General features: G+C 63.7%; 117 protein-coding genes, 2 pseudogenes and 1 riboswitch (1 of these 120 running past the window's edge). Of the genes and pseudogenes, 58 read left to right on the top strand and 61 right to left on the bottom strand.

Going from position 1 to position 110,028, the window contains the following annotated elements; translation table 11 throughout:
• Positions 1-73: 73 nt before the first annotated feature.
• Positions 74-1,003 carry a LysR family transcriptional regulator gene (locus ACYHH6_RS17965; protein WP_352587585.1) on the top strand — a complete coding sequence of 310 codons (930 nt, stop codon included), beginning with the start codon at positions 74-76 and terminating at the stop codon, positions 1,001-1,003.
• A 119-nt stretch (positions 1,004-1,122) separates the two neighbouring features.
• On the opposite strand, the gene ACYHH6_RS17960 is transcribed toward ACYHH6_RS17965, so the two are convergent.
• Complete coding sequence (locus ACYHH6_RS17960; RefSeq protein WP_192248875.1) at positions 1,123-1,881, bottom strand: slipin family protein; 759 nt, start codon at positions 1,879-1,881, stop codon at positions 1,123-1,125.
• Positions 1,878-3,251, bottom strand: a complete 1,374-nt coding sequence (locus tag ACYHH6_RS17955; RefSeq protein ID WP_352587582.1) for an NfeD family protein — start codon at positions 3,249-3,251, stop codon at positions 1,878-1,880. The genes ACYHH6_RS17960 and ACYHH6_RS17955 overlap by 4 nt, the downstream gene beginning before the upstream one ends.
• Positions 3,252-3,471: 220 nt before the next feature.
• On the opposite strand from ACYHH6_RS17955, the gene ACYHH6_RS17950 reads away from it, so the two are divergent.
• The 7 genes from ACYHH6_RS17950 to ACYHH6_RS17920 all read left to right on the top strand — a co-directional run bounded on the left by ACYHH6_RS17950 (position 3,472) and on the right by ACYHH6_RS17920 (position 9,955).
• Positions 3,472-3,954: a hypothetical protein gene (locus ACYHH6_RS17950; protein WP_352587580.1), complete on the top strand. Its 483-nt coding sequence runs from the start codon at positions 3,472-3,474 to the stop codon at positions 3,952-3,954.
• Positions 3,955-4,105: 151 nt separating this feature from the next.
• Complete coding sequence (locus ACYHH6_RS17945; protein WP_352587577.1) at positions 4,106-4,708, top strand: CDP-alcohol phosphatidyltransferase family protein; 603 nt, start codon at positions 4,106-4,108, stop codon at positions 4,706-4,708.
• A gap of 41 nt (positions 4,709-4,749) precedes the next feature.
• Positions 4,750-6,534 (top strand): bifunctional alpha/beta hydrolase/class I SAM-dependent methyltransferase, encoded by a 1,785-nt coding sequence (locus ACYHH6_RS17940; protein WP_435053373.1) that lies wholly within the window; start codon positions 4,750-4,752, stop codon positions 6,532-6,534.
• A 4-nt stretch (positions 6,535-6,538) separates the two neighbouring features.
• Positions 6,539-7,885 carry a phosphatase PAP2/dual specificity phosphatase family protein gene (locus ACYHH6_RS17935; RefSeq protein WP_352587574.1) on the top strand — a complete coding sequence of 449 codons (1,347 nt, stop codon included), beginning with the start codon at positions 6,539-6,541 and terminating at the stop codon, positions 7,883-7,885.
• Complete coding sequence (locus tag ACYHH6_RS17930) at positions 7,882-8,316, top strand: hypothetical protein (RefSeq protein WP_352587571.1); 435 nt, start codon at positions 7,882-7,884, stop codon at positions 8,314-8,316. The genes ACYHH6_RS17935 and ACYHH6_RS17930 overlap by 4 nt, the downstream gene beginning before the upstream one ends.
• A gap of 3 nt (positions 8,317-8,319) precedes the next feature.
• Positions 8,320-8,988: a lysophospholipid acyltransferase family protein gene (locus ACYHH6_RS17925; protein ID WP_352560709.1), complete on the top strand. Its 669-nt coding sequence runs from the start codon at positions 8,320-8,322 to the stop codon at positions 8,986-8,988.
• 34 nt (positions 8,989-9,022) lie between these two features.
• Positions 9,023-9,955 (top strand): phosphatidate cytidylyltransferase, encoded by a 933-nt coding sequence (locus ACYHH6_RS17920; RefSeq protein ID WP_352587861.1) that lies wholly within the window; start codon positions 9,023-9,025, stop codon positions 9,953-9,955.
• 16 nt (positions 9,956-9,971) lie between these two features.
• On the opposite strand, the gene ACYHH6_RS17915 is transcribed toward ACYHH6_RS17920, so the two are convergent.
• From ACYHH6_RS17915 to ACYHH6_RS17885, 7 genes are all read right to left on the bottom strand, one after another.
• Positions 9,972-11,579, bottom strand: coding sequence for an FGGY-family carbohydrate kinase (locus ACYHH6_RS17915; protein ID WP_352587568.1), 1,608 nt, complete (start codon positions 11,577-11,579; stop codon positions 9,972-9,974).
• Positions 11,580-11,713: 134 nt separating this feature from the next.
• Positions 11,714-12,442, bottom strand: coding sequence for an SDR family oxidoreductase (locus ACYHH6_RS17910; RefSeq protein WP_352587565.1), 729 nt, complete (start codon positions 12,440-12,442; stop codon positions 11,714-11,716).
• Between the two features lie 24 nt (positions 12,443-12,466).
• Positions 12,467-13,726, bottom strand: a complete 1,260-nt coding sequence (locus ACYHH6_RS17905) for a sugar ABC transporter permease (RefSeq protein WP_192248854.1) — start codon at positions 13,724-13,726, stop codon at positions 12,467-12,469.
• On the bottom strand, positions 13,723-14,547 hold the full coding sequence (locus ACYHH6_RS17900; protein ID WP_352560714.1) for an ATP-binding cassette domain-containing protein: 825 nt from the start codon (positions 14,545-14,547) through the stop codon (positions 13,723-13,725). The genes ACYHH6_RS17905 and ACYHH6_RS17900 overlap by 4 nt, the downstream gene beginning before the upstream one ends.
• A gap of 92 nt (positions 14,548-14,639) precedes the next feature.
• Positions 14,640-15,698, bottom strand: a complete 1,059-nt coding sequence (locus ACYHH6_RS17895; protein ID WP_352587562.1) for an ABC transporter substrate-binding protein — start codon at positions 15,696-15,698, stop codon at positions 14,640-14,642.
• Between the two features lie 230 nt (positions 15,699-15,928).
• Positions 15,929-16,813, bottom strand: a complete 885-nt coding sequence (locus ACYHH6_RS17890; RefSeq protein ID WP_352587559.1) for an AraC family transcriptional regulator — start codon at positions 16,811-16,813, stop codon at positions 15,929-15,931.
• Between the two features lie 286 nt (positions 16,814-17,099).
• The gene (locus ACYHH6_RS17885; protein WP_352587556.1) at positions 17,100-18,647 is read right to left on the bottom strand and encodes a winged helix-turn-helix domain-containing tetratricopeptide repeat protein; all 1,548 of its coding nucleotides are present in this window, start codon (positions 18,645-18,647) and stop codon (positions 17,100-17,102) included.
• 231 nt (positions 18,648-18,878) lie between these two features.
• Here ACYHH6_RS17885 and ACYHH6_RS17880 point away from each other — a divergent pair, with 231 nt between their 5' ends.
• Positions 18,879-19,172 carry a hypothetical protein gene (locus ACYHH6_RS17880; protein WP_352587553.1) on the top strand — a complete coding sequence of 98 codons (294 nt, stop codon included), beginning with the start codon at positions 18,879-18,881 and terminating at the stop codon, positions 19,170-19,172.
• A gap of 43 nt (positions 19,173-19,215) precedes the next feature.
• Here ACYHH6_RS17880 and ACYHH6_RS17875 read toward each other — a convergent pair whose 3' ends face one another.
• Both ACYHH6_RS17875 and ACYHH6_RS17870 read right to left on the bottom strand, forming a co-directional pair.
• Positions 19,216-20,754 carry a winged helix-turn-helix domain-containing tetratricopeptide repeat protein gene (locus ACYHH6_RS17875; protein ID WP_352587550.1) on the bottom strand — a complete coding sequence of 513 codons (1,539 nt, stop codon included), beginning with the start codon at positions 20,752-20,754 and terminating at the stop codon, positions 19,216-19,218.
• Positions 20,755-20,854: 100 nt separating this feature from the next.
• Positions 20,855-21,589, bottom strand: coding sequence for a class I SAM-dependent methyltransferase (locus tag ACYHH6_RS17870; RefSeq protein WP_352587547.1), 735 nt, complete (start codon positions 21,587-21,589; stop codon positions 20,855-20,857).
• Between ACYHH6_RS17870 and ACYHH6_RS17865 the strand changes: the two genes are divergently transcribed.
• The 7 genes from ACYHH6_RS17865 (at position 21,551) to ACYHH6_RS17835 (ending at position 28,038) form a co-directional block, all read left to right on the top strand.
• Positions 21,551-22,030 carry a hypothetical protein gene (locus ACYHH6_RS17865; protein WP_352587544.1) on the top strand — a complete coding sequence of 160 codons (480 nt, stop codon included), beginning with the start codon at positions 21,551-21,553 and terminating at the stop codon, positions 22,028-22,030. The two genes, ACYHH6_RS17870 and ACYHH6_RS17865, sit on opposite strands and share 39 nt — an antisense overlap.
• 56 nt (positions 22,031-22,086) lie before the next feature.
• Positions 22,087-22,350 carry a dioxygenase family protein gene (locus tag ACYHH6_RS17860; protein ID WP_352587542.1) on the top strand — a complete coding sequence of 88 codons (264 nt, stop codon included), beginning with the start codon at positions 22,087-22,089 and terminating at the stop codon, positions 22,348-22,350.
• Positions 22,347-23,408 carry a maleylacetate reductase gene (locus ACYHH6_RS17855; RefSeq protein WP_352587540.1) on the top strand — a complete coding sequence of 354 codons (1,062 nt, stop codon included), beginning with the start codon at positions 22,347-22,349 and terminating at the stop codon, positions 23,406-23,408. Before ACYHH6_RS17860 ends, ACYHH6_RS17855 begins: the two co-directional genes overlap by 4 nt.
• A gap of 286 nt (positions 23,409-23,694) precedes the next feature.
• On the top strand, positions 23,695-24,576 hold the full coding sequence (locus ACYHH6_RS17850) for a metal ABC transporter solute-binding protein, Zn/Mn family (RefSeq protein ID WP_352587537.1): 882 nt from the start codon (positions 23,695-23,697) through the stop codon (positions 24,574-24,576).
• Between the two features lie 26 nt (positions 24,577-24,602).
• Positions 24,603-25,397 (top strand): metal ABC transporter ATP-binding protein, encoded by a 795-nt coding sequence (locus tag ACYHH6_RS17845; protein ID WP_352587534.1) that lies wholly within the window; start codon positions 24,603-24,605, stop codon positions 25,395-25,397.
• Positions 25,381-26,211 (top strand): metal ABC transporter permease, encoded by an 831-nt coding sequence (locus ACYHH6_RS17840; RefSeq protein WP_352560725.1) that lies wholly within the window; start codon positions 25,381-25,383, stop codon positions 26,209-26,211. Before ACYHH6_RS17845 ends, ACYHH6_RS17840 begins: the two co-directional genes overlap by 17 nt.
• A gap of 756 nt (positions 26,212-26,967) precedes the next feature.
• A complete protein-coding gene (locus tag ACYHH6_RS17835) occupies positions 26,968-28,038 on the top strand; it encodes a sensor histidine kinase (RefSeq protein WP_352587531.1) in 1,071 nt (356 codons plus the stop codon).
• A gap of 329 nt (positions 28,039-28,367) precedes the next feature.
• Here ACYHH6_RS17835 and ACYHH6_RS17830 read toward each other — a convergent pair whose 3' ends face one another.
• Positions 28,368-28,820, bottom strand: coding sequence for a pyridoxamine 5'-phosphate oxidase family protein (locus tag ACYHH6_RS17830; protein ID WP_352587528.1), 453 nt, complete (start codon positions 28,818-28,820; stop codon positions 28,368-28,370).
• A 78-nt stretch (positions 28,821-28,898) separates the two neighbouring features.
• A complete protein-coding gene (locus ACYHH6_RS17825; protein WP_352587525.1) occupies positions 28,899-29,072 on the bottom strand; it encodes a hypothetical protein in 174 nt (57 codons plus the stop codon).
• Between the two features lie 169 nt (positions 29,073-29,241).
• Here ACYHH6_RS17825 and ACYHH6_RS17820 point away from each other — a divergent pair, with 169 nt between their 5' ends.
• The gene (locus ACYHH6_RS17820) at positions 29,242-29,481 is read left to right on the top strand and encodes a hypothetical protein (RefSeq protein WP_352587522.1); all 240 of its coding nucleotides are present in this window, start codon (positions 29,242-29,244) and stop codon (positions 29,479-29,481) included.
• Between the two features lie 102 nt (positions 29,482-29,583).
• Here the strand turns inward: ACYHH6_RS17820 and ACYHH6_RS17815 are convergent, their stop codons facing one another.
• Positions 29,584-29,937 (bottom strand): cupin domain-containing protein, encoded by a 354-nt coding sequence (locus ACYHH6_RS17815; RefSeq protein WP_112567167.1) that lies wholly within the window; start codon positions 29,935-29,937, stop codon positions 29,584-29,586.
• Between the two features lie 186 nt (positions 29,938-30,123).
• Between ACYHH6_RS17815 and ACYHH6_RS17810 the strand changes: the two genes are divergently transcribed.
• Both ACYHH6_RS17810 and ACYHH6_RS17805 read left to right on the top strand, forming a co-directional pair.
• Positions 30,124-30,345: an alkylphosphonate utilization protein gene (locus ACYHH6_RS17810; protein WP_112567164.1), complete on the top strand. Its 222-nt coding sequence runs from the start codon at positions 30,124-30,126 to the stop codon at positions 30,343-30,345.
• Between the two features lie 318 nt (positions 30,346-30,663).
• Positions 30,664-32,604 (top strand): acyltransferase family protein, encoded by a 1,941-nt coding sequence (locus tag ACYHH6_RS17805; protein ID WP_352587518.1) that lies wholly within the window; start codon positions 30,664-30,666, stop codon positions 32,602-32,604.
• A gap of 197 nt (positions 32,605-32,801) precedes the next feature.
• On the opposite strand, the gene ACYHH6_RS17800 is transcribed toward ACYHH6_RS17805, so the two are convergent.
• Both ACYHH6_RS17800 and ACYHH6_RS17795 read right to left on the bottom strand, forming a co-directional pair.
• Positions 32,802-33,683, bottom strand: coding sequence for a transglutaminase family protein (locus ACYHH6_RS17800; RefSeq protein ID WP_352587515.1), 882 nt, complete (start codon positions 33,681-33,683; stop codon positions 32,802-32,804).
• Positions 33,684-33,854: 171 nt separating this feature from the next.
• Complete coding sequence (locus tag ACYHH6_RS17795; RefSeq protein WP_352587512.1) at positions 33,855-34,499, bottom strand: peroxiredoxin-like family protein; 645 nt, start codon at positions 34,497-34,499, stop codon at positions 33,855-33,857.
• Between the two features lie 519 nt (positions 34,500-35,018).
• Here ACYHH6_RS17795 and ACYHH6_RS17790 point away from each other — a divergent pair.
• Both ACYHH6_RS17790 and ACYHH6_RS17785 read left to right on the top strand, forming a co-directional pair.
• Complete coding sequence (locus ACYHH6_RS17790) at positions 35,019-36,299, top strand: DUF763 domain-containing protein (protein ID WP_352587509.1); 1,281 nt, start codon at positions 35,019-35,021, stop codon at positions 36,297-36,299.
• Between the two features lie 519 nt (positions 36,300-36,818).
• Entirely contained in the window at positions 36,819-37,139 is a 321-nt protein-coding gene (locus ACYHH6_RS17785) for a hypothetical protein (protein WP_352587506.1), read from the top strand.
• A gap of 72 nt (positions 37,140-37,211) precedes the next feature.
• On the opposite strand, the gene ACYHH6_RS17780 is transcribed toward ACYHH6_RS17785, so the two are convergent.
• The 3 genes from ACYHH6_RS17780 to ACYHH6_RS17770 all read right to left on the bottom strand — a co-directional run bounded on the left by ACYHH6_RS17780 (position 37,212) and on the right by ACYHH6_RS17770 (position 39,074).
• Positions 37,212-37,811 (bottom strand): DUF6456 domain-containing protein, encoded by a 600-nt coding sequence (locus tag ACYHH6_RS17780; RefSeq protein ID WP_352587503.1) that lies wholly within the window; start codon positions 37,809-37,811, stop codon positions 37,212-37,214.
• 148 nt (positions 37,812-37,959) lie between these two features.
• Complete coding sequence (locus ACYHH6_RS17775) at positions 37,960-38,652, bottom strand: GcrA cell cycle regulator (RefSeq protein ID WP_352587500.1); 693 nt, start codon at positions 38,650-38,652, stop codon at positions 37,960-37,962.
• Positions 38,653-38,735: 83 nt separating this feature from the next.
• Positions 38,736-39,074: a hypothetical protein gene (locus tag ACYHH6_RS17770; protein WP_352587497.1), complete on the bottom strand. Its 339-nt coding sequence runs from the start codon at positions 39,072-39,074 to the stop codon at positions 38,736-38,738.
• Between the two features lie 80 nt (positions 39,075-39,154).
• Here ACYHH6_RS17770 and ACYHH6_RS17765 point away from each other — a divergent pair, with 80 nt between their 5' ends.
• Complete coding sequence (locus tag ACYHH6_RS17765) at positions 39,155-39,817, top strand: LexA family transcriptional regulator (RefSeq protein ID WP_352560757.1); 663 nt, start codon at positions 39,155-39,157, stop codon at positions 39,815-39,817.
• Between the two features lie 218 nt (positions 39,818-40,035).
• Here ACYHH6_RS17765 and ACYHH6_RS17760 read toward each other — a convergent pair whose 3' ends face one another.
• From ACYHH6_RS17760 to ACYHH6_RS17745, 4 genes are all read right to left on the bottom strand, one after another.
• The gene (locus ACYHH6_RS17760) at positions 40,036-41,040 is read right to left on the bottom strand and encodes an ABC transporter substrate-binding protein (protein ID WP_352587494.1); all 1,005 of its coding nucleotides are present in this window, start codon (positions 41,038-41,040) and stop codon (positions 40,036-40,038) included.
• Positions 41,037-41,825, bottom strand: coding sequence for an ABC transporter ATP-binding protein (locus tag ACYHH6_RS17755; protein WP_352587491.1), 789 nt, complete (start codon positions 41,823-41,825; stop codon positions 41,037-41,039). Before ACYHH6_RS17755 ends, ACYHH6_RS17760 begins: the two co-directional genes overlap by 4 nt.
• On the bottom strand, positions 41,822-42,658 hold the full coding sequence (locus tag ACYHH6_RS17750) for an ABC transporter permease (RefSeq protein WP_435053372.1): 837 nt from the start codon (positions 42,656-42,658) through the stop codon (positions 41,822-41,824). The genes ACYHH6_RS17755 and ACYHH6_RS17750 overlap by 4 nt, the downstream gene beginning before the upstream one ends.
• A 255-nt stretch (positions 42,659-42,913) precedes the next feature.
• The gene (locus ACYHH6_RS17745) at positions 42,914-43,522 is read right to left on the bottom strand and encodes a YkoF family thiamine/hydroxymethylpyrimidine-binding protein (protein WP_352587485.1); all 609 of its coding nucleotides are present in this window, start codon (positions 43,520-43,522) and stop codon (positions 42,914-42,916) included.
• Positions 43,513-43,625: riboswitch (TPP riboswitch) on the bottom strand. Its footprint overlaps the gene before it by 10 nt.
• Before the next feature lie 192 nt (positions 43,626-43,817).
• On the opposite strand from ACYHH6_RS17745, the gene ACYHH6_RS17740 reads away from it, so the two are divergent.
• Positions 43,818-44,183 (top strand): hypothetical protein, encoded by a 366-nt coding sequence (locus ACYHH6_RS17740; RefSeq protein WP_352587482.1) that lies wholly within the window; start codon positions 43,818-43,820, stop codon positions 44,181-44,183.
• A gap of 129 nt (positions 44,184-44,312) precedes the next feature.
• Here the strand turns inward: ACYHH6_RS17740 and ACYHH6_RS17735 are convergent, their stop codons facing one another.
• The 3 genes from ACYHH6_RS17735 to ACYHH6_RS17725 form a co-directional block, all read right to left on the bottom strand.
• Positions 44,313-44,552: a DUF2934 domain-containing protein gene (locus tag ACYHH6_RS17735; protein ID WP_352587479.1), complete on the bottom strand. Its 240-nt coding sequence runs from the start codon at positions 44,550-44,552 to the stop codon at positions 44,313-44,315.
• Between the two features lie 93 nt (positions 44,553-44,645).
• Positions 44,646-44,849, bottom strand: coding sequence for a hypothetical protein (locus tag ACYHH6_RS17730; RefSeq protein ID WP_112566786.1), 204 nt, complete (start codon positions 44,847-44,849; stop codon positions 44,646-44,648).
• 93 nt (positions 44,850-44,942) lie between these two features.
• Positions 44,943-45,272 (bottom strand): DUF1236 domain-containing protein, encoded by a 330-nt coding sequence (locus ACYHH6_RS17725; protein ID WP_352560772.1) that lies wholly within the window; start codon positions 45,270-45,272, stop codon positions 44,943-44,945.
• 213 nt (positions 45,273-45,485) lie between these two features.
• On the opposite strand from ACYHH6_RS17725, the gene ACYHH6_RS17720 reads away from it, so the two are divergent.
• The gene (locus tag ACYHH6_RS17720) at positions 45,486-45,794 is read left to right on the top strand and encodes a DUF982 domain-containing protein (protein ID WP_352587476.1); all 309 of its coding nucleotides are present in this window, start codon (positions 45,486-45,488) and stop codon (positions 45,792-45,794) included.
• A gap of 15 nt (positions 45,795-45,809) precedes the next feature.
• Here the strand turns inward: ACYHH6_RS17720 and ACYHH6_RS17715 are convergent, their stop codons facing one another.
• Positions 45,810-46,109 carry a hypothetical protein gene (locus ACYHH6_RS17715; protein ID WP_352587473.1) on the bottom strand — a complete coding sequence of 100 codons (300 nt, stop codon included), beginning with the start codon at positions 46,107-46,109 and terminating at the stop codon, positions 45,810-45,812.
• A gap of 159 nt (positions 46,110-46,268) precedes the next feature.
• Here ACYHH6_RS17715 and ACYHH6_RS17710 point away from each other — a divergent pair, with 159 nt between their 5' ends.
• From ACYHH6_RS17710 to ACYHH6_RS17700, 3 genes are all read left to right on the top strand, one after another.
• Positions 46,269-46,541 (top strand): hypothetical protein, encoded by a 273-nt coding sequence (locus ACYHH6_RS17710; protein WP_352587470.1) that lies wholly within the window; start codon positions 46,269-46,271, stop codon positions 46,539-46,541.
• 96 nt (positions 46,542-46,637) lie between these two features.
• Entirely contained in the window at positions 46,638-46,922 is a 285-nt protein-coding gene (locus ACYHH6_RS17705; protein ID WP_352587467.1) for a PRC-barrel domain containing protein, read from the top strand.
• Positions 46,923-47,024: 102 nt separating this feature from the next.
• Positions 47,025-47,174, top strand: coding sequence for a hypothetical protein (locus tag ACYHH6_RS17700; RefSeq protein WP_142870100.1), 150 nt, complete (start codon positions 47,025-47,027; stop codon positions 47,172-47,174).
• Positions 47,175-47,309: 135 nt separating this feature from the next.
• Here the strand turns inward: ACYHH6_RS17700 and ACYHH6_RS17695 are convergent, their stop codons facing one another.
• The 4 genes from ACYHH6_RS17695 to ACYHH6_RS17680 form a co-directional block, all read right to left on the bottom strand.
• Positions 47,310-47,531 (bottom strand): hypothetical protein, encoded by a 222-nt coding sequence (locus ACYHH6_RS17695; protein WP_352587464.1) that lies wholly within the window; start codon positions 47,529-47,531, stop codon positions 47,310-47,312.
• A 276-nt stretch (positions 47,532-47,807) separates the two neighbouring features.
• Positions 47,808-48,215 carry a heme-copper oxidase family protein gene (locus ACYHH6_RS17690; RefSeq protein WP_352587461.1) on the bottom strand — a complete coding sequence of 136 codons (408 nt, stop codon included), beginning with the start codon at positions 48,213-48,215 and terminating at the stop codon, positions 47,808-47,810.
• 191 nt (positions 48,216-48,406) lie between these two features.
• The gene (locus ACYHH6_RS17685; protein WP_352587458.1) at positions 48,407-49,174 is read right to left on the bottom strand and encodes a hypothetical protein; all 768 of its coding nucleotides are present in this window, start codon (positions 49,172-49,174) and stop codon (positions 48,407-48,409) included.
• A 446-nt stretch (positions 49,175-49,620) separates the two neighbouring features.
• Positions 49,621-49,857, bottom strand: a complete 237-nt coding sequence (locus ACYHH6_RS17680; protein ID WP_352587455.1) for a hypothetical protein — start codon at positions 49,855-49,857, stop codon at positions 49,621-49,623.
• Between the two features lie 229 nt (positions 49,858-50,086).
• Here ACYHH6_RS17680 and dinB point away from each other — a divergent pair, with 229 nt between their 5' ends.
• Positions 50,087-51,328, top strand: a complete 1,242-nt coding sequence (gene dinB, locus ACYHH6_RS17675) for a DNA polymerase IV (protein WP_352587452.1) — start codon at positions 50,087-50,089, stop codon at positions 51,326-51,328.
• Positions 51,329-51,331: 3 nt separating this feature from the next.
• On the opposite strand, the gene ACYHH6_RS17670 is transcribed toward dinB, so the two are convergent.
• The gene (locus ACYHH6_RS17670; protein ID WP_352587449.1) at positions 51,332-51,601 is read right to left on the bottom strand and encodes an excalibur calcium-binding domain-containing protein; all 270 of its coding nucleotides are present in this window, start codon (positions 51,599-51,601) and stop codon (positions 51,332-51,334) included.
• A 280-nt stretch (positions 51,602-51,881) separates the two neighbouring features.
• Here ACYHH6_RS17670 and ACYHH6_RS17665 point away from each other — a divergent pair, with 280 nt between their 5' ends.
• Positions 51,882-53,186 carry a sensor histidine kinase gene (locus ACYHH6_RS17665; RefSeq protein ID WP_435053371.1) on the top strand — a complete coding sequence of 435 codons (1,305 nt, stop codon included), beginning with the start codon at positions 51,882-51,884 and terminating at the stop codon, positions 53,184-53,186.
• On the top strand, positions 53,183-53,830 hold the full coding sequence (locus ACYHH6_RS17660; RefSeq protein WP_352587443.1) for a response regulator: 648 nt from the start codon (positions 53,183-53,185) through the stop codon (positions 53,828-53,830). The genes ACYHH6_RS17665 and ACYHH6_RS17660 overlap by 4 nt, the downstream gene beginning before the upstream one ends.
• 74 nt (positions 53,831-53,904) lie before the next feature.
• Here ACYHH6_RS17660 and ACYHH6_RS17655 read toward each other — a convergent pair whose 3' ends face one another.
• Positions 53,905-54,336, bottom strand: a complete 432-nt coding sequence (locus ACYHH6_RS17655; RefSeq protein WP_352587440.1) for a hypothetical protein — start codon at positions 54,334-54,336, stop codon at positions 53,905-53,907.
• A gap of 299 nt (positions 54,337-54,635) precedes the next feature.
• Between ACYHH6_RS17655 and ACYHH6_RS17650 the strand changes: the two are divergent.
• From ACYHH6_RS17650 to ACYHH6_RS17640, 3 genes and pseudogenes are all read left to right on the top strand, one after another.
• Positions 54,636-54,722: pseudogene (locus ACYHH6_RS17650) on the top strand (DUF924 family protein); the annotation flags it as partial.
• A gap of 99 nt (positions 54,723-54,821) precedes the next feature.
• Entirely contained in the window at positions 54,822-54,920 is a 99-nt protein-coding gene (locus ACYHH6_RS17645) for a putative RiPP precursor (RefSeq protein WP_352587438.1), read from the top strand.
• Between the two features lie 63 nt (positions 54,921-54,983).
• Complete coding sequence (locus tag ACYHH6_RS17640; RefSeq protein ID WP_352587435.1) at positions 54,984-55,076, top strand: putative RiPP precursor; 93 nt, start codon at positions 54,984-54,986, stop codon at positions 55,074-55,076.
• A 100-nt stretch (positions 55,077-55,176) separates the two neighbouring features.
• On the opposite strand, the gene ACYHH6_RS17635 is transcribed toward ACYHH6_RS17640, so the two are convergent.
• From ACYHH6_RS17635 to minC, 9 genes are all read right to left on the bottom strand, one after another.
• Positions 55,177-56,391, bottom strand: a complete 1,215-nt coding sequence (locus ACYHH6_RS17635) for a hypothetical protein (RefSeq protein ID WP_352587432.1) — start codon at positions 56,389-56,391, stop codon at positions 55,177-55,179.
• 82 nt (positions 56,392-56,473) lie between these two features.
• Positions 56,474-57,529, bottom strand: coding sequence for a sugar-transfer associated ATP-grasp domain-containing protein (locus tag ACYHH6_RS17630; protein ID WP_352587429.1), 1,056 nt, complete (start codon positions 57,527-57,529; stop codon positions 56,474-56,476).
• 66 nt (positions 57,530-57,595) lie between these two features.
• On the bottom strand, positions 57,596-58,477 hold the full coding sequence (locus ACYHH6_RS17625) for an EamA family transporter (protein ID WP_352587426.1): 882 nt from the start codon (positions 58,475-58,477) through the stop codon (positions 57,596-57,598).
• A gap of 151 nt (positions 58,478-58,628) precedes the next feature.
• A complete protein-coding gene (locus tag ACYHH6_RS17620; RefSeq protein WP_352587423.1) occupies positions 58,629-59,210 on the bottom strand; it encodes a dihydrofolate reductase family protein in 582 nt (193 codons plus the stop codon).
• Between the two features lie 184 nt (positions 59,211-59,394).
• Entirely contained in the window at positions 59,395-59,931 is a 537-nt protein-coding gene (locus tag ACYHH6_RS17615; RefSeq protein WP_352587420.1) for an SRPBCC family protein, read from the bottom strand.
• Complete coding sequence (locus ACYHH6_RS17610; RefSeq protein WP_352587857.1) at positions 59,928-60,368, bottom strand: ArsR/SmtB family transcription factor; 441 nt, start codon at positions 60,366-60,368, stop codon at positions 59,928-59,930. The genes ACYHH6_RS17615 and ACYHH6_RS17610 overlap by 4 nt, the downstream gene beginning before the upstream one ends.
• 477 nt (positions 60,369-60,845) lie before the next feature.
• Positions 60,846-61,118, bottom strand: coding sequence for a cell division topological specificity factor MinE (gene minE / locus ACYHH6_RS17605; protein ID WP_112560940.1), 273 nt, complete (start codon positions 61,116-61,118; stop codon positions 60,846-60,848).
• Positions 61,115-61,930 (bottom strand): septum site-determining protein MinD, encoded by an 816-nt coding sequence (gene minD / locus ACYHH6_RS17600; RefSeq protein ID WP_029869303.1) that lies wholly within the window; start codon positions 61,928-61,930, stop codon positions 61,115-61,117. Before minD ends, minE begins: the two co-directional genes overlap by 4 nt.
• 60 nt (positions 61,931-61,990) lie before the next feature.
• The gene (gene minC, locus ACYHH6_RS17595; RefSeq protein ID WP_352587417.1) at positions 61,991-62,821 is read right to left on the bottom strand and encodes a septum site-determining protein MinC; all 831 of its coding nucleotides are present in this window, start codon (positions 62,819-62,821) and stop codon (positions 61,991-61,993) included.
• A gap of 281 nt (positions 62,822-63,102) precedes the next feature.
• Here minC and ACYHH6_RS17590 point away from each other — a divergent pair, with 281 nt between their 5' ends.
• From ACYHH6_RS17590 to ACYHH6_RS17545, 10 genes and pseudogenes are all read left to right on the top strand, one after another.
• Positions 63,103-64,011 carry a tyrosine-type recombinase/integrase gene (locus ACYHH6_RS17590; protein WP_488500454.1) on the top strand — a complete coding sequence of 303 codons (909 nt, stop codon included), beginning with the start codon at positions 63,103-63,105 and terminating at the stop codon, positions 64,009-64,011.
• Between the two features lie 2 nt (positions 64,012-64,013).
• Positions 64,014-65,207, top strand: coding sequence for an IS91 family transposase (locus tag ACYHH6_RS17585; RefSeq protein WP_352593664.1), 1,194 nt, complete (start codon positions 64,014-64,016; stop codon positions 65,205-65,207).
• The gene (locus ACYHH6_RS17580; RefSeq protein ID WP_352593662.1) at positions 65,204-65,434 is read left to right on the top strand and encodes a hypothetical protein; all 231 of its coding nucleotides are present in this window, start codon (positions 65,204-65,206) and stop codon (positions 65,432-65,434) included. Before ACYHH6_RS17585 ends, ACYHH6_RS17580 begins: the two co-directional genes overlap by 4 nt.
• 432 nt (positions 65,435-65,866) lie before the next feature.
• Positions 65,867-67,072, top strand: a complete 1,206-nt coding sequence (locus tag ACYHH6_RS17575; RefSeq protein ID WP_352592090.1) for an ROK family transcriptional regulator — start codon at positions 65,867-65,869, stop codon at positions 67,070-67,072.
• Positions 67,073-67,162: 90 nt separating this feature from the next.
• The gene (locus tag ACYHH6_RS17570) at positions 67,163-68,470 is read left to right on the top strand and encodes an ABC transporter substrate-binding protein (RefSeq protein ID WP_352592092.1); all 1,308 of its coding nucleotides are present in this window, start codon (positions 67,163-67,165) and stop codon (positions 68,468-68,470) included.
• A 71-nt stretch (positions 68,471-68,541) separates the two neighbouring features.
• The gene (locus ACYHH6_RS17565; protein WP_352592096.1) at positions 68,542-69,468 is read left to right on the top strand and encodes a carbohydrate ABC transporter permease; all 927 of its coding nucleotides are present in this window, start codon (positions 68,542-68,544) and stop codon (positions 69,466-69,468) included.
• Positions 69,468-70,370 carry a carbohydrate ABC transporter permease gene (locus tag ACYHH6_RS17560; protein WP_352592099.1) on the top strand — a complete coding sequence of 301 codons (903 nt, stop codon included), beginning with the start codon at positions 69,468-69,470 and terminating at the stop codon, positions 70,368-70,370. The genes ACYHH6_RS17565 and ACYHH6_RS17560 overlap by 1 nt, the downstream gene beginning before the upstream one ends.
• 24 nt (positions 70,371-70,394) lie before the next feature.
• Complete coding sequence (locus tag ACYHH6_RS17555) at positions 70,395-72,536, top strand: beta-galactosidase (protein ID WP_352592102.1); 2,142 nt, start codon at positions 70,395-70,397, stop codon at positions 72,534-72,536.
• A 655-nt stretch (positions 72,537-73,191) separates the two neighbouring features.
• Positions 73,192-73,689: a FecR domain-containing protein gene (locus ACYHH6_RS17550; RefSeq protein ID WP_488500453.1), complete on the top strand. Its 498-nt coding sequence runs from the start codon at positions 73,192-73,194 to the stop codon at positions 73,687-73,689.
• A gap of 33 nt (positions 73,690-73,722) precedes the next feature.
• Positions 73,723-75,590, top strand: a pseudogene (locus ACYHH6_RS17545) (CHASE2 domain-containing protein).
• A 68-nt stretch (positions 75,591-75,658) separates the two neighbouring features.
• Here the strand turns inward: ACYHH6_RS17545 and ACYHH6_RS17540 are convergent.
• From ACYHH6_RS17540 to ACYHH6_RS17495, 10 genes are all read right to left on the bottom strand, one after another.
• Positions 75,659-75,982 carry a DUF2934 domain-containing protein gene (locus ACYHH6_RS17540; protein ID WP_352592107.1) on the bottom strand — a complete coding sequence of 108 codons (324 nt, stop codon included), beginning with the start codon at positions 75,980-75,982 and terminating at the stop codon, positions 75,659-75,661.
• Positions 75,983-76,089: 107 nt separating this feature from the next.
• Positions 76,090-76,698, bottom strand: coding sequence for a BA14K family protein (locus ACYHH6_RS17535; RefSeq protein ID WP_435053448.1), 609 nt, complete (start codon positions 76,696-76,698; stop codon positions 76,090-76,092).
• Between the two features lie 98 nt (positions 76,699-76,796).
• Positions 76,797-77,318, bottom strand: a complete 522-nt coding sequence (locus ACYHH6_RS17530) for a DoxX family protein (RefSeq protein WP_352592112.1) — start codon at positions 77,316-77,318, stop codon at positions 76,797-76,799.
• Between the two features lie 267 nt (positions 77,319-77,585).
• Positions 77,586-78,065, bottom strand: a complete 480-nt coding sequence (locus tag ACYHH6_RS17525) for a tetratricopeptide repeat protein (RefSeq protein ID WP_352592115.1) — start codon at positions 78,063-78,065, stop codon at positions 77,586-77,588.
• Between the two features lie 31 nt (positions 78,066-78,096).
• On the bottom strand, positions 78,097-79,068 hold the full coding sequence (locus ACYHH6_RS17520; RefSeq protein ID WP_352592118.1) for an MBL fold metallo-hydrolase: 972 nt from the start codon (positions 79,066-79,068) through the stop codon (positions 78,097-78,099).
• A gap of 111 nt (positions 79,069-79,179) precedes the next feature.
• Positions 79,180-79,419: a hypothetical protein gene (locus ACYHH6_RS17515; RefSeq protein WP_352592121.1), complete on the bottom strand. Its 240-nt coding sequence runs from the start codon at positions 79,417-79,419 to the stop codon at positions 79,180-79,182.
• A gap of 259 nt (positions 79,420-79,678) precedes the next feature.
• Entirely contained in the window at positions 79,679-80,077 is a 399-nt protein-coding gene (locus ACYHH6_RS17510) for a helix-turn-helix domain-containing protein (protein WP_352592124.1), read from the bottom strand.
• Positions 80,077-80,373, bottom strand: coding sequence for a type II toxin-antitoxin system HigB family toxin (locus tag ACYHH6_RS17505; RefSeq protein ID WP_112560925.1), 297 nt, complete (start codon positions 80,371-80,373; stop codon positions 80,077-80,079). Before ACYHH6_RS17505 ends, ACYHH6_RS17510 begins: the two co-directional genes overlap by 1 nt.
• Before the next feature lie 74 nt (positions 80,374-80,447).
• Positions 80,448-84,257: a methionine synthase gene (metH, locus tag ACYHH6_RS17500; RefSeq protein ID WP_352592128.1), complete on the bottom strand. Its 3,810-nt coding sequence runs from the start codon at positions 84,255-84,257 to the stop codon at positions 80,448-80,450.
• Between the two features lie 103 nt (positions 84,258-84,360).
• Positions 84,361-85,464, bottom strand: a complete 1,104-nt coding sequence (locus ACYHH6_RS17495; protein WP_352592131.1) for a KamA family radical SAM protein — start codon at positions 85,462-85,464, stop codon at positions 84,361-84,363.
• A 267-nt stretch (positions 85,465-85,731) separates the two neighbouring features.
• Here ACYHH6_RS17495 and ACYHH6_RS17490 point away from each other — a divergent pair, with 267 nt between their 5' ends.
• A complete protein-coding gene (locus tag ACYHH6_RS17490) occupies positions 85,732-87,381 on the top strand; it encodes an acyl-CoA synthetase (protein ID WP_435053449.1) in 1,650 nt (549 codons plus the stop codon).
• 183 nt (positions 87,382-87,564) lie between these two features.
• Here the strand turns inward: ACYHH6_RS17490 and ACYHH6_RS17485 are convergent, their stop codons facing one another.
• A complete protein-coding gene (locus ACYHH6_RS17485) occupies positions 87,565-87,693 on the bottom strand; it encodes a hypothetical protein (RefSeq protein ID WP_352592134.1) in 129 nt (42 codons plus the stop codon).
• Between the two features lie 10 nt (positions 87,694-87,703).
• Between ACYHH6_RS17485 and ACYHH6_RS17480 the strand changes: the two genes are divergently transcribed.
• Together ACYHH6_RS17480 and ACYHH6_RS17475 are read left to right on the top strand one after the other, a co-directional pair.
• Positions 87,704-88,387 (top strand): hypothetical protein, encoded by a 684-nt coding sequence (locus tag ACYHH6_RS17480; RefSeq protein ID WP_352592137.1) that lies wholly within the window; start codon positions 87,704-87,706, stop codon positions 88,385-88,387.
• Positions 88,388-88,692: 305 nt separating this feature from the next.
• A complete protein-coding gene (locus ACYHH6_RS17475) occupies positions 88,693-91,296 on the top strand; it encodes a bifunctional diguanylate cyclase/phosphodiesterase (protein ID WP_352592257.1) in 2,604 nt (867 codons plus the stop codon).
• 112 nt (positions 91,297-91,408) lie between these two features.
• On the opposite strand, the gene ACYHH6_RS17470 is transcribed toward ACYHH6_RS17475, so the two are convergent.
• Complete coding sequence (locus ACYHH6_RS17470) at positions 91,409-91,744, bottom strand: hypothetical protein (protein WP_352592140.1); 336 nt, start codon at positions 91,742-91,744, stop codon at positions 91,409-91,411.
• Between ACYHH6_RS17470 and ACYHH6_RS17465 the strand changes: the two genes are divergently transcribed.
• The gene (locus ACYHH6_RS17465; RefSeq protein WP_352592143.1) at positions 91,744-93,267 is read left to right on the top strand and encodes a winged helix-turn-helix domain-containing tetratricopeptide repeat protein; all 1,524 of its coding nucleotides are present in this window, start codon (positions 91,744-91,746) and stop codon (positions 93,265-93,267) included. The genes ACYHH6_RS17470 and ACYHH6_RS17465 overlap by 1 nt on opposite strands.
• Before the next feature lie 240 nt (positions 93,268-93,507).
• Positions 93,508-94,449 carry a hypothetical protein gene (locus ACYHH6_RS17460; protein WP_352592146.1) on the top strand — a complete coding sequence of 314 codons (942 nt, stop codon included), beginning with the start codon at positions 93,508-93,510 and terminating at the stop codon, positions 94,447-94,449.
• Here the strand turns inward: ACYHH6_RS17460 and ACYHH6_RS17455 are convergent.
• Positions 94,446-96,002 (bottom strand): serine hydrolase, encoded by a 1,557-nt coding sequence (locus ACYHH6_RS17455; RefSeq protein WP_352592149.1) that lies wholly within the window; start codon positions 96,000-96,002, stop codon positions 94,446-94,448. The genes ACYHH6_RS17460 and ACYHH6_RS17455 overlap by 4 nt on opposite strands.
• 103 nt (positions 96,003-96,105) lie before the next feature.
• A complete protein-coding gene (locus tag ACYHH6_RS17450) occupies positions 96,106-97,728 on the bottom strand; it encodes an ABC-F family ATP-binding cassette domain-containing protein (protein ID WP_352592152.1) in 1,623 nt (540 codons plus the stop codon).
• 229 nt (positions 97,729-97,957) lie between these two features.
• On the opposite strand from ACYHH6_RS17450, the gene ACYHH6_RS17445 reads away from it, so the two are divergent.
• A complete protein-coding gene (locus ACYHH6_RS17445; RefSeq protein WP_202302901.1) occupies positions 97,958-98,272 on the top strand; it encodes an EthD family reductase in 315 nt (104 codons plus the stop codon).
• A 58-nt stretch (positions 98,273-98,330) separates the two neighbouring features.
• Here the strand turns inward: ACYHH6_RS17445 and ACYHH6_RS17440 are convergent, their stop codons facing one another.
• From ACYHH6_RS17440 to ACYHH6_RS17430, 3 genes are all read right to left on the bottom strand, one after another.
• A complete protein-coding gene (locus ACYHH6_RS17440) occupies positions 98,331-99,074 on the bottom strand; it encodes a 2OG-Fe(II) oxygenase (protein WP_352592156.1) in 744 nt (247 codons plus the stop codon).
• A gap of 238 nt (positions 99,075-99,312) precedes the next feature.
• Positions 99,313-99,837 (bottom strand): carboxymuconolactone decarboxylase family protein, encoded by a 525-nt coding sequence (locus ACYHH6_RS17435; RefSeq protein WP_352592159.1) that lies wholly within the window; start codon positions 99,835-99,837, stop codon positions 99,313-99,315.
• Between the two features lie 37 nt (positions 99,838-99,874).
• Positions 99,875-100,297, bottom strand: coding sequence for an OsmC family protein (locus tag ACYHH6_RS17430; RefSeq protein WP_352592162.1), 423 nt, complete (start codon positions 100,295-100,297; stop codon positions 99,875-99,877).
• A gap of 146 nt (positions 100,298-100,443) precedes the next feature.
• On the opposite strand from ACYHH6_RS17430, the gene ACYHH6_RS17425 reads away from it, so the two are divergent.
• Complete coding sequence (locus ACYHH6_RS17425) at positions 100,444-101,106, top strand: phytochelatin synthase family protein (RefSeq protein ID WP_352592260.1); 663 nt, start codon at positions 100,444-100,446, stop codon at positions 101,104-101,106.
• A 39-nt stretch (positions 101,107-101,145) separates the two neighbouring features.
• Here the strand turns inward: ACYHH6_RS17425 and ACYHH6_RS17420 are convergent, their stop codons facing one another.
• Together ACYHH6_RS17420 and ACYHH6_RS17415 are read right to left on the bottom strand one after the other, a co-directional pair.
• Positions 101,146-102,654 carry an AMP-binding protein gene (locus ACYHH6_RS17420; protein WP_352592165.1) on the bottom strand — a complete coding sequence of 503 codons (1,509 nt, stop codon included), beginning with the start codon at positions 102,652-102,654 and terminating at the stop codon, positions 101,146-101,148.
• 33 nt (positions 102,655-102,687) lie between these two features.
• Complete coding sequence (locus ACYHH6_RS17415; protein WP_352592168.1) at positions 102,688-103,503, bottom strand: p-hydroxycinnamoyl CoA hydratase/lyase; 816 nt, start codon at positions 103,501-103,503, stop codon at positions 102,688-102,690.
• A 154-nt stretch (positions 103,504-103,657) separates the two neighbouring features.
• Between ACYHH6_RS17415 and ACYHH6_RS17410 the strand changes: the two genes are divergently transcribed.
• The 8 genes from ACYHH6_RS17410 to ACYHH6_RS17375 form a co-directional block, all read left to right on the top strand.
• Positions 103,658-104,131: a MarR family winged helix-turn-helix transcriptional regulator gene (locus tag ACYHH6_RS17410; protein ID WP_352592170.1), complete on the top strand. Its 474-nt coding sequence runs from the start codon at positions 103,658-103,660 to the stop codon at positions 104,129-104,131.
• Positions 104,132-104,339: 208 nt separating this feature from the next.
• Complete coding sequence (locus tag ACYHH6_RS17405; protein ID WP_352592173.1) at positions 104,340-105,071, top strand: 3-keto-5-aminohexanoate cleavage protein; 732 nt, start codon at positions 104,340-104,342, stop codon at positions 105,069-105,071.
• A gap of 181 nt (positions 105,072-105,252) precedes the next feature.
• On the top strand, positions 105,253-105,762 hold the full coding sequence (locus ACYHH6_RS17400; protein ID WP_112560910.1) for an Lrp/AsnC family transcriptional regulator: 510 nt from the start codon (positions 105,253-105,255) through the stop codon (positions 105,760-105,762).
• Entirely contained in the window at positions 105,759-106,922 is a 1,164-nt protein-coding gene (locus ACYHH6_RS17395; protein WP_352592176.1) for a saccharopine dehydrogenase family protein, read from the top strand. The genes ACYHH6_RS17400 and ACYHH6_RS17395 overlap by 4 nt, the downstream gene beginning before the upstream one ends.
• 104 nt (positions 106,923-107,026) lie before the next feature.
• The gene (locus tag ACYHH6_RS17390; RefSeq protein WP_352592179.1) at positions 107,027-107,815 is read left to right on the top strand and encodes an ABC transporter substrate-binding protein; all 789 of its coding nucleotides are present in this window, start codon (positions 107,027-107,029) and stop codon (positions 107,813-107,815) included.
• 101 nt (positions 107,816-107,916) lie between these two features.
• Entirely contained in the window at positions 107,917-108,594 is a 678-nt protein-coding gene (locus ACYHH6_RS17385; RefSeq protein ID WP_352592182.1) for an amino acid ABC transporter permease, read from the top strand.
• A complete protein-coding gene (locus tag ACYHH6_RS17380) occupies positions 108,591-109,265 on the top strand; it encodes an amino acid ABC transporter permease (RefSeq protein WP_352592185.1) in 675 nt (224 codons plus the stop codon). Before ACYHH6_RS17385 ends, ACYHH6_RS17380 begins: the two co-directional genes overlap by 4 nt.
• A 56-nt stretch (positions 109,266-109,321) precedes the next feature.
• On the top strand, positions 109,322-110,028 hold the 5' portion of the coding sequence (locus ACYHH6_RS17375) for an amino acid ABC transporter ATP-binding protein (RefSeq protein ID WP_352592263.1). 22 nt of this gene lie beyond the right edge of the window; 707 of the gene's 729 nt are visible here — the first part of the coding sequence; the start codon lies at positions 109,322-109,324; its stop codon lies off the right edge, out of view.

Here is a 110,028-nt window from a genome sequence, read left to right as displayed (position 1 = left end):
ATGGGTTGAGTGAAGCTAGCTGCTGCGATATGTCTGGATAATCCTTGCCTTTTACATTTCAATAATGTGACTTATGCAGCAATCTCATGAGCCGATGACCCTTGCCGAAATGGCGGCCTTCGCGGCCATCGCCGAGGCGCGGTCCTTCACCAAGGCGGCGGCGCGTGTCGGGCGCGACGCGACCATCCTGTCGCGGCGCCTGCAATCGCTGGAGGAGCGGCTGGGCGTCAGGCTGCTCCATCGCACGACGCGCAGCGTGTCGCTAACCGAAGCGGGTGCCGAATTCCTGGTGCGCGTGCGCGCTATCCTCGCCTCCGTGGACGAGGCCGAGGCGGCCGCGTCGGCGCATGCCGGTGGCGGCCCGCGCGGCCTGCTCAGGCTGGCGCTGCCCGGCACGTTCGGGCGCATGTGGATCGGCCCGCTGCTGCCGCAATTCCTTGCCGAATTTCCCGATGTCCGCATCGAGGCTGAATTCTCCAACCGTTTCGCCGATCTGGTCGCCGAGAATTTCGACGTCGCCGTGCGGCTCGGCGCACTGGAGGATTCGCGCCTGGTGGCGCGCAAGGTGGCGACGCGGCGGCGGCTGCTCTGCGCCGCCCCCTCATATCTCGCCCGAAGGGGCTGGCCGGAGACACCGCGGGCGCTGCTCGAACATTCCTGCCTGGGCTTCAGCGGTTTCCAGACCTTTCCCGCCTGGGAGATGACCGACCGGGAGGGCCGGAGCGTGCGCGTCGAAGTCTCCGGGCCGTTGGTCACCGATGATGCCGAGGTGCTGGTCGAGGCCGCCGTGCAAGGCGTCGGCCTGATGATGAGCACCGACTGGTTGGTCGGCCGCGAACTCGCCGACGGACGGCTGGTGCCAATCCTGGAAGACTGGACGCTGGCCGACGAAGGCGCGATCTATGTCGTCACGCCCTCAGCCAAGGGACAAGCCGCCAAGACGCGAGCCTTCGCCGACTGGATCGGCAAGCGCTTCGCCCCGGAGCCGCCCTGGCGGCGGTGAGGCTTGCCAGTCTCCCCTTTTGCGGAGAGATGGCCGGCAGACCATAAGGTGGGTGCGAAGGAAAGCGGCTTTCATTCCAGCTTGGTTTCCTCGCCCGTCGCGCCGACTCAGGCCTTCGCTCACTTCCCCTGCTGCTTCAGGAACTGGCTGAGCAGATCCACCGGTAGCGGGAACACCACGGTGGACGAGCGCTCGCCGGCGATGTCGTGCAAAGCCTCGAAATAGCGCAGCTGCATGGCCTGCGGCTCGGCCGCCAGCATCTTGCCGGCCTCGACGAGTTTTGCCGCCGCCTGCTGCTCGCCATCGGCATTGATCACCTTGGCGCGCCGCAGTCGCTCGGCTTCGGCCTGCTTGGCGATGGCGCGGATCATGCTTTCGTTCAAGTCGACGTGCTTGATCTCGACATTGGACACCTTGATGCCCCAGGCATCGGTGCGCTGATCGAGGATCTCCTGGATGTCGCTGTTGAGCTTGTCGCGCTCGGCCAGCATCTCGTCGAGTTCGTGCTTGCCGAGCACCGAGCGCAGCGTGGTCTGCGCCAGCTGGTTGGTGGCGGCCATGAAATCCTCGACCTGGATAATCGCCCGCTCGGCGTCGACGATGCGGAAATAGAGCACCGCGTTGACCTTTACCGAGACGTTGTCGCGCGAGATGACGTCCTGCGGCGGCACGTCTTGCACCACCACGCGCAGATCGACCCGCACCATCTGCTGGATGAAGGGCACGAGGAGGATGAGGCCGGGACCCTTGACCCCGGTGAAGCGGCCGAGCGTGAAGACCACGCCGCGCTCATATTCCCTGAGGATACGGATGGCCGCGGACAGGAACATGATCACGACCAGCGCGAGGATCAGATAGGCCACGTAACCAATCATCATTTTATCGCTCCATTCCTTGCGGCTCTGCTGCGCCGCACCGTCAGCACGAGGTCGCTGACGTCGGTCACCTCGACGCTGTCGCCGGGTGCGACGGGTTCGTCGGCTTTCGCCCGCCAGCGCTCTCCCAAAGCCAGCACATGGCCCTCGCCGCCCTGCCAGTCGAGGATCTCGGCGGGCTGGCCGCGCATGGCCTCGCCGCCGACGCGCGGCGGGTTCTTGCGCGCCGCCCAGACAAAGGTGCCGGTCAGCAGCGCCAGCCCCAGCGTCAGCGCCGCGGCGGGGCCGATGACGGCCCATGACATGGCGAAGCCCGGCCCCTGAGTCTTGAGCAGCATGGCGGCGCCGAACAGAAAGGCGGCCACGCCGCCGAGCCCGAGCACGACGGTGGGATTGAAGGCCTCGACGACGAGGAAGGCGATGCCGAGCAGCATCAGGGCAAGGCCGGTATAGTTGATCGGCAGGAGGTTGAGCGCATAGAGGCCGAGCACGAGGCAGATGGTGCCGATGACGCCGGGCGCCACCGCACCTGGGCTGGTGAACTCGAAGATGATGCCATAGACGCCGACCAGCATCAGGATGATGGCGATGTTCGGATCGGTGATGACGGAGAGCAGCCGGATGAACCAGCCGGGCTCCAGCGTTTCGACCGGCAGGCCCTTGGTCGCCAGCACCTGTTTCTTGCCGGCCACATCGACCGTGCGCCCATCGGCCAATTGCAGGAGCTCGGTGGTGTCGCGGGCCACAAAGTCGATGACATGCTCCTGCAGCGCGGCGTTGGCCGACAGGCTCGCCGCCTCGCGCACGGCCTTTTCGCCCCAGTCGCCATTGCGCCCGCGCAGTTCGGCGAGCGAGCGGATCAAGGCGACCGCATCATTGGTTACCTTGGCCATCATGGCGTCGCCCGCCGGCCGCCCGGTGGCGTCCTTCTCCTCGCCCTTGTTCTTGTCGCCGCCGGGAAGCGACGGCAGCCCGCCCATCTCGACCGGCGTCGCCGCGCCCAGATTGGTGCCGGGCGCCATCGCAGCCACATGGGTGGCATAGAGGATATAGGTGCCGGCACTCGCCGCATGGCCGCCGGCCGGCGCGACATAGCCGATGACAGGCACCGGCGAAGCCAGGATGTCGGCGATCATCTCGCGCATCGACGTGACCAGCCCGCCAGGCGTGTCGAGCTGAAGGATGAGGACTTCGGCGTCCCGCCTGGCGGCAACATCAAGCGCTTCCTTGAGTTGCCTGGTACTTGCCGGCCCGATGGCGCCGTCGATGGCGACGCTCAGCGCGACCTTCTCGCTCTCGGCTGATGAGAAGGGAGAAACGACAGCCGCGACAACGAAGGCCGCAGCAAAAAGGGCCACCCGCGCGAAGGTCACGCTCAAAGCTCCATAGATTCAATATGGGTTGTATTTTGGCGAAGTCCATGGGGAGTGGTGCCGATGATTGGCGAACGCGGCTGAGCGCGCAATCTCAGGGGGAGATTGCGCCCGCAGCCGTTTTCGCCAACTATCGGCGTAACGCCCGACTTCAGTTATTCTCTGTGGTCCGGGCCGCGGATGCCTGGGTGGCCTGGGGGAGACCATGAGAAGGGGATTGGTGAAATTCATCGTGGCCGTCGCGGCCACACTCCAGGCCGCGCAGCCGGTGTTTGCGGCACCGTGCGGCTGGACCGCGACGATGGAGGAAGACGAGGGCGGCAGCGTGCTGACGGCCTCGGTGTGCGGCGGACCGAAGGCCGATGCGCATCTGATGCTGGTCTGTTTCGACAAGCCGGTGCTGAGCTATGATCTCGGCGCCGCGGGCCAGCAGCTGGAGCCCGGCATCAGCGCTTCCTTCACCTTCAAGGGCGGTGACAAGAGCGTGACGAAGACGCTCCAGCTCGAGGCGATGTATAATTATTTCACGCTGGAATTGTCAGGCGCGACCGACCCGCTGCTCGCATTGTTGCGCGGCAAGGGTGACGTCACGGTTACGGCCGACAAATATGGCGAGAACAGCTTTCCGTTGACGGGGTCGAGCGCTGCCATCGGCAAGGTGATGGCGCAGTGCGGCAAGGGTTCAGCTGGCGACGCTGACTGAGGCCATAGCCCTGACCGAATTACTGCATGGAGATGGCGGGCTTTGAGCCCGCCATTTTGTTTGCCGGTGAAGAGGCCCACCCCTTGCGTCTCGCCCCGCGATTGACCAATCTTGTCGACACTGTCATGAGCCGCGGTCGGGGGGATCGCATATGCCAACGCTCTATGCACTGAAACCGGCCTTTCAGGCCAGGTTGCGGCCGCTGGCCGACCGGCTGGCCGGCGCCGGCGTCACCGCCAACCAGATCACGCTTCTTGCCGCCGCGCTCTCCATCGCCACCGGCTTGGTGGTTGCCATCCTTGCAGGCTATCCCTTGGTTTTCCTTTTGATGCCGGTGGTGCTGTTCGTGCGCATGGCGCTCAACGCCATTGATGGGATGCTGGCCAGGGAACACGGGCAGGCCTCGAAACTCGGCATGTATCTCAACGAACTCTGCGACGTCGTCTCCGACCTGGCGCTGATCCTGGCCTTCGCCACTTTGTTCCCGGCCTGGGGCGTCGTGGCCTTCGCCATCGCCGCCGTGCTTGTCGAGTTCGCAGGCGTGCTCGGCGTCGCTGCCGGCAGCGGGCGCAACTATGCCGGGCCGTTCGGCAAGAGCGACCGGGCGCTGGCGCTTGGCGTCATCGGCTTCCTCATCGCCTGCGGCCTGTGGGTCGAGACGATCACGCCCTTTGTGTTTCCGGTCATGGCTACACTGTCTCTCGTAACCGCCATCAACCGGATACGCAGCGGCCTTAGAGCGGGCGACGCCTGATGCCGAAGCGTCAGGGACCCGGCCGCCAGAGGGGAACCATGATCCACCAGACCATCGCCGCCGCTGCAGCACCGGCAAGCCTCGACCGCGTGGCGCAGGAGCGCACCTTCAAAAGCCATGACGGCACCGAGATTTTTTACCGCTACTGGCCGGCGGTCGGGCAGACGCCCAAAGGCGCGATCCTTTTGTTCCATCGCGGCCATGAGCATGGCGGCCGCATGGCGCATCTGGTCGACGAACTGGCCATGCCCGACCATGCCTTCTATGCCTGGGACGCGCGCGGCAATGGCCGCTCGGCCGGCGAGCGCGGCTATGCGCCGTCCTTTGCCGCGCTGGTGCGTGACATCGACTGCCTGGTGCGCGAGATCGGCCGCGATGGTTTTGGCCAGCGCGACATCGCGCTGATCGCGCAATCCTTCGGCGCCGTCCTTGCCGCCGCCTGGGTGCATGATTATGCGCCCGACATCCGTGCACTGGTGGTGGCCTCGCCGGCCTTTTCTGTAAAGCTCTACGTGCCCTTCGCCAAGGAGGGCATTGCGCTGTGGCAGAAGCTCAAGGGCCGCTTCTTTGTCAATTCCTACGTCAAGGCGAAGTTTCTGACGCATGACGCCGAGCGCATCGCCTCCTTCGATGCCGATCCGCTGATCACGCGGCCGATCGCTTCCAACATCCTGGTCGAACTCTACGACCATGCCGCCCGCATCGTCTCGGACGCCCGTGCCATCACCGTGCCGACGCAGCTGTTGATCTCGGGCAGCGACTGGGTGGTGCGGCATGCACCGCAGCACGAATTCTTCGTCAATCTCGGCAGCAGCGCCAAGGAGCGGCATGTGCTGCCCGGCTTTTTCCACGATACGCTGGGCGAACGCGACCGCAGCCAGGCGCTGGACCTTATCCGACCGTTCCTCGAAAAGCAGTTCGCCGCACCGGAAAAGACGATCGACCTGACCTCAGCCGATCGCTCCGGCTATACCCGCGACGAAGCCGACCGACTGGCCTCGCCGCTGGCGCTGATGTCGCCCAAGGGCCTCTACTGGGCGATGAGCCGGGCCTCGATCCGCATGGGCGCCTGGCTGTCGTCGGGCATGAAGACGGGCATTGCCACCGGCTTCGATTCCGGCTCGACGCTCGACTATGTCTACGAGAACGAGGCGCGTGGTACCGGCTTCATCGGCCGCATGATCGACCGCACCTTCCTCGACGCCATCGGCTGGCGCGGCATCCGCCAGCGCAAGCTGCATCTGGAAGAGCTGATCGGCAATGCCGTCGCCAGCCTGAAGGCGGCCGGCCGTCCCGTCCACATGCTCGACATCGCCGCCGGCCATGGCCGCTATGTGCTTGATGCCGTCGCCAAATGCGCCGAGCCGCCGGCCAGCGTGCGGCTGCAGGACTATTCCGGGCTCAATGTCGGGCTCGGCTCGAAGCTGATCGCCGAACGGCATCTGCCGACCAGCGTCACCTTTCATCAGGCCGACGCTTTCGATGCCGGAATTCTGGCCGGGCAAAAGCCGGCGCCGGACCTCGCCATCGTCTCCGGGCTTTACGAATTGTTCGCCGACAACCAGATGATTTCCCGTTCGCTCGGCGGGCTGGCCAGCGCCATGCAGCCCGGCAGCCTGCTCATCTACACCAACCAGCCCTGGCATCCGCAGCTGGAAATGATTGCGCGCAGCCTGACCTCGCATCGCGGTGGCCAGGCCTGGGTGATGCGGCGGCGCACGCAAGGCGAGATGGACCAGTTGGTGACGGCGGCCGGTTTCGAGAAGATCGACCAGCGCATCGACCAATGGGGCATCTTCACCGTTTCCGTCGCGCGGCGCGTCTGAGACCATGGCCGCGCCTGTGACCGACCCTGCTCCCGCCCCGGCGCGGGAACCCTATTTCGGCATCGTGCTGCGGGCCGCCCTTTGGCTGGCGCTGCTGGCGCCGTTCTTCTACTCGACCTATGGCTTCGCCAACTGGCTGGCGTCGCGGCGCGACCATGTCGGCAGCATCGTCTATGCCTGGGAACACGCCATCCCGTTCGTTGCCTGGACGATCGTGCCCTACTGGTCGATCAATCTGTTCTACGGCCTGTCGCTGCTGCTCAACACGACCAGACGCGGCGTCGACCGGCTCGCCGGCCGCTATCTGACGGCGCAGGTCGTTGCCGTCGCCTGCTTCATCCTGTTTCCGCTGACGGCGACCTTCGTGAGGCCGGCAACCAGCGGCTTGCCAGGCTTCCTGTTTGCGGTGCTTGGCGGTTTCGATAAACCGTTCAACCAGGCGCCATCCCTGCACGTCGCACTCCTGGTGATCATATGGGATCATTGGCGTCACGTTCTGGCACGTCACCGTCTCGGCACCATTCTGAGACCGGTCTGGCATGTCTGGTGCTTTCTGATCGCCGCTTCGGTGCTGACGACCTGGCAGCATCATTTCATCGACATTCCGACCGGCGCGCTGCTCGGCTTCTTTGCGCTGTGGCTGTTTCCTGCCAAAGGCGAATTGCCTTTCTGGGGCTTCCGACCGACCGACGACCCGAAGGCGCGGCGACTGGCGAGCTACTATGCGCTGGGCGCGGTCCTTGCCTTTGCCGGCGCTGCCGGGGGCGCCTTTGTCTCGGCCGTCTCGCTCATCCTGCTGTGGCCTGCACTGGCGCTGGCCATCGTCGCCTTCGGCTATGCCGGGGCCGGCGCGAAGGTGTTCCAGAAGGCGGCCGACGGCAGCGTCTCGCTGGCCAGCCGCCTCCTGCTCCTGCCCTACCGGCTTGGCGCCCGGGTTAATGTCTGGGCATGGACCCGCGAGCTGGCGCCGCAGCCCGAGATCACCGATAGCGTTTTCTTCGGCCGCTTTCCGACCGCCGACGAGGCCAATCGCTTCGGCACGGTGATCGACCTAGCCGGCGAACTGGAACGGCCGCGCGGGGTGACCTGCCGCTGGATCAGCTATGCCATGCTCGACCTCGTGGCGCCGCCGCATGACAGGCTGGAGCGGGCGGTGGCGGCGATCGAGCTGGCGCGCCGGCGTGGCACCGTGCTGGTCTGCTGCGCGCTCGGCTTCCAGCGCAGTGCGGCGATCGTCGCCGACTGGCTGGTGGTGACCGGGCGCGCGCACACAGCCGCACAGGCGCGCAAGAAACTCGCCGCATCGGGCCGGCCCGTGCATCTCCACAGCGAGGCGGGCGAAGCGGCATGAATGGCGAGAATTTTCCCGAGAAGGCCGAGGTCTTTGCCGCCCGGCTGATGGTGCAGGCCGCATGGCCGATCCTGCTGGTGGTGGCCGCCGCTATGGCAGCGCCGGTTATCGGCCTGGTGGCCGGACCGCAGACGACAGCGCTGTCTGCGGCCGCCTGGCTGGCCGCGGCGGCGAGTGCCGTGGCCACGCTGGCTCTTTCGGCCTTGCTTTTGTTCGACGCGCTGCTGTTCCGGCTGATGGCGAGCCACGCCACCGAGGCCGCCGGCGGCGCCGTGGTCGACGATGTGCTGGCGCGCATGCGCCTGAAACCCGCCGCTGCCGGCGACCGCTCGCTCGATCATCGCATGACAGGCACGCGACGCCTGCTGACAAGACAGCGCATGGCGCTCGCGGTGTTTGCGGCGGCATGCCTCGTCGCGGCGTTTGTTTGAGCCATGACCAAGCTTCACCTTCGCGCCAACACTTTCACCTTGCTGCAGACGGTGACCTCGGTCGGCCTGTCGGCGCTGGCCTGGGTGGTGACTGGCGTGCGGCCAATCTGGAACGGCAGCCAGCCGTCGGAGCGGCAGCGCATCTACTTCGCCAACCATGCCAGCCATGGCGACTTCATCCTTTTGTCGGCCTGCCTCAGCGAAAAGGTGCGCGCCCGCACGCATGCGGTGGCGGCGGCCGAATATTGGGGCAAGTCGCGGCTGCGCCGCTTCATTGCCGAGGACATGCTGTCTTCCGTGCTCATCCACCGGCACTGGACCGACGAAACGCAGCATCCGATCTCGATCATGCTGTCGGTGCTCGACCAGGGACATTCGCTGATCCTGTTTCCTGAGGGCACCCGCAACACGTCGGAAGAAGATCTGCTGCCGTTCCGCTCCGGCCTCTACAATCTGTCGATGGCGCGACCCGACGTCGAACTCATCCCGTGCTGGATCGAGAACATGTCGCGCGTGCTGCCCAAGGGCCAGTTCCTGCCGGTGCCGCTTCTGTGCCGCGTCGTCTTCGGTCCGCCGGTGGCGATCGAACCCGGCGAGGAACGCCGCGCCTTCCTCGAGCGCGCGCGCCAGACGCTGCTATCGCTCGACCCGCGCCCCGATCGGGACGACTAGCCATGATCAGAGACGTCGCATGACACTGCCGCCAATGCATGAAACCGTCATTCTGCTGGTCGGCCTGGTCTGCGTGCTGACAACAGCCAGCATCGTTGCCGGCATCCTGTCGTGGCGGGCGCCGAAGCCGCTGCCGTCGACGCTCGTCAACCTCAACCAGCGCATCAACGCCTGGTGGGTGATGGTGTTGGCGATCACCGTTGCCTTCTTCTTCGGCCGCACCGGCATGACCATCCTGTTTGCGCTGATCTCATTTGCGGCGCTGCGCGAATTCGTGACGCTGACCCACAGCCGGCGCAGCGATCACTGGGTGCTGCTCGGCATGTTCGGCATCATCATCCCCTACCAGTACTGGCTGGTGTGGACCGCCTGGTACGGGCTCTTCACCATCTTCATCCCGGTCTACTGCTTCCTCTTGATGCCGGCGATCACCGCGCTCAACGGCGACACCGAGCGCTTCCTCGAGCGCGTGTCGGCGCAACAATGGGCGGTCATGATTTCGGTCTACTGCGTCAGCCACGTGCCGGCGCTGCTGACGCTCAACGTGCCCGGCTTCGAGGGCCGCAACCTGTTGCTCATCGCCTTCCTGATCATCACCGTGCAAGGCAGCGACGTCTTCCAGTATATTTTCGGCAAGCTGTTCGGCCGGCATCTGCTGTCGCCCTCCGTCTCACCGTCAAAGACCTGGGAAGGGTTGGTCGGTGGGCTGGTGGCGTCGAGCCTGCTCGGCGCGCTGTTGTCGTTCCTCACGCCGTTCTCGCCGCTGGCAGCGGCAGGCGTCGCCTTCATCGCCTGCCTGATGGGATTTCTCGGCGGTCTGGTCGCGTCGGCCATCAAGCGCGACCAGGGCGTCAAGGACTGGGGCCACCTCATCGAAGGCCATGGCGGCATGATGGACCGTGCCGACAGCCTGGTCTTCGCCGCTCCGGTGTTCTTTCACATCGTCCGCTATTTCTGGACGGTCTGAGCGGAAGCACGCTCCTTCACTCGCGGATCGCGCGTCCCGCCTGCTGCAGCATCTCGAAAGCGGCGAAGCGCTTGTCGTGCCAGGGCACGAGATCGCCGCCGGCCGGGCGATAGATCTCGCCGATGCGCGACATGCCGGTCATCGCTGCAATCACGTCGGGATATTTTTGCGCCGCCACCGCAGCCAGTATGGCCGAGCCGAGCAGCACGGGCTCCGGCGAGGTCGATCCGGCGACGGTCAGCCCTGTTGTGTCGGCCAGCAGCTGGCGCACCAGGTCGCTTTGCGCGGCGCCGCCGCTGACGACGATGGTGTCGATGGCGATGCCCTTGTTGGCCATCGCCGCCACGATCTGGCGCACGCCATAGCCGATGCCCAGCAGGCCGGCGACATAGAGCGCGACCAGGCCGTCGAGAGACGTATCCATCCCGAGCCCGGCGATCAGCGCCTTGGATTCAGGATCGGCGAAGGGTGAGCGGTTGCCGAGGAATTCCGGCACGACATGCAGCCCTTCGGCAAGGCGCGCCACTGCGGACAGATCAGCGGACTTCGTCGTCGCCCGCCGGCCAAGCCAGGCCGTCAGGCTGAGACCTTCCGCCCTGGCTTTTGCGGATGCTTCCGCCGAGGCTGGGTGGAAAGCGACGAGATGATCGATCGCCGCACCCGCCGCCGACTGTCCGCCTTCGTTGAGCCACAGGCCCGGCACCATCGAGGAGAAATACGGCCCCCAGACGCCCGGCACGAAGGCCGGCTCGCTGGTGCTGGCCATGGTGCAGGCCGACGTGCCGAAAACATAGGCCATGCGCGACTGCAGCGTGCCGACCGAACCGGTGCCGCCAACCGTGCCGACACCGCCGGCATGCGCATCGATCAGGCCGGCTGCGACCGGCGTTCCCGGCAGCAGGCCGAGATCGACGGCCGCCGCCTCGGTGAGGCCCTGAGCCAGCGCGGTGCCGCCTTCGACCACTTCGGTGCCGATGCGCCCGAAGCCTTCGTCGGCGAGCGCACCCAGACCGATGGCACGGAAATACGCGTCGTCCCAGCGCCGCTCATGGCCGAGATAGGTCCATTTGCAGGTCAACGTGCAGATCGAGCGTTCCAGGCTGCCGGTCGAGCGCCAGGTCAGATAGTCCGTGAGGTCGAAGAAATGCTCCGCTGCATCGAAGGTGGCGGGCAGGTTCTCGCGCAGCCACAACAGCTTAGGCGTTTCCATCTCCGGCGAGATGGTACCGCCGACATAGTCGAGCACCGCATGCTTGCCGGCATTGATGCGCTGCGCCTGGTCGAGCGCGCGGTGATCCATCCAGACAATGATGTTGCGTTCGTTATCGCCGGACCGGCCGACCGGCAACGGCGCACCGCCCTTGCCGACCACAACCAGCGAGCAGGTGGCGTCGAAGCCGATGCCGGCAATGTCGCGCCCGGCGAGCCCCGACTTCGTCACCGCCTCGCGCACGCTGGCACAGACTGCGCGCCAGATGTCCTCGCTCGACTGCTCGGCGACTTCGCCGGGTTCGATGAACAGAGCAATGTCGCGCTTGGCCGAGGCGAGCATGGTGCCCTTGCTATCGAACACCCCTGCCCTGGCGCTGCCGGTGCCGACGTCGATGCCGAGGAAGTGGGACATGGGGGGACCTCGAGTGAGTAGGGCAGTAGGGCAGTAGGGCAGTAGGGCAGTAGGGAGATTGTCAGTCGTGAACGGTCGGCCGCAAGGGCAAAGGTCCCTCACCTACTGCCTTACTGCCCTACTGCCCTACTCCCTCAAAGATCATTGCTCTGCGGCAGGATCACCAGATCCCGAATGGTGACGTTCCTTGGCCGCGTCAGCATGAACATCACGGCTTCGGCGACCTCGACGGGTTGAATCAGGCCGCCCTTGGCCAGTTCATCATCAAGCTTGTCCTTCGGCCAATCGCTAATCAGCGCCGTCACCACTGGCCCCGGCTGTACCGCGCCGACGCGCAGGCCGTGCGGGGCGACCTGCCGGCGCACGGTGTGGACGAAGGCCTGCACGGCATGCTTGGAGGCGGTGTAGATCGGCTCCCAGACGACCGGCACCAGTCCGGCGATCGAAGAGGTGACGATGATGTCGCCGGTCTTGCGCTCGACCATATGTGGCAACACGGCATGGACGGAACGGAACACTGCGTTGATGTTGAGGTTCAGCACGCGGTCCCACGTATCGGGATCGCCGTCGAGCACCGGACCGCCGACATAGGCGCCGGCATTGGCGTGGAAGATGTCGAGCTGGCCGGCCTTCTCCAGGATCTGCGGCATCATCGTCGCGACGCTGGCCGGCTTCATCAGATCGATCACCAGCGGGATCGCGTTGGGGCCGAGTTCGGCGCAGACGTTCTTCAAGGCGTCCTCGGCGCGGTCGACGAGCACGACGCGCACACCGGCGGCAATCAGCGCCCTGGCGCATTCCAGCCCGATGCCCGAGGCGGCGCCGGTGATCGCCGCGACTTTTCCACTCAAATCCTGAGCCATTTTATCCTCGAGTTATGATTGCGTTCAGGCGCGGCCGTGGGAAACCCGCGAGCGGCGTGCCAGGGAGTCGACGATAACCGCGATCGCCAGAACGGCGCCGGTGATCATGTAGCGAAGCGACGACGACAGATCGAGCAAGGTCAGCCCGCTGGCGATCGACTGGATGACGATGATGCCGAGCAGCGCGGAGTAGGCACTGCCGCGGCCGCCGAACAGGCTGGTGCCGCCGATGACCGCCGCCGCGATGGCGTTGAGATTGACGTCGCCGGTGCCGGCCTGCTGGCTGGCCGAGGCCAGCCGCGCCGCCGACAGCACCCCGCCAAGGGCGGCAAACATCGAGCACATGACGAAGGCGCTAAGATATATGGAGCGCACCTTGATGCCGGCGCGGCGCGCTGCTTCGCGGTTGCCACCGACGGCGGTCATCGAGCGGCCCCATTGGGTGCGGGTCAGCGCATAGTTCATCGCCACCACCAGACCGACGAACAGGCCGAACATCCACGGTATGCCGCGCGCCTGGTTGAGATAGCCGACAATCAGCTCGAGCAGGATGGTCAAGGCGGCGACCCGCACGATGAGGCCGCCGACCGACGGCGCCGACAGGTTCACGGCGCGACGGCGGCTGACGGTGCGCAGGCCGGTGATCAGCATGACGATGCCGGGAACGGCCGCCAGCGCATAGGAGAGCCAATCCGGCATGACCAGCAACTGGCCGAAATTCACCAGGTTCGAGCCATAGGGCAGATTGATCGAGCCGGTGGAGCCCAGGATGTAGAGCTGCAGGCCGAGCACGGCGAGCAGGCCGGCGAGCGTCGAGACGAAGCTCGGCATGCCGAGCCGGTTGAACAGCAAGGCATAGAGCGCGCCGATGAAGCCGCCGACAGCGAGTGCAGCGACAATCGCGAGCGCCACTGGCCAGCCCTGGTTGACCCACAGCGTGCCGACCATGGCCGAGGCAAAGCCGCTGATCGAGCCGACCGACAGGTCGATCTCGCCGACCATCAGCACGCAGACGATGCCGAGCGCGATGACGCCGACGGTCGAGCAGTCGAACAGGAGATTAACGAGGTTGCTCGACGAGACGAAGACCGGGTTGAGAGCGGTGAACACGCTCCAGATGATGACCAGGCCGACGATCACCGGCAGCGAGCCGAGGTCGCCGGAGCGGACGCGGTCGAAGAAGGCGCTGATCGCGCCACCGACGCCGGCCTGGTGCTTGACGCGCACGTCGCTGCGGTCGAGTGCCGTCGACGAGGAGATGTCCTGCTTGGGCTCCGCGCTCATGGCCGCTGCTCCTGATTGTGCGCTTGTTCGGCTGCCTTGCGCCGTTCGGCGCGGCGCGACACCGCGTTGTTGGCGGCGCCGGTGATGGCGCTGACCAGTTCCTGGTTGGAGGCGTCCGGTTCGAAGACGCCGTTGTTGCGGCCGAGCCTGAGCACGACAATGCGGTCGGCGACAGCGCGGACATCTTCCATATTGTGGCTGATCATCAGCACACCGAGGCCGCGTTCACGCACCCGGTCGATGAGGTTCAGCACCTCCGCCGTCTGGGCGACGCCGAGCGCGGCGGTCGGCTCGTCGAGCAGGATGACCTTGGGGTCGAGCAGCAGCGAGCGGGCGATCGCCACAGTCTGGCGCTGGCCGCCGGACAGCGAGGCGACCGCCTCGCGCACGCTTGGAATGCGCGCCGACAATTCGTTGAGCAGCGTCCAGGCGCGGATTTCCATCGCCACCTCGTCAAGCCGCAGCGGGTTGAGCTCCTTGCCGAGAAAAATGTTGGCGACGACATCGAGGTTTTCGCACAGCGCCAGATCCTGGAAGACGGTGGCGATGCCGAGCGTCAGCGCGGCGCTCGGATCGGGCATGGTGACTTGCTTGCCGCGGAAATTGATGGTGCCCGAGGTCGGCTGATGGACGCCGGCCAGGATCTTGACCAGCGTCGACTTGCCGGCGCCATTGTCGCCGACCAGCGCCACCACCTCGCCGGCATGGACGTCGAGATCGATATCGGTGAGCGCTGATACAGCGCCGAAATTCTTCGAAATGCCGCGCAGGCTGAGCACCAGCTCACCCGCCGAAACCGGTCCGTCAGAGATGTCAGACATAGTGGCAAACCTTTCCGGATGACCGGTCAAGAGTGACTGCAGACTTCCGGCCGCCGCAAAGGCAGCCGGAAGTCAGGATCAGGATAATCCGATCAGTTGATGATGCCGAGCTTCTTGCAGCCTTCGGCGTAACGGTCGACGCAGAGCTCTTCGGCGGTGTTGATCTTCTTGTCGATGATCTCGGCCTTGAGGTTTTCCTGCGTCACCACCGCCGGCGTGAACAGCTGCGAAGGGGTGTCGTAGAGGGTCATTTCGGCCTTCGGCGTCTCGCCCGATAGTAGCTGGATGGCGACGTTGGCGGCAGCAGCGGCCACGATCTCGCTGGGCTTGGAGATGGTGTTGTACTGGTCGCCGGCGATGATCAGCTGCAGGGCGGCGATGGTCGCGTCATTGCCGGTGACCGGCGGCACCGGATCGACGCCTGCTGCCTTGAAGGCGGCGATGGCGCCACCGCCGGTCCCGTCATTGGCGGCGACGACGCCGACGATCTGGGTGGAGAAGCGGGTGATCTGGCCGCTTGCCCATTGCTGCGCCTTCGGCGGCGCCCATTCCGGCGTGTCGTATTCGGCAAGAATCTTGTAGCCGCTGTTGTCGAGGCTCGAGTGAATGCCCTTCTTGATCAGGCCGGCGGCCGCGTCGGTCGGCGAACCGTTGATCTGCAACAGGCCGCCGCTGGCCGGATCGACCTTCAGCGCCTTGAGGTGTTCTACCAGCGAGTCGGCGATGGCCTTGCCGATGCCTTCATTGTTGAACGAGACATAGAAGTCGGCCGGTGCCGTCGGGATCGGCCGGTCATAGGCGATGACCTTGACGCCCTGGCTTTGCGCCAGCTTGACCAGCGAAGCGGCGGCGGTCGAGTCGACCGGGTCGAGCACGATCGCCTTGGCGCCTTGCGAGATCACCGAGTTGAACTGCTGCTGCTGGCGTGAGGCGTCGGCATCGGCGTTCTGGTAGATCACCTTGCAGCCGGGGCAGAGCTTTTTCATCTCGGCGGCAAAGCCGGGGTAGTCGTGCTGCTCGTAGCGCGTCGAAGCCTGGTCGGGCATCAGGAAGGCGACCGTGGCATCGGTGACAGGGGCTGCAAAGGCGGCGGTGCCGCTGAGGAGAGAAAGCGTGAGCGCAATGGCTCCCGTCGAAGCAAATCTGGTCATTCTGATATCTCCGTTTCAATTGTTTCACGAAGCCCTGTCACCACATGGCGCGCCGGGCCTTGACTGCAAGTCGAACTGTTGCGAGGAATGACGACGCACTTGATCTGTGCTGCGCATCCTCTTGATATCGCTGGATTTCAGGACAAGCGATCTCCAGCACGGGGCACCTCCAACGCACGCCCCGCGTCCTTTCTTCCCAAAATGTCTAAAGCTCCTCCCGGTCCTCCCTGTTAGGCGGCAATCTCCGCACTGATGTTTTCCGCCAGCAAGGCCCTGAAGCGCGAAGGCGACATGCCTTTCTGCGTCAGGAACTGGCGGTTGAAATTCGAGATGTTGTTGTAGCCGGCGGCGTAGCAGATCTCGGTGATCGGCATGTCGCCCTCGCTCATCAGCAACTGACAGGCGAGGTTGATGCGCAGCCGGTTGACATATTGCACCAGCGCCATGCCGGTGTGGCGGCGGAAGCTGCGCGAAAACGCGCTCGGGCTGCGCCCGGCAATCGCCGCCAGATCGCTCTCGCTGAACGGCTCGGTCAGATTGGCATTGATATAGGCAAGCGCCTTGTTGACGCCGGCCGACATGAAGCCGGAGGGATCGGGCAGATAGCTGGCGCTGGTCAGCGTCCGCACATCCGTGGCGCGGCTCAGAATGTCAATGAGCTCCATGAACAAAGCGATTCGGCGCACGCCTTGCGCTTCGACCAGTTCGGCCAGCACAGGTGCGGCAAGCTTGGCGGTGGCAGTGGAGAACAAAGCGCCGCGGCGGCTGAGCTCGAGGATGGGCGCGCAGCCGGCAAGCTCGGGAAGTGCTGTCGTGGCGTCGGCAATGAACTCCTGCGAGAACTGGACGACGCGGCCGCGCAGCGGCACCACGGCGCCGGCCGGCACGTCGCTGACCCAATTGTGCGGCAGGTTGGGGCCGGTCAGCACGAGGTTGCCGGGCTCGAACTCGCCGATGAAGTCACCGACGAAATAGCGGCCTGACGTCGCGACGACATGATGGATTTCGTATTCGGGATGGAAGTGCCAGCGCACGGTGTGGAAGGGGTAGCCGTGGGCCCAGGCCTTGAACGACTCGCCACGTCTGATCTGGACGACTTCCAAGTCCGGATTCATGTCGGTTCCTCCCGGCGCCGGTCCGGTCGTGCGACCAGTTGCAGTGCCTTGTCCCGCAGGCCGCGTATGCCGCTCTCTGCAGTGATCAAAGCTTAGGCGGCAATTGTTGCAGCCGCCACCACGGTCTGTCCACATGACTGATACTTTTTTGACGTTTTGTGGTCGAGGTAGAGCGGTTGCGGGTGCGGCAATCCGGCTGCCTGCAAGCGACGGATCGTCTTTGGAACCGAAGGCGAGGCTCCGGTCGCCGAATCCATGTCCGAATGCCAATCCGGCAAATGGTCCTCTACTCCGGCACTCCAAGGCTTCTCAGCGCGTTTTCGTGTCGGTCGAGAATTTCAACTCTAAAGGGCATCGAGTCGCGAACCGCCCGCAAGGTGAGCTCCGGATATTCGCGCTGACAACGCGCCATATGCTGCCGGGCTTCGTCGAGGCGTCCCGCTTCGACCAGGGCCGGGATGAGCGTACGCAGGATCCACAAGGCGTTCGGATGCTCCGCCAGGACACGCAGATACAGATCCGCCGCCTGGCCGGGTCGCCCTGCGCTGAAATGCACGACAGCCAGACCCAAATGACAGGTATAAACCATGGGATCGAACGGCCCCAGTCGCAACGACCGCTCGAAGCATTCGACCGCCCGCTCGACCTCGTCTCTGTAGGCTGCAACCCAGCCGCTCCTGTTCCAGGCGAAGGCCGAATTGGGATCGATCGAACACGCCTTTTCAAGCAACGCGGCTGCAGTGACGAAATTGCTCGACACCGTGTGGGCAGCGCCGAGCACGGCCAGGGAAAATGGATCGTCACCGTTGAGTTCGGCAGATCGCTCCGCCAGCCCCAGCGCACGGCGCCGGTCGGCCTCAGGCGAGGTTGACCAATTGTAGACGCTGCGCTGCGCATGGCACCAGGACAGCAGCGACAGGGCCAGCGGATAGTCGGGATCGCCCAGCAAAGCCTTCTCCAGCGTCTCGATGGCGATCGCATTGTCCTGGCGGCCGAGCGCCCAGACATGCGGCAGACTGCGCATCACCAGATCGTAGGTTTGCAGGTCGCCCGGCCGCTTGCGGCGCGCACGCTCGATTTCCGCCATCTGGATCGACGGCAGGATGGCGCCTGCGACACCCGCCGTCACATTATCCTGCAGCGCAAACGTATCCGCGATGTCACCCTTGAAGCCTTCCGCCCAGATCAGGCTGCCGGTCTCGGCCTCGATCAGCCTGGCCGAGATGCGGAGCTGATCGAGATGCCGACGCACGCTTCCTTCCAGCACGTAGCGGACACCGAGCTCGCGGCCGATGCGCGGCAGGTCGAGCGCCTGGCCGCGGTAGGCAAAGGCCGAGTTGCGCGACATGACGAACAGGCCGCGAATGCGCGCCAGCGCCGCCGTGATCTCCTCTACCGTGCCGTCGGCGAGGTAGGATTGCTCCGGGTCCGACGACAGGTTCTCGAACGGAAGCACGACGAGCGACGGCTTGTCGGGGAGCTGAGGCGACGGACGCGCATCGACAGCTGGCGGTCGCTCCAGCACTTCGCCGGGGAACATGTAGCCACGGCGTGGCATGGTGCGGACCAGCGTCTGCGCTTTGTCGCCCAGGGCGCGGCGGATGTCGCTGATGCATTGGGTGAGCGAATCTTCGGTGACGATCACGTCGCTCCACACCGCATGCAGCAGCTCGTCCTTCGAGACCAGCCGGCCGGCGTTGCGGATAAGAAAAATCAGCAGGTCGAGCGATTTCGGGCGCAGCGCGATCTCGCCCGAACCGTCGCGCAACACTCCGGCGCGCGTGTCGAGGCTGAAGCCGGCGAAGCGATAGATCGGCTGCGGCTCGGCGTTCATCGCGACTGTCTGCTCCTCGCAATTTTCAGGGCTTCGTCAGTACTCTTTCAGACCGCTTTCCGGACATGCATCTCGGACGAGCGCAATCTCGCACTCAACGATGAAGGTGGCAAGAAAACCGAAGCCGCAACGCGTGGGCGAGATCACTGCAACCGACGCACAGGCCAAGGCTGCGCCGAATGCCGGAGATCACAACAGGAGGCAACCATGTCCAGCACGGAGACAAACCCCATGACGACGATCGATCATTTCATCGGTGCCGAAACCGGCTACGGGCGGCGCCCTTCCTTCTCCCTGTTTTTCCGGCTGTACGCGGCGGCGAAATGGACGCTGTTATGGCTGCCGCGCTTCTGGAAGGCGCGCGGCGAGCTGGCCGTGCTTGCCGCTATGAGTGAATGCGAGCGCCGCGACATCGGCCTGACCGCCTTCGACATTGAAAACGCGCTCACCCTGCCGGTCGAGCGCGACCCCACCGAGGTGCTTGCGCAGATAGTAGATGATCGCCGCCATTGCCGCGAATGCTGAGCACCGGCGCAAGCCCCGCACCGGATCTGGTTCCGGATCATGGTCAGTCCGGCAGGCCGGCCTCGCGCAGGCCGGCGGCGATGCGTTCGCTCGTGCCCGCGTCGAAGGGCGAGGCGTCGCCAACCCTGGCAATGGTGAGGCCCGGGTAGGTTTCCATGAGCCTGCGGCAAGCGTGCCGTGCCTCGTCCTTGCGACCGGCATGAACCAGCGCCGTGACCAGCAGGCGCAGTCCCCACCAGGCGCCCGGCTGGTGACTAAGGCCGCGCTGCGTCAGCGCCACCGCCTCGTCATAGCGCGCGGCGACGAAATGCGCGGCGCCGATGCCGATCTCGGCCATGTAGCCCATCGGGTCGCGCGGGCTCAGCCGTTCGAAATGCTCGAACTTCTCGATCGCCGCCTCGGGCCGCTCGCGATAGACATCGAGCCAGGCGCTGCGCAGCCAGGCCCAGGCGGAATTCGGATCGAGCGCTCGCGCCCGCGCCAGATATATGTCGGCGACATCGTACTCGCGGGCAAAGGAATGCGCCGCGCCGAGTACGGCAAGCACCATCGGGTCGTCGCCGGAGAGCGCCGCGCCCTTCTGCGCCAGGCGCAGGCCCTCCTCCCGGGAAGCGGCCGGCGTTTCGGTCCAGCGGTAGCCCGCGCGCTGCAGATGGCACCAGGCCAGCAGCGAAAGCGCCAGCGGATAATCCGGCTCGATCGCGATCGCACGTTCAAGCAGCGTGCCGGCCTCCTCGTTCTGCGCGCGCTCGAGCGACCAGGTGAGCGGAAAGGCGCGCAGCACGTAGTCGTAGGCGGCGAGGCTTTCCGGCCGCTTGCGCCGCGAACGCTCGATCTCGGCCGACAGGATGGACGGCTGGATGGCGCCGACGACACTCTCCGAAAGCCGGTCCTGCAGGTCGAACACATCGGCCATGATGCCGTCGTAGCGGTCGGCCCAGATCGTCTTGCCGGAAGCGGAGTCGATGAGCTGTCCGGTGAGGCGGATGTGATCGCCGGCCTTGCGGACGCTGCCGGTCAGCACGTAGCGCACACCGAGTTCGGCTCCAGCCCGTTTCACGCCGTCGGCCTCGCCCTTGTAGGCGAAGCTCGAATTGCGGGCGATGACGAACAGCCAGCGCATGCGCGACAGTGCCGTGGTGATCTCGTCGACCATGCCGTCAGCGAAATAGTCCTGCGCCGGGTCGCCGCTGAGATTCTCAAAAGGCAGCACCGCGATCGACGGCCTGTCGTCGGCGCTGCCCTCCCCGCTCCCGGTCGCGACCCGATCCTCGAGGCGGCGCACGCGCTCCTCGTCGATCACATAGCCCCGCCGCAGCACGGTGCGGATCAGGCCATCGGCCTCGGCGCCGAGCGCCTTGCGGATGTCCTTCATGCATTGGGTAAGCGAATCGTCGGAAACGGCGATGTTCGGCCAGACCGCATTGACCAACTCGTCCTTGCCGATGACGCGGCCGGCATTTTCCAGGAGGTAGACGAGCAACGAGAGCGACTTGGCGCGCAGGTCGACGTCGTGCCCGCCCCTCTGCAGCCTGCCCCTGTGCAGATCGAGCCTGTGGCCGGAGAATTCGAACGTCGTCATGTCGCCCCTCGAGGAGACGTCAACCAATTCGATCCGCGCGACGGCTAGGAGTCTGTCACGGCCGTCGCATGCTCGAAGACATCACGCCCGCCCCAAGACATCAAGGCTTTCGCCCGCTAAAGATGGCGTGGCCGGCGAACAGCCAGGCGCAGTCGACTTCAGTGAAGCCCGCTTGCGCAAGCCAGGTGAGTTGCTCGGCCAGCGAGGACGGCTTGTCGATCGGTTCGCCGTCGGGGTTGCGGAAGTAATTCCAGCCCAGCCGATTGAACTCGGCGAAGGCGGCGAGATCGCCGTCGATCGCCAGCGCCCGGGCGCGCACCGCCTCGTCCCATTGCCGCGCGGCGATGGCGAGGCCGCTGGCGCTTGGCGGGCGCACGATGTCGGCCACAATAAGTACCCCGCCGGGGCTAAGCGCCGCCGCAAGGTCGGCAAACAATGTCCGCTTCTCGCGGCCGTCGAGATGATGGATGGCGAGCGAGGAGACGATGGCATGCGGCGGCTCGGCAAAACCTCGCCAGTCGCGCTCCGCCAGCTCGAACTCGGCCGCGGTCAGGCGGCCGGCATGGTCGCGGCAGGTTTGCCGCGTCTGCTCCAGCATTTCGGCCGAGCCGTCGAGCGCCAGGACATGGCAGTCGGCAAAGCGCTCCAGCAGCGCGCGGCTGAGCAGCCCTTCGCCCGAGCACAGCTCCACCAGCAGGCCGCCCGGCGCGGGTTGCGGAATGAGGTCGGCGATGATCTCGATCTGGCGCTCGCGTTCCGGCACGAAATAGCGCCCGTTGTCCAGGAAGCCGCGGGAATGGTTCTCGTCCCAGTGTTTGATGTGCGCGTCTGCCATGGCGGTTTTGTTCCCGTTTCAAGTCTGTGGTTCTGCCTGCTGCTTTCCTACAGCGGGGCCAAAGAGGGGCCGGGCGCCGACGATGTCCATTCGAGATCACGATGCCGCGCCCGTTTCCACGCGGTGAGGAGTATGAAGGCGAGACAGCAAAGCGTGTACACGGCGTTCACAGCGGCAAGCCAGATGTCCCATACGTTGACGAACGCATATGCCGTGGTCGCAGCACTGCCGGCGAGCCGGATGATCCAGGTCGATAGCCGAGGCGCCATGGCGATCGCGTACGACACAGACGATCTGCGGGATGTAGGACACGATCTGCAGTGCTTGAAGACCGTGAATGCGGCAAGGACGATTTCGGCGGGCGTCATGGCGTATCCTTCAGCCACGTGGAATGCAGCCATGGTGCCTGGATCCCGGTCAACCGTCCTGACCGCAGGCTGAAATTCGGCCGAAATTGGCGTGAGAGCCAGCCGCGCCTAAGCCCCCCAGATCACCGCTTGCTCATTGCGCTTGATCAGATGCTCGGGCAGTTGAACTATCCGCTCAGCCGGCCGGCGCACACCCACTTCATCATCCGCGCCGATGGCTTCGAGACATTGACCACACAGGTCTTCGAGAGTAGCGATCCGCATCTCAGCGAAGACGCACTCTTCGGCGTCAAGCCGGAACTGGTCGGCGATTTCAAACGTGCCGGCGAAAGCTGGTCGCTCGATTTCGCCTTCGTTCTGGCGATGGCGCGCAAGGGGAGCCGGGCGGCATGACACGAGCATTCACCTATTCCGGCAGCCCGGCGCATATCGTCTTCGGCAATGGCGCGTCCTCCGAGGTCGGCACCTGGATCGAAAAGCTCGGCTGCAAGCGCGCGCTGGTGCTGTCGACGCCGCATCGGGCTGCCGATGGCGAGGCGCTTGCCAAGTCGCTCGGCGCGCTGGCGGCGGGCACCTTTTCGGACGCCACCATGCACACGCCGGTCGAGGTAACCGAGGCGGCAATGGCCAAGGCAACGGAGGTCAACGCCGACTGCGTTGTCGCGCTTGGCGGCGGTTCGACAACCGGACTCGGCAAGGCGATCGCCTGGCGCACCGACCTGCCGCAAATCGTCATCCCGACCACCTATGCCGGCTCGGAGGTGACGCCGATCCTCGGCCAGACCGAGAATGGCGAAAAGACCACAATGCGTGACGCAAAGATCTTGCCGGAAGTGGTGATCTACGATCCGGAGCTGACGGTCGGCCTGCCGGTAGCGATGAGCGTCACCTCCGGATTTAACGCCATGGCGCATGCGGCCGAAGCGCTCTACGCGCAGGACCGTAATCCGATTTCCACGCTGATGGCGACCGAAGGATTGCGCGCTATGAAGACGGCACTGCCGGTGTTGATCAAGGAGCCTAGAAATCTCGACGCACGTGGCGACGCGCTCTATGGCGCATGGCTGTGCGGCACGGTGCTTGGCACCGTTGGCATGGCGCTGCATCACAAGATCTGCCACACGCTGGGCGGCTCCTTCGACATGCCGCATGCCGAGACCCATGCGGTGATGCTGCCGCACACGATCGGCTTCAACGCTGTTGCCGTGCCCGACCTGCTAAAGCCAGTCGCCGACATTTTTGGCGGCAGTGCCGGTGGCGGCTTGCATGATTTCGCCAAGTCGGTCGGCGCGCCGCTGACGCTGAAAGAGCTCGGCCTCAAACAGGACGATCTCGACCGCGCCGCCGAGATCGCGACGAAGAATCCATACTGGAATCCGCGGCCTTTCGACCGCGCCGCAATCCGCGCCCTTTTGCAGGACGCGTGGGAGGGAAGGCGTCCGCAAAACTGACGGCAACAAGGAACTTACCAGCCGCGAATTCATCAGGAATACCGCCGCGACCGGCGTGCTCGCGGCCTCGCGGCGATCGCCCTGCCCTTTTGCATATCGCGACAAGCATGAGCCCCGCCAGATCGGCGCGGGCCGCTCACGCTTTTGTGCGCGCGAAAAAGTGCGCCGCTGAAAAAGCCCATTGACATCGGCCGTATTTTTGACGCAAACGTTATATTGTTACTGTTATACAGTTACACGGCGCCGCCTCCGGCGACGTGCCTTCCAGACTGCAAGGAGACCAAGGATGCGCCCCATTCCCTTTCTCGCCGCGCTGCTGGTTGCGGTGCCGCTGCTGACCGGCACGGCCGCCCGCGCTGAAGACAAGCTGACCATCGTGGCGGCCGAGAATTTCTATGGCGACCTCGCCCGCCAGATCGGCGGCAGCAATGTCACGGTCACCAGCATCCTGGCCAATCCTGATGACGATCCGCATCTGTTCGAGACCAGCCCGTCGACGGCGCGCACCATCGCCGACGCCAAGATCGTCATCTACAACGGCGCCGACTACGATCCATGGATGGACAAGCTGCTGTCAGCCTCGACCAGCAAAGACCGCACGACCATCGTTGCCGCCGACCTGATCGGCAAGAAGTCAGGCGATAATCCGCATCTTTGGTACAACCCGGCCACGCTGCCGGCCATCGCCAAGGCGCTGAGCGCCGATCTTGCCAAGCGCGATCCGACCAATGCCGTGCATTACGAGGCGAACCTGAAGGCATTCCAGACCTCGCTCCAGGCCATTGACAAGGAAATCGCCTACGTCAAGAAGACCTATGCCGGCACCGAGGTGACCGCCACCGAGCCGGTGTTCGGCTACATGGCGGAAGCGCTCGGCCTCAAGATGCTGAACTACGATTTCCAGGTGGCCTTGATGAACGACGCGGAGCCGAGCGCCACCCAGGTGGCGGCATTCGAGAACAGCCTGAAGGACGGCTCGGCCAAGATCCTGTTCTACAATTCGCAGGTGACCGACGAGGCCACGACAAGGTTGCTCGACATCGCAAAACAGAACAAGGTCACCGTCATCGGCGTCACCGAGACGGAACCGGCGGGACAGACGATCCAGACCTGGTTCGGCGGCCAGATCGACGCGGTCCAGAAGGCGCTCGCAGCCCGCACACAATGAACATGACTGCCAATAAACGTGACTAAATGAACGCAATTGAATTCGACAAGGTCACGCTGACCTATGGGGGACGCCGGGTTTTATCCGACGTCTCCTTTTCGATTCCGCAAGGCGCTTTTATCGGCCTGCTCGGCGCCAATGGCGCCGGCAAGACAACGATGCTGCGCGCCATACTCGGCCTGATAAAGCCGGCCGGCGGTGCCATCTCGGTGCTCGGCAAACCGCCGACGCGCGGCAATGCCGCAATCGGCTATATGCCGCAGGCGCGGCGCGCGCTTGGCGATGTCGGCATCAGCGGCCTCGACTTCGTGCTGAGTGCTGCCGGCGGGCATCGCTGGGGCTGGCCGATCCCGTCCAGCGCCGAGAAGGAAGCCGCCTGGAAGGCGCTCGAAGCGATCGGCGCAACCGATCTCGCGCGGCGGCCGCTGGCCGAACTTTCCGGCGGCGAGCGCCAGCGCATCCTGATCGCGCAATCGCTGATCGGCGATCCGCAACTGCTTCTGCTCGACGAGCCGCTGATCAGCCTCGACGCGGCGCATCAGCGCGCGATCATCGAGCTGGTGCACGAGATCGGCGAGCGGCTCGGCATCGCCGTGCTGTTCTGCTCGCACGAGATCAACCCGCTGCTGCGCGCCGTCGACCGCGTGCTCTATCTCGGCAATGGCAAGGCCGCGATCGGCTCCGTCGACGAGGTTATCAGCGGACCGGTGCTGTCGAAGCTCTACGGTACCCACATCAATGTGGTGCGCGTCGCCGGCCGCATCTTCGTCATGGCCGACGATGTCGAACTGGAAAGCGGGGCGCATGTCCACGATCTTTGACTATGAATTCATGCGCAACGCCTTCTATGCCTGCACCATTGTCGGCATCGTTTCGGGCGCAGTCGGCTATTTCCTCGTGCTCAGGGGCCAGACCTTCGCCGGCCATGCGCTCTCCCATGTCGGCTTTCCCGGCGCCACCGGTGCTGGTCTGATCGGACTGTCGCCGTTTCTGGGGCTCACCGTGTTCACGATCGCTGCCGGCATCGGTATCGGACTGCTCGGCGAACGCGCGCATCGCGACGTCGCCATCGGCATCGTTTTGACGCTGTCGCTGGGTCTCGGCTTGCTGTTTCTGCATTTCTACACCGCCTTCGCCTCGCAGGCGACCAACGTGCTGTTCGGCAATGTGCTGGGCATCAGCCTGCGCACCGTCATCGTGCTGGCGGTGCTGGCGGTGGCGATCCTCGCCGCTTTGGTGCTGATCGCCCGGCCGCTGCTGTTCGCCAGCCTGCAGCCGGAACTCGCCGAAGCGCGCGGCGTGCCGATCACCCTGGTCTCGACCCTGTTCATGGTGCTGGTCGCCGTCGCCACCTCCGAGGCGGTGCAGATCGTCGGTGTGCTGCTGGTCTTCGCGCTGATGGTGGCGCCCGCCGCCACCGCGCTCAGGCTGACCAGCGGCGTCGCCGCCGGCGTGCTGGCCTCGATCGCGCTTGCCGTCGTCATTGCGTGGATCAGCCTGTCGCTCGCCTTCCTGACCGACTGGCCGACCAGCTTCTGGATCACGGCGCTGGGCGCTGCCGCCTATGTCATCAGCGGCATGGCGCGGCGCTCGACGGCAGCACCGGAGGCGCGATTGGCCGACGGCAATCCCTGATTGCAATGCCGGGCGGCGGATCGGCCAGACCGACTAGCAAGCCCAAAACGGACGTTGGGGAATTACACCCAAAAAAAGTCAGATTGAAAACCAGCCTCCTGAAACGTTTCAGCCGGGAAAGGCAAATCGATTCAAGCGCCTAGATCGCGACGGAAGTGACGCCGGCGGCGCCGCTCCCGAGCCGCGGGAAAGCCCGGAAAACCGCCACTTACAACGATTTTTGCCGTGACAGATGGCCTCCGGGCAGTTGGCCGGAAAGCCAGCCGGGAGGCACAAAATCGACCTCCAGGCATCCCTCTGGACGGGCGTTGACAGACCGCGGGGGTGCATGCGTATACCAAGCCATGGGTCACGCCATGGCCGTGGCGGTTGAGACGGGGCTGGGGGGTTTCGTTACAACAGCAATGACGGCCCGGCGCCGGACGGGCGGCATGCACTCTCGGAGTGCGCCGCTCGCTCTTGGCTAACGCGCCGGCGACCCGACAGCAGTCCTGGCCTGCGTTCTCTCGACCCAGGCATCGCAAAACGCCATCGTCTCAGCTTTCCGATCCGCATCGGTTCGAAGCGAACGAGGTGACGCCCCCTTAACCGATATTCGCTTTGCTACGTCCTCCTCTTCCCGACGGGATGAGGGGGGCGCTGGCGACTGCGCAAGGCGGCGGGAGCCACATCGATTCAGTTCGCGACTCCAGGCCGGCAATGATGTAGAAGATGAAGTTGAGCGGAGGCGGTGCGCCTCCAGATCGGCTTTGAGCCTTGTTCCACCCCATCGCGAATATCGAGGACGCGCAGACGCTGGCGCAGGCGATCGTCAATACGATTGTCGAACCCTTCCTCGTGCTCGACGAAAAGTTTCATGTGCTGGCGGCCAGCCGCTCCTTCTATCAGACCTTCAAGGTCGACCCAGAACAGACGCACGGCGCCTTGCTTTATGCGCTCGGCGACGGCCAATGGGATATTCCCGCCCTGCGTCTGTTGCTGGAGACGATCATTCCCGAGAAGACCGCCATGGACGGCTTCGAGGTCGATTATGATTTCCCCAATATCGGCCGGCGCACGATGCTGCTCAACGCGCGGAAAGTCCTCTACGACCACAGTTCGGCCATCACCATCCTGCTTGCCTTCAACGACATAACGGCGCGCCGCGTCATCGAGAAGGAAAAAGCCGAGCTTCTCGGCCGCACCGAAGAATTGCTGCGGCAGAAGGATGTGCTGCTGCGCGAGATGGAGCACCGGGTTGCCAACAGCCTGCAGATCATCGCCAGCATCCTGTTGCTGAAGGCGCGATCCGTCACCTCCGAGGAAACCCGCCAGCACCTCAGGGACGCCCATCAGCGCGTGCTGTCGGTCGCCGAAGTGCAGCGTCATCTCCACACCGAGGCCGGTCTCGACGAAATCGATGTCGGCTCCTATCTGCCGAAACTGTGCAGTAGTCTCGCTTCATCGATGGTCGGCGACGCCCAGCCGATCGCCGTCAAGGTCACCGCTCAAGGCGGCAGGATGGACTCGCAAAAGGCAGTCAGCCTCGGGCTGATCGTCACCGAACTGGTGCTCAACGCGATCAAATATGCCTTCCCCCGGGAGAAGGCTGCAGCGCTGATCCACGTGTCCTACGAGACCAATGGCAGCGACTGGAAGCTGACGGTCTCGGACAATGGCATCGGCAAGCCGACCGGCGCCGCGCCGACTACCGGCCTCGGAACAGCCATCGTCGAAGCGCTGGTCAAACAGCTGGAAGCGCGGGTGGATGTCATCAGCGACTCCAACGGCACCAGCGTGTCAGTGACCAGGGCGACGTTCACGTCGCGGATACCGCGCGCGGCGTAGCGTTGGCGACCAAACCTACCCGCGCGATCTGGGTTTTGGCTTGTCCGATGTATCCGATGGATTTGCTGACAGCCTGGCGGAACGCTGATCGTTAAGCTGATCGTTAAGTCGCACCGCCTTCTTTTTCGCCTCAGCCGCAACAGCAGTGCCAGTCAGCTTCGGCTTTGCTGCAATCGCATAGTCGGCTCTATTCGTTCGGTAATCCGTGTGAATGGCCATTTGTTTTTGATACTCCCTGATGGACATAAACGCGCTCGAGCACCAAGACGTTCCAATCCTGCAATGGCCTCGCCGGCGACTGGTGCCCCCGTCCCTGTCGGGCGGCGCGCCTAGCGATACGCCTGTCGCCCCGATATCGCCTCGATCCTGATCTGGTAGAACAGATGGCTGCCCGAACCGGCCTGCTCGCCGGGTTTCAACGCGCCCGGCTCCCACCAATTGGAGTGCTTCTGCAGCAGCGACCAGGCAAACTCCCGGTCGTGATTGGATGCAGGTGTCTGCTGATCCCTGGCGGGGATCGTGGCGTCGAGCGCGGGCGCCTTGGGCAGGTCCTCGAACAGGCCGTCGACGACAACGCTCTTCCAGCCGTGGACGCCGCCGACATCGTCGACCTGCAGGCAAACATTCGGGTTCTCTCGCATCCATTCGACCTTCTTGCCCGGCAGCGAGAAGCTGAAGATGAAATTGTCGCCGAAGGCAAAGTGGATCGGCACCACGTAAGGCCTGTTTTCGTGGACGCAGGCCGGCGGCCGAGCCTGGCCGACTTCAGCATGGTGGTGCATTCCTGCTGCGTCATCTCCCTGATATCCATTTGTTCTTCCCGTCGATAATCGTGTGCGTTGAAATGTGTGCGTTGAAAATCAGGCTCCGAGATCGATGCGCCGGATGGCCCGGATCGCTTCCCCTTCGGCAACGCCGATCAGCGCATCGATGGCTTGGATGGGTTCGATCTGGCCGCGCGCGGCCACCGTCTTGCGCAAGGCATGGAGGTCGTCGCGGATTTCGCAGAGTGTGGCTCGAACCGTGAGGGGCATGGGGCCGCCTTCCTGCGAGACAACCGTCGGGGATGGTGATCGGTTCCACCGCGAGCGGAATGACTCGCTAATGTTTTGCCAGAGCGTATAACACCGGGGTCGCCGGCCATGTCACGGGCACCGGTGCTTGAGAGTGTACATCGTACTCCCGCCCTGCGGGAGCCATACGATGGAAGACAACACCGCACCCTTCATATCCGCGCACGACTTCGACATTGTCAGAAGTGCGTTCAGGCTCTCGGTCGCCGAAGGGCTGATCGTCGAGCGGTATTGGATCCAGCATGCAAGGGATCTGCTGCGCGAACTCACCGGCAATGAAGACGCCGATGAAGCCATAATCAACAGGATCATCGGCAGATCGGCGCCGCAATGCATTCCGCAGAGGACGCGCGACAAACCGGCGCGATGAAGCGCGCCGATCTGTGATATTGGCGTCGATCAGGCAACCCCTGACGACGTCGATCAAGCAAGCTTGACGACGAGTCGATCAGGAAGCCCTGACGACGGTCGATCAGGAAGCCCTGACGACGAAGTGCTTGGTCACCGGCTCGAGGATCTGCCAGGTGCCCTTGAAATCGGCTTCGACCACAAACGCATCGCCCGGACCCACCTCGACCGGCGTGCCGCCATCCGGCGTGATGATGATGCGGCCGGCGATCATGTGCACGAACTCGTAGTCGGTATAGGTGGCGTGGTAGGTGCCGGGCGAGGCCCGCCAGGTGCCCGACATCACCTTGCCGTCGGCGGTGGTGTGCTGGACGGCGGTCTGCATGGTCGGCCTGCCCTCGACCACGATCCAGCCCGGCAAGTCTTCGCCATCGGAATGCTCGACAGCGCCGAATTTGAGGATGGTGGTGTTGGTCATGGTCGGGCTCCGTTTGCGCCTGCATTGGCTGGCGGTGAAATAGCCGATGCGCATGACAAGGGCAACGCGGGGGCGGTTGCGGTGGGCGCCGGCGCGGCCATAGCCTGCCACGCTTGACCGGGCCGGCATCGGCGGGATAGGCGAAGCGTGCGGCTGCGCGAAAACCAGCAGCAGGAAAGGCTCACCATGACAGACGCGATCGTTAGAGACAGCAACGGCACCCAGTTGAACGAGGGCGATTCCGTCACCCTGATCAAGGATCTCAAGGTGAAGGGCACATCGGAGACGATCAAGCGCGGCACGCTGGTGAAGAACGTCCGCCTCACCGGCAATCCTGGTGAGATCGAATGCAACACCAGGCAGGTCAAGGGCCTGGTGCTGAAAACGGAGTTTTTGAAGAAGGCGTGATTGCAAGGCAGAGGCGAGGCGGGTGCCGACCCCGAATGTCGGAGATTGGAGAAGTGGGGTAAGAGCGTCCCCTCTCCGCGTGAACGGGAGAAGAGAGTTAACCTCCACTTATGTTGCACTGCGTTAGATTTGTTGCATTGCGATATCGGCCTGCAGGGTCGAGTCTTTGCATCGGGCGGGCTGTCAACGGCTACGGCCCCACGCGTCCATCCCGGCGCGCAGGGACGCTGCAGCACGTGTGATCCCCGGCGAGATGTTACCGGCATCTCGGCCAGGCGGACTTTGCTCCGGGATCATGCGACAGGACGAGGTTTCACCGTGCCAGCATCGTTCCGGCCCGATATCGAAGGATTGCGCGCACTGGCGGTTGCCGGTGTCATCGCCTTCCATTTCGGCCTCACCGGCCTGCCCGGCGGTTTTGCGGGCGTCGACATCTTCTTCGTCATCTCGGGCTATCTGATCACCCGCCATCTGCTCGCAGAAATCGCCGAGACCGGACGGCTGGACCTGTGGCGCTTCTACGCCAGGCGCGCCAGGCGGCTTTTGCCGGCGTCGCTGTTCGTCATCCTTGCCACGCTGGTGGCCGGCGCCTTCATCCTGGCGCCGGAGGAACAGTCGCTCTATTCCAAGGGCGCCATGTACGCCTCGGCCTACATGATCAATCTTTGGCTGATCCGCTGGTCGTTCGACTATTTCGCGGCGGATGCGACCAGCAACCCGTTCATCCATTTCTGGTCGCTGTCGGTGGAGGAACAATTCTATCTCGCCTGGCCGGCGCTGCTTGTGCTGGCGGCATGGCTGCGCCCCGGCAAGCGCGGCGCAATCCTGGTGATCGGCATTGCCGGCCTCATCTCGTTCGCCGTCTGTGCCTGGCTCACCACCATGGCGCAGCCCTGGGCCTTCTATTTCTCGCCACTGCGCGCCTGGGAATTCGCCGCCGGCGGGTTGGCGACCATGGTGCCGCAAAAATTCTGGCAGGACCGCCCGCTTCTCGCCGCGCCGCTGGCATGGCTCGGCCTGGCGTTCATCGGCGGCGCCTATCTCAGCTTTAACGAGGACGCCCCCTTCCCCGGCTTCATGGCGCTGATGCCGGTAGCCGGAACCGTGCTGTTGCTGCTGGCGGGAGCGGCCGGCGTCAGGAATGGCCCCAGTGCCGTCCTGGCGCTGCCGCCCCTGCAGTGGGTCGGCAAGCTCTCCTACTCGCTCTATCTCTGGCACTGGCCGGTGATCGTCTTTGCCGCGACGCTGGTGCCCGAGCTTTCACTGCTGCAGCGGCTCGGCTGCATGGCGCTGACGCTGGCGCTGTCGCTGTTTACCTACCATGTCATCGAAAACCCGATCCGCCGCAACGGCTGGCTGATGGCCAATGCGGCGCGGGCGCTGGTGCCGGCTGTCCTCCTCACCGGCACCGGCGTCGCAGCCGCCTACGCCAATGCCAGGCTGGTCGTCCACGATCTCGATCCGCAGCAGCGCAGCATCGCCGCCAGCGCGGCGCGCCCCTCCACTGCCCGCGAGGCCGGCTGCGTTCTCAGCTATGAGACGGTGACGCCAAAACCTTGCATGTTCGGGACCAGGACCGCCGGGCGCACCATCGCGCTGTTCGGCGACTCGCATGCCGACCACTGGTCGACGCCGCTGATCGAGGCGGCCGAGAAAAACGACACCAAGGTCGTCACCTGGCTCAAATCGTCCTGCCGGGCCTCGCGGATGACGGTCTGGGTGAGCAAGCTGAAACGCGACTACACCGAGTGCGATCAGTGGCGCGAGCGATCGATCAGGCAGATCATCGCCGCGCGGCCGAGCCTGGTGGTGATCTCGGAGATCGCGCAGTCGAGTTTGCGCAAGATGTCGGTCGGCATGCAGATGCCCGAAAGCCGGGATGCCGATGCGCGCGCCGGCCTGCGCGCGACGCTCACCGCATTCAGCCGGGCCGGACTGAAGGTCGCCTTCATCCGCGACGTGCCGTTCAACGACGACCATGTCGACACCTGCGTGGCGCGCGCCCTGTGGCGCGGGCAGACGCCGTCGCTGTGCGACCAGAAACGGGCCGAGGCCGCCAACGATGCCGGCGCGGCGATAGAGCGCGACATCGTGCGCGCCGTGCCCGGCGCCAGCTACATCGACCTGACCAACCAGTTCTGCGACCAGAACACCTGCCACGCCTTCATCAACGGCAAACTCGCCTACCGCGACCGCCACCATCTGGCGACACCGTTTGCGGAATCGCTGGAGCCGGTGGTGGAGAAGGCGCTGTTTTAGGGGGGTTAGATGGGAACAGCGGGGGCGCTGGCGGCCTGACCTTTCTGCATAAGGGAGAGGTCACATTGCTCCGATCCGTCCCCTCCCGGATCGGGGCAAATGCGGGTGAGAGGTGCTTCCAGGCTGGAGCACCTTTCACCCGGCTCCCGCCTGTCGGCGGCCGAACGCCATGCTGGAGAAACCCATGCCGAGGGAGCCTATGTGCCGGTTTCCTTCGTCACCTTCACCTCAACGGTCATCCCCAGGAAACTCGAGGCACTGCCGGAGTAGCTTCCAGAAAGCGGTATGGCTTGTTGAGGATGCCTGGCCACGGCCACCCTGATCAAATCCCGGTTGCCGACAATGCCATTGGTGGGATCGAACTCGACCCAGCCGGCGCCAGGCAGGTAGACCTGGCACCAGGCATGCGTCGATCCTCCGCCGCGGATTTCGATACTGTCGCGGCTCGGCACATAGACGTAGCCGGTCACGAAGCGGGCAGCAAAGCCGAGCGAGCGAACCGCCTCCATCATGAAAAGCGCAAAGTCCCGGCATGTGCCTTTGCGCAGATGCAAGGTCATCAGCGGCGGCTGCGTCCCGGTTTCGACCCGCCGGGAATAGACGAAGCTCTCGTGGATGGCGTAGCAGAGCGTCATCAGCAATTTGCCGGTCTCGGTGTGTCCCGTAGCACTGACGAACTGTCGCGCCCATTTGCCGACCTCGTCGCCGTCGTCGAGATGATGGCGCTCCATGGTCTGAGCAAGGTCGGCCGCCTCGTCGGGATCGTAGGAGAATGGATAAATCAGCGCGGTCTCATCGATGCGGAAATCGGGCGCATGCTGCGGCGTGTGATCGAGCCGGATGTCTGTGGCGAAACGGAGTTCCTTGGCCGAACCCTCGAAATCGATCACCGCAACGCAATTGCCAAAAACGTCATGGATCCAGCCAACCGCCTTCGGTTCGGGGTCCACGGACAAAGCATGGTCCAGCAGCCGCTGATCGAAACTGTCGCGCGGCCGACACATCACCCGATGCTCGCCAAAGCTCACGGGCTGGCGATAGCGATAGACGGTCGTGTGCTTGACTGAGAAGATGGGCATCGGCGTCCGTCGGCAAATTCACCTGCGGCGCGATCATATCGTGTTTTCGATGTGCATCCGATGGGGCATGTTTGGGGGCATGCGCGGAGTGTTTTCGCGCAGGCGACCCTCGCGCGATCGGATGGCGCAGGCGCCGTTCCTAAGGCGCGAACGTCAGCCTCTGACAGCCTGTTAATGTGCAACTTGGGAAGCCGCCGACATCAGTTCCTCGGGGTTCGGTGTCTTGAACGTAATATCGGGGCCATCCTCCAGACCTTCAGTGAAGCTCCAGCGTACAATGCCCCCTCGGTCGATTAGGAACTGACCGACAAGCAGCTCCTTAGCGGAAGCCATCATTTGCTGATCGGCTTCCGTAATCTCATACCCCTCCTTCTTGTTGAGAAACTCATCCATTGCCATGGGGTCCATAGGCTCGGGCAACTCGCCTGGGAGATGGATCCGGAGCCCCATGACCTTGTCCATTCCGACCTCGCGCAAGCCGAAAGCACGGTGTGAGGCCCGCTCCGGGTCGGACGCGGCGAGAAGATCGGGTGCCGGATGGTAACGGAAATAGAGCCGCGCCCGCTCGACCGGCGTATTGACCACCGCCAGGCATTCGACGCCTCTCTCACGCAGGGCCGGCTCGAGTTGCGCCATTGCCGCGACATTGCGGCGACAGAAGGCACAGTGCAGGCCTCGAAACAAACCGATCAACAACGGGCTTCGGCCTCGAAAATCGTCCAGCGCGATTTTGCCTTCGCGGGAGATCGCATCGAGCACAATATTCGGCGCCCGGTCGCCCGGCTGCAGTGGGCGGTCGACACTACTCGTGGACATGGACAACCTCCTCGCCCCGGATAAGCACACCCAGCGTTTCGGAGTTGAGCCCGTGCCGGGGCGCCAAGACAAAAATAGCTTTCGACCTCTGCCATTTTGCCGAGGTCGAGATTGCGTGCACTGCAAGCGCATCATAACACGAAAAAGCATCTGCAGGTCGCCCGTTTCGCAAGCTGTCTCAAGTGCTGCGGTAAACGGCGGGTCGTCTCATCCGCGCCATGGGACAACACAACGGCCCATCATCCCCTCAAACCCATCAGCCAGATTCGCCGCCGCCTCCACCAGCATGGAGCGCACGCTTCTCGGGCGGCCGGGTGTCGGGTTGGCGTCGAGCAGCACCGGCTGGCCCTGGTGGATGACGAAATCGAATTTGCCGTAGTCGAAGCCGAGTTCTCACCCAGGCTTGCGCTTAGCCGAGCGGCGACGGGTGCTGCGCCCACCACGCTTGCAAATCTCCACCCAGATGCCATCTAGATCACAGGCGCACCGCCGGTGCGCCGACATCCACGGAGGCGAAACTTGACTCAGCGAAGCGGCAGTGCGGACCTGCCGCTGCATGGCGGGCGGGTGCCGAAATGGCTGGGCGAGCGCATGATGCGGCTGGGTGCTGTGCTGTGCGAGGCGATCATCCATCACTATGGCCGCGACGAGCTGTTGCGGCGGCTGGCGCATCCCTTCTGGTTCCAGTCCTTCGGCGCCGTCATGGGCATGGACTGGCACTCCTCGGGCATCACCACCTCGGTCGTCGGCGCGCTGAAGCGCGGGCTGAACCCGATGTCGCGTGAGCTCGGCATTCATGTCTGCGGCGGGCGCGGCGCGCATTCGCGCAAGACGCCACAGGAGCTGACCGCGATCGGCGAGCGCGTCGGCATCGATGGCGCGGCGCTCGCCACCGCCAGCCGCCTGGTCGCCAAGGTGGACAGTGCGGCCGTTCAGGACGGCTTCGACCTCTATCTGCACGGCTTCATCGTCACCGACGACAGCCGCTGGGTGGTGGTGCAGCAAGGCATGAATGGCGACAGCCGCCAGGCGCGCCGCTACCACTGGCTGTCGGAAGGGCTGACCAGCTTCGTCGACCAGCCGCATGCGGCGATCGAGGGCGAGACGCAAGGCGAGATCGTCAACCTCACCGACCATCGCGCCGAGCCGTCGCGGACCGGGCAGCTCGACCTGTTGAAGACCATGAGCCCGGAGCGGATCCTTGACAAGCTTGCCGTGCTGGAGCCGCCGTCGAACGCGCCGCCCGCAAAACCAGGCGCGCAGCCGATGCTGCCCAATCTGGTGATGCCGGCGCATCACGACGTACGCGAGAGCGACATCGTCATGCACCGGCTGCACGGCAACATTTCCGCCGCCATCGAAAGCGGGCCGGCGGATTTCCCCGAACTGCTGCTGGTGCCCGGCGTCGGCGCGCGCACCGTGCGGGCGCTGGCCATGGTGGCGGAGGTGGTGCACGGCGCGCCTTGCCGCTTCTCCGATCCGGCGCGCTTCTCGCTCGCCCATGGCGGCAAGGACCGCCACCCCTTCCCGGTACCGCTGAAAGTCTATGACGAGACGATCGCGGTGCTGAAATCGGCCGTCGGCAAGGCAAAGCTCGGCCGCGAGGAAGAGCTCGGCGCGCTGCAGCGGCTGGATGGCGAAGCGCGGCGGCTGGAGCGCTACGTCACCGGGCCGAGCCTGAAGGAGATCGTCGCCGGCGAGTTCGACCAGTCGCATCTGCTTGGCGGGCGCAGTGTGTTCGGGTGGGAGAAGGCGCCGGAGGATGGTGAAGTGCGGAAGCCGCTGAAGAAGGGTGCCTAGCACGCACGCTGAATCGGCCTGGCGCATTGATAAGGATCGTCTGTCAGCGCCGCCCCTCATTGTCCTGTCGGACGTTCGTCATTCGAAAAGCCAAGCAATTGGCTTTTCGTCCGCTTCGCGGACCATTCCTCAACTCCGCGTATAGTGACGGGGAGAAAGATGCCGTCCTCGCCGCTTTCGCCAATCGCCAACTTCGCAGAAAGGGCGCCGAGGTCGCGGCTGTTCCCTTCTCCCCGTCACTATACGGGGAGAAGGTGCCGGCAGGCGGATGAGGGGCGGCGCTACCCTTGTGTAAATGCTCCTGTAGGCACCTTCCGGCTCAGGACTTGATCCACTGAATTGCTCCAAGCGCCTGTTTTCATACCCTTCACGCTGCGCCCTTCAACAGGCGTGGCGAACGGATCAAAAAAGGGAGGATGATGGCTGACAGGCGGTGACGCTGGCTTACCCTCGTAAAAACTATGGAACGAGGTCGCGCTCCGGGGGTTATATTAGATCAACCTTGAACAGGAGGCAGCCATGAGAAAGCTCCTGCTTGCTTCGATTATCGCCATCTCCGCAGCGGCAGCGATGATTGCCCCGGCGAATGCCGGCGGGCGCGTCGTGATCGGCATCGGTAACGGCCACTATGACGATTACTACAATGACGGATATCGCGACTATTACCGCGATCGCTACGCACCTCGGCCCTACTATCAGTATGATGCCTACGATAACAGCTACAGGTATCACCGGTATCACAGGTACCACAGGCATCATCGCCGCTGCCACATAGAGCTGGTCAAGCATTGGCGCCATCACCACAGGATCGTTGAGGAAATTCGCGTTTGCGAATGGTGACCCTGGTAGCGTGAACCGGTCCGGCCGGCATCTGTCGGCCGGCCGCTTTTGCCTCCCCGGGAACTGCCCGCCTTATCGCGGCTTCCGCATCAGCATGATCCCGTAGTGCACCGCCAGCAGATCCAGCCCGACCTTCAGCAGCTTCACCACCACATCGCGTCCCTCGCCGGTACGCTCGGCAAGCGCCTTCACCGACTGGCCTTCGAGGCAGATCTGGCGCACGGCGTCGGCCAGTTCCCAATGCGCCAATGCGGCATTGGCGCCAGCATGGGCGCGGCCAGCGTTGAGAACGCGGTCGGGCATGCCGCTATTGATGCGCCCGCCGTCGACGCGTTCTTCCCAAGGCATCGGCCGCAGCCCGTCGCGTGAGGCGCGCTCGAAATCATCGCGAAAGCGCTGGCCGGCCTCGCGCTGCTGGCGCGTCAGCGAGGTGATGCCGACGAGCGGATCGACATTGCGCAGCCGCACGACGCCGCCGGTCGCGGTGTACCCGCCATTGGAAACCTCGTAGACGCGCCGCGCCTCCTCGGTACCGACGCTGAGCCGCTTGCGGCCGAAGCGATCATCCTTCAGCGCGAAATCATGGCCGATCTCGCGACGAATGCGCACCTGCTCGGCTTCGTCTTTGGGCAGTTTTGGCGGCTTTGCTTTCTGCGCGGTTTTTTTGCTCATCGGGTGATCCTTGTGGGGTGGATTGTTGAGCTGGAAAGGTTGGCGTTCCTTCGCGCCCCCTCTCTGTCCCGCCGACGTGTCACTGCTCATCGCTTCGCCAGCGCACCGGAGCCGATGCCTGGCGATCAGCCCTCGCCGAAACTGGTGCCTACACCACCTCCACCACAGGCCGGTGGAAGCGCGCCTGGTGATAGGTGCAATAGCTTTTCAGCGCCCTTGTGCGCAGGCCGCAGCACAGCATGTCCGGTCCCGGCCGGCTGCCTGGCTCATCATTTTCGGGGTCTTCCTCCAGCATCAGGTCGAGCGGCGCGCGGCAGCGGTCGAACAGACAATCGATGAAGCGCATGGCGGCGACATGCGGCTGGCGACCGATGGTGGCGGGGCGCGGCGCCGGCATCTTGAAGCGGTAGATTTCGCCGTCGACCACCAGTCGCCCCTCGCCCGGGATCGAGCGTGCCGGCCGAGGCGGCGACAGTGGCTTGGCCGGTGACTGACGGGCCGGTTTGGCGACCGGCGCGGTTGGTGCTGCCTGCTTCGAAACGTCGGGCTGCCTTACGGGCTTGTTCGGCTGCACCGGCGCATTCTTCCCCGCGGTGTTCTCGTTGGCCGCACTCGCCCTTGCCGCATTCTTCCTGGGTCGGCCGCCGGACCGGCCGCCCTGGGGATTGGCAAAGCCGATGGTCTTCAGCGCGCTGTTGCGGTGGACGATGCCGATGATGGCGTTGCGCGAGACCGGGCTGCCGCGCAGCGCCGTGAAGCGGATGGCGATCCTGGCCGCCGACAGGCCATCCCTGAGCCAGACGGCAATCTCCTGCAATTCGGTCTCGGTATAGGCAGTCATGTCGGATCCATTGATTTGCGCGCAAAGGCAGGCGCTCGGCCTGAGGGCCAAGGCAAAAGTTCAGAACGTCGGGTTTGGTATTGTCAGGCGGTGCTGGCAGCCGGCAGGGAGCCTACGAGATGCCGCAATGCAGCTTCCGCTGCCGCTTTGGTGAGGGCGGAAACCGCCCTCCCCGTCAGCCGGTCAAACAGGATGACAGTGCCGTCTTCCGTGCGGATACAGGAGATGCCCTGCCCGCCATCGGGCAAAAAGGTGGCCGGAGCCGGGAGAGGAGCGGCTCCGGCCGTTCCGATCGACAGGGGGAGGCCGACCGGATCCGGGGCAAAAGCCCCGGTTGGCGTCCGGACCGGGGAGGAGGACGGCCCGGACGATTGGAGAAAGCTGACGATGCCTGCGGAAACGCTTGCGGTTTGTTTGATCATGCGCTAAGCGTACGATATGTACGAAACGTACGCAAGCGAAATCGTACGTATTGGACGATAAATTTCAGGCAATTTGTACGATGCAGGAACCGAGGCACAGATTGCAGCAGGCACGGGCGGAGGCGGGTTATGCCTCGCCGAGCGACGCCGCGCGGGCATTGCGCGACATCAACAAGAACACGCTGATCAGCCACGAGAACGGCAACCGGCCGCTGTCGCGCAAGGCGGCGGAGAAATACGGCCGCTTGTTCGGCGTCGACCCCGGTTGGCTGCTGTTCAACGGTGAGGGCGGCAGCCTTGCGGGCGGCCATTTCGGCTTTGACGAGGCGGGCCGGCAGATCCCGATGCCGTCGCTGGCTACGGTCGACGTGCCCATCGTCTCGTGGATCAGCGCCGGCGAACTCGGCAGCCAGGACATGGTGGTCAATCTCAGCGATTATCCGACCATCCCCACCACCGATCTCGAGCAGGGCCAGTGGATTGCGCTGCGCGTCGATGGCCCGTCGATGAACAAGATCTCGCCGCCGGATTCGATCATCTTCGTCAACCTGCGCGACAAGCGGCTGGTGACCAATGGCTGCTACGTCATTTCCGACGAAAGCGGCCAAGCCACCTACAAGCGCTATCGCCCCAACGAGAACCCGCCCTTCCAGCCGGCCTCCTACATGGACATCCCGCCGCCAGCGCTCGAAGGCGCCATCACCATCATCGGCCGGGTGAAGCGCTCGATGATCGATATGTGAGGCGCGGGCGCCGGCGGCCATACAGCTAATCTCCCCCCTTGCGGGGGAGATGGCCGGCAGGCCAGAGGGGGGTGCTGTCCCGCCAGCCTCTCTGCAGATCACCGTCGCTTTCGCCGCCCGAGTCGAGGGTCTTCGCACCGAGGCTGGCGATCCCTCACACCCCCCTCTGCCCTGCCGGGCATCTCCCCCGCAAGGGGGGAGATCAGCAGTTCGAACCCCTACCCTAAAAACTCATTGCTGAAATACACTCCAAAATCCGGCCTTTCTTTCAGCACCTTGCCATCACCATCGAGCAATATTCCGGCGTTGAAGAGGTAGCCGCCCATCGCCTCGACCTTGGCCTTGTCGATGGTGCCGATGACGCCGTCCTGGCTGCGCAAAAAGTGCCCGTCGACCAGCATCTTCAGCGAGGCGTGGATCAGCGCCGGGTTGGTGAGTGCGTCCTTGTTGGACGCGATCAGCAGGTCGCCGGCTTCTTGCGGATGATCGACGGCAAACTGATAGCCGCGCCGCGTTGCCTCGACGAAGGCGGAAGCCGTTTTTGGGTTTGCCTGGAGATAGGCATCGCTGGAGGCGATGACGGTGGTGTGCTCGTCGGGCACGCCGTAGTCGGCGTAGCGGAAGCCGCGCTGCCTGATGCCTTTCAGCTCGGCATCGACGCCTTCCCAGGTCGAGACTTCCAGCGTGAAATCGACCGAGCCGTTGGCCAGCGCCTCATAGGCCGAGGTGCCGAGCGTCACCGTCTCGAAACTGCCCTTGCCGCCATCGTGGCGGATGATGGTCGAGATCAGCGTGTTTTCCCAGGCGCTGCCGAAGCCGCCATAGGTCAGGCCGTCGAGATTCTTCGGGCTCTTGATCTCGCCGCGATCCGCGTTGAAGACCAGCCGTCCCGTCTCCTGCTGCACCACGGCGTAGACTGCCTTGAGGTCGGCGCCTGCGGCACGCTGGGTGAACAGGCCGACGCCGGCAATGCCGAAATCGGCGATGCGGTTGGCGACCAGCGTGCCGGCGCCGGTATCGCCATAAGGCAGGATGTCGACGGTGAGCCCGGCCTCGTCGTAAAAACCTTTGTCGCGAGCAACGAACAGGCCGATATGGTTGGTGTTGACCGTCCAGTCGAGCGCGACGGCGACTTTTTGCGCAGCCGCATGAGCGCGCGAGGCCAGCGGCAGTCCGGCAGCCAGCGTCAAAAGCAGCGCTTGCCGGCGGGTGAATTCGGTCATGATGATCTCCTTTGAGCGGTCTGCGGGAACGAGGCTCGGTCAGCCCCGGGATTGAGCAGCGTGTCGAGGATTTCGGCTTCGAGCACAGCGGCCTGGCGCGCGGCATCGCTGCCGGCGGCACGCGGGCGCGGCAGCGGCACGGTAATCTCGCTGATGATGCGGGCGGGCCGTGACGACAGGAGATAAATGCGGTCCGACAGGTACACCGCTTCACGCACGTCATGGGTGATCAGCAGCGCCGTCCAGCGATGACGCTGCCACGTGCCTTCCAGCCAGCGCTGCATGGCCGCGCGTGTCAGCGCATCCAGCGCGCCAAAGGGCTCGTCGAGCAGCAGCATGTCGCGTTGCTGCACCACTGTGCGCAAAAGCGCGGCGCGCTGGCGCATGCCGCCGGAGAGTTCCGCCGGCCAGGCGCGCTCGAAACCGGCAAGGCCGAATTCAGCGAACAGCGGCGCGACTTGCTCGCGCGCCTCGCGGCGCTTCATGCCCTGCACCTCCAGCCCCAGCGTCACATTGTCGATGACGCGGCGCCATGGCATCAGCGCGTCGCGCTGCGGCATGAAGGCGAAATGGCGACCATGGTCATCGAGTGGCGCACCGTCGAAGCGCATGTCGCCCTCGCCTTTCAGCGCACCCGTCAGCAGCTGGAACAGTGTCGACTTGCCGGCGCCGGAGGGGCCGAGGATGGACACGAACTCGCCGGCCGCGACATGAAGCGAAATGCCCGCGAGCACCTCCAGCGCGCCGAAGCTTTTGCTGATATCGCGGAGTTCGAGCCGTGTCATTGGGAGCTCTCTCCCGAAGGCTTGCCGCCGCGGCTCTCGCTCCCCGCATTTTCCCAAGGCATGGCGAGGCGCTGGATGAGCACCGCAAGGCCGAACAAAGCAAGCGTGAGCGCCGCGCTGACGGCGACCGCGGCGAGCACCAGATCGGGGCGGAAATTGTTCTTGGCGTTGAGCATGTAGATGCCCAATCCCTTCGCCGCCCCCGCATATTCGGCGAAGATCGCGCCGACCACGGCGTAGGTGATGGAGATGCGCAGCCCGGCGAAGAAGTACGGCAGCGCCGAAGGCAGCCGCGCCAGCCAGAAGATGCGCCGGCGCCCTGCCCCCATGGCGGCGAGCATCTGGGCAATCTCCTTGCTCGTTGCAGCGTAGCCTTCGACCAACGCCACCATCATCGGGAAGAAAGTGACCAGTGCGACGAGCAGGATTTTCGGCATCAGCCCGAAGCCGAACCACAGCACGATGAGCGGCGCGATGGCGACCAGCGGCAAGGTCTGGCTGACGATCAGCAGCGGGAAGAGCGCGCGGCGCAGCGGGGTCAAAAAATCGACCAGCGCCGAAAGCACGAAGGCGGCAATCAACGAGCAGGCGAAGCCGGCAAGCGTGGCGCGGATGGTGGGAAGCGTATTGTCGGCAAGGGCAGCGCGGTTCTCCCAGGCCTGCAGCAACACGCGCGACGGCGCCGGCAGCATGCCGTGCGTGACGCCGCCATAGCGGGCGTAGAGCTCCCAGGCCGCGAGGAGCAGGGTCAAGGAGATGGCGGCGGGGATGGCCTTGGCGATGGCGGGGGCTGATCTCCCCCCTCGAGGGGGAGATGTCGCCGAAGGCGACAGAGGGGGTCGCCGGCCATAGAGCGCCCACGCCTTGCCGATGCGAAAAGAGCGTCGGCGCTCCACGCGCTGGAACCCCCTCTGGCCTGCCGGCCATCTCCCCCTCAAGGGGGGAGATTCACTTGCATCGCGGTCTTCGCCAATTGCCAATGGCTCCCCTCCTCTTTGTACTGAGGGGTCGGGGGCATCTCCCCCACGCGATGAGTTGGACAAAACAGCCACGGCAATATCCTCGATGAACGACGCCTGAGCCGCGGCTCAGACGGCGCTCGGGCTGTTCGCAGAAATCGTGATGTCGAGGGTGACGTGGCCGGCGCCCGGGCCGAAGCGGCAGAAGGCTTCACCCAGCGTCGCAAACACCGCGCCGGCATCGCCACGCAGTTTGGTGCAGAAGTTCTTCGAGCGTTCAAAGACGCCGGACTGCTTCAGGAAATCGATGCAGCCATAGATCTCGTCCATATGGTCGCCCGTACCCATCACATAGAGCGAGAACTGCGCCGCCACCGGCTGGTCGGTCGATGGCGTGGCCTGGACGGCGCGGATCGCGGCGACCTTGCGCTCGTCCAGCGCAATGGCGGGTCCGCCGGTCTCGTCGGAGCGGCAGATCGGATCGTCGGGCTCGCCCGGGCAACCGCGCGAAACCGCAGCCGAAAGCACGCAATGTTTGCCGCTTTTGGCGGCCGCCACGAACAGGTCGCGCATGGCTGGAAACAACACCTCGGGCGGCCCGACCAGAAGCGTCGAGATGTCGTCGGTTTCGATCCTCAGCCGTTCACGCCAGGGATCGAGCGCGCCGAGCGCGCCAAGGATGACGCCGACGAAATCGTCGGTCATGGGATAAAGGGAAATCTGTGCACCGGAAAACATCGCCCGCCTCGCTCCGCTGGTATTATCCAGATCAGCTTTAGGGTCCGAAGGCTTGCCGCCCTCATCTCAGCCCCGACCGTACGGAGCACCCCTGTGGATGGGCGGGTTAAAGCACTGTTCGAGGCATTGGGGAAGAGTATTTTTCGACTGTCATCGCGAAGTGTATTGGGCCAGGTTTCTTGGCTTCAGGAAATCCGCATCATTTTGAAAGTTGAATTCGTTCAAATTGTACGCATCGTCCTTGACGAAATATCGTACATAAAGTACGATATTTCCTTTGAACAAGGGGAATTCCGTGAGCACAGCGAACCATGCCGCCTTCGCCGACCTCTCCCGCCCGCTGTTGTCACTGCCGCTGCTGCCGCCCCTGTCGTTCGACCAGCGCGAACGCGTTGCCGGAGCATGGCGAATGGCCAGCCAGGACATCGCCGACGATATTCGTTTCATCCGCCAATATTTGAAAGTGATTGCCGAGAAGGACGAGAGGCTGTCGACCGGCACGCTCGTTCACAGCCACGCCTATGTCGAAGCCTGCGCCGGCTGGCTGCCCCAGACGGTGGCGCGCTATCGGCGCCACTTGCGCCAGATCACCGAATGCGAACTGGTCATGACAGCTGCCGGTATCCGCTTTGCCCTGTCGAGTTATGCCTGGGAGGCATAGGGCATCGCGCGATCTTCATGCGCAATGAATTGCGCTCCCCGTGGAGGCGCAATTCGTCGGGTTAAGAGACACTGGCGGGCCGAACGGCGACGCCCAGAACGGGGCCGCCCGGGCGAATTCTGCCCTTGCCTATTTCGACTTGGCCTTGCCGGACTTTGCGGCCGCCGGCTTTGCAGCCTTGGGCTTGGCGTCGGGCTTGACGGGCTTCGCAGCAGCCTTCTTCGCCGTCTTCTTCGGTTTGGCGGCCACACCATCTACTTCGGCCGTAGCCTGTTCCCAGTGCTCCTGATGCGCGCCTTCTGGGCGGCCGGCCTGTTCCCAAATCTCATGTGCGCGCTGGCGAATGCGGTCCTGTCTGTCGTCCGTCACTTAAGCCTCCGTGGTTGGGTCCGATGGTTAGGTCCAGATTCCACGAAAACATTAGCCGAAATTTGAGCCCGCGTCTTGAGGGACGAGCTGCTTTCAATGCGGATCGGAAACGACCGCAACGCCGAGCAGCGCCGCTTTCTTAGTGATCAGCCCGGCGAGGTCGGCATCCGACCGATCCGTGCCGGTGCGCTCCCGCAAGAGCGCAATCGCTTCCTTCATCGACAACAGCGCGGTGCTGCGCTCAGCCAACAGCTTGTCGCAACACGCCGCCACGTTGGTCTCGACATGCGGCAACATGGGCAATGCTCCTTTCATCATTCGGCCCTGCCGCCCCTTATTGGGATGAACGACAGGGAGCCGTATTGGTGGTTCGGTCAGTTGTGGCCAGCGTTATTCGACCACCTCAACGATCCTGCGCGTGCTGGGATCGACCAACACTGTATGGTTGTCGACTACAGCGTATCTGTACTGAACGTCAGGAACCTCCTGCAGCTCGACAGTGTCGGGCAAGGCGGAGCCGACATTCAATTCGACCCCAAGCAGGCTGACCGAGGCGAGCGGATGTTTTTTTACGTATTGGTGCACGACCGTGCGCTGTTCGGGGGTGATGATCACCTGCTGCTGCGCCGGCTGCGTAACAATGACTTCGTCGGCCGCGGCAACACCAAGACCTGCGATCATGGCGAGCCCGGCGACTGCTGGAATAAGGACGGTTTTCATCTTCGTCTCCTGTCGTTGTTTGCGAGCTCCACCCTCGTTCCCGCACGAGGCGAAAACAGCACAAATCGCGATGGCGGGCTCCGGGAGGCAAACGCCTCTCGTACGGTCTTGTTCCGTAAGTGGAGACTAATTGATCGGCCCGACCAGCCATTATTGCCGGAACCGCACCGGCATGATTCGCATTGAAGGACGATCCCTCAGGAGACTTTCAAAATGGACGATATGCGGCTGCAAAGTCCCGTGGCAATTGCCGTCGGCGCCGGCTTCCGACGCGACATCACCACGCTGGCCGAGATGCAGAATTTTCTTCGGGAATGGCCGCACGCCAGGCGCGGCAAGATTTACGAAACGGCGCTGAGGGCCTGCGAAATGGCCAGGGCTGGACACGTGACCAAGGACCAGGCGCGGCGGGCTTTCGCAGCCTTTACCGAGGCGGCCGGCATTGCCTGGACCGGCATTGATCCGGTGACCGCGCTGCGCCTGGCCAAGGCTGGACCTGGCCCGCCCCGGTCCACACTGTAGAGACCTCAAGCGAGATCATTGCTTCGGTGGCTGCACAGGCACCTCGCCGGGCTTGATAACCGGTGTTTTGCCCTCGTCCGGCGGCGGCTGCGTCATGCCCTGGTCACCGCTGGGCGGCGGCTGCAGCACGCCGCCGCAAGAACCAAGATCGGCGGTCGAATTGCCATTGCCGGCATCGGCGGGAGGCGGCTGCTGGCCGCCATCCTGTGGCTGCGCCTGGCAAGGCACGGGAGGAGCACCCTCGCCGTTGTCTTGCGCGGCGGCAGGGCCGGCAAGTGCCAGCAGCGCGCACGGCAAGAAAACAAAGATCTTCATTGTCCGGTCTCCGTCTGGAATCGTCTTCTTTTGGCAAATGCAGCCCAGCGGCAATTGGTTCCCCAAGTGGTTCCCAAGCAAGGTGGACCGGTTTCGGGAACCTGCGTGCCGGCGGCGAGTTCCACCTTCTCGATGCAGGCACCGACCAGGGAGAAAATTATGGACCCGCGTAGAAAACCAAGCGACGAAGTGGAAGCCCCGACGCCGCGCCAGCAGGACTGGGATGCGTTGCGTGGCGCAAGGATCCTGCCCGACGGGGCAGATGAAGAAAGCCTGCCGGACACCACCGGTGTCGAGAAGGAAGGCGACCTGCCCGAGGAAGACGACGACAACCCCTATCAGGATAGTGACGATGCCTTGCCTGACGATGCCGAGGAAGCCGCCATTGGTCGCGACCCCGCGCGGCGTGGTGGTCCTTTCGACGAGGTGTAGGCTCGAAGCAGTCTGCGCCGGACTTTCGTGGCGTTTTACCGGAACTCTTCGTTTGTTCGCTGGTTAGGAAATTGTCCAACCCAGAGGAGACCGGTCATGGATCACACCGGTCACGCACGACTTGCCAGCACGGAACTGACGCCCGACATACTCGAAGGCGCGACCATCTACGGCCCTGACGACGAGAAGATCGGTTCTGTCGATCATCTGCATGGCAGTCAGGTCGTCATCGACGTCGGTGGCTTTCTTGGCATCGGCGCCAAGCCGGTGGCGGTCACCACCAGCCAGCTTGATTTCATGCGCGACGAGGATGGCGACGTCCACGCCGTCACCAGCTGGACCAAGGACCAGCTCAAGGCGATGCCGGAGCATCGCGACTGATATTTTTCGAAGGGTCCGGCTGCCGCCGGGCCCTTCGTTCGGCACGCCAGGTGCGCCCTGGCGGTTTGGCTTCAGCGGCGCTCTGGTGATCAGGAGAGACCGATGATCAGAAAACTCAAATCAGGGAAATACCGCCTCTATTCGCGCAAGGTCGATGAAAAGACTGGACGACGACGCAACCTCGGCACCTTCGACAGCCGCGAGGCGGCCGAAAAACACGAACGCGAAGTCCAGTATTTCAAGCGCCATTGAGATCGCTCCCCGACCTCTTCAGCGCGCAGGCAATGGCCCGACGCTGAGCGTGTGCTGCGTGCACGCTCCGGCACCGACGGCGGCCGGCGCCGGGCAGCCGTCGGCGCTTGAGGCCGACGGGCGCGCGAGCGGCCTTCAGTTCGACGCGGAATCGCCTAGCGCTTCGGTGAGGAAGGACGCGGCGATCAGGTCGTCGGCGTCGAGGCGTAGGGAGCCTTCGCTACCCCCCATAATGGCTGCGACCTTCTGGAAGGTCTGCATCTCGTATTCGGTAATCCTGGCATTTTGCATCCTGGCCTTCAGATCGGCAACGCGTCGGCCCAGTGAGGCGGACGTTCCGATTTCTCTTTTCGACATGGCGTCGTGCTCCTCCCCCAACCCATGCTTGGTTTTGCCTCTGCTCGCTTAGCTGTACCCAGAGCTGCCTATTTATAAGGCAGCATGAATACAGTCGCGGCAACGCGCGGTACCAGGGAAGGTTCCAGCATAAAATGGTCACGAAATAATACGGGAGGGCCGGGAGTCTAGAACCGGTGACTGGCGCCGCAACCAGGGGCTGCGGCCGTCAAGCCACGCCATCCCCGCGTCGCCGTTAGCGACGCAGGTCGGACTGCAATCGCGTTGCGCGATCGGTCAGCGAGAGGGCGACGGCACGCCAGAGACCGAGCGCGCGGTTTCAGGCGAGAAAACCACGAAAGCGAAGATCAGAACGGCACCGGCGACGATCAACGAGCCGCCGGCAACGACAGGCTCAAGCGCCGGGTTTCCCTGCAACATCACGTAGAGGGCCGGCAGCATGATCACCACGCCAACCGTATAGAGCCAGTAGTGAATCATGGCGATGCGGCGCGCCGCCTTTTGCGGATTGAGCGCGTAGTACCCGCCGAAGATGGCGCTCGTCACCCAGCCCAGCAGGTTGATATGCGCATGCGCCGGGAAGGCGCTGTGATCGCCTGAGATGGCCATCTGCAGGCCGGCCGCAATTCCCAATATGAGGAACACGATGGCGGTTTTGAAAAAGAGCTCTGAAACCTTAGGCATGTCGTTCTCCCCCGATGCCGTTTACCCCAGTATTGCGAAGGCTACACTTAGGAGTGAAGATTTTCCATACCGTACTTGGGGTTAGTAACGCTTTTCCCCTAGGACCGGCAGTTCCCTCGGCCCGTCAAAAAGCCGCCGGGGCGAACCCCGGCGGCATGGTCGTTCTATTGGGCCGTTTCAGCCGCGAGGCTTTACGGCGTTGCCGGAGCCAGCTTGGCGGCCATCTGGTCGATCTTGTCGGCAAGCACGCCGTTGGCCCAGTCGGTGACCTCGGCGTCGACCGGCTTGTTGGCCATATCGGCGAGTGCGTCATCGAGCGATGGGATGTTGCCGGTAGCCGTATCGGCAGCCGTCTGCGCCGCGGCAGCCGCCGCTTCAGCATCCGTGACCGCGGCCTCCAGATCCGTCATCGTTGCGTCCTGGGCCGCCTGCTCCTCGGGCGTTGGAGGCGTAACCACATGCGCCGCGTCGAAGGCCGCCTGCTGGGCGGCCACCGCGGCCTGAGCCTCCGTCACCGCCGCATTGGCCTCGTCAACCGCGGCTTGGGCGTTCTTGGCAACTGCCGACGCCGTCACATAAGCCTGAACGCCGGCGAACTTCTTGCTCTTGGAGTTCACATAGGCGTTGATGTTGCGTTGCAGCGAGTTCAGCCGGCCAAGCTTGGCGTGGATGTTCTTTTCCTTGGGCGTCGCGGCGACTTCGACGTCATCGACAGCCTGGTCTTCGGTCGAGGCCTTCTTGCCGGCGTGAGCCGATGCCGATTTGCCATGCGAAGCGCTGTTGCCGGATTTGCCGCTGCCGCTATTGCCGTTGCCGCCGCCATTGCCGTTGCCGCCGCCGTTGCCACCACCATGGCCGTGGCCACCACCGTTACCGTTGCCACCAGCACCAGCCAGGGCCGGAGAGGCCAGAAGCGCAAACGCGGCAAGCGCCGCCAAAAGAGTTTTTCGGGATGTCATAATACCTCCTCGGGGGATAGCCCACCTCCGCCGACTCGCTATAGCAGCGCCATATGAGAATTTGCTAATTCGACGGAGTAAACTTTAGATAAATGTGGTTGCGATACGCGATAATCGACCGGCAAAAGGTTGGACAAAATCTTGTAAATAATTGATATATAAAGATAAATATGAACACCGCCGAGCGGATCGGCCCTTTGCGCGACTGACGCCCTATACTGATCAGACCTTAGGCCTAATTGCTGCGATACTTAGGTCGCAACCAAGACCGTCGTCGCGTGATTTGCCGAACAGGTGTCGAATACGGATTCGACATGAGCGAGCACCTGCAGAGCCCGCTTTCGACGCGGATGGATTGAGGGCCGGCACCCACGCGTTCGGAGCATCGGTGATGGTCGATTGTCGCCCCGAAGGCATTGCCTTTCAGGCGTTTGCGGCATTGGGCTCTATGGCATCAGCAGGATATCGGCGCCCGGCTGTTCATCGAACAGCACGGCGCAGCCGCGCCTCAGCGCCACCGCAGACAGGGCGTTGGCCACCGCCTCGTCCGGCGACACGAAATCGCCAGTCAGCACCCGCAATTCTTCCACCGCCTTGGCCATAGACACGCAGTGCCCGGCAACGCGATCGCTCGCGCAGGCGTCAACGACCCTGACGAGGTCGATCATCTCGAACTGGCCCATACCAGCCTCCACGAAACAGTGTCCCAACGAGACCATGAACGCCGTGGCGAGAGACAATGTTCCCTGCGCCCGGCGGGAAGGCGGCTCAATCGACGGCCGGTTCTCCAGCGAATTCACTGGAGGTAAGCGCCTCGCTTGACAGCGGACCCTGTTTGTTCTCTATTTGTTCGTCAAAACCACCCTAGCAACAGACGCGGCTAATGCTGCAACGCCCAAAGGAACGGCCGGGATGGAACCCACCATCCTGCATGCGGATCTCGATGCCTTCTATGCCTCCGTCGAGCAGCTGCTCGACCCGTCGCTCAGGGGCAAGCCGATTGCCGTCGGTGGCGGCGTCGTGCTGGCCGCTTCCTACGAGGCCAGGGTTTTTGGCGTGCGCGGCGGGATGCCGGGACGGCGCGCTCGGGAGCTTTGCCCGCAGTTGATCTTTGTCGGCGGAAATTTCGGCGAGTACCAGAGACTGGGCGACGCCGCGATAAAAGTGCTCGACGATTTCACGCCGCTGGTCGAGCGGATTTCCATCGACGAGGCCTTTGCCGATGTCGCCGGCTGCACGCATCTGTTCGGGTCGCCGGCCGAGATCGCCGCCACGGTGCGGCGACGTGTACGGGCCGAGCTCGGCCTCCCGATCTCGATCGGCGTGGCGCGCACCAAGCATCTGGCCAAGATCGCCTCGCAAGTGGCGAAGCCCGACGGGCTGGTGGTGGTCGATCCGGCAACGGAACTCGCCTTCCTGCACGACCTGCCGGTCGGGTTGATGTGGGGCGTCGGCCCGGCGACCAAAGCGCGGCTGGCCGAGATCGGCATCGAGACCATCGGCCAGTTGGCCAAGACCCACAGCGGCGCGTTGCGCCGGCTGCTCGGCCCCGCCGCCGGCGAGAAGCTGGCATCGCTGGCGTGGAACCGAGATCCGCGAAAACTCGAGACGCACCGGCGGGCGCATTCGGCCGGCGCCCAATCGGCGCTCGGCAAGCGGCCGGCCGAGGCCCATGTGTTCGGACCTGTTCTTCTGCATCTGGCAGACCGGGTCGCCAGCCGGCTCAGGGCAAAATCGCGGCCCGGCCGCGCGGTGACGGTGCGGGTGCGTTTCGCCGATCTGCACGCGGTCACGCGCTCGGTGACGCTCGATCAGCCGATTTCGGCGACGGCGATGCTGGCCGAAATCGCCGAGGAGCTGGTGCGCGGCGTGCTGGCCGCCAACCCTCGGGAGAAGACCATCTCGCTGCTGGCGATCTCGGTGTCGCAGTTGGAAGAAAGTGCCGAGCTGCAGCTCGAGCTGCCGCTCGGCCTCGATGACGAGAAGCAGCGGCCCGGCAGCAAAAAGGGCCTGGCGCGCTTTGGCGCCGACCGTGCCATCGACAAGATCCGCCAGCGCTTTGGCAGAGAGGCGGTCGGCTATGGCGCGGTGGCGCTGGAAGCCCGGCGCTCGGTCCCCGACGCCTTCCGCGAACTGGCGGAAAAGGAGCTGTGAAAACTATCGGCCGGTGCGCCAATAGCGATGCACCTTGACGCCGCTTGCATTTCTCCCATTCCAGGGCTCGCAAGCTATGCCGTCATGGTCGGCGTCGTGCGTCGGCCAGTAGCCCGGTTCTCCCAAACGCGCAGGGGCCAGGCCGACGGCACGGGCAACGCTACAGTTCGGAAATGCCGCAAGGTGCCTGAGCACGGCCCAAGGCGAGTCGAACCGGACGCCCAGGAAGCCGGAAACGATGTAGCCGAACAACAGGATGAATGGGGCCAGCATGGCCAGCCATCTCAACCTGCCCGACCTGCCGTGGCGGCGATGCATTGGCCAACGCAGGAACGGCAGGAGCATCATCCTTGGCAGCCAAACCTTCCATGGGCGCAAAAAGTTGCGCAGGCAATGTCGCAAACGCTGCGCTGCCTCTATAACAGGTTTGGGTCGAGAAAGGCAGGACGTGCGATTGCTTGGGGGTTTCCTGGGAGAGTTCTTGCAGCGTTGGGGCAGATTGTCGCTGGCCCTGCAGTTCCTCATTGCCGGCGGTATCGGGCTGCTGGTGGTGATGCTGGTGGTCGGCCTGTGGGTGACCTCGCAAATCCGGCAAGGCGTCATGCGCAATTCCGCCGCGACCACGGCGCTCTATGTCGACAGCGTGATCGCGCCGCTATTGCCCGACATGCGCAAAAGCCGCGAGCTCGACGATACCGTCAAGCGGGCGCTCGACGAGACGCTCGACCAGGGTGCACTCGGCCAGCGGCTAGCGTCGTTCAAGCTGTGGCGGCGCGACGGCACGATCCTCTACGCCAAGGATACGACGCTGATCGGCAAGGTGTTCGAGCCCAACGCCAACCTGGTCGCCGCCTTCAGCGGCAATGTCGTGGCCGAGTACAACGACCTCGACGACGATGCCGAGAGCCAACACGAGAAAAAGACTGAAGCTGGGCCGCTGCTGGAAATCTACAATCCGGTACGCGAACCCTGGTCGGGCGAAGTCGTCGCCGTTTCGGAGTTCTACGAGGTTGCCGACGGCTTCGAGTCGACGCTGAACGTCGCTTTGTGGCAAAGCTGGCTGGTCGTGGCCGGCGCCACCGCGGCAGCATTGGCGCTGCTGTCGGGCATCGTCTTTCGCGGCAGCCGCACTATCCAAACCCAGCGGGAGGCACTCGAGGCCAAGATCGCCGAATTGCGGGCGCTGCTGTCGCAGAACTCATCTCTGCGCGAGCGCGTGCAGCACGCCTCGCGCCGCGCCACTGCGCTCAACGAACGCTATCTCAGGCGCATCGGCGCCGATCTTCACGACGGGCCGGCCCAGCTCGTGGCGCTGGCGGCACTCAGGATGGACAGCCCGATCTTGCTTGATCCCGGCGCCCCCACCGCGCTGCGCGAAGCCGAGATCGCCGACATCCACAAAACGCTTGATGAAGCGATCCGCGAGATACGCGGCATCTGCAACGGTCTCGTCCTGCCGCAGATCGAGACGGCGGCGGTGCTCGACATATTGCGGCTGGCGGTCACCGAACACCAACGGCGGACCGGAACCTCGGTTTCGCTGACGCTGCCAAAGCGCTTGCGCGAACCCGGCCCTTCCGAGAAGATCAGCATCTATCGTTTTGTCCAGGAAGGCTTGAACAATGCCTATCGCCACGGGAAAGGCAGGGATCAGGCGGTGAAAGCGGCAATGAAAGGCGGCAAGCTGTTCGTCGAGGTCCTCGACGGCGGTCCCGGATTCGACCCGGCAAGAAGCGAGGGCCTTGGGCTTGCCGGTCTCAGGGAGCGTATCGAGAGCATCGGCGGCCAGTTTGAAACTGTATCTGGCCCACAAGGCACACGACTGGTGATAACATTGTCCATTGAGGAGCAATCGTGACCCAAGCCATCCGCATTGCCATTGTCGACGACCATCCGTTGTTTCGCGAGGGCGTAGCGCGCAGCCTCGGCGAGATCGGTGGTTTCGAAGTGGTCGGCGAAGGCGCCAGCGCCGAGGATGCCGAAAGGCTGGTCGCGACCATGCGGCCCGACATCGTGCTGCTCGACATCAGCATGCCGGGCGGCGGGCTCGCCGCCGCGGCAAGCATCATGACCGGGCACCCCGGCCAGAAAATCGTCATGCTGACCGTGTCGGAAGCCAATGCCGACGTTGCCCAGGCGCTCAATGCCGGCGCGCGCGGCTATGTGCTGAAAGGCGTCGGTTCGAAGGCGCTGGCTGAAATCCTCAGCAATGTCGCGGCTGGCGAAAGCTATGTCTCGCCGACACTGTCGGCCCGGCTTCTGTCGGACCTGTTGCAGCCGGCGAACCGCAAGGCCGAACCTCTCCAGCAGCTCACCGGCCGCGAGACCGATATTCTGCGCCTGGTGGCGGAAGGCTTGAGCAACAAGGAAGTCGCCGCACGGCTTTCGCTGCAGGAGAAGACAGTCAAGCATCACATGACGCGGGTTCTGGCCAAGCTCAATGTCCGCAACCGCACCGAGGCGGCGCTGCTGATGCGCGAGGCGCGGGAGCGCGCGAGTTGACGCGCGGCGCACGGACGACGCCCATCCGCCCCAGGCACTGAGGCAAAAAACACATCCGCCTAAAACGGCTACTCTCACAAACTTTTCAAACGTGCCACATCGGCGGGGGTCGCCGCGCGCTCGATAATGGTGCGGTCGAGCGCATCCTTCATCGTGAACCGACCATTTTGGATCCGTTCCTTCATGCCGTTGGGATGGGTGACCGTGATGCCGGTGGCGTCGACCTCGACCTGGTCGCCGGTTGCAGAATTCACATGGCTGGCCTTGCCGGCGCCGGAATTACCCTTGCCCTTGCCGTTACCGCCGCTGTTGCTGTTACCGTTTCCACCGCTGTTGCCGTTGCCGCCACTGTTGCCGCCGCCACCCCCATTGCCGCCGCCATTGCCGCCGCCACCGCCATTGCCGCCATCCTTGGCGAAGGCATTGCTGGCGGCAATCTTGGCGACGCCGTCAAAGCTGAGGTGGTAGGGCACAAGAATCAGGGCGAGCGTTGTGGACGCCCGCAAGGAAAGCCAGCAGAGTTGGCGCAATCGCGTAATCTGTTCTTCCCCTGACGGTCAGCGAAGACCAATCCGATCTGTCCACAACCGGAATGGCGTTGTTACCAAAACAGCATCCACAAATCGACGGCCTTGCGAAAGCGGCTTACGACCCTTGTCTCGGCAAATACAGACCTTTTTTGTAAAATTGTCAGACTTAAGTCCGATATTTTGCAACCTCTAGCTGCATCCGGTCTGTTTGAGCAGACCGACCAGCCGGGCCAGGCCCGCATCCATCAACGCGACTTTCGGCACGATGCTGTTGACGCTTTCCGCACCGCAACCCGATCCTCGGCCGCGCCATGCAAAGCCAAGAACAATGGTTTTTAGACGAAGGTGGATTTGCGGGTTAGCGCATCGGCGACAAGAAAAGTCGAGACGGGATGACGGTACCGCAAAGGTTGACAGTGCCAATCTGTCAGGCATTATCGCGTCATCCTGGAGGATGCACTATGAAGAAAACCTATTTGAAGCCGGTGCTGGTCAAAAAAGGCAAGCTCTCGCAGGTTACAGCCGTCACCAATGGCGCCGGTTCCGGGCCCACCACATAAGGGTCGGATCGTCCTCGGGGGCGAGGCGCAGGTTTTCAGTATAAACAATTGGAGATGGGAAATATGAAGAAGACCTATTCAAAGCCGGTGTTGCTCAAGAAGGGCAAGCTCTCGCAGGTCACCGCGAACGGTGCTTCCAGCATTATCCCGGGCTGAGCCTTTCACCCGGATTGATCGAGGCCATCCTGACAGCGTCGGGCGGCTTGATTGTTTTTAGGGCATGATGTTTTCCCGAACCGCAGGTCTCGGGACCAACTCAGCGTGCAACCACCATATCTTCAAGCACGAGCTGCCAGTAGTGGCGTGTGGAAAAACGCACGCGCGTCACCGCTGCCAACATCGGCACGTAGTGTACGGGTGCCAGCGCCGACAGGGTGACGGTGTCACTGGCGACCAGCCGGTCGCCGAGCCAGCTCTCGATCAGGGCGGTTTCGCCTTCGGACCTCAACCACGCCGCAGTCAGCATCACCGAGTGGAAGCCGAACGGTTTTTCGCTTGAGAATTCCGCCGGATGTCCGCTGCTCGTATAGCAGACATGGTCTCCCGAGATATTGCCGTTGACATAGCCTTCGCTGCCTTCGGTGTTATCACGCGCCATCGCGTTTAAATTGAACCAGGTGAACCCGGCATAGCCGGACGGCACTTTGCGCAAGCCGCGCCCGGTGACATCATCGAAACCGATGGTCTGCAAGGACGCGGCGCTGTCTATGGCGACATTTTCAGGCGACAGCAGGCCAAGCTCGGTTGGATAGGCCGACAAGGCCAGCCGGCGCACCACGCCACCGTCGGTGATTTCGACCGCGTCGGCGTCATCGGGCAGATCGACGCGAAAGCCGGCGCCGGCGCCAAGCGGATGCATCGCCAACACCTGCCCGTTTCGCATCACCGAGACGCTCGCCGAGACCTTGTCGGCTACGTGGCCGCTGAGCCAGCGGACAGGGAACAGCCCGACCGGTTGCAGCATCGCTTCCGAAACCAGCCCGGTCGGTGATCCCGGCAGAGACCGGAAGTGCTGCGACTGGATCTCGTTGGCGCTGTTCGAACGCCAGCCGGGTGGCGGCGAAACCGTGAACCGGTAGGTGCCCGGCACATGGATGGGTGCGGCCCGGCGTTTCGTCGACATCTTGAAATTGGCAAAGCCACCACGATTGCTCCGCGCCGCTGCAACGAAACGGCCGTCGCCGTCATGCAACCTGACCATGATGCCGGCCATCGGCCGGTCGCCCAACCCATAGCGACCGTCCCGATCGGCGTCGAAATAGACAAAGGACGAATAGTTGAGGTCGCCGCGGCTGTCCGACCAGTCGCGTCGCACGAGGTAGTCATTTGCCGGATTTTCCCGCAGCCGGACCTTGCGGCGGGACCGCACCTGCCGCCAGGCGAGCGCCGCAACGACAAGGGCAAGCCCCAGGAGGAATGCCGCTTTGAGCAAAGAGGATTCAAGCACCACTGTCAGCCTTCGCCACGCCATGGGATCTCCGCAATGAGCCATATACCGATGCCGCAGTATCCAGAGCAACCGGACACCGCGGCCGGGGAACCGTGCGTGCGACCTACATCCGCATTTCAGCCCAGAAGCTTTGCTGATCCGGCGTCTGTTTAAGACTGCCGTGACATTGGTGGATATCCAGCCCGGCGCTGGTGTTGGCCTCGACGATGACGATGCCGGTTGGCATCAGCGCGACATCCCATCCGACGAGGCCGGGATAAGGCAACAGGCTCGCAAGTTGAAGCATGGTCGATTTGACGGCCTGCCAGCCGGGCACGGCGGCGCCGCGAATCTGGACACCGCTTTCGGGGTGCGTTTCCCGTAATTCACGCTTCTTGAGCTCGGCATTGTAGAACAGCCCGGCGGCCAGGACGCCAGTGTCGACATCCACCCTGGCGGCGATACCGCCTTTGCCCGACTGCCAATTGTCGGTGGGATAGGTCGCAGGCCGGCCCATTTTCATCGTCGCCGCCAGCAGGATCGGCCGGTGATCCGAAAAATGCGTGCCGGTCAGCACGCGCAACGTATTCAACGTCGCCGGGAAGAAGGCTTCGCTCCACGGCCCCTGCCGGATGATATCGCACACGATGTAGCCGGTGGACGACGTGTTGGAAAAACTGTCCAGAAAATGTCGCGCCGCGATGCGATTGCCGTTTAGCAGGATGCCGTCGGGCAACTGGGCCAGCCTCATGGCGCCCTTGCCCTTACCCTCGCCGGCGGGCTTCAGGAACAGCTCGCCTTTTTCGGCGAGCAGCTGAAGCAGCCCATCCAGTTCGAGGATCTTGTCATCGCCAGCCAGGCTTATGAGCTTTCGGCCTGCAATATAGTGGCTGGCCGGCGGCGCCACGGATGGCATGACGCAATCGAGCCAGAGCTTCTGATCCAGTTTGTTGTGCAGTGCTTGGTCAAGGCGGAGATTGTAGATCGCCTTGCGCCGCCGCTCCAAGGTGAAGTTGAAATAGTCATGCTCGCGGTAAGCCCTGTCCTCCAGCATCACCAGGCTTTTTGAGGGATGCCCCTTGGGCAGGCTACGAAGCCGCCAACGGAGGGTCGGGGCTGAACTGGAAAACTCCGTCTCCAGAAAGGCTTTGTAAAACAACCATCGCCGCGCAATCGACATGTCCCACTCCTCGCCCGGGTGCCAGGGTATTACATTTCGAAAGACAGTTCACGCGCCGACCGGCGGCTATTCCGGCGACGGCACAGGCGGCTTCGTCGTCAGCGCGGCGCCGAAGGCGGCAACGACCACGGCGGCGATGCCCGCGCATTGCAGCGGGCTCAGGATTTCATGCAGGAACAGGAAACCGGCCAGCGCGCCCAGCGCCGGCTCCAGGCAGGTCAACGTGCCGTAGAGCCTGGCCGGCATGCGGGTCAGCGCCACCATCTCCAGCCAGAACGGCAAGGCGCTGGAGAACAGGCCGACCAGCAGCGCACTGACCAGGATCGCCGGTGCGACCAGGCCGGAACCCGCCTCGGCGATGCCGAACGGCAGGGCGACAGCGGCGGCGATGATCAGCCCGTAAGCCGTGGTCTGGCTGCCAAGCTCGGCGCCTGCCTTTTGCGCAAAGACGATGTAGAGCGCCCAGCAGCCGCCGGCGGCAAGCGCCAGCATCACGCCGATCGGGTCAAGCGTGCTGCCGGAGTGGATGAAGGGCGACAACAGCAATATGCCGGCGATGGCCAGCGCCACCCACACGAAATCAGTAGCGCGCCGCGACGACAGCGTCGCCACCAAAAGCGGACCGGAGAATTCCAGCGCCACAGTAATGCCGAGCGGGATTCTGGCGAGCGCCGCATAAAACAAAAGGTTCAGCGCCGCGAGGTTCACACCATAGGCGATGAGCCAGGGCAGCACGGCGCGCGACGGCCGCACCCGCCAGGGTCTCAGCACCGCCGCCAGCATCAGCGCGCCCACGGCCAGCCGCAGCGCCGTGGTGCCATTGGCGCCGATCAGCGGAAACAGGCTCTTGGCGAAGGTGGCGCCGATCTGGATCGACACCATGGCGCCGAGCAGCGCGCCAATCGGCAAGGCTTTCGCTTCGGCTCTGGCGATTGGCGTCGACGTCAATTTCAGTCTCCTCCGCGACGGCGCGACCAGTGGGCCGCAGCGCAGGCTCGGGATAGGAGCAACGGGCCTGGCTGTCGTGTGGCACGGCCGGGTCGTTGATGGGGCACAACGCTATTTCCTCTCCCCCGTCGATCGGGGGAGAGGAAAGACGCTAGTTCACCACCCCATACACAAGGCTCACCCGTCCGTCCGAAAGCGGCTCGACCTTGCGCAGCTCCAGTCTGTGCCGGGCGTGCACTGTGCCGAACAGCGCCTTGCCGTCGCCGGCGAGCAGCGGATAGACGATCAGCCGCATTTCATCGACCAGCCCAGCCTCGATGAGGCTGGCGGTGATGCGGGCGCCGCCCATGAGGTAGATGTCTTTGCCTGGCTCGCGCTTCAGCGCGGCGATGTCGTCGAGACTGCGCAGGAAGCGCGTCGACGGCCAGGCTGCCGAAGTCATGGTGTTGGACAACACATAGTGCGGGGTTTTCGCGGCAAAGCGCGACCATTCGAGCTCGGCCGGGTCGACCAGCTTGCCGGTCATCGGCAGCGGCTGGTCCGGCTCGTTCTCAAGGATCGCGCTCCAGTAGCGCTCATAGCCGGCATACATGACGCCGCCGAGCAGGCAGGCGTCGATCTCAGGCATCAGGCCGTATTCCTCCGACCAGTTGTCGACCCAGTCGGCGAACCCTTCGGGTCCTTCCATCTTGCCGTCGATGGAGATCTTCATTCCAGTGATCAATTTACGCATGACTTCCTCCTTCAGGCTTGCGGGATGCAAGCACGTTGCTTGGTTTCACCTGTTTGCGTGTGCGCCTCGATGGCTGGCGAAGGCGCGTGTTTCGCCGGCCCTTGCGCCGGCATACGGCGCAAGGGATCGATGGTGCCCCGCCCGGTTGGACCGGACGATGCGTTAGGTCAGGTCCTGCGTCAGGTCAGGCCGGCAGGCGCTGGTCGTAGTCCGTCATGAGGCGGCTCCAGCCGTCCCAAAACGGTTCCGGCTTTTCGCCCGTCACGCGGGCGGCCAGGATGTCGAGATGCATGTGCCAGCCGGCGGCATGCATCATGAGGCTCGAGCGGTTGGGCAGGCGGCGGTGGACCAGGGTGAGCAGGACGTCGTCGCCGCGCTGCGCCAATTCGAACGTGACATTGCCGCTGCCGTTCCAGGTGATGGTGAGCTTGCGCGGCGGATCGCATTCGACGATCTGGTTGTGCATCCGCTGCTCACCGCCAGCGAAGCTGGCCGGCCTCTGGCCGGGCGGGTCGGTCAATTCGTCGTTGCGCCAGACCAGCTCGAAGGAAGAGCCTTCCTCCATATCCATGTCGCCGGCCGCCAGCCACTGGCGACGCAGATCGCTCTGGGTCAGATATTCCCAGACGCGCTCCCTGGTTCCGGGCAAAAGCCGTTCGATCCTCAAGGTGGCGGGCTGGATCAACTCGGCGTAGCCGTCGAAGCTGTTCATCTGGTTCATTGGTCTTCTCCCTCGGATGATGTTGGCCTGGGCGATGTTGGCCCGGATGATTCTGGCTTGGATGATTCTGGCTTTGCCGGTGCCGGCGTCGTCTGCGCTATCGGCGTTTTGCGCTCCTCGCGCAAAAGCTGTTCGAGAACATCGAGGCGGCTGTTCCAGAAACGCGAGTATTGGGCGAGCCACTGATAGGCGGTGGCTAGCGGGTGGGCCTCGAGGCGGCAGACATGGGTGCGGCCGCGCACTTCGCGCCGGATCAGCCCGGCATGCTCCAGCGCCTTGATGTGCTTGGAGGCGGCGGCCAGCGACATGGCAAAAGGTTCGGCCAGCTGGCTCACCGTGCGCTCGCCGCCGGCGAGGCTGTTGAGCATGTTGCGGCGCGTGGCGTCGCTAAGGGCGTGAAAAACCTGGTCCATCTGGGGCGTCTCTAATTCAACCATGTAGTTGAATATAGATGCACACTTTTTGATAGTCAACCGTTTGGTTGAATGTTTTTTTGAATAAGCGCCGCCGCCCCTACCCCCCTTGTGGGGTGACGCCGGTTCGCGGAGCGAATTCATCGTGCCAGTGGCACGATGAAAGGCGGCGAACGCCGGGACGCTGCAAAGCAGCGGGGATCCGGCAGAGGACCGCAGGTCCGGGTGGGGGTGCTTGGCGCAGACCGCGGGGGATGAGAGCAATCTCCCCCCTCGTGGGGGAGATGTCCGGAAGGACAGAGGGGGGCGCGTAGGATCGCTACGTCTCAGCTACCCATGTCTTCGGCAAGGCCGGGTGCCACATGTGATTGACAGGCCGGCGGGACAGCGCCCCCCTCTGGCCTGCCGGCTTTCGTCATTCGGAAAGCCAAGCAATTGGCTTTCCATCCGCTTCGCGGACCATTCCTCAACCCCCAGAAGGGGGGAGATTAGCAGTTTCTCTCACCCTGCCATCGCCAGCGGCACCGGGCTCTTGTTGGGGATCTGGATGTCGATCTCCAGCGTCGACATGGTCTCGCCGCGGTCCATCGAGACCTGCAGATAGTCCTGGTCGATCTGCACATGCTTGGCGATGACCGCCATGATCTCCTCGCGCAGGATGGAGACGAGGTCTGGCTGGCTGCGGTTGCGGCGCTCATAGGCGAGCAGCACTTGCAGCCGTTCGCGCGCCACCGGCGCGCTGGTGCGCCGCTTGAAGATGTCGAGCAGGTTCATGCCGCCCTCCTTCCCAAAAGACGATCGAGGAAGCCCTTGCGTTCGAAGGGCACAATGACCGGCAGCTGTTCGCCCTCGAGCCGCTTTGCGGCATCGATGTAAGCCTTGGCTGCGGCGTTGAGCGGCTCCGACAGCGTCACCGGCGAACCAAGATTGGAGGCCCTGAGCACATCCTGGCTCTCCGGGATGATGCCGAGCAGTGGCGTCGACAGGATCTCCAGCACATCGTCGATCGACAGCATTTCACCGCGAGCCGCGCGGGCGGCATCATAACGCGTCACAAGCACATGCTTGGCGATCTGCTCGCCCTGTTCGGCGCGCAAGGTGCGGGCGTCGAGCAGGCCGATGATGCGATCGGAATCGCGCACCGACGACACCTCAGGATTGGTGACGATGACCGCCTCATCGGCAAAGCGCATGGCAAGCTGCGCGCCCCGCTCGATGCCGGCCGGGCTGTCGCAGAAGACATAGTCGAAGACCGAGCGCAGCTTGCCGATGACCTCGGCGACGCCCTCCTCGGTCAGCGCATCCTTGTCGCGCGTCTGCGAGGCCGGCAGCAGGAACAGCGTCTCGACCCGCTTGTCGCGGATCAGCGCCTGCGACAGCTTTGCCGAGCCCTGGATGACGTTGACGAGGTCGAACACGACGCGCCGTTCGGCGCCCATGATCAAATCGAGGTTGCGCAAGCCGACATCGAAGTCGACCAGCGCCACCTTCTTGCCGGTCTTGGCGACCGCCGCCCCCAGAGCCGCGGTCGAGGTCGTCTTGCCGACGCCCCCCTTGCCCGAGGTGACCACCACTACCTTGCCCATCAATAAAGCCTCCGTTGTTGTCGTTATGTCGTTGGTCGGGCGCGAGCCGCGCCCGCCGCATTAGCTGAAAGGGGCGATGCGCAGCATGCCGTTGTCGAGAAATGCCTGCACAGGCTTGCCCCGGACTGACGGGTCCATCTCCTCGGCCGTGCAATACCAGCCGTCCACCGACAGAAGCTCGGCCTCGTTCCGGCGGCAGAAGACCTGGGCGGCCGTGTTGCCCTGCGCGCCCGCCGAAGCGCGGCCGCGCAGCGTGCCGTAGACATGGATGGAGCCGGTGGCGACGATCTCGGAGCCGGAAGCAACCGAGCCCAGCACGATGACATCGCCATGCGGATGGAAGATGAGCTGACCCGAACGGATCGGCGAGCGGATCATCAATGTGCCGGCGTCCGGCGCGGCAGTTTTGGCGTCCTGTGGCAGCGGCCTGGCCTCACCTGCCGGCTTCAAATCGCCCGAAGCCTTATCGCCTGCCTTCAGATCGGCCTTCGCATCACTTGCCGGCTTCATATCGCTAGCCGCCTCCTCCGCCCTGCCCGCCTTGCGGCTCGGCTGCAGCAGCCCGTCGGTGGTCGCCTCCTTGGCGCCGACCAGCACCGGCGGCAGATGCGCGCCAAGCTCGGCGCCGCCGTCGAGCTCCATGGCGTAGACGCGGATGCCGCGCTGGCCGAGCACGCCGATCAGCGCTTCGATGGCGACGACATCTGGCTTCAGCGTGTTCAGATCGAGCACCACCGGGCGGCCGGAAAAATAGCCCGGCGAGTTACCGATCCAGCGATCCAGGCTCTCCAGCCACACATCCAAAGGCGCCTCCGGCGTCAGCGTGAAAGCGACGAAGGAGCGGGCGCGAAAGCGAATGGATTTGGCCTCGAGGGGAGCGGCAAAGGTCACGGCGGGCGATTCCTTACTGAGAGGTAAACGCTAGCCGTGGTATGGTTAATGAAAGGTTAATGGGAGAGGGAGCCCGCGTGAAATCGGAAGGTTGGCTAGACGCCAGTTTCGGACGCCAACCGGCGACACATTGTACGTCTTGATAGGGCCGAGGAACGAACCCGCTGCGCGGGATGGGCGCGTGGGGTGAGGTAGCGATCACGACCCGGACGTCGCGCTCGCATTGAGGGTGGTTCGGCAGCGGCAGAGCATGGCGGGCTTCTTCAACAAGGAGCCTGACCATGCACCATCCCGTTCTCGATGCACCCGTCAGCCCGCTGCGCCAGCGGCTGATCGACGACATGAACATGCGGCGCTTCTCACGCGAGACGCAGCGCAACTATCTCCGCGACATCGGACGCCTGGCGACATTCCTCGGGCGTTCACCAGACACCGCTACCGCCGACGACCTGCGCCGGTTCCAGATCGAGCAGCAGGAGGACGGCGTTCCCGTGCCAACGATGAACAGCATCGTGTCGGCACTGCGCTTCTTCTTCACCCACACGCTCGACCGCCCGGACCTGGCGCGCAGGCTTATCCGGCTGGCGCATCCGCGCAACCTGCCCGTGGTGCTCAGCCGCGACGAGGTGGCCCGGCTGCTCAACGCCACCACGTGTCTCAAGCACCAGGCCGCATTGTCAGTCGCCTATGGCGCGGGCCTGCGTGTCGCCGAGGTGTCGATGCTGAAGGTTGCCGACGTCGACAGCGAGCGCATGCTGCTGCGCGTCGAGCGTGGCAAGGGCGGGCGCTATCGCAATGCCATGCTCTCGGAGGACCTGCTCACGCTTCTGCGTGAGTGGTGGAAGGTCGGACGTCAGCAGGGCGTGATGCACCGTGACGGCTGGCTGTTCCCCGGACAGCACGCGATGAAGCCGATCAGCACGCGGCAGCTCTATCGCATCGTCGTCGAGGCGGCCCAGGCCGCCGACATCGCCAAGCGGGTCGGGCCGCACACGCTGCGCCACAGCTTCGCCACCCACCTGCTGGAGGACGGCACCGACATCCGGATCATCCAGGTCCTGCTCGGGCATGCCAAGCTCAACAACACCGCCCTTTACGCGAAGGTGGCGACCCGAACGGTGCGCACGGTCACGAGCCCGCTCGACAAGCTTGGCCTGTTCAAGCCGGAAGAGATCTCATCCGACGGCTGAGCGTGCGCGCCTCGATCGAGGTTGCCGACGTCTTCCGTGCTGCCGGACCCGCTTACCGGGCCGCCCACGCAGGTCATCTGAGCCTGCAGCAGCTCAAGGTCATGTCGGCGATCGAGTATTGCCGCACCGCAGCCCTTGGCGGTCACGTCGAGGCTTGCGAGGACTGCGGCCAATGGCGGATCGCCTACAACTCCTGCCGCAACCGGCACTGCCCGAAGTGCCAGGGCGCGGCGGCGCGGACGTGGCTGGCCGAGCGCGAGGCCGACCTGCTGCCGGTCGGCTACTTCCATGTCGTGTTCACGCTGCCCGCCGAGGTCGCCGACATCGCGTTCCAGAACAAGGCGCTCGTCTACGACCTGCTGTTCAAGGCGGCAGCGGAGGCGATGCTGACGATCGCGGCGGATCCAAAGCATCTCGGCGCGCGCATCGGCATCACCGCCGTCCTTCACACTTGGGGCTCGGCGATGACGCTCCATCCGCATGTCCACATGATCGTGCCGGGCGGCGGCATCGCGCCGGACGGAAGCCGCTGGATATCTTCTCGGCCGGCCTTCCTGCTTCCGGTGCGCGTACTCGGCAAGCTGTTCCGACGGCTCTTCCTCACCCGGCTGGTCGCTCTGCACGACGCAGGACGGCTCGCCTTCTTCGGATTTATGGCGCACCTGTCCGCGCGGCAGGCATTCGTGCGGCACCTGTCGCCGGTCCGCAAGAAGCGCTGGGTGGTGTACGCCAAGGCGCCGTTCGCCGGGCCGGAGGCAGTGCTCGCCTATCTGTCCCGCTATACCCACCGGGTTGCGATCTCGAACCGCCGCCTCATCCGGTTCGATGAAGCAGGGGTCACGTTCCGCTACAAGGACTATCGTCGTGACGGCACCGATCGGCAGCAGGTCATGACACTCGCCACCGACGAGTTCATCCGCCGATTCCTGCTCCACATCCTGCCGCGCGGCTTCCACCGCATCCGTCACTACGGCCTGCTCGCCGGCGGCTCCCGCAAAGGCAGCCTCGCACGCGCCCGCGAACTGCTGAACGTTGCTGCGCCGTCGGAGGACGACAACTCGGTAGAACCGACTGACTTCCGTCCGCCATGCCGATGCTGCGGCGGAAGCATGATCATCATCGAGACGTTCGAACGGTGGCGACAGCCGCGCGGACCGCCGGACACCACCGCGACGAACCGGGAGAACTCTCCATGACCCGGCATGGCATGCTCCAGCGTTCAGCCGCAGGCGCCCAGCCTCCGGCAACGGACCCACGCGTGTCCATGGTGATCATCGACGCCGAACGGGTCGCGTCCGGCCGCGCGCCGAGCCGACAATACCGCGTGGCTGAAAGGCGAAGCGGTCCGTCCACATCAAAACCGACGCTTGCCGGCGGCGGTCGCGCCGTCGCCGACACCAGCCGCAAATCGAAATCCCCATAGCCATCGACTGTGGCCCACGGGTTCCTTCCTCGGGGACTTTCGTACGCCTGCCGGCGCCCGAAACTCTTCACGTTAACGGCCTGGCAGCTTTCAGGATGACTGGCAAGAAGGCCGACCGTTGCGTCCAGCGTAGTGCGGACCGCTTTGCGCCAAAAGCGGTCATTGATGTTGGTTCCGCGCCAGAGGCGGACGAGCTCGTAACCGATTTAAGCAACCGGAGTCAGTTATTTGCCCCGAGTAAGCGCAGTGACTCCGGAGGGCTTGGGCGCCCGCCACGGATCGCCGTTATCATCGAACGGGCTACCGCGGTAGCTTTCACTGCGGAGCGACAACTGACGTTCGGCGTCATCAGAAAAAGGCGGACTCTGGCACGGTTCTGGTCTATGCCGACGCTCGTTGCCGGTCCGCCGGCCTTTTGCAACTGGTCCATGAATGAAGCGCCAGCCCACGACGTCGAGCCTGTTACGCCGACTCAATCGTTCGGCCGTGGTGGATTTGATCCGCACCGAAGGAGTGGCATCACCTTCGAGCCTCGCCGGGCGGCTGAACATCAGTCTGCCGACGGTGATGCGGGTGATCGAGGATCTGATTGCCGAGGATTTGGTGGCGTATGACGGGTTTGACGAGTCCAATGTTCGGGGCCGTCCCCGGGCACGCATCAAGTTCCGCGGCGCGGCGCATGCGATCATCGGCATCGAAGCCGGCAAGGGCGAGTTCTATGGCGCCGTGGCCAATCTCGAGGGCGTCGTGCAGACCGAAATGCACGAGACCGCCGACGATGATGGCGAGCGCAATTTCGAGAAGCTGGTCGGCCTGATCCGCCGGCTGATGGCGGCCCCCCGCCCGCGCGGCCAGACCATTCGCGGCATCGGCATTGGCCTGCCCTCGATCGTCAGGCAGCCGGAGGGCGAAGTGGTGCTGACGCTCGGGCTCGGCTGGCGCGACATGCCGTTGAAGGCGCGGCTCAGCGAGCATTTTCAGATGCCCATCGTCGTCGAAAACGGGCGCAACCTCGCCGCCGTGGGCGAATGGGGATTCGGAGCCGGGCGTGGCGCCGACAGCGTCGTGAGCCTCTCGATCGGGCCCGGCGCCGGCGCGGGCGTCGTGATCGACGGCAAGCTCTATGGCGGGCACTCGCATGCGGCGGGCGAACTCGGCTGGTATCTCGACGACCCCCTCCTCACCGGGCGGCCGTTCGAACATCTGGGCGACAAGCAATCGCTGCGCTTTTTCGGCATCCCCGAACAAGCGACCAAGATGCTCGAAGAGGCCAACACCCAGTATGCGGCGGGAAAGCTCACCCTGGCCGCCGTCACCGACCGGCAGGCGGACAAAATCGCGCCTGTTGTCACCGAGTTGCTCGACTATGCGACGATGGCGGTGGCCAGTGTTGCTGCCTTCATGAACCCGGAAATCATCGTACTGGCGGGCCGAATCGTCAGCGGCGGTGATCTGGTGCTCGATGTGCTGCGGCATCGCCTCAGGGGCAATGTGTATGACCCGCCGCGCCTCGTGATGGGCGCGCTGGGCCACCGCGATATCGTCCTGGGCGCGGTGCGTCTGGTGCTCGATGCGACGACCCTCAACCCTGGCGACAGCCTCGTGATGGGCGAACAAAGATCAATCGACCGTAATTGACAGCGACTGTATGTCGGCATTAAGTTTCTGACTGAAAGAAAAACCGCGTCCTGCGTCGTGTGGGAGCGTATCTTTCGTGGGAGGACTTCAATGACGAAGATTTTCAATCCGCTTGGGCGGACGATGCAGCGTCGTGACTTCTTGAAAGTTGCGGGTGCGAGCGTTGCGGTAGGGGCTCTGCCTGCGGCAGTTCGCGGTGCCGAGCCTGTCAAGGTGCTTGTGTGGTCGTGGGTGCCGAATCTCCAGCTTGAGGTAGACATGTTCAACGCCGCGCATCCGGGCATCCGGATCGAACTCGTGAATGCCGGCCAGGGCGAGCCGGAGTATCAGGCGGTCCGTGCTGGCCTGCAGGCGGGCAGCGGCCTGCCCGACGTCGTCCAAATCGAATACCAGCACCTCGAGAGCTTCCGCCAGGTCGACGCCTTCGCCGACATCGGCCAGTACGCCAATGCCCATAAGGGCGTGTTCCCCGAAGCCACGTGGAAACAGGTCGCCAAGGGCGATGTGGTCAACGCCATGCCGCAGGATACCGGTCCGATGGCGATGCTCTATCGCAAGGACATCTTCGACAAGCAGGGGATCACGCCGCCCACCACCTGGACCGAGTTTGCCGATGCGGCCAAGAAGATCCATGCGGCCGATCCGAATGTGTTCATCACCGACGCGCTGTTCAGCTCAGGCGACTGGGTCACTGCTCTGCTGTGGCCGATGGGCTGGAAGCCGGTCAGCCGCGATGGCGACAAGCTCGTAATTAGAATCAACGACAAGATTTCCAAGGACTTCGCCGCCTATTGGCAGGACCTTATTACCGCGGGTGTCATCGAGACCAAGCCGGGGTTCAACAATGAGTGGTACACCGGCCTCGACACGGGCCGCTATGCCAGCTGGCTCACTGCGGGCTGGGGTCCGGTGTTCCTGACCTCGTTCGCCAAGACCAGCGCGGGCCAGTGGCGTGCCGCCGATCTGCCGCAGTGGGACGCGAACAAGTTCGCGACCGGCAGTTGGGGTGGCTCATCACTGGCCGTGATGAAAGCGACCCAACATCTCGCCGAGGCCGCCGAAGTCGCGATTTGGCTGACAACGAATCCCGAAGCCACAATGCTCTACACCACCAAGCAATTCTTCTTCCCCTGTACCTCCGCGCTGCTGTCGAGCCCGGAATGGGCGGGCAACAAGATGGATTTCTACGGCGGCCAGGCGGTGAACGAAGTGTTCGCCAAATCGGCGAACGCTGTGACGCCATTTGAGTGGAGCCCGTTCCAGGGCTTCTTGTACCAGTCGATGACCGATGAATTCGGCGCCTCGATCGGCGGCAAGGGCACGCTGTCGGACGCGTTCGACCGCATCCAGGACGCCGTGGTCACATACGCGAAAGAACAAGGCTTCACCGTAGCCTGACTCCTCCCGGGCAACGGCCGGGCGCGCTTGACCGGCGCGCCCGATCTCTTCATCTTGCCGGACGGGGGACCATGGCATTGTCGAATTCGCCAGCCGCAGCGACGCGCCCAGCGCGATCGGGCGGTTTCACGTCACGAAAGCTCACGCCCTATCTGTTCCTGGCGCCCTTCGTGCTGCTGTTTATCGCCTTCATCGTCGCGCCGCTGGTTTATGCGTTCTACATGAGCCTCTACCGCGACACGCTGGTGGGCGGACGGCAATTCGCGGGTGCAGCAAGCTACATCAAGGTCATGGGAGACGCCAAATTCTGGGGCGGCGTGTGGAACCTCGTTTTGTTCGGCATCGTGCAGGTGCCGATCATGCTGGGCCTGGCGCTGTTGTTCGCCATCGTGCTCGATCGTGGCCAGGTCTATGCCAAGGGCCTCTTCCGGCTCGGCTTCTTCCTCCCCTACGCCGTGCCGAGCGTGATCGCGACGATCATCTGGGGTTATCTCTACGGCCCCACCTTCGGCCCGTTCACGCAGATGGCCAAGGCTTTCAACCTGCCGCCGCCGGACTTCCTGTCGCCGGGCGTGATGATCTTCTCATTGGCCAATATCGTGACGTGGGAATATGTCGGCTACAATATGGTGATCTACTACGCCGCGCTCAAGGCGATCCCTTCGGACCTCGCCGAGGCCGCGCGGGTCGATGGCGCCTCGCCCTGGCAATTTGCGCGGATGATCCAGCTGCCGCTGCTGTGGCCGGCGATCCTGCTTACCATCATCTTTTCAATCAACGGCACACTGCAGCTGTTCAATGAGCCGTATTTGATGCGCGCGCTCGCCAGAAACACCATCAATTCGAGCTACACGCCGAACCTCTATGCCTATTCGCTGGCGACTTCGAACCAGCAGTATGGCTATGCGGCCGCCGTCTCGTTCGTGCTTGGCATCGTGATCGCCGGGGCCTCCTACATCTTCACCCTGATCGCCAACCGCCGTCGGCCGGAGCAATGATGACTGCGACCACCGACATCGCTACTTTCGAAGCTGCCAGGCGCCGACCCGGCGAGCAGCGGCGCTCGCGGATCATGCTCACGCTGCTGCTGTCACTGTTCCTCCTCTACAGCTTCATGCCGCTGGTCTATCTGGTCCTATCGGCAACGAAGACGAATGGCGACCTGTTCACCACGTTCGGCTTCGGCTTCGGCACCGAGTTCAACCTCTGGCAGAATCTGAGCGATCTTCTGGCGCGCGACAACGGGGTCTTCATGCGCTGGATGTTCAACAGCCTGCTCTATTCGACCGTCGCCGGGCTCGGCGCCGCGATCTTGGCTACCGCGGCAGGGTATGCGTTAGCCAAATTCAAATTCGTCGGCCGCAATCTGCTGTTTGCACTGGTCTTGGGCGCTGTGATGATCCCGCAGACGGCCCTCGTCGTGCCGACCTTCCTGCTGCTGGCGCTTTCGGGACTCAGCGACAATCCGCTGGGCGTGATCCTGCCCTCGATGATCTCGCCGATCGGCGTCTATCTGATGCGCGTCTATATCGAGCAGGGCGTCGACGACGAACTGCTCGACGCAGCGCGTCTGGATGGCGCCGGCGAGTTCGTGATCTTCCGCGCCATCGTGCTGCGGCTGGTGGCGCCGGGCATGGTGACCGTGGCGCTGCTCTCGTTCGTCGGGACCTGGAACAATTACTTCCTGCCGCTGATCGTGCTGCGCACGCCGGAGTATCAGCCGATCACGGTCGGCCTTGCGACCTGGTATCAGCTCGCGCAGCAGGGCGGTGGCGGCGGACAGGTGCTCTTCTCGATTATCATCACCGGCGCGCTAGTCAGCATCATCCCGGTCATCGTGGTGTTCCTGCTGCTGCAGCGGTTCTGGCAGGGCGGCCTCACCGCCGGCGCCATCAAATAGACTATCGCCTGGAGTTTTCCGACTATGACGACTGCCTCGAAATCAGCGCCGCTCTCTGTCTGGCGGCCGATCGCAACCGACACTTTCCTCGTCGGTACCCCGCATTACCCGGAGCATGTCGATGAGAGCTATTGGCAGCGCGACGCCGACCGCATGGCAGCCGCGGGCTTCAACGCGGTGCGACTTGCGGAATTCGCCTGGCATATTATCGAGCCGCATGAGGGGACGTTCGACTTCGATTTGTTCGACCGCGCCATAGATGTGCTGGGCAAGGCTGACATCAAGACCATCATGTGCACGCCGACGGCGACGCCGCCGCGTTGGCTGACGGTGCGTTATCCCGAAGTGTTGCGCGTCGATGCCAATGGCCGCGCCATGAGCCATGGCTCGCGCCAGCACGCCAATCTTGCGAGCGGAGTGTTCCGCGAGCATTCGAAGCGCATCACTAAAGCGATGGCCGAGCATTATCGCGGCAATTCGCACATCATCGGCTGGCAGACGGACAATGAGCTCAATACCTCTGGATCGCTGTCCTACGGTCCGGTGACTCTGGCCGAGTTCCAGGCGTTCCTCAAGGACAAGTACAAGACCATCGCCGCGCTCAACGATGCGTGGGGCGGGCATTTCTGGGCCACCGCCTACGACGATTTCGATCAAGTGGTGCTGCCCCTCGACTACGCCCCGGCCCCGGTCGGGCCGACCCATGTGGTCGACTATCACCGCTTCCTCGCCTTCGTCACCGCGCGGTTCCAGCACGATCAGGTGCTGATCCTGCGCGCCACCAATCCAGACTGGTTCGTCTTCCACAATCTGGGGCGGATCGACGACATCGACTTCCGCGGCGAGTTCTCGACCGATCTCGATTTTCTCGGCTTCGACATCTATCCGCACCTCTATGACGAGATGCAGCGCCTTGGGGGCGTCGGTGAGGCGCAGGCGCTGCATCTCGACATCTGCCGCGGCTTCACCGGCAACTTCATCGTGCCCGAGCAGCAATCGGGCTTCGGTGCGCAGCCGAACTTCTCGACGCTGACGCCCGAACCCGGAGAGATGCGCCGCATGGCCTATACGTCAGTGGCGCGCGGCGCCGATGGCGTGATGTTCTTCCGCTGGCGGCCGGCGCATTTCGGCGCCGAGATCTATTGGATGGGCATTATCGATCACGACGACATCCCGCGGCGGCGCTATGACGAGGCCAAGCAGTTTGCGGGTGAGGTTACGGCGCTCAAGGACAAGATCCTCGGCACCCATGTGCGCATGGATTTGGGCATCGCCGGATCAGATTTCGACAATCAGGAGATGCACCGCTCCTGCCCCATCGGCATGCCGAGCCCGCAGGACGATGCGGCGCTGCTACACCGCTATTGCTACCGCCACAACATCGCCTGCGGCTTCATCCATCCCGAGGATGATATCAGCAAGCTCAAGGCGCTCTATGTGCCGCATTGGCTGAAATGGACCGATGCGTGGACGGCGCGGATCGAGGCCTTCGCCAAGGCGGGTGGAACGGTTATCCTGGGCGGCCGCACCGGATCACGCGACGTTAACAACCACGTCATCCGCCACACCTCGCCGGGCAAGAGGCTCTCGGCGCTGGCCGGGATCACGGTCGAGGAGTTCGGGTTGCTGCCGCCGATCGGCGGCGACGGCATGTTCGAGCATGGCGGCCGCTTCGGCGCCAACACGGTGCGCAAGAAGCTGCCGGCGACGTCGGCGAGCCGCCAATACGAGCTCAAGATCGGGAATGCGCAGGTGACGGCGGCGCATCTTTATGAGCTGCTCAACATCGCGCCCGGCACGGAGGTTATCGGCAGCTGGGCCAGCCGCTTCGCCGAGGGCCAAGCCGCGATGACTTCGCGCAAAGTCGGCAAGGGCAAAGTGATCTACCTCGGCACGTACCTCAGCGATGCTCTGGTCGGGGTGCTGGCCGATCAGGTGTTGGCGCCCGCCGGCATTGTGCCGCTCATCGCCGACATGCCGGCCGGCGTCGAGGCGACCATCCGCGAGAGCAAGGACCGCCGCCTGCTGTTCATCCTCAACACGTTGGGCGAGTTGGCAAGCATCGGCAATGTCCCCGCGGGCAAGGATTTGCTAGGCGATGGCAAAGTACGCGGCGGTAAGCTGTCGCTCCCGGCCTATGGCTGCAGCATCATCGAACTCGACTAGGGATGTTGTCGCTTTGGGAAACGCCCAATATCTTCGGTCCCGATAATCTTAGATTTGGCAGCAATCTCCGCTCTAGGCATCTTTGTGCTGCCACGTGCCACGACTTTCGGTGCGACCGTCACGAACACGCGTTTCGTACGTCCCTCATGCTTCTCCGCCGCTTCACGGTTATCAAACGCGCCGAGATTGCGCCTCTTCCCAGGCTTTTTTGTCCGATAGCGGCGCTGTCGGTGCCCAGGCGGGTCGACCAGACCCCGCGCTTCGTCCCCCGATATGCCGGTGCGCACGGCCAGTTCCTCGACTGTTAGAGCGTCGGTGCCGGTAATCTCCTTGTTTGCGGCAGGGCTTCGTCGGCCGTCAGCAGCAGGGCGGCTTCCTGTCGATCTCGAACGCGGCCTGGTGCCCATGGCGCTCATGGTCGGCATGGCGCCACCCTCACCTGCCCGGCGAACACGACCCGCCGCAACATGCTTAACGCCGGAGCAGCTTGTCGTGTTACGATTGCCCGTCGGCATCCTCAAGCCAACGCGGCTGCAAGTGCCGGCTCGTGAACCAAACATGCGGGCGAGCTGACGGCAGAAGATTTTCCTGCCGCAGAGTTTCGCAAAGCGAGGAGACGTTGATGCGCGCAAGGGGCCGATTTTTCCGTAGCCTGATGGCTGTCCTGTTTGCCGGTGTCTTCCGGGTGGATGCCGCCCATGCGCAGGATGCGGGGTGTACGCTCGAGCCGGTGGCCGGTACATCCCGACAGATTCTGAGATGTCGGGAAGGCCTTGCCGTCATTGTGGAAGGTGGCGCTCGTTTTACACTGGAGGATCGCGATCGAAACGGCAGTCCCGACGCGGTCAGGTTGCGGCGCAAAGCGCTGCTGCTCGATGCTCCTGCCGGCGCGGTCCAGGGTGGCTTCGCGGTTATCACCCCGCAGGCGATCGCCGCGGTGCGCGGCACAAAATGGGCAGTCGACGTTGGCAATGGCAAGACGTCTGTTTTCGTCCTTAGAGGTCGCGTCGCCGTGCAAAGACCGGCATCCTCTGCTGTCGTGGTCCTCGCACCGGGCGATGGCGTGGACGTCGAGGCCGGGACAGGCAAACTCATCGTCAAGCGCTGGCCCGCCAAGCGCGTTTCCGCATTGCTGGCCCGTTTCGGCCAGTGAGCTTGCCCGGTGAGCTTGCGCAATGAGCTTGCAATGAGCCGACGAGGGCTTCCGACGCTGATCGCGGTCATTCTGGCGGGTCTTTGGGGCGCCGGCCTGGGCTTCGCGCACTGGCACGGCAATTTCTGGTTTCTCGATCGCGTCGAGGCAACGATGACCGATCTTCGAACGCTTGTTCGAGGAACGGCAAAGCCGCCGGAGCTGATCACCATTGTCGCAATAGACGATGAAACGGTGCGGCGCGAGGGCAGCTATCCCCTCAGCCGCGCCACGCTTGCCCGGATCATCGATACGATAGAGCCGCTCGGGCCGAAAGCCATTGCGCTCGACCTGCTGCTGGTCGACCCCGGGGCAAAAGACACTGACGAGGCGCTCGCGCGTTCGCTGAGCAGGAGTAGAAGCGTAATCGCTGCAGCGGCGATCTACCCCGGAGGCAAACAATGGACGCTGGCCGTGGGCGAAGGACCCCTCGCCCGCGTGCCGAATGCCGAGCGGTTTCTGTGGCCCTTGAAAGCGTTTTCGGACGCCGCCGCTGTCGGCGTCGTGAACGTGGTCACCGACAGGACAGGAACGCCCCGGTTCGTGCCGCTGCTGTTTCGGGCCGGAGATCAGTTGCAAGCGTCCTTCTCCTTGCGTGTTGCCGCCATGGCGGCGGGAGAGGACCCTGGAATTGCGCCCGATGATCTATCGCTGGACGGACGGTCGATCCGTACGGACATTGGTCACATCCTGCCTCTGACATTCTATGGCCCGCGCGGCACGATCCGCACGATCAGCGCCGCGACGGTGCTGGCGGGCCAATTCGATCCCGGCGCTATCCGGGGTCGAATTGTCTTGATCGGAGCGACCGCAACCGGCACCGGCGATGTCTTCCCGACACCGTTCGATCCCATACTGCCGGGCGTCGAGGTGATGTCGACGGCGATTGCCCATCTGATGACGGGCGACGGAATCGTGCGCGACCAGACTGTTCGCCTTGCAGACGCGGGCTTTGCAGTGGCGCTGCCCATGCTTCTTGTCGGCCTGTTGGCGTGGCGCCGAAGCGCCATCGGCCTCGCGGCGGTCGCCGGCGTGGTCCTGATCTGGTTGGTGGTCAACATGACGGCTTTCCTGCACCATATCTGGCTGAGCGCCGCGCTGCCGATGACCGCTGCCATTCCGCCGGCAATCCTTTTTGGGGCAGCGCAGCTTTGGCTGGGCAGGAGCCGGGCCCAATATTTCGCCACGCAGAGCCAATTGCTTCAACGCGTTGAAGCCCCGGGACTGGGGGCATGGCTCGCCAAGCATGGCGACTTCCTCTCGGAACCCGTCCGGACGCAAGCCGCCATCCTGTTCATCGACCTGTCCGGCTTCACCGGACTGAGTGAAACATTGGGACCGAGCGCCACACGCGAACTCCTGAACAATTTTCACGCGTTGGTGGACGAAGAAGTGACAAGCTGCGGTGGCGTTGTCACGAGTTCATGGGTGACGGCGCCATGATCCTGTTCGGCCTGCCGGAACCGGCGACAGACGATGCCTTCAATGCCGCCCGCTGTTGCGTCGGGCTCTCCAGCCGCACCAACGATTGGCTTGCCTCGTTGCCTGCGTCGACCGCATCCCGGATCGGCTTCAAGATTGGAGCGCATCACGGACCGATCGTGGCCTCTCGACTCGGCGGCGAAGGGCGTCAGCACATCGCGGCCATCGGCGACACCGTCAACGTTGCAAGTCGCTTGATGGAAATCGCTGCCGACCAGAATGCCGAAGTGGCGGTGAGTTACGAAATGCTTGAGGTCGCCGGTCGCGACTGCGCGTTGTTCAAATCCGGTGCTTTAAGAGGACCTGTGGAGACCCAGATCCGTGGGCGATCCAGCTCGCTCGCAATCTGGCTTTGGCAGAGTGCGCGGGCGCCGCAGTAGATCCGGCCCCGTGATCAATGGCGCGCCATCCATGCCTTCGGCAAGCTCTGGCACCGTGAGGCCCCCGATCAAGACGTGCGCCGCCCTTTCCCCTTGAGGCTCCGCGCTGCCTGCTCAACCGCGGCGCGGTCGGTGCCCAGGCGATCGATCAGGTCCTGCGCTTCGTCGCCCGATATGCCGGTGCGCACGGCCAGTTCCTCGACCGTCAGGACGTCGGTGCTGGCGATCTCACGGGTTTGCGGCAGGGCGTCGTCGGCCGTCAGCGGCAAGGCGGCTTCCCTGTCTGTCTCGGCCTCGGCCCGGTGCCAGTGATGCTCGGGATCACCACCGCCTTCGCGCTGCCAGATCTGGTAAGCGCGCTTCTGGATCTTCTCGTGCCGTTCGTCACCCATCGTCGTTCCTCCTCGACTCGGTATCAGGGAAGAACGCCGCGATGATGAGATTGATCCAAAGAATTTGCATGATAGAAATGGCCAAGGATCGCACGATTCAAGCAACCCTACTCGCACTGGCGCCTTGGCCCGCCGGAATAGGGCTGGTAGCTGTTGTCCTCGGGACGGTAGGAGCGGTAGCGGCTGAAGCAGGATTCGACGTGATCGTCCGAAAGGTCCGCTGTTGCCACCAGAGGGCCGGCGCCAACATAGCTGACTTCGGCGGGTTGCTGCGCGGCCTGGTCGGCGGCGGCACTGGTTTCAAGATAGGGCGAGACGCAGGGGCGCTGCTGTCCGCTGTAGGACATGTAGCTGTTGTCGTCAGGATTGTAGGAGCGGTAGCGGTCCGCGCACCAGCTGACATGGGCAGCCGGCAGCCTGGCCTGCTGCTCGCCCGCATCGGGCGCCACCGCGCCTGTGCTGATCGGGTCCGACGACTGCCTCCTGGCGGAGGCGTCGGGTGCCGCGGGCTGCGCGGCGGCCACGCGCTCCAGCCCTGGCGCGGCCTTGTCCACCTTCTGTGCGTCCTTGGTCCACAATTGCGAGACGCTGTCGGCGGGCCTGGCCTGCTGCACGGGCTTGGCGACGATCAACCAGGCGGCGAAAGCCAGCCCGCTGGCAAAGACCGCAAGGGTCAGAACGAAGCCAGCTATCAGTGCCAAAACCGCTTTCATCACACACTCCTTGATCCACAGCTAATAGAATGCCGAGCATCGGGACTGGTTCCAGCAAGCAAGCATTTGGCAAGGGTCGGCAACTGGAGGGCCTCGGTGCCTCAAACCGGAAGCCGCACATCCACTGTGAAGTCATTCTCCGCCGCCAGCAGCGCGGCCACCATGTCCTTGTCGCGCTGGCGCTGCTGCAGATAGCACGTCACCAGCCAGTCCAGCGAAAACGCGCCGGCGCCTGCAATGGCCAGCACGAACATGCCGCCGGCGATTGCCAGATCCTTTTCGAAATGCAGCAGCTCGTTCTGGCTGGCGAGGTTGGTGTGGAACAGCGTGGCGGTTGCCAGGCAAAACAGGCCAAGGCCGATGGCGCCGAGGCGGGTGAGCAGGCCGGAGGCAATGGAGAGCCCTGCCCCGAGCTGCAGCGCGAGCGTGGCGATGAACAGCGGCAGGCCGATGCCTTGGGCGGCCATCGCCTTGGCGGCGGCGTCGAAATGGGTGGCCAGCGTCAGGCCCTCGTGCAGGAAGAGCACGGATAAGAGCAGGCGGGCGGCGAGCAGTGTGATGTCCTTGAGGTGGTATTTTGCGGCGAGTAGGCGAAGCGTCGCGGCGTGGTCGGTGGGTGTCATGATCTGGCTCCGGGTCTTGGCAATGGGCAGGCGCCGCGCGCCCGGTGGGCGCGCGTGGATGGCGCTAGACGGGTGATGTGCGAGGGGCCGGAGCCAGCCTGAGGGAAGCAGCCGGCTCTGGCTTTTTGGGCGCCGGCCACGGGCGCCCAAACTGGGGTGGGTTGGGGTTGAGGTCGGCGCCAGGGCCCCCTCTCCGTCTCGGCTTCGCCGAGCCACCTCTCCCCCACTTTGTGGGGGCGAGGAACCCAAGCTCTTCTAGGCTGCGGCTTACTGCGTCACCTTGGTGTTGATCGCCTTTTGCAAATCCTCGAGTTCCTCGCAGCCGGCGGGGCACAGTTTCTGCAGGGACGCCAGCTGCTCGTTGGCCTTGGCCATGTCGCCGGTTTCGACGTAGAGCTCGCCGAGATATTCGCGGGCGGCCTTGTGGCCGGGCTTCAGCTCCAGCGCCTTGTTGTAGTAGGTCAGCGCGGTGGTGAAATCGCCGGTCTTGCGCAGCGTGAAGCCGAGCAGATTGTAGACGTCGGCCTGCTGGTTGTCCTGCGCGAGATCACGCAGGTCTGCCAGCGCGCCTTTGTAGTCCTTGACGGCGATCTTGGCCTGGACGGCGGTGAGGTCGGGCGCGTCAGTGCCCTCGATGTCGTCCACCGCATAGGCCGGCATGACGGTCGCTGCGGGAACCACGGTCAGCACCGCAATGGCGCCGAGCAGGCCGAACAGGGCGTTTCTGCCCAGACAGGATTTTCTCATTGTCTTTCTCGCTTGGGTTTGAGTTACCCGTTCAAAGTTGAACGGGAGAGAAGCCGTACGCATTGCCGTCCTTGACGAAGACGCCGGTGCCCGGGAACGGGAAGTGCGACCCGGAAATGCGGATGTTGTCCGCGATCACCCGATCGATGATCTTGTGGCGGGTAGTGATCGCCGTCGGTCCGTCCTGGTCGTAGCTGCCCTGCCACTCCGGATGCGGCGCCAGAAGGGCCGGCACATACATGGTGTCGGCCGAAATCATCAGCTGCTCCTTGCCGGAATTGGCGAGGTAGACCGAGTGGCCCGGCGTGTGGCCCGGGGCGGCGATGATCTGGATGCCGGGCACCACTTCGGCGCCATCCTGAACCAGCTTCCAGTTCTTCCATTTCGGGAAATTTTCGGCGATGCGCTTGCCTGCCGGCTTGCGTCCCTCAGGCAGCTTTGCCAGCCGGCTCGGGTCGGTCCACCAGTTATATTCGGTGGCGTTGACGATCAGTTCGGCATTGGGGAACACCGGCGCGTTGGTGCCCTTTTCCATCAGGCCCCAGACATGGTCGGGATGGAAATGCGAGATCATGATGGTGTCGATCGCCTTGTAGTCGATGCCGGCGGCGGCCATGTTGGCCGGCAGATGCGTGGCATTGGTCTGCCACTGGCCGACGCCTGAGCCGGCATCCATCATGATGAGCTTGCCGTTCATCTTGAGCACGACGACGGTGAGCGGGATCGGTATGAAGTCGGTGGTCAGGCCAGCCTTGGCGAGCGCTGCCTTGGTGTCGTCGACCGAGACATCCTTGATGAAGGCCGGATCGTGGGGCTTGCGCCAGATGCCGTCATAGATGGCGGTGACCTCGATATCGCCGACCTTGTATTTGTAAAAGCCGACCGCGGGCTCCACCGGTGTTTCGGCGAATGCTGGTCTGGTGAATTCGAGCTTGCCGGCAAGACCGAAGGCGGCAGCAGTGAGCGTGGTTCCAAGCAATGTGCGACGTGTCATGCTGAACATGGTGATTTCCTCTTGTGAGTGGTGTCCGAAGTCGCGGAAGAGAGATGACGGAGAGCGCTGGCTACCCGTCCTGATCGGTTGAGGCGGCGGCGCGGATCCGGCGCCCATGACTCAGCGGCCCCAGATGCTGTCGCGGTTGTGCCGGTCAATGATGTCCTGCACCGAGCCCTGGCTCGGCCCGGTCGTCACCTTGGCGTCGACGCCGTCCTGGTGTGCTGTGTAGGGAATTGACGCCGTGGCATTGGTGTCCACGGAAGCCTGGCCGGCCTTGTTGGTGAAGTGGTCGCTGCCGGCAAAGGCAGCGCTCGAGGCAAGCAGCATCGCAGCCACGCTGAAAGCGAGCTTGGTCATGTCCAAAATTCCTTGTTTCGTTTCTTTGGGTCGCGGGCTGGAATGGCCCCGCTGACAACAAGACCCGGAAGGGCCGCGCTTTATTCCCCGGTGCGGTGAGATTTTTTTGGAAGGGCCGAAATCAACAAAGAGCGACCTGGCAGGACTTGCCCGGTGGCCTCGATCCACCGATGGCGCCAGCCCGTCTGGCGTCGCTCTTGAACCTGTTTCCGCCCCGTTCGCTCGCGATCAGGCGACTGACTTAGGGCGGTAAGATGCGCTAGGCGCGCTTGCGTTCCTTGTCTTTTGCAAGGTGGTAAGGCCGCACAAGAACTTCTGCCGGAATGTGCCATTCCTTGTTGAGCTTGAAGACCATATCCATGGTGAGCGCGCGCTTTCGGCTCAGCACCTCGGTTGCACGAGGCGATGACCCGATTACATCGGCCAAAGCCTTACGCGAGAGCTTGAACAGTTCCATATGAGACCGAATGGCCTCAACAGGATCCGGGGCTTCAATTGGATAGTGCTTGTCCTCGTAGGCCTCGATCAGGGTTGCAAGAACGTCAAAGCGATCACCGTCGGCAGAGCCCACCTCGGGCTCATTCTCAAAATATCTGGTGATCTCGGCAATCGCCCAATCGTAGTCGGCTTCGGTTTTAATGGGGCGAATGTTTTCCATCACACCTTCTCCGGATCAATCTTGTCATAGTCCTTGTGCGTCCCGACGAATTTGATCAGGACACGGTGAAACTTGTAGGCGACGTGGACGATCAAGCGGTATTTGTTGCCACCAATGTCGAAAATGACGCGATTGTCGCCGACAAAATCAACTGTTGCACCGAACGCGTCCTTGATGTCGGCGGGAGTCTTCCAGTCGGCCCTACCGACAGTCACGTACCACGCAGTCAAAGGCGCCTCGGCCTGATTGTGTTTGGCCCAGAAGTCCCTCAGTGCCTTCTTGGCAATTATCTGCATGGTTTGATATAAGATATTCCCGTATTGGGAACAAGCGGAATTTTCCCAACTTGGGAAAATTCCGAGCGTAAGCGCTACTCCGCCGCCTCTGCGTAATCCACGGGCACATAGTTGAGGATCGGGCCGAGCCAGCGTTCGACCTCGGCCGAGGGCATGTCCTTGCGGCGGGCATAGTCCTCGACCTGGTCGCGTTCGACCTTGGCGACGCCGAAATAGTAGCTTTCGGGATGCGCGAGATAGAGGCCGGACACCGAAGACCCCGGCCACATCGCATAGCTCTCAGTCAGGCTGACGCCGGCATTACGCTCGCCGTCGAGCAACCGGAATAGCGTTGCCTTTTCGGTATGGTCGGGCTGCGCGGGATAGCCGGGCGCCGGGCGGATGCCGCGATAGGGCTCGCCGATCAGATCGTCCGGCGCGAGCGCCTCGTCGGTCGCATAGCCCCAGAAGTCCTTGCGCACCTTCTCGTGCATGCGCTCGGCGAAAGCTTCGGCGAAACGGTCGGCCAGCGCCTTGACCATGATCGAGGAGTAATCGTCATTGGCCCGCTCGAAGCGCTCGGCGATCGCCACCTCCTCGATGCCGGCGGTGACGATGAAGCCGCCGATATAGTCCGGCTTGCCGATGTCGGCAGGCGCGACGAAATCCGACAGCGCGACATTGGCCTTGCCGTCGCGCTTGGTCAGTTGCTGGCGCAGCGTGAAGAAGGTCGCCAGTTCCTGCGAGCGCGCCTCGTCGGTAAACAGCCTGATGTCGTCGCCGACGGTATTGGCCGGCCAGAAACCGATGACGCCGCGCGGCGCGAACCATTTTTCCGCGATGATCTTCTTCAGCATCGCCTGCGCATCCTCGAAAAGCTGGCGCGCGGCAGGGCCCTGCGCCTCGTCCTCGAGGATTTTGGGGTAACGCCCCTTCAGCTCCCAGGTCTGGAAGAACGGCGTCCAGTCGATATAACGCGCGAGCTCGGTCAGGTCCCAATTGTCGAAAACCTTCACGCCCGTGAAGGACGGCCTCGGCGGCTCATAGGCCGACCAGTCGACCTTGTGCGCATTGGCCCTTGCTTTGGCCAGCGGCAGCCGCTGCTTGTCGGCCTCGGAGCGGGCATGCGCTTCGGCGACTTTTTTGTATTCGGCCCGCACCGTGTCGACATAATCGGCCTTGCCGTCGTTCGAGAGCAGCGACGAGACCACGCCGACGGCCCGGCTGGCGTCGGTTACATAGACCGTCTGCCCCTTGGAATAGCGCGGGTGGATCTTCACCGCCGTGTGCACGCGGCTGGTCGTCGCGCCGCCGATCAGCAGCGGAATGTCAAAGCCTTCGCGCTCCATCTCGGCCGCCATGTGCACCATCTCGTCCAGCGATGGTGTGATCAGGCCGGAGAGGCCGATGATGTCGACATTTTGCTCGCGCGCCGTCTGCAGGATCTTCGCCGCCGGTACCATGACGCCGAGATCGATGATCTCGTAATTGTTGCAGGCCAGAACCACGCCGACGATGTTCTTGCCGATGTCGTGGACATCGCCCTTCACCGTCGCCATCAGGATTTTGCCCGCCGTCTGGCGCTCGCCATTGTCGATGCCGTTGGCGGCGTTGGTCAGTTTCTCCGCCTCCATGTGCGGCAGCAATCCGGCCACCGCCTGCTTCATCACCCGCGCCGACTTCACCACTTGCGGCAGGAACATTTTTCCCGCGCCAAACAGGTCGCCGACGACATTCATGCCAGCCATGAGCGGGCCTTCGATGACATGCAGCGGCCGCTCGGCGGCGAGCCGCGCTTCCTCGGTGTCGGCGTCGATGAATTCGGTGATGCCGTTGACCAGCGCATGGGAAATGCGCCCTTCGACCGGCAGCTCGCGCCAGGCAAGATCGCGCTCCTTGCCCTCCTTGCCGGCCGTGCCCTTGAAGCGCTCGGCGATCTCCAGCATGCGCTCGGTGGCGGTGCCGCCGGCCCTGGGTGCGCGGTTGAGCACGACATCCTCGCAGGCCTCGCGCAGCTCCGGCTCGATCGTGTCGTAGACAGCGAGCTGGCCGGCATTGACGATGCCCATATCCATACCGCGCTGGATGGCGTGGTAGAGGAACACCGCGTGCATGGCCTCGCGCACCGGCTCGTTGCCGCGGAACGAGAAGGACAGGTTCGACACGCCGCCGGAGATATGGACATGCGGCAAGGTGTCGGTGATCTCGCCGGTGGCCTCGATGAAGTCGACGCCGTAATTGTCGTGCTCCTCGATGCCGGTGGCGACCGCGAAGACATTGGGGTCGAAGACGATGTCTTCAGGCGGGAAGCCGGCCTGCTCGGTGAGAAGTTTGTAGGCGCGGGTGCAGATTTCGACCTTGCGCGCCTTGGTGTCGGCCTGGCCGGCCTCGTCGAAGGCCATGACGACCACCGCCGCGCCATAGGCGCGCACCAGCCTGGCATGATGCAGGAACGCTTCTTCGCCTTCCTTCATCGAGATGGAGTTGACCAGCGGCTTGCCCTGCACGCATTTCAAGCCGGCCTCGATGATCTCCCATTTCGAACTGTCGACCATCACCGGGACGCGGGCGATATCAGGCTCAGCGGCGATCAGGTTGAGATACTCGACCATCGCCTTCTTCGAATCGATCAGGCCTTCATCCATGTTGATGTCGATGATCTGGGCGCCATTGGCGACTTGATCGCGCGCCACGTCGAGCGCGGGAACATAGTCGCCCGCCGTGATCAGTTTTCGGAACTTGGCGGAGCCGGTGACGTTGGTGCGCTCGCCGACATTGACGAAGGGAATCTCGTCGGTCAGCGTGAATGGCTCCAGCCCGGACAGGCGCATCTTGCGCTCGGTCTCGGGAATGGGGCGCGGCGGGTACTTTTTGACCGCTTCGGCAATCGCCCGGATGTGCTCCGGCGTCGAGCCGCAGCAGCCGCCGACGACATTGACCAGCCCTTCCCTGGCAAAGTCCTCGATCTGCGCGGCCATGAAGTCCGGGCTCTCGTCATACCTACCGAATTCGTTGGGCAGGCCGGCATTCGGATAGGCGCAGACGAAGGTGTCGGCGGCGCCCGATATTTCGGCCAGATGCGCGCGCATGGCGTTGGCGCCGAGCGCACAGTTGAGGCCGACGGTGAACGGGCTGGCGTGGCGCACCGAATGCCAGAACGCGGTCGGCGTCTGGCCCGACAGGGTTCGGCCGGAGAGATCGGTGATGGTGCCCGAAATCATCACCGGCAGGCGCACGCCCTTCTCGAGAAAAATCTCGTTGCAGGCGAAGATCGCCGCCTTGGCGTTCAGCGTGTCGAAGATGGTCTCGATCAGGATAATGTCGGCGCCGCCGTCGATCAGGCCGCGCAGCTGCTCGCCATAGGCCAGGCGCAGATCGTCGAAGGTCACGGCGCGATAACCGGGATTGTTGACGTCGGGCGACATCGAGGCGGTGCGGTTGGTCGGCCCGAGCGCGCCGGCGACGAAGCGGCGCTTGCCGTCTTCCTGCTCGGCGCGAATGGCGGCGCGCCGCACCAGCCGCGCGCCGTCGCGGTTCAGCGCGTAGACCGCATCCTCCATGCCGTAATCGGCCTGGGCGATCGAGGTCGAGGAGAAGGTGTTGGTCTCGAGGATGTCGGCGCCGGCGATGGCGTACTGATAGTGGATCTCCTCGATCGCTGCGGGCTGGGTCAGGATCAGGAGGTCGTTGTTGCCCTGCTGGTGGCAGGCGCAGCCGGCGAAGGCCTCGCCGCGAAAATACTCCTCGTCGAAGCCCAGGCCCTGGATCTGCGTGCCCATGGCGCCGTCGAGGATGAGGATGCATTCGCGCGCGGCCGCGGTGAGCGCCGCAAGCACTTCCGAACCGTCGGGCATTGTCGCGACGGGGCCGAACAAATCGTCCAGCGATGCAGAATTCTGCGACATTTTTTATCCTTGAGGCGACAACCATCACATAAGGATATCTTTATGTCAATATACGGGATGTCACAGCCTGACGGCGTCGACAGCAAACTAGGGCTACGCCTTCCTATTCGCCCACCACGTCCCGATACACTCTCACCTCGCCATCCTGGCCGCGAATGCGCCAGTCCTGCCCGTCCCGCCCCTCAATATGGCATGGCCCAAGCGGCACCTTGCCGCCGCCTTCCGGCAGGTCCAGCACATAGACGGGATTGCAGATGCCCGACAGGCGGGCGCGCAGCGCGCCGGCCAGCGCCTGTCCCTCGGCAATGGTGGTGCGCCGATGCGCCATGCCGCGCGCGAGGTCGCCATGGTGCAAGTAATAGGGCTTCACCCCCAGGCGATACATCAGCTCGCGGCAGAGTTCTTCCAGCACCTCGACCGTGTCGTTGACGCCCTTGAGCAGGACGCTCTGGTTGAGCAGCACGAAGCCCGCCTGGCGCATGGTGCGACAGGCCTGTTCGGTGGCTGGCGTGATCTCCCGCGCGTGGTTGAAATGGGTGACGATGGTGACCATCAGCCGGCCCTGCAAGGCGCCGACCAGCCCCGGCGTGATCCGCGCCGGCAGCACGACGGGCACGCGGGTGTGGATGCGAAGCAGCCGCACATGCGCGATCGTCTCGATGCGGGCGCGGATTTCTGCCAGCGCCTTGTCCGGCAGCGACAGCGGATCGCCGCCGGTCAGGATCACCTCGCGGATTTCGGGATGAGCTTCGATATAGGCAAAAGCCTCTTCCAGAGCCTCTCGCGTGTATCCGCGGCCGATCGACGTCAGCGACTCCTTGCGGAAGCAGAAGCGGCAATAGACCGCGCATTGATAGGTCGGGAACAACAGCACACGGTCGGCGTGGCGGTGCGTCAGCCGCGGCACCGGGCTGAAGGCATGGTCGGCGATCGGATCGTCGAGCTCGCCCTCGGTTTCCACCAGCTCATCTGGCGACGGGATGATTTGCGCGCGGATAGGATCGGCGGGATCGTTCCAGTCGATCAGGTCGAGATAGGTTTTTGGCGCACGCACCTTGTGACGCACAGCCGCCTCCTGCGCCGCCGCGCGCTCGGCCGGCGACAGCGGCAGCGAGGCGAGATCGCGGACATGGCGGACGCCGGCGCGGACGTCGTCCTGCCAGACGGTGTCGGCATTGGCGGCTTTGAGATTGGTGTCTGTGGTCATTGGAGGTCTCGGAGCAGCAATTTGGGCGGAGCTATCGGTCGGATGGCGCAGTTGGTCAACCGTCTGTTGCCGCCGACGTTGATCCGTAGAGTTCCCGCCGACCTCAGAGGCTGACGCTGCCCCTCATTGCCCTGCCGGGCATTTCTCCCCGTAAAACGGGGAGAAAGTGGCTAATCCCGACTTTCGCCGCAATCGACCAGCGGAACGATTTCGGGCAATCTGACGGGCGCGCCAAGGGGGAGATGGGCGCTGACAGGGAGGACCGCCATGAGCAAAAGACCGCGCTATGAGGATGCCGTTCAGCGCTTTCGCATTGAGGATGAGATCGCCCGGTTGCATGGCAACCCTGAAACCGGCATCAATGCCTATGTCGAATGCTGCGGCCGCTACACCGGTGAAAACCGGCTGGCGCTGCGCGCGATCTCGGCCGGCGGCGAATTGCGAGAATTCAGCTTCGACGATCTCGCCGACATGTCGGGTCGCGCCGCCAGTGTGCTCAAGGCTGCCGGCGTCGGTGCCGGCGATGTCGTCGCCGGCATGCTGCCGCGCATCCCCGAACTGGTGGCGCTGATCCTCGGCACATGGCGCATTGGCGCGGTCTACCAGCCGCTGTTCACCGCCTTCGGCCCGAAGGCCATCGAGCACCGTCTCGGCTATAGCGGTGCGAAGATCGTGGTGACCAACCCGGCCAATCGCGGCAAGCTCGACGAGGTCGAGACACCAGCGCAAATCGCGACCATTCTTGGCCCCGGCGAGGCGCTGCCGGAAGGCGACATCGATTTCCGCGCCGCCGTTGCGGCCGCCTCGCCCGACTGCCAGCCGGTGATGCGCAAGGGCGACGACCTGTTCATGATGATGTCAACCTCCGGCACGACAGGCCTGCCCAAGGGCGTGCCGGTGCCGCTGCGCGCCCTGCTGGCCTTCGGCGCCTATATGCGCGATGCGATCGGGCTGCGGGCCGACGACATCTTCTGGAACATCGCCGATCCCGGCTGGGCCTACGGCCTCTATTACGCCATCACCGGGCCTTTGCAGCTCGGCATCGCCACGACCTTCTATGAAGGCGCCTTCAACGCCAAAAGCACCTACGACATCATCGAGCGGCTCGGCGTCACCAGCCTCGCCGACTCGCCGACCGCCTATCGCCTGCTTATGGCGGAAGGGCCTGAGGCCGCCGCTCATGTAAAAGGCAAACTGCGCGTGGTGAGCAGCGCCGGCGAACCGCTCAATCCGGAAGTGATCCGCTGGTTCGACGCAAATCTCGCCGCCCCCATCCATGACCATTACGGCCAGACCGAAAACGGCATGATGGTGAACAACCATCATGGCCTGGCGCATGTCGTACGTGCGGGCTCGGCCGGCTTCGCCATGCCCGGCTACCGCATGGTGGTGCTCGACGAGGCAGGCAACGAGCTCGGCCCCAACCAGCCCGGTATCCTTGCCGTCGACATTGGCAGATCGCCGCTGCGCTGGTTCGAGGGTTATCATCAGGCCGAGACGCCGGCGATATCAGGCGGCTACTACCGCACCGGCGACACGGTGGAGTATGAGCCGGACGGTTCGGTGTCCTTCATCGGCCGGGCCGACGATGTCATCACCTCGGCCGGCTACCGCATCGGGCCGTTCGATGTCGAAAGCGCACTGATCGAGCATCCGGCGGTCAACGAGGCGGCCGTCATCGGCGTGCCCGATCCGCAGCGCACCGAGATCGTCAAGGCCTTCGTGGTGCTGTCACCGGCCTACAAGGGCAACCCGAAGCTCGCCGAAGAGCTTGCCCAACACGTCAAGAAGCGGCTCTCGGCGCATTCCTATCCGCGCGAGGTCGAGTTCGTCACCGAACTGCCGAAGACCCCAAGCGGCAAGATCCAGCGGTTTTTGCTGAGGAAGGCGGAAGTGGAGAAGCGCAAGGCAGGCTGAAGCCTTCGATCTTCAAGCGCCGAAGCCGCTTCTCGTTGATTTCCGCCACGCAATAGCCGCGAAGTCCCCGGAGGCTCTCAGGCCTGTCGATCACCAATGAAGGGGGCTGCGTCATGCGGATGGTCTGGACGATTGTGTTCGCGCTGGCGAGTAGTACTGCTTCGCGGCCTCGCCGGAGGATGACTATATCGCCGCGCGCGACAAGGCGATTGCGGCCATCGCGGCGCTGAACAGCGCGAACACGGCGATCGAAACCATCGACGCCCAGAACGAGAAGGCGCGGGCCGACCTGCAACAGCGTCTTTCCGGCATCATCGGCCCCTTGGCGGTCAAGGATTTTCCGGCAACCGGCACGATCAATATCGAAAGCCTCAGCGACTCCGACATCGGCTACGGCATGCTCGATGGGCTGCGATACACCAAAGGCGACGACGGCCCCACCCTGGTGGCAACGACGCGAGGGCTGCTGGAGCGCTGGCTCCAGGCCAAAGCCGCCGAGACCGACGAGAGTTTCAAACTGCCTGCAAGCATCGATGCAGCGCTGAAGCTCGATGCTTTCTATACCCATGCGATCAACAGCGACGCCGCCTTCGAGGGAACGCTCGACTTTCCGCTGAAGATGCCTCAAGGCGCCGACATTGCCTTCGCACGGCTCGGCGGCAAGACGCAGGACGTCGGACCGATCTACGAGCAGGACGTCATCGTTACGCTCGTCAAAGGCAAGAGCGTCATGATCACGGCGGCGCCGGCGGCCCCTGCCGTCCCGAAGATCGCCGCCTGCGACGCCGTCTGGGCGGCTGCGGATGCCGCCGCGCAGAAATTCCAGGAGGCCTACCAGGCTTCGGACCTCAAGGACGAAAAAGCGTTCGATGCCTCCAACGCCGCCTGGGACAAGGGCGACAGCGACTATCGCGCCTGCATGGGCCAGCATCTGCCGGCAGACCCGGCTTTCCCGGCGCTGCTCACCCAGGTGCAGGCGCTGGCCGATCAGATGGCGGGAAAGTAAGGCTCCCGGAAGAGCCTCGCGGCGAGATCAGTCGGCTTTTTCTCGATTTCGGATGCGAAGGTTCCGAGCGGCCGCCCGATGCCGCTTGCGCAATTCATTGTTCAGGGAACCGCTCTACGCCTTTGCTTTAGTCGCAAGGCACTCAGCTTTCGCCCCCTATGCTGACAACCAAGATCTCAACGTTTATTCTCAGAACCGCCTTGAAGTTCAAATTTAAACTTTAGCTACTATAGTGGATCGACGGACTACTGCCCTGGAAAGGTATTCGGATCGAATTGGCAGGAGAGACACCCAATCCCGGCCGGTTGAAACAGGCCATTTTTTCTTCCGCCAACTTGCCGGCGGCGATTGCCTTTGTTGTGCTTCTCGTCTGTGCCCTGGTTGCCGACCAGAGGAACAGAGAGGTCTCCGATCAGCTGGCGCGCGCTGACGTCCTGGCCAAGGTCAACATCATACGCGCCAAGCTCGAAGGCAACATCACCGGCAATCTCCAGCTGGTTCAGGGCCTCGTTTCGGCGATCGTTACCGAGCCCTATATGGGCCAGCAGAGATTTGCTGCACTCGCCCGCAATTTGTTTGAGCAGAAATCGCAACTGCGCGATATTGCCGGCGCGCCCGATCTCGTCATCACTCTGATATACCCGCTGGAGGGCAATGAGAAAGCCATCGGGCTGGACTACCGCAAGACCGAAGCGCAACGCATGGCTGCGCTTCGGGCCCGCGACCAGCGCGCACTGGTGCTCGCCGGGCCGGTCAAATTGGCGCAAGGCGGACGTGGCTTCATCGGCCGTATCCCTGTCTTCGTGCCGACGGTGGGTGGCGGTGACCGTTTTTGGGGAATTGTCTCGGCCGTGATCGATATCGATCGGCTCTACAGCGCGAGCGGACTGACCGACCCTGACCTGGATATCGATGTGGCGCTCATCGGCAAGGATGCGCTGGGGGGTGGCGGCGAACTGTTCTTCGGCGGCGACAATGTCGTAGCCGGCAATCCGGTGACGGCGGAGGTGCAACTGCCTTCAGGCTCCTGGCAGATTTCGGCCATACCGAGGGGCGGCTGGCCGACCGGTCCGAAAAATGAGTGGCTGCTGTGGACGCTCATGGGGCTCGCCGGCGCGCTGGTGGTGCTGCCGATCCTCGTGGCCGGACGTCTTTTCGGTGAACGACAGAAAAATGACGCCGAGTTGAGGCGCCTGTCCAGGCGTCTGGAACTGGCATTGGAGGCCTCGGGGATAGGCGTGTGGGAGCACGACCTCGTCAGCAACGAGCTCGTATGGGACGACCGCATCAACGAAATCTATGGCAAACCCACCGACGGCAAGACCCGCGGCTATGACGACTGGGCGCTGGCGATCCACCCTGAAGACTTCGAGCGGGCGAAAGCGGACTTCGATTCGGCCGCCGCGACAAAAGGCCCCTACTCTTCGCAGTATCGGCTCCTGCGCCCGGACGGCAGCATTCGCCATGTCCGCGCACGCGCCAGTTTCTTCCAGGACATCAACGGCGGATCAAAAATGATCGGCGCCGAATGGGACGTGACCTGGGACGTGCTGCTCAACGAGAATCTCGTGCGCGAACGTCGCCTTTCAGAATCGAAGAATGCCGAACTCAATATGGCCAAGGCCCGCATCGAGCATGTCGCGCTGCACGATTCGCTGACCGGCCTGCCCAACCGTCGGTATCTGGATGAGATGCTTGCCGAAAACCACCAAGCCGAGGGCCGCGCAGCATTGCTGCATCTCGACCTTGACCGCTTCAAGCAGATCAACGACACGCTCGGCCACGCAGCCGGCGATGCATTGCTGGTGCATGCTGCGAAAGTCATCAAGGCCAGCGTCGGCAGCGCCGATTTCGTTGCGCGCATAGGCGGCGACGAGTTTGTCGTGCTGAGCCATGGACGCGACGACAAGGAGCTCGCCGCGCTTGCCGACCACATCATCGACGCCATGCGCCAGCCGATCGACTATCTGGGTCACCAGTGCCGGTTCGGCGTAAGCATCGGCATTGCAGCCAACAGCGGCGTCGACGCCAAGCAATTGCTCGTCAATACCGATCTCGCCCTGTACCGGGCGAAAGGCCGTGGCCGCAACCGCTACGAGTTTTTCAACGAAGAGCTGCAGAGCGAGATCGTTCGGACCAAGCAAACCGCCGACGAGATTCTGGGCGGACTCGAGCGGAACGAATTCGTCGTCTACTACCAGCCGCAGTTCGACGCCAGGACGCTGGAGATCGTCGGCGTCGAGGCGCTGTCGCGTTGGGACCATCCGCAACGCGGCATGCTGACCCCCGACGCCTACATCAAGGTGGCTGAAGAACTCAATGTCGTGGCGCTTATCGACCGCACTGTCCTGACGCAGGCGCTTGATAATTTCGAGCGCTGGTCGCGTAGCCACCTCAACATCCCGCGCGTGTCGGTCAACGTCTCCGCCAGGCGCCTGGAGGACAAGGACCTGATCAAGGGTTTGCGCAAGCTTGCCATCAAGAAAGGGACCGTGTCGTTCGAACTGGTGGAGTCCATTTTCCTCGACGAAAACGACGAACTGGTCACCTGGAACATCGAGCACATAAAGGGGCTCGGTATCGACATCGAGATCGACGATTTCGGCACCGGACATGCCTCGATCGTCTCGCTCCTGAAGTTGCGGCCGCGTCGCCTCAAGATCGATCGCCAGCTGGTCACACCCATCACCAGCTCAACCGCGCAGCGGCAGCTGGTGTCGTCCATCATCGACATCGGAAAGTCGCTCGGTATCGAAGTGATCGCCGAGGGTGTCGAGACGATGGAGCACGCGCAGATCCTGAAAGAGCTTGGCTGCGATATCCTGCAAGGCTTCCTGTTCGGCTACCCGATGGACGCTAAAGCCTTCAAGGCGTTCGCCCAGTCCCGCAAATGGCTGGCGGCGAGCTGACAAACCCTGCTTGACGCAATTGCGGACGGAAGAACCGTTTCCTGAAATGGCCTAGCTGCGCAGTCCCGGCGCTTCTGCCCCGTCCGCTCGACATATGGATCGACAGAAAGATTCAGCAGAATTTCAGAAATCTTCCGGTACGCGCCCGTTCCTTGGCTTCATTGTTCTCCTGAACAAACTGGAGGAGGTCGAACATGTCAGTGAATGAGAGCACGCGCCAAGCCGCCCGGCAGGAACTGCTGGAATATGCTTCCACCGTCATGGCTGCGTCCCCTTGTGCGCCCATGCCTGGAACAATGTTCGAAATGCTTGAGATCATCGCCATGGAGAGGCGGATGGCTCCCAGCCAAGGTGAAGGCGGATCAAATTCTCCTGATCCCTTGACGTCCGCGCCGATTGGGACCCCAATCAGGCAGCGTTTGGTCGAGCTGGTCAGATCGGCATTCAATGTCGCGAGAAAACCCAGGGAACGTACCACTGGCACTTGGCAGTTGCGAGCTTGATCTTGCCCGCGGGCTACTGTTGTGCGACGGGAAACCTGTCGCTCTGCGCTCCAAGGCGTTTGACCTGTTGACCTATCTCAGTAGGAATGTCGGGCGTGTCGCGACCAAGTCTGAACTGATGTCAGCGGTGTGGCCAGACGTTTTTGTGACCGAGGACTCACTGACGCAGGCGGTCAGGGAGTTGCGAAAAGCGCTGCAGGACGAAAGCCAAACTATCATCCGTACGGTCGCCAAACGCGGCTACGTGCTGTCTCTTCTCGAGGCGCCAAAGCAAGAGCGCTCCGGACAACCGAGCGTTGCGGTACTGCGTTTCAGCAATGAAGGTGCGCCGGAAGACACCCCTTTGATCGACGGTTTTGCCGAGGACATTGTCAATGCGTTGGCTCGCTTCGGAAGGGTCGACGTGCTGGCACGCAATTCCGGATTTGCCTTTACCTCGGATTCCGCTTCCGATTGGCGTGCCGTTGGCGACAGCCTTGGCGCAACCTATCTGGTCCGCGGCAGGGCGACGACTCGCGCAGACGGCATGCGGGTCACCGTCAGTCTCATGACTGCTTCGACGGGTGGAGTCCTCTGGAGCGAAACTTTTTCTGCGTCCGGCGGCCAGATCTTCGACATGCAGGAAGAAATCGCCTGCCGTGTGGTGAATCGGCTGGTCGCTCGGCTCGACGACGCAGGTATCAAGCAGGCAACCCCGAAGCCTCCCGACAGCCTGGCCGCATACGAGCTTCTCCTGCGTGGACTGGCCCGGCTGCGCGGTTACGGTGATGATGACAACAAGGCTGCGCGCGATCTTTTCCAGGCTGCGGTCGAAAAGGACCCGACCTATGCCTTGGCGCATTCCTACATCGCGCTCGCCGATCTCATTATCGGCGGCTATGCCGAGGCGTCCCCGGAATTGCTTGGTTCACTGATCGAGCGCGCGGAGTGTGCGGTGACCCTGGCGCCGGAAGAGCCGCGCTGCCATCGCGTGCTCGCCCAGGCTTTGATCTATGCCCGTCAGTTCGAAGCGGCCGAACATCACCTTCAGCGCGCGCTCGACCTCAATCCCTATGACGCCGATACGATTGCGCAAATGGGGTTCTTGCTCTCGATGAGAGGCAGGCCTCTTGAAGCACTCGCGGCGCTTGACAGTGCGATACGGATCAACCCGATCCATCCTGATTGGTACCACTATGATCGCGCCATCGCGCAATACTCGGCTGGAGATTACAAGGCCGCGCTTGTCAGCATGTCCAAGGTCCCCTCGAAGTCCCCCTGGCGACTGACAAGGCTGGCGGGGTGCCACGCGCAACTCGGCGAACTGAAGGAAGCTCAGCGCATCATGGCAGAGGTCAAGCGGATAGCACCTGACTTTTCGCCGATGCAGTTTGCGCAAACCGGGATTGCGTACGAACATGCAAGTGATGTGGAACATCTCGTTGCCGGCGTCGCCAAAGCACTTGCTGCGTGTGAGGAGCAACCCTAGAGCGGTTCATCGTTTCACGGAAACGCAGAACCGCTCTATCTCCTTGTTTTGACGCAATTCCGGACGGAAAACCGCTTCACACTTTTCCTGGAATTGCTCTACGCGGCACCGGCGAGTTTTCGCATTGGAAATGCGGCTTCTCGCAGGCTGGCCCCCGATCGACCAGCGGCGTGTCGGGAAACATAGGTGTTTGAGCAAATTGGTATTAATCTGCGCAGTACGGGTTCTTGGGGCAAAGGAATGGATTTCGGCACAGGCCATGGCTACCTCCTCATCGGCGGTCTCATCCTGGTCGGCGCCGGGCTGCTGATCCTGTCGCTGATCGTCAATCTTCGCGTGGCACACAGCGTGCGCGACGACGTGCGCCATCGTGAAAAGCTCCTGGAATACTATCGCAACATCTTTTCGCAGCTCGGCGTGATCCTGATCGGCATCGGCGTTTCCTTGTTCATCTTCTTTTTCCAGCAGAATTATCAGGACCAGCGCAGGCGCGAGACGGAACTGCAGCAGGTCATGGCAAAGCTGGCGGCACGCATTGCTCGCGGCGCCCCTGTCGTCGGCTCGCTTGGCGAATTCGACGAATTTCTGGATCAAGGCGGGCCCTATGTCAGTCCGGTGCTTGGGGGAGCGAACGCCGCGGTCAGCGCCCAGGGAACCGAGCTCGGCAAGCAGGTCGGCGAGATACTTCTGGTCGAGCGCGATGTCGACGTGCGCGACTTCGATCTCCTTAACCTGTCGCGCGATTTCGAATCCTCGTTCGTCGTCAACGAGCTCGATCCGACGCTGTGGTTCAACATCGTGCGCGACGAGAGCGAGATCAAATATGCCACCACCCAGCTCGCCCTCGATTACAAGGACCTGCAGGATGCGATCGGCGGCGAGTCGATTGAGGTTGCGGTCGCCAATTCTGAAAAGGAGCGCCGGATCAAGCACGAGGTGCTCGACATCTTCTATGATGCCGACCTGCTGCGCCAGCGCAGCAGGCGATTTCTCGGCCGCGCGTGCTGGCTGTTCAGCAAGGGGAAGAGCTTCGTCACCCTTCGACCGGCCGACGAGATTGAAGCCGATACCAAGTCGCACCAGGAATGGATCGAGCGGTCGAAACCACTGCTGACGCAGTCAAAGTCGGGCAGCGGCGATTGCTTCACACTGCTCCAGTACGGCCCCGTACCTGGTGGCTAGTCACCCACCCGCCGCAGCGTGCCGAGATGATTGTCGTTGAGAAAACCTATGGTCATGGCCGACGCCTTGCCGTCGGGGCCGACGACGAAGCTCACGCCGGTGGGCCGATCCGGCGTCTCGGTATCGGGGAAGGTCAGGAACAGGTCGCCGTCGTAATGCGTCAAGGAATAGGACCGGGCGCCAGCCGGGCCGACCTTGAGCACAAGGCCGTCTCCCGCGCTCACCACGACAGCATCGCCGATGAAGTCGTTGGCGTAACGGCCGGCATAGGCGCTGACCGGTGCGGCCGGCCTTGCCGGGGACGGCGGCGCGGCATAAGTGGCCTTGGCCGCCTCGACCGCCGGACCGAACAGACTGGCGTAGATCCCGTCCCATGCCTTGATCCAGTCCTTCTCGACAGAACCCTCGAAGACGAGATCGGCGAAGCTGTCGGACAGGCCCTCCGGCAACCCTGTCGGAAAGGCGTTGGCGATGATGACGATGCCAAGCCTCTCCTCGGGGAAAATTGTCACCAGGGTTCGGGCGCCGACGCTGAAGGCGCCGGCATGACCCCAGCTAAGGCCGTGGCGACCGAATTCCACATTCCATCCGAGGCCGTAGAATGACGCGCCGCCCGAGACGGGGTTTTTGCCGCGCGCCATCAGGGGAACATGCGTCTGGTCCAGCGCATCGGCGGCAATCAGCGTCTTGCCGTCATAGACCCCGTTGCCGACTATGAGGCGCACCCATTGCGAGAGATCGCGCGCGGTGGAGCTGACGCCGCCGGCGGGTGCCTGCGCATCCGGATCGCGCCTTACCTTCGCGGCCCAGACGCCATCGACCTTGACGTGCAGCGCGGCGCGGTTGGCATGTTTGGCGAAATCCGCATGGCGCGAGCTGGTCGAGGCCATTCCAAGCCGACGGTAGAGCTTCTCCTCGGCGACATCCTCCCAGGATTTGCCTGTCTGCTTGACGGCAGCAATGGCGCCCTCGGTCAGTCCGAAATTGGAGTAGGAGTAGCCGGCGCGAAAGCTCGACGATGGCGGCACGAAGCGCAGGCGATGCAGGATCTCGGCGCGGTCGTAACCGATATCCTCGAGGTCGTCTCCGGCGGTGCCCGGAAGGCCGCTGCGGTGCGAAAACAGGTCGCGCACCGTGAGTTCGCTGGTCGGATAGGGCTCGGCCAGCCGGAAGGCCGGATCGAGGTCGGCGACCTTCGAATCCCAAGACACAATCCCGTCGCTGACCAGTGCCGCCACCACCGTGGCGGAGACCGGCTTGGACAGGGAGGCGATCTGGAACACCGTGTCGGCGTCGACCGCCTCCGGCTTGCCGGCATCGCAATGCCCGAACCCTTTCAGGAAGATCACCTCGTCGCCATGCACGATCCCGATGGCGAGACCAGGTACGGCACCGTCCGCGACGGCACCTTCGGCGAGCGCTTCGAGCTTCGACATGGCGGCGGTGATGCGCTCGGGCGTGATTGTGTCGGCCGCCGCCGCATGCGGCCAAAGCACTACTACGGCGAAGAAGGCCCAAATCCTCCAATGGCAGAGATTCCGATCCAGCCGCACGCTCGCGCCTCCTCCCCTGTATTCGCCTGGCCATAGTACACGCCGGCTCTGGGTAGGCCAATGCTTGCTCGGCCGTAAAGCAGAAAGGGTTGGCCCGGCGCTCTTAGCTCCGCAGTCCCGGCGCTTCCTGCCCTGTGCGCTCGACATATTCGGTGTAGCCGCCGCCATAGGTGTGGATGCCTTCCGGCGTCAGTTCCAGCACGCGGTTGGAGAGTGCGGCCAGGAAATGACGGTCATGCGAGACGAACAGCATGGTGCCTTCGTACTGCGACAGCGCCGTGATCAGCATCTCCTTGGTGGCGATGTCGAGATGGTTGGTCGGCTCGTCCAGCACCAGAAGATTGGGCGGATCGAACAGCATCAGCGCCATCACCAGCCGCGCCTTCTCGCCGCCCGACAGCACGCGGCATTTCTTCTCGATCTCGTCGCCGGAAAAGCCGAAGCAGCCGGCGAGCGCCCGCAGCGGCGCCTGTCCGGCCTGCGGAAACGCGTCCTCCAGCGTCTGGAACACGGTGCGCTCGCCTTCCAGCACCTCCATGGCGTGCTGGGCGAAATAGCCCATTTTCACACTCGGCCCACGCGCGACCGTGCCGGCATCGGGGTCGGAGGCGCCAGCGACCAGCTTCAGCAACGTCGACTTGCCGGCGCCGTTGACGCCCATGATGCACCAGCGCTCGCGGCGGCGTACCTGGAAGTCGAGCCCCTCATAGATGCTGCGGCTGCCATACCCCTTGTGGACGTTCTTCAGCGTCACGACATCCTCGCCGCAGCGCGGCGCCGGCTGGAAGTCGAAATTCACGGTCTGGCGGCGCTTGGGCGGCTCGACGCGGTCGATCTTGTCGAGCTTCTTCACCCGGCTCTGCACCTGTGCAGCATGCGAAGCACGGGCCTTGAAGCGTTCGATGAAGGCGATCTCCTTGGCCAGCATCGCCTGCTGGCGCTCGAACTGCGCCTGCTGCTGCTTGTCGGCGATCGCCCGCTGCTGCTGGTAGAATTCGTAATTGCCGGAATAGGCGGTGAGCGAACCGGCATCGATCTCGACGACCTTGTTGACGATGCGGTTCATGAACTCGCGGTCGTGCGAGGTCATCAGCAGCGCACCCTCATAGCCCTTCAAAAACTGCTCCAGCCAGATCAGGCTTTCGAGATCGAGATGGTTCGACGGCTCGTCGAGCAGCATGACGTCGGGCCGCATCAACAGGATGCGGGCCAGCGCGACGCGCATCTTCCAGCCGCCGGACAGTTTTCCGACATCGCCGTCCATCATCTCTTGGCTGAAGCCGAGGCCGTCGAGCACCTCGCGGGCGCGGCCGTCGAGCGCATAGCCGTCGAGTTCCTCGAAGCGATGCTGCGCCTCGCCATATTGTTCGATGATCTCATCCATCCGGTCGGCCCGGTCGGGATCGGCCATGGCCGCCTCGAGTTCGGCCATTTCGGCCGCCACGTCGCTGACCGGCCCGGCCCCGTTCATCACTTCGGCGACCGCACTGTGGCCCGCCATGTCGCCGACATCCTGGCTGAAATAGCCGATGGTGACGCCGCGATCGACCTGCACCTGGCCCTCGTCGGGCTGCTCCTGGCCGGTGATCATGCGAAACAAAGTCGTCTTGCCGGCGCCGTTCGGCCCGACAAGGCCAACCTTCTCGCCCTTCTGCAAGGCGGCCGAGGCCTCGATGAAGACGATCTGGCGGCCGTTCTGCTTGCCGATGCTTTCAAGACGGATCATGGGGCTGTCCGGGGGAGCTGGTGCAAAGTTGAGGGATTTGCCCGGGGCCATACGCGAATGAGCGCAAGGAGGGAAGAGGCAGAAGCGCCGCAGATGGTGGCGAGGACCCCGTCATCGCGCACGAAACCAAAAATCCAGGGATTGTCGAAAACCGCCGTCGCGGAACGACATTGGCGCGGCGGCCTGCATGGCCGCCGAACAGCGACACCGACAGGGCAGGAATACGACGATGGCCAAGATGCTCGTGATCTACAAAACTCCGGCCGATCCGGAGGCATTCGACCGGCACTATTTCGAGGTTCATGTGCCGCTGGCCAAGAAGCTTCCCGGCCTGCGGCGCTACGACATCAGCAGGCGGCCCATCATCAAGCGCTCGGCGGGCGAGATGCCGTATCTGGTGGGGACGCTCTATTTCGACAGCCTCGCCGATATGCAGAGCGCATTTGCCACCGAAATCGGCATTGCCTGCGCCGCTGACCGGCGGATACTCGCGCCAGGAGACGACGACTTGACGATGCTGCTGTTCGACGTCGACGAAGTGTGAGCCTTCGCCGGTCTCGGACAGCCAGCGGAACGAAGGAGCCGCGCCGAAGCGGACGACGTTACTTCGCGTCGTGGAAGATGATCCCCACCGTATGCCGCCGTCCCGAGCGCAGGCGGCTGACGCCGTGCCTGAGATTGACGCGGTAGTGGCCCTTGGTGCCGTGCACCGGGCGATTGTGCACGGCGAAGATCACCGCATCGCCGCGCCTGAGCGGCACCACCTCGGCGCGGCTTTGCATACGCGGGCGCTGTTCGGTGAGCACGAACTCGCCGCCGGTGAAATCCTCGCCCGGCTGGGAGAGCAGGATCGCCACCTGCAACGGAAAGGCGAGGTCGCCATAGAGGTCCTGGTGCAAGCAGTTGAAGTCGCCGGGACCGTACTGGAGGAGAAGCGGCGTCGGCCGCGTCTGACCGTTTTCGTGGCAAAGCTGGAGGAAGGCGGCGTGATCCTCGGGATAGCGCTGGGCAATGCCCATGCGCTCGTTCCAGTCGTTGGCGACGGCGGCCAGCCTGGGGTAGAGCGCGGTGCGCAGGCCGCCGATGAGATCCGGCAGCGGGTAGCGGAAATAGCGATACTCGCCCTTGCCGAAGCCGTGACGGGCCATCACCACATGGCTGCGGAAATGTTCCTCATGCGGATAGAGCGCGGCGATTTCGGCGCATTCCTCGGGTGAGAGCAGAGCCGGCATGACAGTGCAGCCATAGCTATTCAGGTCGCCGACCAAGGCGCCCCAGTCCTGCGCGGCGACACGCGCTTCGGCCGAACGGGTTGCACGTTTGGTGCTTATCGAATGGATAGTCATGGATGCCTCCTTTGATACGATCAAAGTGGGGCGGATGAGAGGTGCGAACCACCCGATTCCTGCGGAGGTGCGCGCTCTTCCTTCTCCCTTGTGGGAGAAGGTGGATCGGCGCGCAGCGCCGAGACGGTTGAGGGGTGTTCCAGCGGAGTGAGGCGTTGGCGTTCCCTGGAACACCCCTCATCCGACCGAGCTTCGCTCGGCCACCTTCTCCCACAACGGGAGAAGGGAAAACCGTACGTCACCGCTTGCGATACCCCTCCAACTCCGGATCGAGATCGACCCGCACCGCGTTGGTGAACACGCAGGTCGCCACCATGATGCCGGCGAAGGCGACAAGATTGACCAGCAGCGTGTCGGCGTAGCGGGCCTTGAGTGCCGCCCAGATGTTGTCCGGGACCGCATTGGCGTTGGCGGCGACCGCCTTACCGAAAGCGATCAGCAGCGCTTCATCCTTGCTCGGCTCGATCGCTTCCGGATCAAGGCCGCTATCGATCAGCGCGCGGCGGAAGAAGGTGACCGGGATCTCGGCACGGCAGACTTGCGAGATCGCCAGCGACAAGAGCCAGATGGCGCGGTCGTCGAGCGCGGGCCGCAGCAGGTCCCGCAAGGTGAACCATTCGGCATAGATGCGATGCGCCACCGGCGAATGCAGCAGAATGCGCTTCATGTTGGTCATCCGGCCGCGCAGGCTGAGCTCCCTGTCATGCTCGGCGCGGATGTCCTCAGACGCCGTCGGGTAGTCGATCGGCGGGATCATGGCCATGCGATGGTCCTTGGTTGGTGGTGTTCTGCGACATCCCTCATCCAAGCGTCGTATGCAGTTCCGGCGCGCCGCGCAGGGTGTTGGACACCGTGCAGATCGCCTCGGCGTCCTCGACAATCCGCTGCTTGGTCGCCACGTCGAGATCGCCCGCAATGTCGAGCCTGATATTGAATTTTTCGACACGCGACGGCTCGTCCTTGGCCTTCTCGCCGCTAACCTCGGCTCGCACCTCGCCAAGCTCGGCGGCAACCCCGAGGCGCGTGGCGGCGATGCGGGCGCTCAGCACCATGCAGGCGGCGACGGAGGCATAGAGCAGGTCGAGCGGATTGAAGCCCTGAGCATTGACCCCGGTCACCACATCGACGCTGCCGCCGGTCGGTGTTGTCACGACCGGCAAGCCGCCCGGCGGCATCACGGCCAGCGCGCCGGTTTCTCGGGTCCTGACCTTGAGTTCTGCCATTCAACTATCCTTTCGGGGCCGGGCAAAATGCAAGGCGCAGCCGCCCTGGCGGCGAGCCCTGCCACGCAATGCCGGTATATGGTAGTCTCGAGGCCGACATCGCAACATCGACCGACCAACAAAATCGTCTGCTTCGAGGTTCAGCAATGAAGCGCAGTTTCATTTTGGCTGTGATTGCCGGCGTTGGCCTGCTCTGCGGTGCCGCCTTTTTGATTGTCGGTCCGTCCCCAGTCTCGCCAGACGCCATCCAGTCGTCGGTTGTTCGTACCCCGGCATTGATCGACAGCGCCTGGGAGTTGCCCGTGGCTGCTACCTTCAATGCCAACCTTGACTGGCAAACGAACAGCTCACGGTGCGGTCCGGCCAGTGTCGCAAACACCTTCCGCTCCATCGGCGAAGAGGAGACGACCGAAGCCGAAGTGCTCGCGGGAACCGGAAAGTGCTGGACCGGCTTTTGCATCATCGGTCTGACGCTGGACGAGCTTGCCGACGTCGCTCAGGCGAAAACCGGGCGCAAAGTCTCCGTGCTTCGGAATCTGAGCGCCGACGAGTTCCGCGAGCACATGAAGCACGCCAACGACCCCGGCCGCCGCTACATCATCAATTTCACCCGCGAGAAAATCTTCGGCGCCGGCAGTGGTCATTTTTCACCGATCGGCGGCTATCTGGAGGCCGAGGACTTGGTTTTCGTTCTCGACGTCAACGAGCGCTACAAGCCTTGGCTGATCGAGCGTGAACGCCTGTTCTCGGCCATGGACACAATCGACAGCGATGGCGACAAAAAGCGCGGGTTGCTGCTGATCGAGTAGCAGGGGCCCCTAACCGGTTTGGCAGCCACGATGCACTCGCTACCTCAATCCCGGCGCCGGCCAGCCACGCAAAATGTGTTTCTGGATCTTGCCGGAGGCGGTGCGCGGCAACGCGTCGGCGAGCAGGAATTCCTTCGGCACCTTGTAGCGGGCGATACGGTCCGCGCAGTGGGCGGCCAGCGCCGAAAGGTCGGGCGCGCGACCGGGCTTTGCGACAACGAAAGCCCGTCCGACCTCGCCCCAGCGCTCATCGGCGATGCCGATGACGGCCGCTTCGGCAATGTCGGGATGTTCGAGCAACGCCATTTCGACCTCGGCCGGATAGACGTTTTCGCCGCCAGAGATGAACATGTCCTTGCGGCGGTCGACCAGGGTGACAAAGCCGTCTTCGTCCCGGCGTGCAATGTCGCCGGTGCGGAACCATCCATCGGATGTGAAGGCCTGCGCCGTCTCGTCCGGCCGGTTCCAGTAGCCGGGCGTGATGTTGGGGCCGCCGAGCCAGATCTCACCGGCCTCGCCCGGGGCGACGTCGTTGCCGTCATCATCGACGATGCGCAGGCAAACCGAAGGTCCCGGCAGGCCGGCGGAACCTGCCTTGCGGGCGATCTGGCCGGCCTCGAGCGGCATGCCGAGCACGGTGCCGGCCTCGGTCATGCCGAAGCCGTCGACCATGCGCACGCCCTGCTCCAGCCACCAGCGGATGTCGGCGGCGGGATTGGGAGCGCCGCCGGTGAAGATAGCGGTGAGCGTGGTCCAGTTCGCCGGGTCGAACCCCACGCCGTCGCGCAGCATTCTTGCCATCTGCGGCACGCAGAAATAGTGGGTGACGCCGAGTTCGGCATCGGCCAGCCGCCGGTTGGTGAGACCGGCCTCGAAGCCGGGCGAGATCAGCACGGTGCCGCCTTGCAGCAAGGGCGGACGCAGGCTGGTGATGAGGCCGATGACATGGAACATCGGCGCATCGCAGAGGAAGACGCTTGCATTGCCGACCCGCCCCAGCACGCCGAAATTGACCGCAGTGGCGAAGGCGTTGGCCTCGGTGATGATGACGCCCTTGGGGCGACCCGACGTACCGGAGGTGTAGAGGATGATCGACGGCTGATCGGCCGGCGGCAAGGGCCGGCGCGTCGCCGGCGCCTGCGCTGCCATCGCCGCCACGAAGGCAGCGACCTCGACCATCATGCAGCTCTTGGGCGGCGCTGTATCAAACGCGGCATCGTGCAGCAGCAGTGCGGGATCGCAATCGGCGAGGATAGCCTGCTGCTCTGGCGCAGCGAGGCGCCAGTTCACCGGCACGAAGACGGCGCCGAAGCGCATGGCGGCCTGTTGCAGGATCAGGAGGTCGGCGCTGTTGCGGGCGACGGTGGCGATGCGCTGCCCCGGCTCGATGCCGTAGCCGCTTTCGAGCACGGCGAAAGCGCGCTGGATGGCTTCGTCGAGCCTGCTGTAGGTCCAGCGCCGCGCGGAAGCGAGGTCGACGCAAGCGAGACGCTCTGGCTGCGTCGCGGCATGCAGGGCCACGGGATCGGGCGTCGTCCAGACCGGCATCTCGCATCTCCTCCCAGATCGGATGTTGGCTGATCACCTTGCCTTGTCGTAGGCGCCGAGGCCGGGCTTGTAGCTCTTCTCATCAATGAACTGGCGGATGCCTTCCTTGCGGCCGTCATTGTCGTAGGAGTTGGCCGCCTCTTGCGCCCGCACCAGATAATCCTCGGCATTGTCGTAGGTCATCTCGGCGACGCGGCGGATGGCGTCCTTGGTCGCCTTCAGCGCGACCGGATTTTTCTTCAGCAAAATATTCGCCACCTCGGTGACGCGCGCCTTCAGCTTCTCCAATGGCAGGCTTTCATTGACCAGCTTCCAGGCCGCCGCCTTCCTGCCGTCGATGAGTTCGCCGGTCAGCGCATGATACATCGCGTCGCGCATCGACAGCAGGTCGACCACCACCTTGGTGGCGCCGCCGCCGGGCAGGATGCCCCAGTTGATCTCGGACAGCGCGAACTGCGCCTCGTCGGCCGCGAAAGCCAGATCGCAGGCAAACAGCGGGCCATAGCCGCCGCCAAAGCACCAGCCATTGACCATGGCGATGGTCGGCTTGCGGTACCAGCGCAACCGCCGCCACCAGCCATAGGCTTCGCCTTGAGCCTTGCGGACGGCGCCTAGCCCCTTGGCCTCGGTCTCGCGAAAATACTCCTTGAGGTCCATGCCCGCCGACCAGGCGCTGCCCTCGCCCGACAGTACCAGCACCCCGACATCGTCGCGGTATTCCAGCCCATCCAGCACTTCCATCATGCGCCGGTTGAGCGCCGGGTTCATGCAGTTGCGTTTTTCGGGTCGGTTGAAGCGCACCCAGGCGATGCCGTTCTCGACGTCGAAGGCCACGGTCTCTTCGGTCATGGCAATTCTCCTCCTGCTTGCGTGCATGGCAAGCGAAGAGCCGCGCTCCAAACCTGCCTTGCATTAATCGCTATGCTACATAGCCTTCATAATTGCTATGTCGCATAGTATTTTCTGCTTGACAAGGGCCTTGATCGCGGTGATCGCTTGCAGCATGGACGAGGCCACAATCCGCAGCAAACCCCGCAAGGCCAGGATAGCGCCGGAAGACACGCTCGACGCGCAGATCGGCTACAATCTGCGGCGCGCTTCGGCTCTGGCGCTCAATGATTTCGCTGTCGAGATGGCCGACGCGGCGCTGCGGCCGGTCACTTACGGCATGCTGGCGCTGATCGACGAAAGGCCCGGCATTCGTGCGGCCGAACTCTGCCGCCTGCTGGGCATGAAGAGCGCCAACATGGCGCCGCTGCTTGCCGAACTCGAGGAACGCGGCCTGGTCGAACGCGACGACCATGCGCGGGACAAGCGCGTACAGGTGCTCGCCTTGACCAAGGCAGCCAAAGCGGCCATGCCGGCATGGCGCCGGCAGGTGCGCCGGCACGAGGACCGGTTCCTGCAGCAGCTGACGAAAAAGGAACGGGCAACGCTGCTGCGCCTGCTGCGCCTGATCTGGACCGAGGAAGAGTAAGTTCTTCGGCAAGCGTTCGTCACTAGCCATTTGCCATGCCGCCACCGATCTCGCTGAAGACCTTTTTCGAACAAGGCGATAGCGGCGCATCCTGCCAGTCTGATTCAGGCCGGGTCGCATCCGCCTGTCAGCAGTCTTCACCACGCCCGCTCCCTCTCCGCCCTGCCCTTTGCTAGGCTCGCGCCATCCGCAACAGGAGCGCGAAATCATGATCGTCCAGGCCTGCATCAACGGCGCGCGTCCCGCCGATTTCCACCCTGCCCTCCCACTCGACGCCGAAGCCATGGCGCGCGACGGTGCTGCTTCGATTGCCGCCGGCGCGGCGGAGCTGCATGTCCATGCGCGCGGAGCCGACAAGAGAGAGAGCCTTTCGCCGGCAGCGATGGGTCCGACGATCGCGGCGCTGCGCCGCGCCTGCCCCGGTACGCTGATCGGCGTCTCCACCGGCGCCTGGATCGAGAACGACGATGTCAGCACGCTGGTCGCCATCGCCGGCTGGCGCGAATTGCCGGACTATGCCTCGGTCAATCTCAGTGAGACGGCAGCACCCCTCGTCATGGAAAGCCTGCGTCAGCGCGGCATCGGCATCGAAGCCGGTCTGGCTTCAGTCGCCGACGCCGAGCGTCTCGTCAGCCTCGACCATGGCGGACGCGTGCTGCGCATCCTGATCGAGATCTCCGAACAGACGCTGGACGCGGCCTTTGCCGTGTCGGAAGGCATCGAAAAGGTGCTGGGGCGTGCCGGGATACGGCGCGCAATCCTGCTGCATGGCGCCGACGCCACGGTCTGGCCGTTCGTGCGCCGCGCCGCGCAGCGCAACTGGTCGACACGCGTCGGACTGGAAGACGGCAAGGACCTGCCGGATGGCACTGAAGCCTCCTGCAATGCGGCGTTGGTGGCTGCTGCGGTGGCGATTTTCCGGACTGGCCGATCAGCGTAGCGGCTGACGAATGCGTCGATGGATAGGTGATCTCGCCCTCGCGGGGAGATCGCCATCTCCCGAAGCTGGCACAACAGCGAGCCGCAACTCCCCTCTTGCTGTTATTAGAAATTTCTCATAGGTTGTTTTCATATCTGGAAGAAATTGCCCCTCATTTTTCTCCTTTATGAAAGCCTAGGCTTTGCGTGAGCATCTCGATCAAACCGATCGACGGCTGGTCAAGCTGTTGTCACAGGATGCCCAGCCCGGCATCAACCGGCTCGCCGAGACGATGGCGATCTCGGTGCCGACGGTGCGTTCAAGGCTGCGCAATCTGCTCGACCGCAATTTGCTGAAGATCGTCGGGCTGCTCAATCTGACCGAGCGCCCGGAGTTGATCTCGGCCATTGTCGGCATCAACGCGCAGGGCCGAGGCCGCGCCCGCGAACTGGCGCAGCGAATCTCGGAACTGCCTTTCGTCAACTCGGCCTCGGTGGTCACCGGGCGCTTCGACATCATCGTCGACGTCACCGTCGCCGGCGATGTCGCCGATCTCTACCGCATCACCAGCGAGCTGATCCCCGGCGCCGGCATTCCCGGCGAAGTGGTGCGCAGCGAGACCTTCGTCGTCATGGCCTCGTGCAACAAATGGGTCAGCCTTCCCGAAGGCTGCTGGTCGGAAGAAACACCGGCCCGCAAGGAGCCGGCATGAAGATCGCAGTTCTCGGCGGTCTCGGCCTGCAGGGCCGTGCGGCCATCGCCGATCTCGTCGCCAGCGCCGGTGTCGAGGAAATCGTCTGTGTCGATACAGCAGCTGATGGCCCTGCCCGGCTTGCCGGCCTGACCGACCTTTCTCGCGTGCGTTTCGTGGTGCCCGAAGGCGCGATCGGTCCGGCACTCGCCACTGTGTTGGCCGATGTCGACGCCGTCATCGATCTCCTGCCGCAGCCACTGATGCGCGAGGCGGTGCAGGCGGCGATCGCGACGCGCACGCCGCTGGTCACCACCAATTACGGCAAGGCGATTGCCGATCTGGCGTCGGAGGCAGAAAAGGCCGGCGTTTCGATCATGTCCGAATGCGGGCTCGACCCCGGCATCGACCTCGTGCTTTACGCGCGCGCCGCAAAGCAATTCTCTACGATCTCCTCGATCGATTCCTACTGTGGCGGCATCCCTGAACCGAAGGCGATGGCCAAGCCCCTCTGCTACAAGGTGAGCTGGAATTTCGACATGGTTCTGGTCAGCCAGAACCGCGACAGCGTGATGATCGAGGACGGCAAGCGCGTCGAAGTCTCGGCCGGCCGACAGCACGACAACCGCTTCATCCACGAGATCGAGGTTGCGGGACTCGGCCGGCTGGAAGCCTTTCCCAATGGCGACGCACTGCACTATGTCGAGATGCTCGACGGCGCCAAGGGGCTGCAACGCTCGGGCCGCTATACGCTGCGCTGGCCCGGCTGGTCGGCGTTCTGGGCGCCGCTGAAGGAACTCGGCTTCCTCTCCGAAGACAAGGTGCCCGGCACAAGCGCCAGCCCACGCGAATTTCTCGGCCGGCTGCTCGGCCCGCAACTGCAGTACGGCGCCGACGAGAAGGACCTTTGCGTTATGCGCAACGTCTTTTCCGGTCTCGAAGGCGGTCGCGCCAAAACGGTGACATCGGACCTGATCATTGAGCGCGACCTCGGCTCCGGCCTGTTCGGCATGAGCCTCGGCGTCGGCTATCCCGCCAGCATCGTGGCGCAGATGCTGGCGCGGCGCGAGATCACCACGCCAGGGCTTTTGAACCCGCTGCAGCATGTGCCCGACGGACCGTTCTTCGACGAACTGGCCAGGCGCGGCATCACGGTTGCCGAGACGGTGGCCTGGGACTGAGGATTTTCGAACGGTGGCTGCCGCCGGCAACGGTGCCGCCGCTCAAAAAATGCCCACGGGACTCCGCGGGCAAAAATGACAACCAAAACAGGGAGGAATGCCAAATGAAGATTGCCAAGCTTTTCATCGCCGGACTTGCGCTTGCGGGTCTCACCGCTGCTGCCAGTGCCGGAACGCTCGACGAGATCACCAAGCGCGGCGAATTGCGCGTCGCGGTGCAGACGCAAGGACCGCCCTTCTCGCTGGTCGGCGCCAATGGCGAACGCACCGGCAGTTCGGTCGAACTCGCCGAGCTGATGGCCAAGGAAATGGGCGTGAAGGTCACCTTCCTCGACTATGACTGGGACGGGCTGATCCCGGCGCTGCTGTCCGGCAAGGCGGACCTTCTGGTCGCCGACATGACGCCGACGCTGGCGCGCGGTATGAAGGTCGCCTTCACCACGCCCTACATGTACACGGGCAGCACCGTCTTCACCAAGGCCGACAGCAAGTTCAAGACCACCGAGGACTGCAAGGCCAAGGGCACCAAGATCGCCGTTCTGTTGGGCGCCACCGGCGAAAAGGAAGCCAAGAACGCCTTCCCGGATGCCGACATCAAAAGCTACAAGGGCGGCGGTCCATTGCTGCTCGACGCGGTCAACAACGGCCAGGCCGATTGCGGCGTCAACGACGTCTCGGCGGTCACGGGTCAGTCGACCGCTTATCCCGCCGGCACCTTCACCATCATGCCGGAGCTGTTGTCGAAGGAGCCGCTTGCCTTCGCCACCCGCTATGACGAGCCGGACCTGTTGATCTGGATGAACCTGTTCCTCAACCAGGTCACGATTGATGGCCGCCTGCAGAAGAACCTCGACTACTGGGTCAATTCCGACGCCTGGAAGAAGGATCACTAAGCAGCGTTAGAATTCGGACGGGACCGCGCCAGACTCAATCGGCGCGGTTCCGGCCTGCACTTTGCCGCCGGTAGAACTTCGCTCGAGGAATCCACCCAGCGATGCTCGAATATTTCAGCTTCCGCACCATCGTCGAATATCTGCCGCTGTTCGGGCAGGGTCTGATCACGACTGTGTGGCTGTCGGCGCTGTCCTTTGCCGGCGCGCTCGCGGTCGGCATCGTGCTCGCCGCCATGAACCTGCAGCGCGGCCAGCTGTTTCGCATCCCGGCCAAGGCCTATATCGATGCCGTACGCGCCACGCCCTTGCTGGCGCAACTCTACTTCCTCTATTTCGGCTTGCCGCGTCTCGGCTTCGTGCTGCCGGAACTCGTCGTCGGCATCCTCGCTCTGTCGCTGAACAGCGGCGCCTATATCGCTGAAATCATTCGCGCCGGCATCCTGTCGATCCCGCGCGGCCAGGTCGAAGCCGGCGTCGCTTCGGGGATGACCTATGTCCAGCGCATGCGCCTGGTCATCCTGCCGCAAGCCTTCAAAGTGACGATCCCGCCGCTGCTTGGCCAGGCGATCGTGCTGGTCAAGGATTCGGCGCTTTTGTCGCTGATCTCGGTGCCCGAACTGACGCGCGCCGGCCAGTTGCTGGCGTCCGACCGCTTCATGCCGGCGGAAGGTTTCATCACCATCGCCGCTTTTTATCTCCTGCTCTACTATTGCCTCAAAGGATTGGCGGGGCTGTCCAGTCGCTGGCTCGGCTTGCAGCCGGCAAGGAGCAGCACATGATCTGGCAGCAGCTGCAAAGCCTGGCCGGTAGCTATCCCCTCGCCTTGCGTGGCCTCGGCATGACAGTGGTGCTGTCTCTGATCAGCCTGGTGCTGGGCACGGCTCTCGGCTTCGGCCTCGGCATACTGCGCACCGGCGGCAACCGGGTGATCTCAAGCGTCATCGGCGCCTGGGTCGACCTGATCCGCGGCACGCCGTTCCTGGTGCAGATCTTCCTGATCTTCTTTATCCTGCCGGAATTCGGCATCGAGCTCGATGCCTTCACCGCAGGGATCATCGCGCTGACCAATCTGGCCGCCTGCTTCATCTGCGAGATCGTCGCCGCCGGCATCCGCTCGGTGCCGACCGGCCAGGTCGAGGCGGCGCTCGCGTCCGGCCTGTCACGCTGGCAGCGCATGCGCCAGGTGGTGCTGCCGCAAGCGATGCGCATCGTGCTGCCGCCGCTGGTCGGGCAATATGTGCTCTTGATCAAGGATTCTTCCGTCGTCTCGGCCATCGGGCTGACCGACCTCACCCGGGTCGGCTGGCTGGTGGTGCAGCGTGTGCCCAACGGCCTGCTCGTCTTCTTCCTCGTCGGTGTCGGCTATTTCATCGTCTGCTACCCGCTGATCATGCTGGCCCGCCGGCTGGAGCGCCGCATGGGTGCGGCGCATGGCGAGGTGCAGCTGTGACATCGAACCCCAAAGGGCGCACGAATATGAGCACGCCAAGCCAGACCAAAACCGGCATGATCGACTTTCGCGGCGTCAACAAATGGTTCGGCGCGCTCAATGTGCTGAAAGACATCACACTCAGCGTCGAGCCGCGCGAGGTCGTCGTCGTCTGCGGCCCCAGCGGTTCGGGCAAGAGCACGCTGATCCGCTGCATCAACGGCCTGGAGACGATCAAGGACGGCGACCTGATCGTCGACGGCCAGCGCCTCGGCGACCCCGCCACCAACATGACGCTGCTGCGCACCGAGATCGGCTTCGTCTTCCAGTCGTTCAATCTCTACCCGCACAAGACCGCGCTGGAAAACGTCACGCTAGCGCCGATCCATGTGCGCAAGATCCCGCGCGCCGAGGCCGAGCAGGCCGGTCGCGACTTGCTGGCCAAGGTCGGCCTCGCCGACAAGATCAACGCCTATCCCTCACAGCTCTCCGGCGGCCAGCAGCAGCGCGTGGCGATTGCCCGCTGCCTCGGCATGCGGCCGAAGATCATGCTGTTCGACGAGCCGACCTCGGCGCTCGACCCCGAGATGATTTCCGAAGTGCTCGACGTGATGGTCGCGGTGGCTGAAGAAGGCATGACCATGATGGTGGTGACGCACGAAATGGGCTTCGCCCGCAAGGTTGCTCAGCGCGTCGTCTTCATGGATGCCGGCGCCATCGTCGAAAGCGGCACGCCGGAGGAGTTTTTCTCTGCCCCGAAGACGGATCGCAGCCGGGCTTTCCT

Source organism: Mesorhizobium sp. P171375 (assembly GCF_057786075.1).
The sequence above is the reverse complement of the archived record's forward strand: the minus strand, read 5'-3'. Positions and strand labels throughout refer to the sequence as shown.

Excerpts from the sequence above, each read along its gene's own strand:
- ACYHH6_RS17965 (WP_352587585.1), top strand. The coding sequence starts at position 74 with ATGCAGCAATCTCATGAGCCGATGACCCTTGCCGAAATGGCGGCCTTC.
- ACYHH6_RS17960 (WP_192248875.1), bottom strand. The coding sequence starts at position 1,881 with ATGATGATTGGTTACGTGGCCTATCTGATCCTCGCGCTGGTCGTGATC.
- ACYHH6_RS17945 (WP_352587577.1), top strand. The coding sequence starts at position 4,106 with ATGCCAACGCTCTATGCACTGAAACCGGCCTTTCAGGCCAGGTTGCGG.
- ACYHH6_RS17935 (WP_352587574.1), top strand. The coding sequence starts at position 6,539 with ATGGCCGCGCCTGTGACCGACCCTGCTCCCGCCCCGGCGCGGGAACCC.
- ACYHH6_RS17930 (WP_352587571.1), top strand. The coding sequence starts at position 7,882 with ATGAATGGCGAGAATTTTCCCGAGAAGGCCGAGGTCTTTGCCGCCCGG.
- ACYHH6_RS17925 (WP_352560709.1), top strand. The coding sequence starts at position 8,320 with ATGACCAAGCTTCACCTTCGCGCCAACACTTTCACCTTGCTGCAGACG.
- ACYHH6_RS17920 (WP_352587861.1), top strand. The coding sequence starts at position 9,023 with ATGCATGAAACCGTCATTCTGCTGGTCGGCCTGGTCTGCGTGCTGACA.
- ACYHH6_RS17915 (WP_352587568.1), bottom strand. The coding sequence starts at position 11,579 with ATGTCCCACTTCCTCGGCATCGACGTCGGCACCGGCAGCGCCAGGGCA.
- ACYHH6_RS17910 (WP_352587565.1), bottom strand. The coding sequence starts at position 12,442 with ATGGCTCAGGATTTGAGTGGAAAAGTCGCGGCGATCACCGGCGCCGCC.
- ACYHH6_RS17905 (WP_192248854.1), bottom strand. The coding sequence starts at position 13,726 with ATGAGCGCGGAGCCCAAGCAGGACATCTCCTCGTCGACGGCACTCGAC.
- ACYHH6_RS17900 (WP_352560714.1), bottom strand. The coding sequence starts at position 14,547 with ATGTCTGACATCTCTGACGGACCGGTTTCGGCGGGTGAGCTGGTGCTC.
- ACYHH6_RS17895 (WP_352587562.1), bottom strand. The coding sequence starts at position 15,698 with ATGACCAGATTTGCTTCGACGGGAGCCATTGCGCTCACGCTTTCTCTC.
- ACYHH6_RS17890 (WP_352587559.1), bottom strand. The coding sequence starts at position 16,813 with ATGAATCCGGACTTGGAAGTCGTCCAGATCAGACGTGGCGAGTCGTTC.
- ACYHH6_RS17885 (WP_352587556.1), bottom strand. The coding sequence starts at position 18,647 with ATGAACGCCGAGCCGCAGCCGATCTATCGCTTCGCCGGCTTCAGCCTC.
- ACYHH6_RS17880 (WP_352587553.1), top strand. The coding sequence starts at position 18,879 with ATGACGACGATCGATCATTTCATCGGTGCCGAAACCGGCTACGGGCGG.
- ACYHH6_RS17875 (WP_352587550.1), bottom strand. The coding sequence starts at position 20,754 with ATGACGACGTTCGAATTCTCCGGCCACAGGCTCGATCTGCACAGGGGC.
- ACYHH6_RS17865 (WP_352587544.1), top strand. The coding sequence starts at position 21,551 with ATGGTTCTCGTCCCAGTGTTTGATGTGCGCGTCTGCCATGGCGGTTTT.
- ACYHH6_RS17870 (WP_352587547.1), bottom strand. The coding sequence starts at position 21,589 with ATGGCAGACGCGCACATCAAACACTGGGACGAGAACCATTCCCGCGGC.
- ACYHH6_RS17855 (WP_352587540.1), top strand. The coding sequence starts at position 22,347 with ATGACACGAGCATTCACCTATTCCGGCAGCCCGGCGCATATCGTCTTC.
- ACYHH6_RS17850 (WP_352587537.1), top strand. The coding sequence starts at position 23,695 with ATGCGCCCCATTCCCTTTCTCGCCGCGCTGCTGGTTGCGGTGCCGCTG.
- ACYHH6_RS17845 (WP_352587534.1), top strand. The coding sequence starts at position 24,603 with ATGAACGCAATTGAATTCGACAAGGTCACGCTGACCTATGGGGGACGC.
- ACYHH6_RS17840 (WP_352560725.1), top strand. The coding sequence starts at position 25,381 with ATGTCCACGATCTTTGACTATGAATTCATGCGCAACGCCTTCTATGCC.
- ACYHH6_RS17830 (WP_352587528.1), bottom strand. The coding sequence starts at position 28,820 with ATGCACCACCATGCTGAAGTCGGCCAGGCTCGGCCGCCGGCCTGCGTC.
- ACYHH6_RS17825 (WP_352587525.1), bottom strand. The coding sequence starts at position 29,072 with ATGCCCCTCACGGTTCGAGCCACACTCTGCGAAATCCGCGACGACCTC.
- ACYHH6_RS17820 (WP_352587522.1), top strand. The coding sequence starts at position 29,242 with ATGGAAGACAACACCGCACCCTTCATATCCGCGCACGACTTCGACATT.
- ACYHH6_RS17815 (WP_112567167.1), bottom strand. The coding sequence starts at position 29,937 with ATGACCAACACCACCATCCTCAAATTCGGCGCTGTCGAGCATTCCGAT.
- ACYHH6_RS17810 (WP_112567164.1), top strand. The coding sequence starts at position 30,124 with ATGACAGACGCGATCGTTAGAGACAGCAACGGCACCCAGTTGAACGAG.
- ACYHH6_RS17800 (WP_352587515.1), bottom strand. The coding sequence starts at position 33,683 with ATGCCCATCTTCTCAGTCAAGCACACGACCGTCTATCGCTATCGCCAG.
- ACYHH6_RS17795 (WP_352587512.1), bottom strand. The coding sequence starts at position 34,499 with ATGTCCACGAGTAGTGTCGACCGCCCACTGCAGCCGGGCGACCGGGCG.
- ACYHH6_RS17785 (WP_352587506.1), top strand. The coding sequence starts at position 36,819 with ATGAGAAAGCTCCTGCTTGCTTCGATTATCGCCATCTCCGCAGCGGCA.
- ACYHH6_RS17780 (WP_352587503.1), bottom strand. The coding sequence starts at position 37,811 with ATGAGCAAAAAAACCGCGCAGAAAGCAAAGCCGCCAAAACTGCCCAAA.
- ACYHH6_RS17775 (WP_352587500.1), bottom strand. The coding sequence starts at position 38,652 with ATGACTGCCTATACCGAGACCGAATTGCAGGAGATTGCCGTCTGGCTC.
- ACYHH6_RS17770 (WP_352587497.1), bottom strand. The coding sequence starts at position 39,074 with ATGATCAAACAAACCGCAAGCGTTTCCGCAGGCATCGTCAGCTTTCTC.
- ACYHH6_RS17765 (WP_352560757.1), top strand. The coding sequence starts at position 39,155 with ATGCAGGAACCGAGGCACAGATTGCAGCAGGCACGGGCGGAGGCGGGT.
- ACYHH6_RS17760 (WP_352587494.1), bottom strand. The coding sequence starts at position 41,040 with ATGACCGAATTCACCCGCCGGCAAGCGCTGCTTTTGACGCTGGCTGCC.
- ACYHH6_RS17755 (WP_352587491.1), bottom strand. The coding sequence starts at position 41,825 with ATGACACGGCTCGAACTCCGCGATATCAGCAAAAGCTTCGGCGCGCTG.
- ACYHH6_RS17745 (WP_352587485.1), bottom strand. The coding sequence starts at position 43,522 with ATGTTTTCCGGTGCACAGATTTCCCTTTATCCCATGACCGACGATTTC.
- ACYHH6_RS17730 (WP_112566786.1), bottom strand. The coding sequence starts at position 44,849 with ATGTTGCCGCATGTCGAGACCAACGTGGCGGCGTGTTGCGACAAGCTG.
- ACYHH6_RS17725 (WP_352560772.1), bottom strand. The coding sequence starts at position 45,272 with ATGAAAACCGTCCTTATTCCAGCAGTCGCCGGGCTCGCCATGATCGCA.
- ACYHH6_RS17720 (WP_352587476.1), top strand. The coding sequence starts at position 45,486 with ATGGACGATATGCGGCTGCAAAGTCCCGTGGCAATTGCCGTCGGCGCC.
- ACYHH6_RS17715 (WP_352587473.1), bottom strand. The coding sequence starts at position 46,109 with ATGAAGATCTTTGTTTTCTTGCCGTGCGCGCTGCTGGCACTTGCCGGC.
- ACYHH6_RS17710 (WP_352587470.1), top strand. The coding sequence starts at position 46,269 with ATGGACCCGCGTAGAAAACCAAGCGACGAAGTGGAAGCCCCGACGCCG.
- ACYHH6_RS17705 (WP_352587467.1), top strand. The coding sequence starts at position 46,638 with ATGGATCACACCGGTCACGCACGACTTGCCAGCACGGAACTGACGCCC.
- ACYHH6_RS17700 (WP_142870100.1), top strand. The coding sequence starts at position 47,025 with ATGATCAGAAAACTCAAATCAGGGAAATACCGCCTCTATTCGCGCAAG.
- ACYHH6_RS17695 (WP_352587464.1), bottom strand. The coding sequence starts at position 47,531 with ATGTCGAAAAGAGAAATCGGAACGTCCGCCTCACTGGGCCGACGCGTT.
- ACYHH6_RS17690 (WP_352587461.1), bottom strand. The coding sequence starts at position 48,215 with ATGCCTAAGGTTTCAGAGCTCTTTTTCAAAACCGCCATCGTGTTCCTC.
- ACYHH6_RS17685 (WP_352587458.1), bottom strand. The coding sequence starts at position 49,174 with ATGACATCCCGAAAAACTCTTTTGGCGGCGCTTGCCGCGTTTGCGCTT.
- ACYHH6_RS17680 (WP_352587455.1), bottom strand. The coding sequence starts at position 49,857 with ATGGGCCAGTTCGAGATGATCGACCTCGTCAGGGTCGTTGACGCCTGC.
- dinB (WP_352587452.1), top strand. The coding sequence starts at position 50,087 with ATGGAACCCACCATCCTGCATGCGGATCTCGATGCCTTCTATGCCTCC.
- ACYHH6_RS17670 (WP_352587449.1), bottom strand. The coding sequence starts at position 51,601 with ATGCTGGCCCCATTCATCCTGTTGTTCGGCTACATCGTTTCCGGCTTC.
- ACYHH6_RS17665 (WP_435053371.1), top strand. The coding sequence starts at position 51,882 with ATGCTGGTGGTCGGCCTGTGGGTGACCTCGCAAATCCGGCAAGGCGTC.
- ACYHH6_RS17645 (WP_352587438.1), top strand. The coding sequence starts at position 54,822 with ATGAAGAAAACCTATTTGAAGCCGGTGCTGGTCAAAAAAGGCAAGCTC.
- ACYHH6_RS17640 (WP_352587435.1), top strand. The coding sequence starts at position 54,984 with ATGAAGAAGACCTATTCAAAGCCGGTGTTGCTCAAGAAGGGCAAGCTC.
- ACYHH6_RS17635 (WP_352587432.1), bottom strand. The coding sequence starts at position 56,391 with ATGGCGTGGCGAAGGCTGACAGTGGTGCTTGAATCCTCTTTGCTCAAA.
- ACYHH6_RS17630 (WP_352587429.1), bottom strand. The coding sequence starts at position 57,529 with ATGTCGATTGCGCGGCGATGGTTGTTTTACAAAGCCTTTCTGGAGACG.
- ACYHH6_RS17620 (WP_352587423.1), bottom strand. The coding sequence starts at position 59,210 with ATGCGTAAATTGATCACTGGAATGAAGATCTCCATCGACGGCAAGATG.
- ACYHH6_RS17615 (WP_352587420.1), bottom strand. The coding sequence starts at position 59,931 with ATGAACCAGATGAACAGCTTCGACGGCTACGCCGAGTTGATCCAGCCC.
- ACYHH6_RS17610 (WP_352587857.1), bottom strand. The coding sequence starts at position 60,368 with ATGGTTGAATTAGAGACGCCCCAGATGGACCAGGTTTTTCACGCCCTT.
- minE (WP_112560940.1), bottom strand. The coding sequence starts at position 61,118 with ATGAACCTGCTCGACATCTTCAAGCGGCGCACCAGCGCGCCGGTGGCG.
- minD (WP_029869303.1), bottom strand. The coding sequence starts at position 61,930 with ATGGGCAAGGTAGTGGTGGTCACCTCGGGCAAGGGGGGCGTCGGCAAG.
- ACYHH6_RS17590 (WP_488500454.1), top strand. The coding sequence starts at position 63,103 with ATGCACCATCCCGTTCTCGATGCACCCGTCAGCCCGCTGCGCCAGCGG.
- ACYHH6_RS17580 (WP_352593662.1), top strand. The coding sequence starts at position 65,204 with ATGACCCGGCATGGCATGCTCCAGCGTTCAGCCGCAGGCGCCCAGCCT.
- ACYHH6_RS17575 (WP_352592090.1), top strand. The coding sequence starts at position 65,867 with ATGAAGCGCCAGCCCACGACGTCGAGCCTGTTACGCCGACTCAATCGT.
- ACYHH6_RS17570 (WP_352592092.1), top strand. The coding sequence starts at position 67,163 with ATGACGAAGATTTTCAATCCGCTTGGGCGGACGATGCAGCGTCGTGAC.
- ACYHH6_RS17565 (WP_352592096.1), top strand. The coding sequence starts at position 68,542 with ATGGCATTGTCGAATTCGCCAGCCGCAGCGACGCGCCCAGCGCGATCG.
- ACYHH6_RS17560 (WP_352592099.1), top strand. The coding sequence starts at position 69,468 with ATGACTGCGACCACCGACATCGCTACTTTCGAAGCTGCCAGGCGCCGA.
- ACYHH6_RS17555 (WP_352592102.1), top strand. The coding sequence starts at position 70,395 with ATGACGACTGCCTCGAAATCAGCGCCGCTCTCTGTCTGGCGGCCGATC.
- ACYHH6_RS17550 (WP_488500453.1), top strand. The coding sequence starts at position 73,192 with ATGGCTGTCCTGTTTGCCGGTGTCTTCCGGGTGGATGCCGCCCATGCG.
- ACYHH6_RS17540 (WP_352592107.1), bottom strand. The coding sequence starts at position 75,982 with ATGGGTGACGAACGGCACGAGAAGATCCAGAAGCGCGCTTACCAGATC.
- ACYHH6_RS17530 (WP_352592112.1), bottom strand. The coding sequence starts at position 77,318 with ATGACACCCACCGACCACGCCGCGACGCTTCGCCTACTCGCCGCAAAA.
- ACYHH6_RS17525 (WP_352592115.1), bottom strand. The coding sequence starts at position 78,065 with ATGAGAAAATCCTGTCTGGGCAGAAACGCCCTGTTCGGCCTGCTCGGC.
- ACYHH6_RS17520 (WP_352592118.1), bottom strand. The coding sequence starts at position 79,068 with ATGTTCAGCATGACACGTCGCACATTGCTTGGAACCACGCTCACTGCT.
- ACYHH6_RS17515 (WP_352592121.1), bottom strand. The coding sequence starts at position 79,419 with ATGACCAAGCTCGCTTTCAGCGTGGCTGCGATGCTGCTTGCCTCGAGC.
- ACYHH6_RS17510 (WP_352592124.1), bottom strand. The coding sequence starts at position 80,077 with ATGGAAAACATTCGCCCCATTAAAACCGAAGCCGACTACGATTGGGCG.
- ACYHH6_RS17505 (WP_112560925.1), bottom strand. The coding sequence starts at position 80,373 with ATGCAGATAATTGCCAAGAAGGCACTGAGGGACTTCTGGGCCAAACAC.
- metH (WP_352592128.1), bottom strand. The coding sequence starts at position 84,257 with ATGTCGCAGAATTCTGCATCGCTGGACGATTTGTTCGGCCCCGTCGCG.
- ACYHH6_RS17495 (WP_352592131.1), bottom strand. The coding sequence starts at position 85,464 with ATGACCACAGACACCAATCTCAAAGCCGCCAATGCCGACACCGTCTGG.
- ACYHH6_RS17490 (WP_435053449.1), top strand. The coding sequence starts at position 85,732 with ATGAGCAAAAGACCGCGCTATGAGGATGCCGTTCAGCGCTTTCGCATT.
- ACYHH6_RS17485 (WP_352592134.1), bottom strand. The coding sequence starts at position 87,693 with ATGCCGGAAAGACGCTGTTGCAGGTCGGCCCGCGCCTTCTCGTTCTGG.
- ACYHH6_RS17465 (WP_352592143.1), top strand. The coding sequence starts at position 91,744 with ATGTCGCGAGAAAACCCAGGGAACGTACCACTGGCACTTGGCAGTTGC.
- ACYHH6_RS17460 (WP_352592146.1), top strand. The coding sequence starts at position 93,508 with ATGGATTTCGGCACAGGCCATGGCTACCTCCTCATCGGCGGTCTCATC.
- ACYHH6_RS17450 (WP_352592152.1), bottom strand. The coding sequence starts at position 97,728 with ATGATCCGTCTTGAAAGCATCGGCAAGCAGAACGGCCGCCAGATCGTC.
- ACYHH6_RS17445 (WP_202302901.1), top strand. The coding sequence starts at position 97,958 with ATGGCCAAGATGCTCGTGATCTACAAAACTCCGGCCGATCCGGAGGCA.
- ACYHH6_RS17440 (WP_352592156.1), bottom strand. The coding sequence starts at position 99,074 with ATGACTATCCATTCGATAAGCACCAAACGTGCAACCCGTTCGGCCGAA.
- ACYHH6_RS17435 (WP_352592159.1), bottom strand. The coding sequence starts at position 99,837 with ATGGCCATGATCCCGCCGATCGACTACCCGACGGCGTCTGAGGACATC.
- ACYHH6_RS17430 (WP_352592162.1), bottom strand. The coding sequence starts at position 100,297 with ATGGCAGAACTCAAGGTCAGGACCCGAGAAACCGGCGCGCTGGCCGTG.
- ACYHH6_RS17425 (WP_352592260.1), top strand. The coding sequence starts at position 100,444 with ATGAAGCGCAGTTTCATTTTGGCTGTGATTGCCGGCGTTGGCCTGCTC.
- ACYHH6_RS17420 (WP_352592165.1), bottom strand. The coding sequence starts at position 102,654 with ATGCCGGTCTGGACGACGCCCGATCCCGTGGCCCTGCATGCCGCGACG.
- ACYHH6_RS17415 (WP_352592168.1), bottom strand. The coding sequence starts at position 103,503 with ATGACCGAAGAGACCGTGGCCTTCGACGTCGAGAACGGCATCGCCTGG.
- ACYHH6_RS17410 (WP_352592170.1), top strand. The coding sequence starts at position 103,658 with ATGGACGAGGCCACAATCCGCAGCAAACCCCGCAAGGCCAGGATAGCG.
- ACYHH6_RS17405 (WP_352592173.1), top strand. The coding sequence starts at position 104,340 with ATGATCGTCCAGGCCTGCATCAACGGCGCGCGTCCCGCCGATTTCCAC.
- ACYHH6_RS17395 (WP_352592176.1), top strand. The coding sequence starts at position 105,759 with ATGAAGATCGCAGTTCTCGGCGGTCTCGGCCTGCAGGGCCGTGCGGCC.
- ACYHH6_RS17390 (WP_352592179.1), top strand. The coding sequence starts at position 107,027 with ATGAAGATTGCCAAGCTTTTCATCGCCGGACTTGCGCTTGCGGGTCTC.
- ACYHH6_RS17385 (WP_352592182.1), top strand. The coding sequence starts at position 107,917 with ATGCTCGAATATTTCAGCTTCCGCACCATCGTCGAATATCTGCCGCTG.
- ACYHH6_RS17380 (WP_352592185.1), top strand. The coding sequence starts at position 108,591 with ATGATCTGGCAGCAGCTGCAAAGCCTGGCCGGTAGCTATCCCCTCGCC.